This is a genomic window from Paenibacillus vulneris, assembly GCF_039543185.1.
Classification (GTDB): domain Bacteria; phylum Bacillota; class Bacilli; order Paenibacillales; family NBRC-103111; genus Paenibacillus_S; species Paenibacillus_S vulneris.
Map to the genome: position 1 here is coordinate 518,052 of NZ_BAABJG010000006.1, position 113,963 is coordinate 632,014.

113 protein-coding genes and 2 riboswitches (1 of these 115 only partly in view) are annotated in these 113,963 nt (G+C 51.1%); of the genes, 30 read left to right on the forward strand and 83 right to left on the reverse strand.

Features of this window, described 5'->3' with window-relative positions; translation table 11 throughout:
* A protein-coding gene (locus ABEA66_RS07760; RefSeq protein WP_345587111.1) for an alpha/beta hydrolase crosses the window boundary here: on the reverse strand, positions 1 to 937 show its 5' portion. 8 nt of this gene lie to the left of the window's left edge; the window shows 937 of its 945 coding nt (coding positions 1–937); it begins with the start codon at positions 935 to 937; the stop codon falls past the left edge of the window.
* 342 nt (positions 938 to 1,279) lie between these two features.
* Here ABEA66_RS07760 and ABEA66_RS07765 point away from each other — a divergent pair, with 342 nt between their 5' ends.
* The gene (locus ABEA66_RS07765) at positions 1,280 to 1,921 is read left to right on the forward strand and encodes an HAD family hydrolase (RefSeq protein WP_345587112.1); all 642 of its coding nucleotides are present in this window, start codon (positions 1,280 to 1,282) and stop codon (positions 1,919 to 1,921) included.
* Positions 1,922 to 2,211: 290 nt separating this feature from the next.
* On the opposite strand, the gene ABEA66_RS07770 is transcribed toward ABEA66_RS07765, so the two are convergent.
* On the reverse strand, positions 2,212 to 3,294 hold the full coding sequence (locus ABEA66_RS07770; protein WP_345587113.1) for an NAD(P)H-dependent flavin oxidoreductase: 1,083 nt from the start codon (positions 3,292 to 3,294) through the stop codon (positions 2,212 to 2,214).
* Between the two features lie 52 nt (positions 3,295 to 3,346).
* Positions 3,347 to 3,736: a tautomerase family protein gene (locus ABEA66_RS07775; RefSeq protein WP_345587114.1), complete on the reverse strand. Its 390-nt coding sequence runs from the start codon at positions 3,734 to 3,736 to the stop codon at positions 3,347 to 3,349.
* Between the two features lie 202 nt (positions 3,737 to 3,938).
* On the opposite strand from ABEA66_RS07775, the gene ABEA66_RS07780 reads away from it, so the two are divergent.
* Complete coding sequence (locus ABEA66_RS07780) at positions 3,939 to 4,808, forward strand: LysR family transcriptional regulator (protein WP_345587115.1); 870 nt, start codon at positions 3,939 to 3,941, stop codon at positions 4,806 to 4,808.
* Between the two features lie 73 nt (positions 4,809 to 4,881).
* Here the strand turns inward: ABEA66_RS07780 and ABEA66_RS07785 are convergent, their stop codons facing one another.
* From ABEA66_RS07785 to ABEA66_RS07820, 8 genes are all read right to left on the reverse strand, one after another.
* Positions 4,882 to 5,658: a CAP domain-containing protein gene (locus ABEA66_RS07785; protein ID WP_345587116.1), complete on the reverse strand. Its 777-nt coding sequence runs from the start codon at positions 5,656 to 5,658 to the stop codon at positions 4,882 to 4,884.
* A gap of 193 nt (positions 5,659 to 5,851) precedes the next feature.
* On the reverse strand, positions 5,852 to 6,592 hold the full coding sequence (locus ABEA66_RS07790; RefSeq protein WP_345587117.1) for a class I SAM-dependent methyltransferase: 741 nt from the start codon (positions 6,590 to 6,592) through the stop codon (positions 5,852 to 5,854).
* Positions 6,592 to 7,845: a serine hydrolase domain-containing protein gene (locus ABEA66_RS07795; protein WP_345587118.1), complete on the reverse strand. Its 1,254-nt coding sequence runs from the start codon at positions 7,843 to 7,845 to the stop codon at positions 6,592 to 6,594. Before ABEA66_RS07795 ends, ABEA66_RS07790 begins: the two co-directional genes overlap by 1 nt.
* Positions 7,846 to 8,173: 328 nt before the next feature.
* On the reverse strand, positions 8,174 to 9,289 hold the full coding sequence (locus tag ABEA66_RS07800) for a phytase (protein WP_079912252.1): 1,116 nt from the start codon (positions 9,287 to 9,289) through the stop codon (positions 8,174 to 8,176).
* A 1,193-nt stretch (positions 9,290 to 10,482) separates the two neighbouring features.
* Positions 10,483 to 10,959 carry a hypothetical protein gene (locus ABEA66_RS07805; RefSeq protein WP_345587119.1) on the reverse strand — a complete coding sequence of 159 codons (477 nt, stop codon included), beginning with the start codon at positions 10,957 to 10,959 and terminating at the stop codon, positions 10,483 to 10,485.
* Between the two features lie 90 nt (positions 10,960 to 11,049).
* Positions 11,050 to 12,183 (reverse strand): extracellular solute-binding protein, encoded by a 1,134-nt coding sequence (locus ABEA66_RS07810; protein ID WP_345587120.1) that lies wholly within the window; start codon positions 12,181 to 12,183, stop codon positions 11,050 to 11,052.
* Positions 12,180 to 13,895: an RNA polymerase sigma factor gene (locus ABEA66_RS07815; RefSeq protein WP_345587121.1), complete on the reverse strand. Its 1,716-nt coding sequence runs from the start codon at positions 13,893 to 13,895 to the stop codon at positions 12,180 to 12,182. The genes ABEA66_RS07810 and ABEA66_RS07815 overlap by 4 nt, the downstream gene beginning before the upstream one ends.
* Positions 13,896 to 14,059: 164 nt before the next feature.
* Complete coding sequence (locus ABEA66_RS07820; protein ID WP_345587122.1) at positions 14,060 to 14,536, reverse strand: GNAT family N-acetyltransferase; 477 nt, start codon at positions 14,534 to 14,536, stop codon at positions 14,060 to 14,062.
* 314 nt (positions 14,537 to 14,850) lie between these two features.
* On the opposite strand from ABEA66_RS07820, the gene ABEA66_RS07825 reads away from it, so the two are divergent.
* Both ABEA66_RS07825 and ABEA66_RS07830 read left to right on the forward strand, forming a co-directional pair.
* Positions 14,851 to 15,318 (forward strand): GyrI-like domain-containing protein, encoded by a 468-nt coding sequence (locus ABEA66_RS07825; protein WP_345587123.1) that lies wholly within the window; start codon positions 14,851 to 14,853, stop codon positions 15,316 to 15,318.
* Between the two features lie 22 nt (positions 15,319 to 15,340).
* A complete protein-coding gene (locus ABEA66_RS07830) occupies positions 15,341 to 15,643 on the forward strand; it encodes a GNAT family N-acetyltransferase (protein ID WP_377739860.1) in 303 nt (100 codons plus the stop codon).
* A 144-nt stretch (positions 15,644 to 15,787) separates the two neighbouring features.
* Here the strand turns inward: ABEA66_RS07830 and ABEA66_RS07835 are convergent, their stop codons facing one another.
* From ABEA66_RS07835 to ABEA66_RS07845, 3 genes are all read right to left on the reverse strand, one after another.
* Positions 15,788 to 16,213 carry a ribosomal maturation YjgA family protein gene (locus ABEA66_RS07835; protein ID WP_345587124.1) on the reverse strand — a complete coding sequence of 142 codons (426 nt, stop codon included), beginning with the start codon at positions 16,211 to 16,213 and terminating at the stop codon, positions 15,788 to 15,790.
* A gap of 159 nt (positions 16,214 to 16,372) precedes the next feature.
* Positions 16,373 to 16,642, reverse strand: coding sequence for a DUF1294 domain-containing protein (locus ABEA66_RS07840; protein WP_144027936.1), 270 nt, complete (start codon positions 16,640 to 16,642; stop codon positions 16,373 to 16,375).
* Positions 16,643 to 16,718: 76 nt separating this feature from the next.
* The gene (locus ABEA66_RS07845; protein WP_345587125.1) at positions 16,719 to 17,633 is read right to left on the reverse strand and encodes a DUF4097 family beta strand repeat-containing protein; all 915 of its coding nucleotides are present in this window, start codon (positions 17,631 to 17,633) and stop codon (positions 16,719 to 16,721) included.
* Positions 17,634 to 17,910: 277 nt separating this feature from the next.
* Here ABEA66_RS07845 and ABEA66_RS07850 point away from each other — a divergent pair, with 277 nt between their 5' ends.
* Positions 17,911 to 18,675 carry an ABC transporter ATP-binding protein gene (locus ABEA66_RS07850; protein ID WP_345587127.1) on the forward strand — a complete coding sequence of 255 codons (765 nt, stop codon included), beginning with the start codon at positions 17,911 to 17,913 and terminating at the stop codon, positions 18,673 to 18,675.
* Positions 18,650 to 20,536: an FtsX-like permease family protein gene (locus ABEA66_RS07855; RefSeq protein WP_345587128.1), complete on the forward strand. Its 1,887-nt coding sequence runs from the start codon at positions 18,650 to 18,652 to the stop codon at positions 20,534 to 20,536. The genes ABEA66_RS07850 and ABEA66_RS07855 overlap by 26 nt, the downstream gene beginning before the upstream one ends.
* A 414-nt stretch (positions 20,537 to 20,950) precedes the next feature.
* On the opposite strand, the gene ABEA66_RS07860 is transcribed toward ABEA66_RS07855, so the two are convergent.
* Both ABEA66_RS07860 and ABEA66_RS07865 read right to left on the reverse strand, forming a co-directional pair.
* Positions 20,951 to 21,148 (reverse strand): DUF4177 domain-containing protein, encoded by a 198-nt coding sequence (locus ABEA66_RS07860; RefSeq protein WP_079912242.1) that lies wholly within the window; start codon positions 21,146 to 21,148, stop codon positions 20,951 to 20,953.
* A 375-nt stretch (positions 21,149 to 21,523) separates the two neighbouring features.
* Positions 21,524 to 21,790 carry a hypothetical protein gene (locus ABEA66_RS07865; RefSeq protein WP_345587129.1) on the reverse strand — a complete coding sequence of 89 codons (267 nt, stop codon included), beginning with the start codon at positions 21,788 to 21,790 and terminating at the stop codon, positions 21,524 to 21,526.
* 249 nt (positions 21,791 to 22,039) lie between these two features.
* Between ABEA66_RS07865 and ABEA66_RS07870 the strand changes: the two genes are divergently transcribed.
* On the forward strand, positions 22,040 to 22,510 hold the full coding sequence (locus ABEA66_RS07870; protein ID WP_345587130.1) for a hypothetical protein: 471 nt from the start codon (positions 22,040 to 22,042) through the stop codon (positions 22,508 to 22,510).
* A 177-nt stretch (positions 22,511 to 22,687) separates the two neighbouring features.
* Here ABEA66_RS07870 and ABEA66_RS07875 read toward each other — a convergent pair whose 3' ends face one another.
* Positions 22,688 to 23,086, reverse strand: coding sequence for a winged helix-turn-helix transcriptional regulator (locus ABEA66_RS07875; RefSeq protein ID WP_192705453.1), 399 nt, complete (start codon positions 23,084 to 23,086; stop codon positions 22,688 to 22,690).
* A 152-nt stretch (positions 23,087 to 23,238) separates the two neighbouring features.
* On the opposite strand from ABEA66_RS07875, the gene ABEA66_RS07880 reads away from it, so the two are divergent.
* Positions 23,239 to 24,447, forward strand: coding sequence for an MFS transporter (locus ABEA66_RS07880; RefSeq protein WP_345587132.1), 1,209 nt, complete (start codon positions 23,239 to 23,241; stop codon positions 24,445 to 24,447).
* 59 nt (positions 24,448 to 24,506) lie between these two features.
* Entirely contained in the window at positions 24,507 to 25,349 is an 843-nt protein-coding gene (locus ABEA66_RS07885; protein WP_345587133.1) for an aldo/keto reductase, read from the forward strand.
* Between the two features lie 92 nt (positions 25,350 to 25,441).
* Here ABEA66_RS07885 and ABEA66_RS07890 read toward each other — a convergent pair whose 3' ends face one another.
* The gene (locus ABEA66_RS07890; RefSeq protein WP_345587134.1) at positions 25,442 to 26,422 is read right to left on the reverse strand and encodes an aldo/keto reductase; all 981 of its coding nucleotides are present in this window, start codon (positions 26,420 to 26,422) and stop codon (positions 25,442 to 25,444) included.
* 306 nt (positions 26,423 to 26,728) lie between these two features.
* A riboswitch (cyclic di-AMP (ydaO/yuaA leader) is annotated at positions 26,729 to 26,876 on the forward strand.
* A 3-nt stretch (positions 26,877 to 26,879) separates the two neighbouring features.
* On the opposite strand from ABEA66_RS07890, the gene ABEA66_RS07895 reads away from it, so the two are divergent.
* The gene (locus tag ABEA66_RS07895) at positions 26,880 to 27,722 is read left to right on the forward strand and encodes a C40 family peptidase (RefSeq protein WP_345587135.1); all 843 of its coding nucleotides are present in this window, start codon (positions 26,880 to 26,882) and stop codon (positions 27,720 to 27,722) included.
* Positions 27,723 to 27,811: 89 nt separating this feature from the next.
* Here the strand turns inward: ABEA66_RS07895 and ABEA66_RS07900 are convergent, their stop codons facing one another.
* From ABEA66_RS07900 to aac(2')-IIb, 12 genes are all read right to left on the reverse strand, one after another.
* Positions 27,812 to 28,228 (reverse strand): VOC family protein, encoded by a 417-nt coding sequence (locus ABEA66_RS07900; RefSeq protein ID WP_345587136.1) that lies wholly within the window; start codon positions 28,226 to 28,228, stop codon positions 27,812 to 27,814.
* A 218-nt stretch (positions 28,229 to 28,446) separates the two neighbouring features.
* Complete coding sequence (locus tag ABEA66_RS07905) at positions 28,447 to 29,208, reverse strand: DeoR/GlpR family DNA-binding transcription regulator (RefSeq protein WP_345587137.1); 762 nt, start codon at positions 29,206 to 29,208, stop codon at positions 28,447 to 28,449.
* A 13-nt stretch (positions 29,209 to 29,221) separates the two neighbouring features.
* Entirely contained in the window at positions 29,222 to 30,709 is a 1,488-nt protein-coding gene (locus ABEA66_RS07910; RefSeq protein WP_345587138.1) for a rhamnulokinase, read from the reverse strand.
* 22 nt (positions 30,710 to 30,731) lie between these two features.
* Positions 30,732 to 31,994 carry an L-rhamnose isomerase gene (gene rhaA / locus ABEA66_RS07915; protein WP_079912231.1) on the reverse strand — a complete coding sequence of 421 codons (1,263 nt, stop codon included), beginning with the start codon at positions 31,992 to 31,994 and terminating at the stop codon, positions 30,732 to 30,734.
* Between the two features lie 18 nt (positions 31,995 to 32,012).
* A complete protein-coding gene (locus ABEA66_RS07920) occupies positions 32,013 to 32,384 on the reverse strand; it encodes a sensory rhodopsin transducer (protein WP_079912230.1) in 372 nt (123 codons plus the stop codon).
* A gap of 44 nt (positions 32,385 to 32,428) precedes the next feature.
* On the reverse strand, positions 32,429 to 34,498 hold the full coding sequence (locus tag ABEA66_RS07925; RefSeq protein WP_345587139.1) for a bifunctional aldolase/short-chain dehydrogenase: 2,070 nt from the start codon (positions 34,496 to 34,498) through the stop codon (positions 32,429 to 32,431).
* Between the two features lie 227 nt (positions 34,499 to 34,725).
* The gene (locus ABEA66_RS07930) at positions 34,726 to 35,757 is read right to left on the reverse strand and encodes a DUF4179 domain-containing protein (protein ID WP_345587140.1); all 1,032 of its coding nucleotides are present in this window, start codon (positions 35,755 to 35,757) and stop codon (positions 34,726 to 34,728) included.
* Positions 35,758 to 35,769: 12 nt separating this feature from the next.
* The gene (locus ABEA66_RS07935; protein ID WP_345587141.1) at positions 35,770 to 36,321 is read right to left on the reverse strand and encodes a sigma-70 family RNA polymerase sigma factor; all 552 of its coding nucleotides are present in this window, start codon (positions 36,319 to 36,321) and stop codon (positions 35,770 to 35,772) included.
* A 180-nt stretch (positions 36,322 to 36,501) separates the two neighbouring features.
* Positions 36,502 to 37,392, reverse strand: coding sequence for a GNAT family N-acetyltransferase (locus ABEA66_RS07940; RefSeq protein WP_345587142.1), 891 nt, complete (start codon positions 37,390 to 37,392; stop codon positions 36,502 to 36,504).
* 27 nt (positions 37,393 to 37,419) lie between these two features.
* Positions 37,420 to 38,370: a methylenetetrahydrofolate reductase gene (locus ABEA66_RS07945; protein ID WP_345587143.1), complete on the reverse strand. Its 951-nt coding sequence runs from the start codon at positions 38,368 to 38,370 to the stop codon at positions 37,420 to 37,422.
* Positions 38,371 to 38,679: 309 nt separating this feature from the next.
* Positions 38,680 to 39,591 carry an aminoglycoside phosphotransferase family protein gene (locus ABEA66_RS07950; protein WP_345587144.1) on the reverse strand — a complete coding sequence of 304 codons (912 nt, stop codon included), beginning with the start codon at positions 39,589 to 39,591 and terminating at the stop codon, positions 38,680 to 38,682.
* A 114-nt stretch (positions 39,592 to 39,705) separates the two neighbouring features.
* Positions 39,706 to 40,425, reverse strand: coding sequence for a kasugamycin N-acetyltransferase AAC(2')-IIb (gene aac(2')-IIb / locus ABEA66_RS07955; protein WP_345587145.1), 720 nt, complete (start codon positions 40,423 to 40,425; stop codon positions 39,706 to 39,708).
* 268 nt (positions 40,426 to 40,693) lie between these two features.
* On the opposite strand from aac(2')-IIb, the gene ABEA66_RS07960 reads away from it, so the two are divergent.
* Entirely contained in the window at positions 40,694 to 41,284 is a 591-nt protein-coding gene (locus ABEA66_RS07960; protein WP_345587146.1) for a GyrI-like domain-containing protein, read from the forward strand.
* 113 nt (positions 41,285 to 41,397) lie between these two features.
* Here the strand turns inward: ABEA66_RS07960 and ABEA66_RS07965 are convergent, their stop codons facing one another.
* Together ABEA66_RS07965 and ABEA66_RS07970 are read right to left on the reverse strand one after the other, a co-directional pair.
* The gene (locus ABEA66_RS07965) at positions 41,398 to 42,552 is read right to left on the reverse strand and encodes a serine hydrolase domain-containing protein (RefSeq protein WP_345587147.1); all 1,155 of its coding nucleotides are present in this window, start codon (positions 42,550 to 42,552) and stop codon (positions 41,398 to 41,400) included.
* A 132-nt stretch (positions 42,553 to 42,684) separates the two neighbouring features.
* Positions 42,685 to 43,479, reverse strand: coding sequence for a class I SAM-dependent methyltransferase (locus ABEA66_RS07970; RefSeq protein ID WP_345587148.1), 795 nt, complete (start codon positions 43,477 to 43,479; stop codon positions 42,685 to 42,687).
* A gap of 255 nt (positions 43,480 to 43,734) precedes the next feature.
* On the opposite strand from ABEA66_RS07970, the gene ABEA66_RS07975 reads away from it, so the two are divergent.
* Entirely contained in the window at positions 43,735 to 44,559 is an 825-nt protein-coding gene (locus ABEA66_RS07975) for a hypothetical protein (RefSeq protein ID WP_345587149.1), read from the forward strand.
* A 97-nt stretch (positions 44,560 to 44,656) separates the two neighbouring features.
* Here ABEA66_RS07975 and ABEA66_RS07980 read toward each other — a convergent pair whose 3' ends face one another.
* Complete coding sequence (locus ABEA66_RS07980; protein ID WP_079912220.1) at positions 44,657 to 45,283, reverse strand: LysE family translocator; 627 nt, start codon at positions 45,281 to 45,283, stop codon at positions 44,657 to 44,659.
* 143 nt (positions 45,284 to 45,426) lie between these two features.
* Positions 45,427 to 46,236: an MBL fold metallo-hydrolase gene (locus tag ABEA66_RS07985; RefSeq protein WP_079912219.1), complete on the reverse strand. Its 810-nt coding sequence runs from the start codon at positions 46,234 to 46,236 to the stop codon at positions 45,427 to 45,429.
* A 183-nt stretch (positions 46,237 to 46,419) separates the two neighbouring features.
* On the opposite strand from ABEA66_RS07985, the gene ABEA66_RS07990 reads away from it, so the two are divergent.
* From ABEA66_RS07990 to ABEA66_RS08025, 8 genes are all read left to right on the forward strand, one after another.
* Positions 46,420 to 47,562, forward strand: a complete 1,143-nt coding sequence (locus ABEA66_RS07990; RefSeq protein WP_079912218.1) for an ROK family transcriptional regulator — start codon at positions 46,420 to 46,422, stop codon at positions 47,560 to 47,562.
* Positions 47,563 to 47,713: 151 nt separating this feature from the next.
* Entirely contained in the window at positions 47,714 to 49,222 is a 1,509-nt protein-coding gene (locus ABEA66_RS07995; RefSeq protein WP_345587150.1) for a sodium:solute symporter family protein, read from the forward strand.
* 80 nt (positions 49,223 to 49,302) lie between these two features.
* Positions 49,303 to 50,586, forward strand: coding sequence for an AGE family epimerase/isomerase (locus ABEA66_RS08000; protein ID WP_345587151.1), 1,284 nt, complete (start codon positions 49,303 to 49,305; stop codon positions 50,584 to 50,586).
* Positions 50,587 to 50,597: 11 nt separating this feature from the next.
* Entirely contained in the window at positions 50,598 to 51,893 is a 1,296-nt protein-coding gene (locus tag ABEA66_RS08005; protein ID WP_345587152.1) for a neutral/alkaline non-lysosomal ceramidase N-terminal domain-containing protein, read from the forward strand.
* Positions 51,890 to 52,669, forward strand: coding sequence for a glucosamine-6-phosphate deaminase (locus tag ABEA66_RS08010; protein ID WP_345587153.1), 780 nt, complete (start codon positions 51,890 to 51,892; stop codon positions 52,667 to 52,669). Before ABEA66_RS08005 ends, ABEA66_RS08010 begins: the two co-directional genes overlap by 4 nt.
* A 12-nt stretch (positions 52,670 to 52,681) precedes the next feature.
* The gene (locus ABEA66_RS08015; RefSeq protein WP_345587154.1) at positions 52,682 to 53,872 is read left to right on the forward strand and encodes an N-acetylglucosamine-6-phosphate deacetylase; all 1,191 of its coding nucleotides are present in this window, start codon (positions 52,682 to 52,684) and stop codon (positions 53,870 to 53,872) included.
* The gene (locus ABEA66_RS08020) at positions 53,869 to 54,627 is read left to right on the forward strand and encodes a sugar isomerase domain-containing protein (protein WP_345587155.1); all 759 of its coding nucleotides are present in this window, start codon (positions 53,869 to 53,871) and stop codon (positions 54,625 to 54,627) included. The genes ABEA66_RS08015 and ABEA66_RS08020 overlap by 4 nt, the downstream gene beginning before the upstream one ends.
* A gap of 188 nt (positions 54,628 to 54,815) precedes the next feature.
* Positions 54,816 to 55,232 carry an NUDIX hydrolase gene (locus tag ABEA66_RS08025; protein ID WP_345587156.1) on the forward strand — a complete coding sequence of 139 codons (417 nt, stop codon included), beginning with the start codon at positions 54,816 to 54,818 and terminating at the stop codon, positions 55,230 to 55,232.
* On the opposite strand, the gene ABEA66_RS08030 is transcribed toward ABEA66_RS08025, so the two are convergent.
* The 5 genes from ABEA66_RS08030 to ABEA66_RS08050 all read right to left on the reverse strand — a co-directional run bounded on the left by ABEA66_RS08030 (position 55,229) and on the right by ABEA66_RS08050 (position 62,790).
* Complete coding sequence (locus tag ABEA66_RS08030) at positions 55,229 to 56,296, reverse strand: FUSC family protein (protein ID WP_345587157.1); 1,068 nt, start codon at positions 56,294 to 56,296, stop codon at positions 55,229 to 55,231. The two genes, ABEA66_RS08025 and ABEA66_RS08030, sit on opposite strands and share 4 nt — an antisense overlap.
* A complete protein-coding gene (locus ABEA66_RS08035) occupies positions 56,289 to 56,756 on the reverse strand; it encodes an SRPBCC family protein (protein WP_079912209.1) in 468 nt (155 codons plus the stop codon). The genes ABEA66_RS08030 and ABEA66_RS08035 overlap by 8 nt, the downstream gene beginning before the upstream one ends.
* Positions 56,757 to 57,333: 577 nt before the next feature.
* Positions 57,334 to 58,905 (reverse strand): SagB family peptide dehydrogenase, encoded by a 1,572-nt coding sequence (locus tag ABEA66_RS08040; protein WP_345587387.1) that lies wholly within the window; start codon positions 58,903 to 58,905, stop codon positions 57,334 to 57,336.
* 19 nt (positions 58,906 to 58,924) lie between these two features.
* Entirely contained in the window at positions 58,925 to 60,868 is a 1,944-nt protein-coding gene (locus ABEA66_RS08045; protein WP_345587158.1) for a TOMM precursor leader peptide-binding protein, read from the reverse strand.
* Complete coding sequence (locus tag ABEA66_RS08050; RefSeq protein WP_345587159.1) at positions 60,865 to 62,790, reverse strand: putative thiazole-containing bacteriocin maturation protein; 1,926 nt, start codon at positions 62,788 to 62,790, stop codon at positions 60,865 to 60,867. Before ABEA66_RS08050 ends, ABEA66_RS08045 begins: the two co-directional genes overlap by 4 nt.
* A 388-nt stretch (positions 62,791 to 63,178) precedes the next feature.
* On the opposite strand from ABEA66_RS08050, the gene ABEA66_RS08055 reads away from it, so the two are divergent.
* Positions 63,179 to 63,364 carry a hypothetical protein gene (locus ABEA66_RS08055; RefSeq protein ID WP_345587160.1) on the forward strand — a complete coding sequence of 62 codons (186 nt, stop codon included), beginning with the start codon at positions 63,179 to 63,181 and terminating at the stop codon, positions 63,362 to 63,364.
* 262 nt (positions 63,365 to 63,626) lie between these two features.
* On the opposite strand, the gene ABEA66_RS08060 is transcribed toward ABEA66_RS08055, so the two are convergent.
* From ABEA66_RS08060 to ABEA66_RS08095, 8 genes are all read right to left on the reverse strand, one after another.
* Positions 63,627 to 63,944 (reverse strand): hypothetical protein, encoded by a 318-nt coding sequence (locus tag ABEA66_RS08060; protein ID WP_345587161.1) that lies wholly within the window; start codon positions 63,942 to 63,944, stop codon positions 63,627 to 63,629.
* A 58-nt stretch (positions 63,945 to 64,002) separates the two neighbouring features.
* Positions 64,003 to 65,010, reverse strand: a complete 1,008-nt coding sequence (locus tag ABEA66_RS08065; protein ID WP_345587162.1) for a phosphotransferase — start codon at positions 65,008 to 65,010, stop codon at positions 64,003 to 64,005.
* Positions 65,011 to 65,029: 19 nt separating this feature from the next.
* Positions 65,030 to 65,887, reverse strand: coding sequence for an aldo/keto reductase (locus ABEA66_RS08070; RefSeq protein WP_345587163.1), 858 nt, complete (start codon positions 65,885 to 65,887; stop codon positions 65,030 to 65,032).
* 102 nt (positions 65,888 to 65,989) lie between these two features.
* A complete protein-coding gene (locus ABEA66_RS08075) occupies positions 65,990 to 66,154 on the reverse strand; it encodes a hypothetical protein (protein ID WP_345587164.1) in 165 nt (54 codons plus the stop codon).
* Positions 66,155 to 66,371: 217 nt separating this feature from the next.
* Positions 66,372 to 67,190: a PPK2 family polyphosphate kinase gene (locus ABEA66_RS08080; RefSeq protein ID WP_345587165.1), complete on the reverse strand. Its 819-nt coding sequence runs from the start codon at positions 67,188 to 67,190 to the stop codon at positions 66,372 to 66,374.
* 115 nt (positions 67,191 to 67,305) lie between these two features.
* Entirely contained in the window at positions 67,306 to 67,512 is a 207-nt protein-coding gene (locus tag ABEA66_RS08085; protein ID WP_345587166.1) for a DUF2197 domain-containing protein, read from the reverse strand.
* Positions 67,513 to 67,649: 137 nt separating this feature from the next.
* Positions 67,650 to 68,621 (reverse strand): Gfo/Idh/MocA family protein, encoded by a 972-nt coding sequence (locus tag ABEA66_RS08090; protein ID WP_345587167.1) that lies wholly within the window; start codon positions 68,619 to 68,621, stop codon positions 67,650 to 67,652.
* Positions 68,622 to 68,669: 48 nt separating this feature from the next.
* Complete coding sequence (locus ABEA66_RS08095; protein WP_345587168.1) at positions 68,670 to 69,677, reverse strand: aldose 1-epimerase; 1,008 nt, start codon at positions 69,675 to 69,677, stop codon at positions 68,670 to 68,672.
* Between the two features lie 201 nt (positions 69,678 to 69,878).
* Here ABEA66_RS08095 and ABEA66_RS08100 point away from each other — a divergent pair, with 201 nt between their 5' ends.
* Together ABEA66_RS08100 and ABEA66_RS08105 are read left to right on the forward strand one after the other, a co-directional pair.
* A complete protein-coding gene (locus tag ABEA66_RS08100) occupies positions 69,879 to 70,439 on the forward strand; it encodes a PadR family transcriptional regulator (protein ID WP_345587169.1) in 561 nt (186 codons plus the stop codon).
* A gap of 3 nt (positions 70,440 to 70,442) precedes the next feature.
* Positions 70,443 to 71,963: an MFS transporter gene (locus tag ABEA66_RS08105; RefSeq protein ID WP_345587170.1), complete on the forward strand. Its 1,521-nt coding sequence runs from the start codon at positions 70,443 to 70,445 to the stop codon at positions 71,961 to 71,963.
* A gap of 290 nt (positions 71,964 to 72,253) precedes the next feature.
* On the opposite strand, the gene ABEA66_RS08110 is transcribed toward ABEA66_RS08105, so the two are convergent.
* Both ABEA66_RS08110 and ABEA66_RS08115 read right to left on the reverse strand, forming a co-directional pair.
* Positions 72,254 to 73,540 (reverse strand): ammonium transporter, encoded by a 1,287-nt coding sequence (locus ABEA66_RS08110; protein ID WP_079912195.1) that lies wholly within the window; start codon positions 73,538 to 73,540, stop codon positions 72,254 to 72,256.
* Positions 73,541 to 73,672: 132 nt separating this feature from the next.
* Positions 73,673 to 74,245: a type 1 glutamine amidotransferase gene (locus ABEA66_RS08115; protein ID WP_345587171.1), complete on the reverse strand. Its 573-nt coding sequence runs from the start codon at positions 74,243 to 74,245 to the stop codon at positions 73,673 to 73,675.
* Between the two features lie 313 nt (positions 74,246 to 74,558).
* Between ABEA66_RS08115 and ABEA66_RS08120 the strand changes: the two genes are divergently transcribed.
* A complete protein-coding gene (locus ABEA66_RS08120; RefSeq protein WP_345587172.1) occupies positions 74,559 to 74,948 on the forward strand; it encodes an SET domain-containing protein in 390 nt (129 codons plus the stop codon).
* 166 nt (positions 74,949 to 75,114) lie between these two features.
* On the opposite strand, the gene ABEA66_RS08125 is transcribed toward ABEA66_RS08120, so the two are convergent.
* On the reverse strand, positions 75,115 to 75,249 hold the full coding sequence (locus tag ABEA66_RS08125; RefSeq protein ID WP_256865432.1) for a hypothetical protein: 135 nt from the start codon (positions 75,247 to 75,249) through the stop codon (positions 75,115 to 75,117).
* Positions 75,250 to 75,473: 224 nt separating this feature from the next.
* On the opposite strand from ABEA66_RS08125, the gene ABEA66_RS08130 reads away from it, so the two are divergent.
* The gene (locus tag ABEA66_RS08130) at positions 75,474 to 75,929 is read left to right on the forward strand and encodes a GNAT family N-acetyltransferase (protein ID WP_345587173.1); all 456 of its coding nucleotides are present in this window, start codon (positions 75,474 to 75,476) and stop codon (positions 75,927 to 75,929) included.
* Here ABEA66_RS08130 and ABEA66_RS08135 read toward each other — a convergent pair whose 3' ends face one another.
* The 22 genes from ABEA66_RS08135 to cobJ all read right to left on the reverse strand — a co-directional run bounded on the left by ABEA66_RS08135 (position 75,930) and on the right by cobJ (position 97,714).
* A complete protein-coding gene (locus ABEA66_RS08135) occupies positions 75,930 to 76,256 on the reverse strand; it encodes a hypothetical protein (protein ID WP_345587174.1) in 327 nt (108 codons plus the stop codon).
* A complete protein-coding gene (locus ABEA66_RS08140; protein WP_345587175.1) occupies positions 76,256 to 76,825 on the reverse strand; it encodes a GNAT family N-acetyltransferase in 570 nt (189 codons plus the stop codon). Before ABEA66_RS08140 ends, ABEA66_RS08135 begins: the two co-directional genes overlap by 1 nt.
* A gap of 237 nt (positions 76,826 to 77,062) precedes the next feature.
* The gene (locus ABEA66_RS08145) at positions 77,063 to 78,631 is read right to left on the reverse strand and encodes a VOC family protein (RefSeq protein WP_345587176.1); all 1,569 of its coding nucleotides are present in this window, start codon (positions 78,629 to 78,631) and stop codon (positions 77,063 to 77,065) included.
* Positions 78,632 to 78,776: 145 nt separating this feature from the next.
* Complete coding sequence (locus ABEA66_RS08150; protein ID WP_345587177.1) at positions 78,777 to 79,220, reverse strand: GNAT family N-acetyltransferase; 444 nt, start codon at positions 79,218 to 79,220, stop codon at positions 78,777 to 78,779.
* 90 nt (positions 79,221 to 79,310) lie between these two features.
* Positions 79,311 to 80,294, reverse strand: a complete 984-nt coding sequence (locus ABEA66_RS08155; RefSeq protein WP_079912189.1) for a ribose-phosphate diphosphokinase — start codon at positions 80,292 to 80,294, stop codon at positions 79,311 to 79,313.
* 130 nt (positions 80,295 to 80,424) lie between these two features.
* Positions 80,425 to 81,834, reverse strand: coding sequence for an MDR family MFS transporter (locus ABEA66_RS08160; RefSeq protein WP_465263661.1), 1,410 nt, complete (start codon positions 81,832 to 81,834; stop codon positions 80,425 to 80,427).
* 322 nt (positions 81,835 to 82,156) lie between these two features.
* Entirely contained in the window at positions 82,157 to 83,389 is a 1,233-nt protein-coding gene (locus ABEA66_RS08165) for an MFS transporter (protein WP_345587178.1), read from the reverse strand.
* Between the two features lie 4 nt (positions 83,390 to 83,393).
* Positions 83,394 to 84,239, reverse strand: a complete 846-nt coding sequence (locus ABEA66_RS08170) for a class I SAM-dependent methyltransferase (protein ID WP_079912186.1) — start codon at positions 84,237 to 84,239, stop codon at positions 83,394 to 83,396.
* Positions 84,240 to 84,511: 272 nt separating this feature from the next.
* Positions 84,512 to 85,012 (reverse strand): GNAT family N-acetyltransferase, encoded by a 501-nt coding sequence (locus ABEA66_RS08175; RefSeq protein WP_345587179.1) that lies wholly within the window; start codon positions 85,010 to 85,012, stop codon positions 84,512 to 84,514.
* Positions 85,013 to 85,017: 5 nt separating this feature from the next.
* Positions 85,018 to 85,848, reverse strand: coding sequence for a sugar phosphate isomerase/epimerase family protein (locus ABEA66_RS08180; protein WP_345587180.1), 831 nt, complete (start codon positions 85,846 to 85,848; stop codon positions 85,018 to 85,020).
* A gap of 76 nt (positions 85,849 to 85,924) precedes the next feature.
* Positions 85,925 to 86,155, reverse strand: a complete 231-nt coding sequence (locus tag ABEA66_RS08185) for a hypothetical protein (RefSeq protein WP_345587181.1) — start codon at positions 86,153 to 86,155, stop codon at positions 85,925 to 85,927.
* Positions 86,156 to 86,306: 151 nt separating this feature from the next.
* Positions 86,307 to 86,864, reverse strand: a complete 558-nt coding sequence (locus tag ABEA66_RS08190; protein WP_192703780.1) for a nitroreductase family protein — start codon at positions 86,862 to 86,864, stop codon at positions 86,307 to 86,309.
* A 24-nt stretch (positions 86,865 to 86,888) separates the two neighbouring features.
* Positions 86,889 to 88,295, reverse strand: a complete 1,407-nt coding sequence (locus tag ABEA66_RS08195; RefSeq protein ID WP_345587182.1) for a cobyrinic acid a,c-diamide synthase CobB — start codon at positions 88,293 to 88,295, stop codon at positions 86,889 to 86,891.
* Positions 88,285 to 89,439: a cobalt-precorrin 5A hydrolase gene (locus tag ABEA66_RS08200; protein WP_345587183.1), complete on the reverse strand. Its 1,155-nt coding sequence runs from the start codon at positions 89,437 to 89,439 to the stop codon at positions 88,285 to 88,287. The genes ABEA66_RS08195 and ABEA66_RS08200 overlap by 11 nt, the downstream gene beginning before the upstream one ends.
* Complete coding sequence (cobM, locus tag ABEA66_RS08205; protein WP_079912179.1) at positions 89,436 to 90,212, reverse strand: precorrin-4 C(11)-methyltransferase; 777 nt, start codon at positions 90,210 to 90,212, stop codon at positions 89,436 to 89,438. The genes ABEA66_RS08200 and cobM overlap by 4 nt, the downstream gene beginning before the upstream one ends.
* Positions 90,212 to 90,922: a precorrin-2 C(20)-methyltransferase gene (gene cobI, locus ABEA66_RS08210; RefSeq protein ID WP_192703784.1), complete on the reverse strand. Its 711-nt coding sequence runs from the start codon at positions 90,920 to 90,922 to the stop codon at positions 90,212 to 90,214. Before cobI ends, cobM begins: the two co-directional genes overlap by 1 nt.
* Complete coding sequence (gene cbiE, locus ABEA66_RS08215) at positions 90,915 to 92,198, reverse strand: precorrin-6y C5,15-methyltransferase (decarboxylating) subunit CbiE (protein ID WP_345587184.1); 1,284 nt, start codon at positions 92,196 to 92,198, stop codon at positions 90,915 to 90,917. The genes cobI and cbiE overlap by 8 nt, the downstream gene beginning before the upstream one ends.
* A gap of 73 nt (positions 92,199 to 92,271) precedes the next feature.
* Positions 92,272 to 93,387 carry a cobalt-precorrin-5B (C(1))-methyltransferase gene (locus ABEA66_RS08220; RefSeq protein WP_377739876.1) on the reverse strand — a complete coding sequence of 372 codons (1,116 nt, stop codon included), beginning with the start codon at positions 93,385 to 93,387 and terminating at the stop codon, positions 92,272 to 92,274.
* A 13-nt stretch (positions 93,388 to 93,400) separates the two neighbouring features.
* Positions 93,401 to 94,051 (reverse strand): precorrin-8X methylmutase, encoded by a 651-nt coding sequence (locus tag ABEA66_RS08225; RefSeq protein WP_079912176.1) that lies wholly within the window; start codon positions 94,049 to 94,051, stop codon positions 93,401 to 93,403.
* Positions 94,052 to 94,056: 5 nt separating this feature from the next.
* Positions 94,057 to 94,830 (reverse strand): precorrin-6A reductase, encoded by a 774-nt coding sequence (gene cobK, locus ABEA66_RS08230; protein ID WP_079912175.1) that lies wholly within the window; start codon positions 94,828 to 94,830, stop codon positions 94,057 to 94,059.
* A 74-nt stretch (positions 94,831 to 94,904) separates the two neighbouring features.
* On the reverse strand, positions 94,905 to 95,888 hold the full coding sequence (locus ABEA66_RS08235) for a sirohydrochlorin chelatase (RefSeq protein ID WP_345587185.1): 984 nt from the start codon (positions 95,886 to 95,888) through the stop codon (positions 94,905 to 94,907).
* Between the two features lie 29 nt (positions 95,889 to 95,917).
* Positions 95,918 to 97,714: a precorrin-3B C(17)-methyltransferase gene (gene cobJ, locus ABEA66_RS08240; RefSeq protein ID WP_345587186.1), complete on the reverse strand. Its 1,797-nt coding sequence runs from the start codon at positions 97,712 to 97,714 to the stop codon at positions 95,918 to 95,920.
* A 223-nt stretch (positions 97,715 to 97,937) separates the two neighbouring features.
* A riboswitch (cobalamin riboswitch) is annotated at positions 97,938 to 98,163 on the reverse strand.
* A gap of 233 nt (positions 98,164 to 98,396) precedes the next feature.
* Between cobJ and ABEA66_RS08245 the strand changes: the two genes are divergently transcribed.
* Positions 98,397 to 98,780 carry a helix-turn-helix domain-containing protein gene (locus ABEA66_RS08245; RefSeq protein WP_079912172.1) on the forward strand — a complete coding sequence of 128 codons (384 nt, stop codon included), beginning with the start codon at positions 98,397 to 98,399 and terminating at the stop codon, positions 98,778 to 98,780.
* A 10-nt stretch (positions 98,781 to 98,790) separates the two neighbouring features.
* On the opposite strand, the gene ABEA66_RS08250 is transcribed toward ABEA66_RS08245, so the two are convergent.
* The 3 genes from ABEA66_RS08250 to ABEA66_RS08260 all read right to left on the reverse strand — a co-directional run bounded on the left by ABEA66_RS08250 (position 98,791) and on the right by ABEA66_RS08260 (position 100,734).
* Positions 98,791 to 98,985: a hypothetical protein gene (locus tag ABEA66_RS08250; protein WP_079912171.1), complete on the reverse strand. Its 195-nt coding sequence runs from the start codon at positions 98,983 to 98,985 to the stop codon at positions 98,791 to 98,793.
* Between the two features lie 165 nt (positions 98,986 to 99,150).
* A complete protein-coding gene (locus ABEA66_RS08255; RefSeq protein WP_079912170.1) occupies positions 99,151 to 100,179 on the reverse strand; it encodes an NAD-dependent epimerase/dehydratase family protein in 1,029 nt (342 codons plus the stop codon).
* Between the two features lie 408 nt (positions 100,180 to 100,587).
* Positions 100,588 to 100,734: a hypothetical protein gene (locus ABEA66_RS08260; RefSeq protein WP_179136106.1), complete on the reverse strand. Its 147-nt coding sequence runs from the start codon at positions 100,732 to 100,734 to the stop codon at positions 100,588 to 100,590.
* 237 nt (positions 100,735 to 100,971) lie between these two features.
* Here ABEA66_RS08260 and ABEA66_RS08265 point away from each other — a divergent pair, with 237 nt between their 5' ends.
* Positions 100,972 to 101,772 (forward strand): metallophosphoesterase, encoded by an 801-nt coding sequence (locus tag ABEA66_RS08265; RefSeq protein WP_079912169.1) that lies wholly within the window; start codon positions 100,972 to 100,974, stop codon positions 101,770 to 101,772.
* Positions 101,773 to 101,915: 143 nt separating this feature from the next.
* Here ABEA66_RS08265 and ABEA66_RS08270 read toward each other — a convergent pair whose 3' ends face one another.
* Positions 101,916 to 102,365 carry a hypothetical protein gene (locus ABEA66_RS08270; protein ID WP_079912168.1) on the reverse strand — a complete coding sequence of 150 codons (450 nt, stop codon included), beginning with the start codon at positions 102,363 to 102,365 and terminating at the stop codon, positions 101,916 to 101,918.
* A gap of 278 nt (positions 102,366 to 102,643) precedes the next feature.
* Between ABEA66_RS08270 and ABEA66_RS08275 the strand changes: the two genes are divergently transcribed.
* Positions 102,644 to 103,018: a helix-turn-helix domain-containing protein gene (locus ABEA66_RS08275; RefSeq protein WP_079912167.1), complete on the forward strand. Its 375-nt coding sequence runs from the start codon at positions 102,644 to 102,646 to the stop codon at positions 103,016 to 103,018.
* A 166-nt stretch (positions 103,019 to 103,184) separates the two neighbouring features.
* On the opposite strand, the gene ABEA66_RS08280 is transcribed toward ABEA66_RS08275, so the two are convergent.
* Positions 103,185 to 104,345, reverse strand: a complete 1,161-nt coding sequence (locus tag ABEA66_RS08280; protein ID WP_079912281.1) for an asparaginase — start codon at positions 104,343 to 104,345, stop codon at positions 103,185 to 103,187.
* Positions 104,346 to 104,645: 300 nt separating this feature from the next.
* Between ABEA66_RS08280 and ABEA66_RS08285 the strand changes: the two genes are divergently transcribed.
* Positions 104,646 to 105,989 (forward strand): alginate lyase family protein, encoded by a 1,344-nt coding sequence (locus tag ABEA66_RS08285; RefSeq protein ID WP_179136105.1) that lies wholly within the window; start codon positions 104,646 to 104,648, stop codon positions 105,987 to 105,989.
* A gap of 78 nt (positions 105,990 to 106,067) precedes the next feature.
* Here the strand turns inward: ABEA66_RS08285 and ABEA66_RS08290 are convergent, their stop codons facing one another.
* Together ABEA66_RS08290 and ABEA66_RS08295 are read right to left on the reverse strand one after the other, a co-directional pair.
* Positions 106,068 to 106,379 carry a DUF2325 domain-containing protein gene (locus ABEA66_RS08290; protein ID WP_079912165.1) on the reverse strand — a complete coding sequence of 104 codons (312 nt, stop codon included), beginning with the start codon at positions 106,377 to 106,379 and terminating at the stop codon, positions 106,068 to 106,070.
* A gap of 70 nt (positions 106,380 to 106,449) precedes the next feature.
* On the reverse strand, positions 106,450 to 106,572 hold the full coding sequence (locus tag ABEA66_RS08295) for a hypothetical protein (protein ID WP_256865430.1): 123 nt from the start codon (positions 106,570 to 106,572) through the stop codon (positions 106,450 to 106,452).
* A gap of 394 nt (positions 106,573 to 106,966) precedes the next feature.
* Between ABEA66_RS08295 and nfsA the strand changes: the two genes are divergently transcribed.
* Complete coding sequence (gene nfsA, locus ABEA66_RS08300) at positions 106,967 to 107,701, forward strand: oxygen-insensitive NADPH nitroreductase (protein ID WP_079912164.1); 735 nt, start codon at positions 106,967 to 106,969, stop codon at positions 107,699 to 107,701.
* Between the two features lie 72 nt (positions 107,702 to 107,773).
* Here the strand turns inward: nfsA and ABEA66_RS08305 are convergent, their stop codons facing one another.
* The 4 genes from ABEA66_RS08305 to ABEA66_RS08320 form a co-directional block, all read right to left on the reverse strand.
* On the reverse strand, positions 107,774 to 109,153 hold the full coding sequence (locus ABEA66_RS08305; RefSeq protein WP_345587187.1) for an ATP-binding protein: 1,380 nt from the start codon (positions 109,151 to 109,153) through the stop codon (positions 107,774 to 107,776).
* Between the two features lie 2 nt (positions 109,154 to 109,155).
* Positions 109,156 to 110,589: an RtcB family protein gene (locus ABEA66_RS08310; RefSeq protein WP_345587188.1), complete on the reverse strand. Its 1,434-nt coding sequence runs from the start codon at positions 110,587 to 110,589 to the stop codon at positions 109,156 to 109,158.
* Between the two features lie 378 nt (positions 110,590 to 110,967).
* Positions 110,968 to 112,932 carry a beta/alpha barrel domain-containing protein gene (locus tag ABEA66_RS08315; protein WP_345587189.1) on the reverse strand — a complete coding sequence of 655 codons (1,965 nt, stop codon included), beginning with the start codon at positions 112,930 to 112,932 and terminating at the stop codon, positions 110,968 to 110,970.
* A 152-nt stretch (positions 112,933 to 113,084) separates the two neighbouring features.
* Positions 113,085 to 113,894: a hypothetical protein gene (locus tag ABEA66_RS08320; protein ID WP_345587190.1), complete on the reverse strand. Its 810-nt coding sequence runs from the start codon at positions 113,892 to 113,894 to the stop codon at positions 113,085 to 113,087.
* Between the last annotated feature and the right edge of the window lie 69 nt (positions 113,895 to 113,963).

The following is a 113,963-nucleotide window of genomic DNA, read 5'->3' on the forward strand; positions in this document are numbered from 1 at the left end:
CCTTCAGCCAAGCGTTCGCCAGCAGCAGTGCCCCTCGTGCGGCATTCGTGTCCGCGAGCGCATTCAGCATGACAAAATCGTGGATAATGCCTTGAAAACGCACGGCCGTCACCTGCACTCCCGCTTCACGCAGCTTAGCGGCATAAGCCTCTCCCTCATCGCGCAGCACATCTGCTTCGGCGGTAATGATTAATGCGGGAGGCAATCCCTTAAGCTGCCCGGTCGAAGCACGAAGCGGCGATGCCGTAATCCGCGCGCGTTCCTCCGGACTGGTCGTATATTGATCCCAGAACCACTGCATCCCTTCCCTGCTTAGGAAATACCCTTCCGCGAATTGCTTGTAGGAATCGGTATCGAAAGAAGCATCGATTACCGGATAAAACAGCAGCTGCTTGTGAATGGCCGGGCCTTCACGATCTTTAACCATTAACGTAATCGCAGCCGTCATATTGCCCCCTACACTATCGCCGGCGACCGTCAGCTTGGAGGGGTCTGCGCCGATCTCCTCACCATACTTGGCAACCCATTCGACGACGGCATAAATCTCTTCTATCGCGGTAGGAAATTTACTCTCTGGCGCCAGGCTGTAATTCGGGAACACAACAACCGACTGTGAACCCACGGCCAATTCGCGAATCAAGCGGTCATGCGTATGCGCATTGCCGAACACCCAGCCGGCTCCATGGATATACACGATAACAGGCAAAGCTGACGAGACATTCTTCGGCTTCAAGATCGTTACCGGCACCTCACCGTTTGGTCCTCCCGGTACACTGCGCTCCTCGATATCGACGTCCGGCTTGTTCACAGACCCCGACTGAACTTCATCCACTTTTTTACGTCCATGTCTTGGCCCTAATTGGTACAGGAACGGAGGGGCCGCCGTGTCCTCCACGAATTTCTGCGCTTCCGGCTCTAGTATCACTTCGTTTGGCATAGTATCAGACTCCCTTTCATTTTGATGTCAATTACTTTTTACACCAAATGAATGATTCCCAAACCTGCACATCCCTGGCAAACCCCTTAACAAGCAGCTGACGATTCTTTAACGATCCATAGGCAAAAATTGAATCTTGTTCAATGGCACAAACTATTTTCCAGATTTTTCTGTACTTTTCAAATAGATAGAGGGTATATTTGTGTCAAGAACACCCACATAACTACCCCAAGAAACGGATGTTTTCTTGCCGCTAATCGACGATCAGCTAAGACGCAAGAAGTGATCAACGGCACGTGATGGCACGCATGGTTGCCGCAGCTGACAAAGGAGAATGAAACAATGAAAAAGTACATACTCTTCGATCATGATGGAGTTCTGGTTGATACTGAATTCTGGTATTACAAAGCGGGAGAACGCGCTCTGGCTGACATTGGATTTACCTTGGATAAAGATCAATACCTCCGCGACATGACCCAGTCATTGGGCACTTGGTCCCAAGCCAGGGCGGCAGGTATTGATGAACAGACCATCAGCAAGCAGCGTGAGGTCCGCGACGTCTATTATCAAGAATATCTAAGAACAGAAGCCATAGAGATTGAAGGCGTAGTTGAAGCTCTAGCCGAACTGTCAAAGTATGTCCGCATGGCCATCGTGACGACTGCAAAACGCGCGGATTTTCAACTTATTCATGAAAAGCGCCAGATTCGGCAATTCATGGAATTCGTCCTTGTCCGCGAGGATTACGAGCGCACCAAGCCGCACCCGGAACCTTACTTGACCGGCCTAAAGCGCTTCGGAGCTACCAAAGAAGAGACCCTGGTTGTAGAGGATTCAAACAGAGGGTTGAGCTCAGCCGTGGCGGCTGGCATCGACTGTGCTATTGTCCATAACGACTTCACAAAAACACATGACTTCTCACTGGCCAGCTACCGAATCAAGACTCTGATTGAACTAAAGGACATTATCCTGAATGAAACCTGAGAGAGTATTCGCCAGCGTGTTATGTAAATGTCTTGTGGCTTAGTTTTTTTCTCAATATTGATCCACCACGGAAACTCAATATTCCTTTGTTGCAATCCACCGGGTCCCAAAGAATCATTTCGGTTGGGACCGCTTTCCGTCGATCTTCTTGCAATACAAGAAGTTCATCCGCCGAATAAAATCAAAATGGAGCACAAGGTCGAAAACCCGAGGTGCTCCATTTGTTCATCTGACGATGTGAAAAATCTTCTGACTCGGTGATTCTGAACGTTCTCGATACCTGGAAACGACTAACGATTGGTATTAAGAAGAATCGATTGGGCTTGATGAATGATTTCTTCCACGATACTCGCTGCGCTTTGACCGGATGTCAACATCCTCAGCCCTTGCCCAGCCCATAATGACATAAAATCCGGGTTATTTTGCTTTGATGCCGCGTTTCGAATATCCCTTGTCGCCGTATTCTGCGTCGGAAACGGAAGCGGCTCGATGCCTCTCTTATCCCACATCTCGATAAAAGAGTTCTTCATCCCTCTGGCCGGACGACCCGAAAAAGCCTTCGTTATGACCGTACTTTCCTCATTGCCGGAAAGCAGCATCTTCTGATAGGCTTCATGAGCTCCGGACTCGATCGAGGTCAAAAAACGAGTGCCCAATTGCACACCTTGGGCCCCCAGCGCGAGTGCTGCGACAAGCCCGCGTCCGTCCATGATCCCTCCCGCTGCGATAACCGGGACCCGAACGTGGTCTGCCATTTGTGGTACTAAAGCCATCGTTCCGATATTGGCGCCCATGGGCCGACTTGAAATGTCGAAGGTCCCACGGTGCCCCCCGGCTTCGCTTCCTTGGGCCACAATCGCATCACAACCCGCTTGCTCGGCAAGAAGAGCTTCCTGCACCGTCGTCGCCATAGCGACGATTCGGATGCCTTGATCTTTCGCTTGCTTCATCATATGCGCGGGAAGAACGCCAAAAGCCGTACTAATCACCGGTACTTGCTCCTCTATCAAGACGGCGAATTGCTGCTCGAAATAATCGGGCGATTGCACGGCCTCTCCCGAAGCCGGTGAAATGCCCAGCTGCTTTCGCATCTCGTTTAGTTCCCGCTGTACTTCTTCGGTTCTCGAATTATCATCGGCAGCTTGGACCGAAAACAAATTCACCCCGAAAGGGGCGTCCGTCAGTTCACGAAGCTCACGTATTGCAGCACGGAGTTCTTCGGGCGCCATATAGGCACCTCCCAGCGTTCCAAGACCTCCTGCATTGGATACAGCAGCAGCCAGGCGGACCGTAACGGGTCCTCCAGCCATCCCGGCCAGAAAGATGGGATAACGAATTTGAAACAGGCGACAAAGCTCAGTATCTAGCTTCATTCTTCTCATACTCCTCCATACTTAATTCCTGTTACAAAGCAGATCAGCAGCTTTATAACTTACCTATCAAAAATTGTGCCTCACCTAATCCAAAACTCCAATCTTCGTCATTATTTTCAACAATTGAAATCATTAAATCAGTTGGTGCAATACCGCATTCAGCTTCTAACCTTTCAGCCAGTAAGGAATAGAGTTTTTGTTTCTTCTCTTTTGACCGTGCCTTGCTTACAATGGAAAGAATAACCAGATTTTCGGTACGATTAAAGCCTAATCCAGTATCTTCAATAATCATATGATGGGCGGGATGTTCGTGAACAATTTGATAACGATCTCGCTCAGGAACATCGAAAGCTTCTACGACAACTTGATGAGCAACATCTAAAAGTTTTTTTACTGCTTCTTTATCTCGCCCTTCGATGAGGTCAAAACGAAGTAATGGCATGTGTTAACCTTCCTCACTTTAGTAATGTTAATAGATTTTCCCGACTAGGTTTATTCCAAGAACAAATACGATGAAGTTAGAGTTCCTCATTTCTATGCTTGTCACTTATGATGATACCTCGTTCTTAAAAACATGTATAATACAGAAATAAGATGTCAGGTATCTCTATTTTATATATCAAAGTTAAAAGTCGGAGGTTGGTATGGATATTCAGTTACTCAAAGTATTTTACACCGCTGCACAGGAAGGCAATATCTCTAAAGCAGCAAATAAATTAAATTTTGCTCAATCTAATGTTACTCATAAAATTCAACAACTGGAATCGGATCTGCAAACACAGTTATTTTATCGCCATAATAGGGGAATTACGCTTTCTCCCTCAGGTCAAATACTGCTGCCTTATGTAGAGAAAATACTTCACGTCATCCAGGAAGCAAGATCGGCAGTTGAAAGTTCCGCTGCTCCAACAGGAACACTTCATATAGGGGCTTTAGAAACAGCTGCTGCTATTCGTTTGCCTGCCCTGCTAACCCAATATCATACTCATTATCCCGCCGTGGATTTATCTCTAATCACAGGCCCGAGTGAACAGCATCTCCATGCACTTCTTCATTATGAGTTAAATGGAGCGTTCGTTACAGGTCCGGTGGTGCACCCTGAACTAATCCAAGAAGATGTTGTTTCCGAGGAGCTGGTGCTTGTTACGCCTGTCTCGCATCCACCAATTCATTCCGTTCATGATATTAAGCTGCTTACGTTTCTCGTTTTTCACAAGGGATGTTCTTATCGGGCAAAGCTGGAGCATTTGCTTCTGGATGAAGGTTTATCGCCGGTGAAGTTCATGGAGTTCGGGTCATTCGAGGCCATCATTGGTTGTGTCGGCGCTGGACTGGGCATCGCTCTTTTGCCTCGTTCTATCATCAATGAAGCGGAGCAGCAAGGGAGAGTTCGTTGCCATGAGATCTCTAAAGAGCATGCCATGGTAAAAACCGTGTTTGTTAGACGAAAGGACGCATTAATTACTCCCGCCTTGTCAGCGTTCTTATCGGAGATGAAAGAGCATTTTCATTAAAAAAGCAGGGGGTCGGCCTCCCCGGAAATCCCGAAGAGGCTGAACGTGTGATACCTGCTGCGCAATCTTTTGCTTATCCCGTAAACTCCTGCACCCACTCGTTATTGTAAAAAGCGATTCCGATATAGGTGAAGCTTTTATTCAGGATGTTGGCTTTATGTCCTGGGCTGTTCATCCAGTCCTGCATAACCTGCTGCGGGGTGGTCTGCCCGTTCGCAATATTCTCTCCGGCCGTGTTATACGTGATTCCGTATTCCTTCATCATGTCGAATGGGGATCCGTGGATCGGAGAGTTATGGTCAAAATAGTTGTTGTCGTACATGTCTTTGGCTTTGGCCATCGCCATGTTGGACAGTTTGGAATCCATGCTGAGCGCACCCATACCTGCTTTGGAACGTTCCTGATTCACCAGATCCAGCACCTGTTGAGCATAAGCTGAAGCGTCCCCCTTCGCAGGGGTTTGCTGGCCCGAAGGAGTCTGGTTTGGCGGGGTTCCCGCAGGGAACTGATTGTTCGGCATACCCACCGGCGTTCCTGTTGGTGTACCCGTTGGCGTTCCCGCCGGCTGCTGCGGCGAAGTACCAGGTGCCTCTCCTGGCTGCTGGATCAGATCAAGCAAATCTGAGGTCAGGTCGTTCGGTTTGACTTGTTTGACAGTTAAATGTGACTTGCCGCCTCTGTCCGTAGAAGTCGATGAAGCCGATGTAATAATTCGGGTTGGGGCCGCTTGATGGCTCTGTCCTGCACGGTCCGTCTGCTTGGTGGTCACCTGCTGGCGTTCCGTTGAAGCGCCGTGATTCGTGCAGCCTGTAATCCATATCAAAACGGCGATCATAACGATTTTTTTCATATGACGAATGCTGCTTCCCCCTAATGTGGTTAAATGTAAGATACCAACTTAACATTTCCGCATCGAGGAGGATTTATACCGGCAAAACAATTATCTTCAACGTATAGGTATAGTGATTAGAAATACTAAGCAATGCCACTGTGATAGATACTACCTTTTGCCGATATCATCCAATGATCGTCAGCAGAACCCATCATCGCCTGCGTGCTTTAACAATGAAAAAATGAGGATGCGTTGACAAATGTTCATCCCATTTCTCGTACCAAGACCTGGCTTCCGGCCGATCCCTGTAATCCTTATCAGGTCGTGGCTCCACGATTTGCTCAATGCTGAATTGCTCCGATGTTATATTAATCACTTCTTGCAAGGGTCTTCTATAAAACGTGACCTCTACCGGACCGATATCCTTTTTATTCCATATATCTGTCAATACCTCATGGGCAAAGTAATCCGGTCGATCAAAAAGATTAAAATCCATGAAAGGATGATGAACAGAATAAAGCAAGGTGCCCCCCGGTTTCAATACTCTATGAAATTCACGGAAGGTGGGCGTCCAGTCGTCAATGTAATGCAGAGTCAACGAACTGACAATAAGGTCAAACGCTGCCTCCTGAAACGGAAGCTCGCCCGCTAAATCGCAAGCCAGCACCGCTGCTTTATCGCCTACCCGCCTCTTGCAGGCTGCCACCATCTCCGGACTTAGATCGATAGCCGTTACAGCGGCACCTCGATTCACCAGCTGCTCTGTGTACCAGCCTGCGGCACATCCGGCATCCAGAACGGTAAGCCGATTCAAATTCTCCGGCATCAGCTTCATCATGGCCGGCCGTTCGTAATAGGCGTTATGACCGCTTTGGGTATCGACATTCTTTTCATAATCTGCTGCCAGTCTGTTGTATGCCTCGAGGACCTTCATGCTCTCACCCTTATTCATTATTTTGTTTTTCTCATGCCCAGAAAGAAAATGCCGCCCTTACCATCAACGGAAAATTCACAGTCCCATTCGTACCAGGTGTGATGAAATCTTGTTTCCGATATCGGGTAAAAGGGGATATATTGGTCATCATTAAAAACGAAGTACCATTGATGTTCATTCCGATCCACGACGGCTTTACAGTCAAACCCTTCCCCTTCATAAGTTCCCATGTACCGGGCGTATACCTCATCTGCGAGAGGGTAACGCTCAGGCCTCACCGGAATGATCGGCTTTTGGCCAAAAACCAGTCCTGCAATCCTTTCCGTCAGCCTTAGAATCGGGACAAAATCATAGTTGGTCAGCATTATGATGGTTATTTGATCCTCCGGAAAACGCTGCATATCGCTTCGATGGCCCCGATAAGCGCCTGAATGATGGATTCTTCTGCGATGGAACCGCTCGTCTATAAACCATCCGAAACCGTAGGTAAAGCTGGGCTCAAACGCGCGATCCAGCGCCGCCTTCGTTACAAGCTTTTCCGTATACAGCGCTTGGTCCCATTTCAACAGATCCTCCACAGTCGAGTACATGGCCCCTGCCGTAAAGCTGCTGCTCATATTCAAATATTCACAGGGAATGAGATCATCCCATGAGGAATGATAGCCGGAGGACATGCCCGGAATGACTTTGGTATGGTGGAACATCCCCGTGTTATTCATCCCCAGAGGTTGAAGGATGCTGCTGTGCAAAAACTGCTCAAAGGGCAAACCTGTTACGTTCTCTACGATCATACCGAGTAAATAATACGATGAATTGGTGTAATCAAACGAAGTACCCGGTTTGAACTGAAGCGGTTTACCCACAAGCAAATGGATGATATCTTCATGTGAAAGCCGTAATTTGTTAAGCCGAAAATGATACCCAGGCAAGCTGGTATAATTCACGAGGCCGGAAGTATGGTGTAATAGATGAAGGCTGAAGATCCCTTTATCCGCCAGCTCCGGTATGTACCTGCCGATATCGTCTTCAAGAGCAAGAAGGCCTCTCTCCTGCAGCATCATGACCGCCATAGCCGTGAAGCTTTTGGTCAGAGACCATATGCGGAACTTGGTATCTGTGGTATTAGGAACGCGATGCTCCAGATTGGCGTAGCCGTAAGCCTTGTTAAAAAGAACCTTCCCCTCCCGGGCAACAAGCACCGTTCCGCTTAGCGTCCACTGCTTCTCATACTCATCTAAATATTCCTCTATCTCATCAGCCAACGTATTCATTCCATCCAGAGACCTCCCCCGCCAGATTGCAGCCGTCCATACTGGGCAGCTTTAAACAACTATAAAGGAGTTTTCCAGAAAAATGTAGACTTATATTATTGTTCCATTTATAATAATATCATAAGGAGCAGGGAACTGCTCCCTTGCTTAAAATATGTCTAAACTCAATGCCGCCTTCTTCTAGGGCGGTTTTTTTTGTCTCTTTTTCCGAGTAAAAAGAGAGTGCTGTTCGGACAAGCACCCACATTGTGTTGTCACCGGCCTAGCTTAATAACAAAAAGAGACAGCGTTATACACACCGTCTCCCTTTGTTCTGTGGAGGTTCTTCTTAGTCGCGGCTGCGCTTCTTGAGCTCGCGCGGATTAATATCGTCATCTATATCTAAATCGGCTTCATCGGCAATTTCTTCCCAATCGACAAATTTAAAGTTTTGGTTAATAATAGCGCCGTTTTGCAGGTTCTCATCGTCCTGCGCTACAAAAATACCGTGCGGGTATTTACTGCCAAGTCCGAAGCTCAGAACGTCGATGCCGTCGGTTCCGCTGACTCCGTCCACCCCGTTATGGTCGACAACCTTGAAGCTGGCAACATAATCGTTATCATCCTCGCGTTCGTACACCGCATATGTGCTGTTTCCTTGGCTGGAGGCAAGCAGGTATCCATCTCCGTCATCTCCATAATATATGGTGAGCCCTTCGATATCCGCCGTCAAATGGTTGCCGTCGGCAGAATCGACTTTACGCAGCGGTGTGCTGCCTCCATTGGGTTCGGCATCGTATTTCCATATAGCCACATCTTCCTCCGCAATGTACAAGTACCCGTATTCATCATCGGCGACCAATCCCTCGGACTGCGTTGCTGTGGTAAACGACCGCACCAGGGTGCCGTTAACCTTGCCTGCCCCATTATGAGTCAGCTCGTATTGCTCAAATTCCCCGTCCTTACCCGTCAAGAGCGCATAGAACTTCCCGGACCGCAAGCTGTGATACAAAGCAAATCCATACACCTCCGCCACATTAGAAACAATCGGAGTACCCGATATATTCGTGAGAGCTCCCGTTGCTTTATCTATGGAGTAAATATCGACGGTGTTGGTCGTACGGTTCGTTGCGGCCGCAATATCCACCTTTTTCGAGCCTAATGGGAAATTATAACGAACATCGATATTATTCATTTTACCTGTCGTATAGGAATACAGCTCGTTACCGTCCAGATCGTAGACGAGTAGTCCGCCGCCTTTGTTAGTCGCAATGATCCGGCTCTTCGACTTATCCGTAGGATGAACCCAGATCGCCGGATCGTCTGCGGCATCGTCACCAGCCGCTACCGCAGCAGTCTCGGCCTTTGGTTTCACACTGACTGCGGGCGCTGCAGCCCATGCTGCGGACTGAAATAACAAACCAACCAAGCCTGCCGTGATTACGGTAAATTTCCATTTGTTCATGTCTCATGTCTCCTTTGTTATTAGCGCTCTTTCAAGTTCATAACGGCGCATAAAATAAGTTAATTAGATACATATTTTCATAATAATGTAAATCATGTATATGACTTATCCAGCCTTTTGACCGATTTGTCAAATGGTTAAGAAAACCGTCATTTATCCGCGTTCATCTAAATAGGGCCAGACTTTTCTCACTAATTCACCTCTGCTAGCTTGCTGTATACATAAACCAAATTGGAGTTTGCCTTGCTCCCCCCCTCCTCAGATTTTTTCCCTTCCTTCATTGCGCTCCTTTTCCAACCACCCCCTTTCATACGTTGGACTAGCTAAGAAAAAAGAGCAGCCGACAATTGGTGATAGTAGGCTGCTCTCGATGAATTATTTAGTTGGTTAGGGTAATCGCTTAACCTATTTTTGCGAAAATACTCCCCAATATTTTGGTTAGGAGTTCACATGGATCTTATAAATAAATGACGACAGCTTAAAAAAGCATATATGACAAGCAAATTCAGAACCACGGTAACCATTCCAACATTAAAATGAAGCCCGATATTTGATGAGACATTGGTTAAGCGCTTTCTTTTATCTTCAAATTCAGGATATCTTACTTTGGGACCGTTGTCAATCCTTTACAAAGAAAAAAAGAAAGCCTTTACAAGACTTATTCACCCATGCCAAAAAAGCCCGCCCTTTCCAAGAGCAGACCGGTTATGCGGCACAGACAATAACTAGATCATCTTTCCTTTTCCGAGTATATGTACCCCTATTTTTTTCGTGGAATGATACGGTAACAAAGCATAATAGTTATAAGCAGAACGGTACAGACCAACGCGATCGTTACAATGACATATGCTTTGTGCTGCATATGATGCGGCTTTATCCCAAAGACCGCTCCCGAATCATTGGGATTATCCATGTTCTTGGGTTCGGAGAGGGATGACGTCGGAAAAGTCGAAGCCAAGCCATCCATACATGGCGGGTTTATCACGTTGTAAAACAATTTCTTTGTCCTGAAGCTCTCCCTTCAGAAAGAATGCAGAACACCCATGCTAGCAATCCGAATCTTCTCATATGGATCCCTCCGCCTCCGCGTATAGATAACTATAGATATAATAATAAAAAAAGGAAAAGACAGATCCCGCCGTCAGCGAAATCCTCTTCTCCCGCTCAGCTTTGATCGGCCCGGTTCCAATAAGCTATTGTACTTCGACAGCAAAATAAAACTCGGCGTTCCCTTGGTCCCCAAACCACTCGCCATGAATGTGATAGAAGTAAATTCCTTTTTCCGCTGGGGTTTGGTATGGATCGCCATTGTCCTTAGCACCCTCCCGGGATAAGGTAAATTGCTTGATACCCGGAGGAGCCTTCGTTGTTATCATTGAGTTAGGAGGAACAACGACAGGCAGGATTCCGTTCTTCTCCATGATTTCGGCAGGCGAAATCATATCTACCGATCTGCAGCTGGCCTGCAGGAATGATCCGCTGCACCAGGAGTAGCTGCCCCGCACAACCGGCACCTGCTTCCCGTTGACCTGAATGGCAGGCAGGGGAGGCTCAGCCTCCCTCACCCATGGATGGCCTGAACCCTGGCCAACCGTTAATCCCCGAACATAATAGCCGCCTGCAAAAGCCAGAATGATAAGAACAGGCACCCCCCATTTCGCTGCTTTCATACCCGCCACCGTCCTTTCTGTAACGATAGACGGCTTACAATATCTTCTTGTTGCAGTGTAAGCTCTACTATTTCATATTTACCCCAAGTGTTACCCTAAAGCTTCCGCCCATTTGCGAAGCGAAGCACGGATCTCGGCGCCCTCTGCAATCCAGCTCATCAGATCCTGCTTCACGAGCTCACGGTTGGCATTCCATTTTTGGCTTACATAAAAGGCGCTTCTTGATGCTTTATCCAGCTCGGCAAGAGCCACCTTCAAGAACGGATGGTTCGCTGTACCGAGTCTCCCTGCAGTTGATTTGGCTGCAGGCAGCTGACTTAGCGGGTAGCCCTCCTTCGGAACGGATAGCTCCTTCAGAAGCTCCCATGCCATCTCCGGATGCTCGCATCGGGATGATATCCCGTAGCCGCCCATGTACATCATCGTCGTATCCTGCCCATCGGCCGATCGCGGCAAGCCCACAACACCGTACTCCTCCTTGCGCTGATGCGTTACGAAAGGAATCCACCAGGAAAAGTCATACACCATGGCAAACCGCTCGGTAAAGGCTTGATCCCCTTCCCCGGTGGTGCCCGGCATTGGTACGATACGCTCAACCCGGAACCAGTCGACAATCATCTGCAGCGCCGCTGCCGTCGCTTCGCCGTCTACATAGCCCTGCGCCGTGCTTCCGTCAGGCGAGAAGTAGGCTCCGCCGCTTCGCTTGACGAACGGCTCGAACCATTCGATGTCGACACCGAGCCTCAGTCCGTATTGCTCGTCCTTCGTCAGACGGCTTGCAATCTCCCTGAATTCCTCGAAGGTCCAGCCATCATGCGGCTCCTCAATTCCTGCTTCCGCGAATGCTTTCTTGCGGTAATAAATGAGAGGTACGGCGATATCGACAGACAGCGCCGCCAGCTTGCCGTCATCGGTCGGCCCGGCAAGAGCGCCTCCGTAGAAGTCCTCCGGGAAAATTTCAGCATCCTGCTGTAAATAGGGCATCAGGTCCAGGATGAGCCCTTGGCGCAAATACGGTCCGAACACACTCTCCGATAAATGGATAATATCCGCCGGTTCATCGCTTTTAATTTTGTTCAACACATTGAAGTTGCCGTTCGCCTGTTCAATTTGCACCTCGATGCCGGCATGGCGCGCCATAAATTGATCCGTCTTTTGGTACAAGGCCTCTAAGCCTTTTCCGTTAGCCTGCGTAATGACAGTAAGAACTTTCGTTGCGCTCACCCTAATTCCCCCTGATTTTTATTTTTCATACTTAATACCTGCACATAGTCTTCCAACAGCCTGACCGCCTGCTCTTCCGCCTGTCTAGCTTGGTCGAGCCAGCCAGCCGCCTTGCTCAAGCTATGGGCAGTCCATTCATACTCGCCCAGCAGGGGGGCCGCTTCACTGACTTGCCTTAAGCACTCCGCCGACTCCTCATATAAAGCAGCTGCATCCCCGAGAACGCCTTCCTCATGCCGGTTCGTGCCTAACGATCGTAAGAAACGGCCTGCGAACATTCTGGCACTGGAGCTGGTATAGGCCAAATAGCGATGTCCATAAGCGTTAGACAGCCTTGGACCGCTATGCAGATGGCGAATCCAATGCCCGTAGGCGTGAATGCCGAAGGCATGCTCTTCGTTTCCTTTTGCACGTGCTTGACCGATGATTTGTTGAAGGATTTGCCCGATATCGTGAACGTTCGTCTTCCGGCCCGTTTTCTGCAGTCCGCATAAAAATCGCAGCGGGGATGCGACGACCTCCTCATAACTCAGCGTTTTCCGATAAGGAGGCGTCACGTCCGTCAGCTCCACGATCCGTTCCATATCGTTGTAGCTATAAATCAAATTCCACTCGTATACAAATGGACGCTGAACGTACGTGTCAAAAAACAGCACCGGACAGCCGCAATCGATGAATCGTCTTATGAATGACATGACGGCTTGTTCATCCGCCGGAACCACCTCGAACATCATAGCTACCTGACGGACCGGAACCGGCGTCCCTTCCAGCTGTCCCGTCAAAAAGACAGGCTCGTAGCCGTAGCCCCCGACCAGCTCCCGGATGTCCAGCTTCCAATCGAATACAAACAACCCGTCGGCGTATGTGTTGAGCTTGGATACCGCCAGTCGAAACGCATGCCCGCTTCTCCCCATTACCTCCGCCGCTGTCACAGCCTCGCCTCTTGCCCGCAGCAGCTTGCCGATCCGGTCCGCATAGGTATCCTTACTATCCGGAATGCCTGTCGGCATGGATAGGGCATTTTTCCGAACTACCTGGGACGGAGTCGTCCAATCGAATCGTTCTCCTTTTGCCAGCGCTCTTTTTTGAATTTTGGCTTTGGAGCGGTACAAGTAGGTGTGAACGCTGCCCGTAGTCGTTCCATAACGCTCCGCCACCTCACCCGCTGTCAGCTGCAGGAAGAAATACGCCTCAAACATGCCGCGCTCCCGCTCATTCAAACACGGAAGCAGGCTTCGGAACAAGGACAGCCACTCCTTGCGAAGCAGCGCTTTCTGCGGTTCGGACTCTGCCTGCTGCTCCTCGCCCATACGGGTAAGCAGTCTTTCCAATGCATCCTCTTGATCAGCCGGCTTGCCTGGGTCCATGCCAGAGATGATGCTGGAGATCGGCATTTCCTTGCCGTACGGACCTCCTCTACGAAGCTTCATGTACGCCTCATTCTTTACAATTTGCCTTAACCAGACGGCGAAGCGCTCCGGATTCACAAGCTTTCCGACATGCAGGAACGCCTTGATAAGCGCTTCCTGCGTGATATCCTCCGCCCATCCGTTGTCCTTGGCCATTTGGTTCGCCAATCCGAGCGCTTTGCTCCTGTGCCGCCCTATCAGCTCACCGAACGCTTCCATGTCGCCCATTCGGGCACGCTCCGCCATTTCCCCATCGTCCGGGCAAGGAACGTCATGCTCCGCTGCATCGCCACTGGGCTTCATCCGAAATTCACCTCCCCTTACTCTATAGATGCCAATTAGGACTGTGCACACAACAAAAACGCCGAAAACTTTTTTCAAAGCTTTCGACGTCCCGCTTGGATATCCTTCCAGATATGATTCTCAATTGATCATTTCATCCAGCAGCTCTCGTAACCGTATGATTATCAATGCAGCAAATAATGAAGGACGAGCTCCTTCCCGCTCCGGCCTGCTCTCGTCATTCCTTTATGTTGAAAGCCCGCCTTCTCATACAGCCGCTTTGCAATCGTGTTGCTCTCATTAACGGCAAGCACAATTTCATTCGCCTCGGGAAAATGACGGATCACAAATTCAGGCAGCTGATTCATCACGATTCCGGCCAGCCCTTTCCCTTGATGGTTCCTGTCAATGGAAAAAGCACGCAGCAGCAGGGCATTCTCATTGCCTGCCAAGGCTTGAAACTCCTCGCTATGATGCAGCACAAAAAATCCTGCAGGCTCCCCTTCCATGAGAATCACGACCGGATGCCGGGCATCGTCCTCCAGGGAAAAATCGATAACGGCGCTTGGCAGCGCAACGAATTTCTTTTGCTCCTCTTCCAGCTCCAGAGCACGAATGGCGGCGTCCCATTCCGCACGATATAGGGCAAGACGACAATCCAATGTAAGCCCTCCTTTATCTATTTCAGCTGAGCGACCGTTCCATGCTTGGTTTTATCGCCATTGTGGTAAGAATAACCTCTTCGAAGGGCATTAAGCAAGGGGTTCTCCTTAGCGGCAACATCTGAGAGGATCATCGACAGGCGCTTGAAGATTTCAAAAAAAAAGATTTTCTGTCCACCGTCAAGACGCTATAATAAAATGCAGGATCTGGTAATTGACATAATGATTTGAAGAACTGCTTGCTATCCGCTTTTGCTTACAAAAAACCACGCACTCCGATTCCACATCAAAAAATAAAAGAAAGGTGATGCCAATTGTCCGAACAAAAGACGGTAGAAATGGAATCGCTCTGGAGTACACGAACGGAACGTTTCCAAGGAAGATGGTTTGTTGGAGTACAAAATCCATTGCCCCAATCTTATGAAGACGAGAAGCAGCTATTCGCTAGACTGGATGCAAGGAAACATGAAATTAGTGGACCCTTGGATGAGAATACGTATATGCTGATTCATGAGAATGGATCCAGGATGACAGTAGGATTGCGGGTGGACCAGCCGGAAGAAATTCCTGAGGGGATGGTATCTCTGCATCTACCTGATGAAGAATATGCCGTATTTCGATTCGAGGAAAAATACATTTGTTCCTTTTGGCAATTTTTCTGCACCCCGGCTCATCAAAAGAAATACGGACTGGATATCGCGAAAGCCCGATTTGAAACCTTTAACGAAACCTTGCAGCCCCGTGGAATCACGGAAATTTATTTTCCCAAAGTAACGGAGTAAGATCCTTCTTCGGAGGTATATCATGATCTACATAGAAACGTCGAGACTGCTGCTGCGTGACTGGGAGGAAACCGATCTGGAGCCTTTTCGCCAACTCAACGCAGATGAACGGGTCATGAGGTATTTTCCCAAAACCATGTCCGCCGATGAAACCGATGCTTTCTATACATCGATCCTATCTGAATTCGAGGAATGCGGGTTTGGGTTGTACGCTGTGGAATTGAAGGAAACCAAAGCATTTATAGGGTTTATAGGCTTTCGGCGGGCAGCCTTTGCGGCCGATTTTACGCCTTGCATCGAAATCGGATGGCGTTTGAAGCAATGACCAAAATCGGAATGAACTTTATAAAATTCTTCGATCATCCCAGAGTTGCAATGGATCATCCATTGGAGAAGCACGTGCTATATCATGCGAAACGGCCTTAAGCCGATGGTACAAATCATCCGCCCTGAGTGGGCGGTTTTTCTTTTACTTCCGAGAATCATCCGTCTCCCGTTCAGCCCCTCTTTTTTTGCGATACAGCACGCAATAATCGAGGCAGTACGCGATCGCAATGCCGAAGATATACCGGACCAGGTCCACCGCGAGAAATCCTTTTCCCAGCACCAGCGCGCCTAATACCGTATTCCTTAGAGTAACGATCCATTCCGCCTGATAGAGCTGGCTGAATTCGATGGCGAAGCTGAACAAGGTCCCGCTTCCAGCCGCCCATAGTAGTCCCCTCTTGATGAAGCAAAGCCGGAAGCCAAAATAAACCATACCGGCCCACAGCATATCCCCCGCATTCTCAGCGATCCATTCAGGCAGCAGAGCGGAAAATTTCCTGGAGCTTAAACCTAAAATTATGGTTACTATCATGGCAAGCAAATAATTGATGCGTGAACGCAACGGCAATCATCCCAGCTCCTATTTGTATACAATAGCTCTTGCCATCCATTGTCCCAAAATGCTTCGCCTCATACAATAACGCTCCGGTGATAAATGACTAACGATGATCGCCTCTTGAGCTATGTATTTTATAGCCTACGGTCCGATGGTGCCGAAGCTCGTCACCTACGAAATCAGCTTATACACGTAATAGACACACACAACATTCAATAGAAATAGCAGCGGAACTCCTGCCACGAATTTCATATGCTTGGTCTTGTGTCTATGCAGCCTCATAGCGGCCCAAGTCCCAAGAGCGCCCCCTGCTGCAGCAAGGGTCATCAAACGCTTCTCGGGAATGCGCCGGCCTCCTCTTCGGGATTGAACCTTATCATACCCCATCATGAAAAAACCAGCGGCATTTAGGATAATCAGGTAAATTATTATGATATACATTTCACTAACAGCCTTTCCTAATTAATTGTATGCCCAGCATCGTTTCGTAGAGCAGATGCTTATCGCGTCGCTATAACTACTGCTGCCCCAGCCAGAACTCCCCCGATCCCGTACGAACCTTCAGATGAGTCTCACCCGCTCCGAAAACCCCTTTCAGTTTGTGGTCGTCCTCCCCCCGTTCCACATAAGTTACTCCATCCCAGCCGATTTGTCCGCTGCCTGAACCCCCATTATACTGAACCGTTAACGACTTAGGCTCCTTCTCCAGATAAACCTTAACATCGCCGCTCTCAGCTTTAAGATTCACGTCCTTGTCCAAATCGTCTACTTTCACAACAATATCGCCCGATTGGGTCTCTCCCTGGATAGAGGACTGCCCGTTAACTAGCCTCACATCTCCGCTTCCCGTTTGAAAAATCAGAGCTTCAGCCGTATAATCCTGCGTAATAATATCTCCGGATTTCGCTTCCAGCGTCAATTGTCCGGATTCAACGTCCTTCACCGTAATATCTCCGCTGCTTGCCGAAATATTAACAGTCTTTCCCTTCAGCTCTTCCAGGCTGATATCTCCGCTTTCCGTATGTACCTTCACGGTCTGCCAATCCAGCTCCGGCAATTCTACGGTCAGCTTCAAAGCCGAGAAGTTCAATCCCAGCTGGAAGCCATCCGGGTTCTCCACCTTCAACTTCAAGGTATCCCCTTGAGGCTCTACCTTCAGCTGAACTCGATCCGCAGCTTCCTGCTTTACATTTCCGTCCAATCGGACTTCAATATCCCCGGAATATCCATTAATGATATTGACATCCGCGCTATCCGTATCTACTAGCAAATGGCGAAGCTCCGCTGCTTGGACCGATTTCTCTATATGGACAGGCTTGGTGCTCCAAGAGAACAGATTTTTGGCGAAGCCATACTCGTTGACACAGAAAGCCGCAAGGATGACTACCCCTGCCACAATAAGCAGCTTCCCTTTTATAGTTTCATTCTTCATTGTTAATCCCCCGATCGATCCATCATATCTCGTTTGCCCGTTGTAGGAGCATACTTAATTTACCATGAACGATCGTTGCGCCGCACTGGACCCGCGGATTGAATCATTCCCCGACTTAGGTCCAGGTGATTGCAGGCCATTTCTATCAGAGACAATCACCGATCCCCAACATGACAAAATTGAAAGGTAGTGTAAGGTAAATCAATGGCTGCTTGGCTTCGAAACGGGTACTGTGTGAATATAGAATCCATTTCAAAAAGGAGCGTGTTGATTTACCATGCTGGAAGTTCGCAATGTATCCAAAGTCTACGAAGGCCAAGTCACGTATCAAGCGCTGTCGAACCTGAATTTGACGGTGCGCAAGGGAGAATTTGTCGGCGTCATGGGGCCGTCCGGCAGCGGGAAAACCACCCTGCTCAATGTCATCTCTACGATAGACAAGCCTTCTTCCGGGGAAGTGCACATTGACGGGAAGAACGCGTTCTCGCTGAACAAGTATCAGCTGGCTTTATTCCGCCGCCGCGAGCTCGGCTTTGTCTTTCAGGATTTCAACCTGCTAAACACATTGACCGTGAAGGAAAATATTATTTTCCCTCTCACGCTGGAAAATGTCAGTATCCGGGAGCAGGACGAGCGGGTGAACCGGATCGCGGACAAGCTTGGCATCTCCCATATTTTGAACAAGCGTACGTATGAAATCTCCGGCGGTCAATCCCAGCGAACGGCCATTGCCCGGGCGATTATCCACGACCCGAAGCTGATTCTGGCCGACGAGCCGACGGGGAATCTCGATTCCAAGGCAGCCAAAGATGTGCTGGAGACACTGCAGAAGCTGAATAAGGAAGACGGCGCTACGATGATGATGGTGACGCATGACGCCCAGGCGGCCAGCTACTGTGACCGGATTATTTTTATCAAGGACGGTACGTTGTACAGGGAGCTGCAGCGCATGGACGGTCGGCAGGAATTTTTCGAGGATATTATGAACGTATTAATGTCTATAGGGGGGACGCCCGATGAACTTTCGTCAGTTCGCCTTTAAGAACGTCATCCGCAACAAACGGCTGTATGCCGGCTACTTTTTCAGCAGCGCGTTTTCGGTGATGATCTTCTTCGTCTACTCGATGCTGGCCTTCCATCCGGAGCTGGACTTCTCCGATAAAGGCTCGTACGGCCAAGGCGCCCAAACAAGCATGGACGTATCGCAATATATCATTTATGTATTCACGTTTTTCTTTATCTTGTATTCAATGAGTGCGTTTCTGAAGTCGCGCAAGAAAGAATTCGGCATTTGCCTCATGCACGGGATGTCGGATCTGCAGCTGCGGCGGCTGGTCTTCTTGGAAAATGTCATCATCGGCTTGGCTTCGACCGTATCGGGCATTATCGTCGGGCTGCTGCTCTCCAAAGGCATCTTGATGCTGGGGACGTCTCTCCTGACGCTGGAGCATCCGCTTACGTTCTATTGGCCGGTCAGGGCGGCCTTGTTTACGTTCGTGGCGTTCACGCTGCTGTTCGTATTCATCTCGCTGTTCACCGCCGTTATTCTGCGCAGCAGCTCACTCATAGACCTGCTGAAGGGAACGGCCAAGCCGAAGCCCGAGCCCAAAGCCTCCATGCTGCTGGCTATTCTGGCGGCCGCGCTGATCGCCCTCGGCTACGCCATCGCGTTCATTGTCAAGGGAGCGCTCGTATTGTTGGCTCTGCTCCCGGTTGTGGTTATAGTCAGCATTGGCACCTATTTCTTATTCACGCAACTGAGCGTCTATGTTATCAACAAGCTGAAAACCAAGCAAAGCCTGTACCGCAGCCAGACGAATATGATCACGCTGTCGGACTTGGCTTACCGCATGAAAGATAATGCGCGGATGTTTTTCCTGGTGGCGATGATTTCGACCGTAGCCTTCTGCGCCATCGGCACGCTGGTGGGGATGAAATCTATGTTTACAGGACAGCTGTCCGAAGCGCTTCCGACCTTCAAATACGAATCCTATACCGGCAACAGTAAGCAGAACGAGCATACGGCACTCATCGAGCAAGCGTTAAAAAATGAAAGCATCGATTATCAACCGTTCGTTATCCACAAAAAGGCGATTACTGACGCACAGACGAAAAAGAAGTACAAATTCATTTCTGCGGCCGATTACAATGCTTTATTGAATACCCATGTCGCCGTGGCCGACAAAGAAGCCCTGCTGTTCTATCCCGATGATATGGGCTTCGGCGGGCAGACCCGTGGCCTAACGAAGCGGATTGATGTGCCGGGAGTAGGCGGATTCGCCGTGACCGCGGAGAATGTCATGCCGGTTCAACTTCGGCAGCTGGAGTTTTACGATTTCGCCGTAGTCTCCGATGCCGCTTTCCAGGCGCTGCCGGAGTCGAAGGATGATTCCATCTCCTTTGTGTATGACGTGAAGGATTGGCAGCGAACCTTGGTCGTATCCAAACAACTGGTCGCGCAGCTATCTGAAGGCGGCAAAGAGTTCGACTTTATGTCGCGCTCCTACGCAGTGAACGAAAACAACCAATCGTTCGGACAAATCTTGTTAACCGGATTGTTCATCGGAGCGGTGTTTTACGTCGCCGCGGGCAGCTTCCTGTACTTCCGGCTGTATGCCGACCTGCCCCATGATCGTGTGCAGTACCGCGCCATTACGAAGCTGGGTCTGACGGAAGCCGAGCTGTCGAAGATTGTGTCGACGCAGATCGGTCTGCTATTCTTCGTGCCGATCGTCGTGGCCGTCGTGCACGGAGCGGTGGCGCTGAATACGCTGCAAAATACGTTCGGCGTCAATTTGTTCAAGGAATCCGCGCTCGTGCTTGGCACATTCGCGGTCATTCAGATCATGTACTTCCTGTTCATTCGCGCCAATTATGTGAAGAAATTGAAGGAAGTGTTCTAACGTGAACAGGCTTGGGGTTGACCCCATGGAGTGAGACAAATGAAAACACCTTCAAGAAGATGCAACCATGTCGTAAGATATGGACACAATCTTGGAGGTGTTTTTGTTCGTGGCGACAGTGAACCTTAGATGAATGCAATTGATTTGAGATTAACAGGCATTCCGATCCGGTTAGAACAATTATAGAACAGCTGAACCTACACGAGGTTTCGCCATCATCGACGTGCTTCAGATGTCGCCCACCCAGGTTTCACTCCATAAACGCATTCCCGAAGCAGAAATTTCATTCATTTCATAAGTAGTCTGATTTTGTCTTGATATTGAAATTCAGATAGACGGATGCTTGGAGCAAGCAACGCCTCGGTTACTGGGCAACGGCCGGTCGGCCTCGCAATCGTCTGGCGACGTTAATATCTACTTCCTTCTTTTGAATACACAAATAACTTCTCTAGACGATCCTTGATGTTGACTAGTATCAAAGCAGGACACCAGTTCCCATCCATTAGAACCCATTACATTGATTTCGTTGTCGAACTCATCCAAATCTAACTTTCCTCCAGCAAAGAATCCTTTTGTAAAAAACTTAAGTGTCTTATATTCCCACTGTTCCATAAATCGATTCTTCCTTTCCTTTGGTTTGATATAAGTGAACTTTCATTAGGTGCTAACCCTTGATCTCTTTGCTTATTTCATCCCATGCTTTTTTCTCTTCTTCCCCTTTGTTTTTCTGCTATTTAAACATATCGGGGCCCCTACCGTTTATTTCCCGTTCTTAAAAATTAACTTTGCAATTATGTCTAAGCATCTCAGTAACTACCGCGTCATTTATATCGTCGTCCTCAATAATCAATGCTGTATTATCATGTATATGATAATTAAATATCCATTGCTCATCTTTTGAAGAGCATGCATGTCTTTCTCAGTAGTCCATAAGTATTCAAATTCCCTAATATCCATGTAGTTAACAGCTCCTTTATTTATAAAATATTATAACTCTATCAATACCTGATGTATGTGAGCCTCGACTGCCTCATCTAAACTCATTGCTTTTTCTAAATTATCATCAACAAGTATAAGTAATGGACCGTCTATAATATGCCCTTCAGAAGTTCTAACCTCAAAAGCAGCTGCCCAATATTTTGGAGAAATTTTCGAAATTTCCACATCAACTAGCACCAATTTGAAGTTTTCATTCGTTTCTTCATTTACAAATTCAAGCGCCAGTTGTTCAGCTCTTTCTCTCGATAACTTCATATCGATTACCTCTATATTGTGTTATATACTATCCAGGATAAGCCGTCCGCTAGGCTTCAAGTGGTCTACAGCCGCTTTAAAGCCGCTATGGACTCATCCGCCGTTCTATCAATAGAAAGGAACCAGCAAGAATGAACCCGATATTACTATGATTATAAAAGTTACCTATTGGATGAATATGGTATAATTGTCGTTGACATATGTCGTCTGCTAGGTTTCCCAGCATATTGCTTACAAGGATGGTGCAGCATGATGTTTTGGATTTCATACTGGATTTCCTATTTGGTCATACTGATTAAATCGCTAGGCTTCTTAGGAGCTGTCCTGGTCGGTATGTATCCAATTGTCCAGTTCATGTACTCTCGTTCCCCGAATTTTTATGATAGGCTGTTCCTCACCAGAAACCTTGGCAGCTTTGTAAGAGACGTGCCAGAACGCAGCAATTTTTGGACAGATCCGAGCTTGGGAGTATACGGGTTCAAGAACGTTCTAATTTCTATCATCTATTTTTTTATATTCCTTCTTTGCTGGTCCGACATCACGAATCGCATCAACGTAGCTTTGCTGTATGGCGCTGCTGCAATTTTTCTAGCTGCTAATCCTTTCGGGGTGCTTAGAAAGAGAGAGTACTGGTTAGCTTTTTCAGTCGAAAATTTAGTGCTATTATTAATAGCCTTCTTGATGGTGATTCGAGCTTTTCTGAAGGTTAATTTTGAGTAGTCCGCAGAGAAAGAGAATTTAGCAGAAACATTGGCCGTATGGATGAAGCGGCGGATCGGACAGTACCGGTCACACCGCTTACACCGCCATATAGACAACCCCTTTTAACTCTCAGTTGGACAGCCAACCGCATGGAAGGGGAATATAACCTTATCGTGTCATAAGGAGCAGGAAAAATTAAACCTCCTGAAGCTCCGAATCCTCCGCCTCCGTTTTGTGGTTAAGAATATTATCCTCCAGAACGGCAAATTTATCTCCATATTCTTTAATAATATGTTTCTCACCCCAGGCGCACAGCGAGTCTAAAATCGATTTTAGGCTCCAGCCATACTCGCTTAGCTCATACTCCACTTTGGGAGGAACCTGATTGTAAATAATCCGTTTGACGATACCGTCCTGCTCCAATTCCCTCAATTGCTGGGTCAGCATTTTTTGGGTGATGCCCGGCATCAGCCGCTTTAAATCGCTGGTTCTTTTTTTCCCATGGGTTAAATGACATAGAATCACGCACTTCCACTTGCCCCCGATGACCTCTAAGGTCGCTTCTACGGAAATGTTATATTTCTTTTTGATCATCGCCAGTTCCCTCCTGTTATAGGCACTTTTTAGTACCTATATTACTCTGAAGTACCTATAGCACTTCAAGGTACGTACTTCCCTTTCACTTGCTTATCCATCATAATAGCACTTACCGGCCGGTGATGACCATACTATAGGAGTGGTACAAAATGACATTAGATCAAAGGAGAAGTACTCTAGCTCTGCTGGCATTGGCTATTAGCGCCTTTGCGATAGGAACGACGGAGTTTATCAGCGTAGGGCTGCTCCCCCTTATCGCACAGGATTTACAAATATCCATTACGACATCGGGTCTTACCGTTACTCTATATGCATTGGGGGTTACTTTCGGAGCCCCGATCCTGACTTCCTTAACCTCAGGCCTGTCACGGAAAACGCTGCTGATATGGATCATGATCGTCTTTATTACCGGCAATGCTATCGCGGCTGCTGCAAGCGGGATCGGCGTGTTACTGGCGGCACGAGTGATTACGGCATTCTCGCACGGAGTGTTCATGTCGATCGGATCGACCATTGCGGCAGATCTTGTGCCCGAGAATCGTAGGGCCAGCGCGATATCCATCATGTTCTCCGGGTTGACGGTGGCTACAGTGACCGGAGTTCCTCTGGGAACCTTCCTTGGTCAGCAATTGGGATGGAGAGCAGCCTTTATCGCTATCGCAGCCGTTGGGCTGGCGGCCTTGCTGGCCAATGTAGTCTTGGTCCCTTCTTCTCTGCGCCCCGGTACAAAAACCCGGCTGCAAGAGCAGATCAAGATTATTACCCATGGGCGTCTGCTTCTGGCCTTTGCCATTACAGCCTTGGGATACGGCGGAACCTTCGTGGTCTTTACCTATTTGTCTCCGCTGCTTCATGAAATAACCGGATTTCCGGAATCGACTGTCGCCCTGCTCCTTCTTCTCTACGGCATTGCCATTGCTATCGGTAATGTGATCGGAGGCAAAGCGGCCAACCGTAAGCCTATTAGCGCGTTGTTTTATATGTTTATTTTGCAATTCGTTGTTCTGGCCGCCTTAACGTTCACAGCGCCATATAAAGCAGCGGGCCTGCTGACCATTTTCTTGATGGGGCTATTGGCTTTCATGAACGTGCCCGGCCTGCAGGTCTATGTAGTGATGCTAGCCGAACGATTCGTACCAAAAGCAATCGATGTAGCCTCTGCCGTCAATATTGCAGCGTTCAACGCAGGTATTGCGATTGGCGCTTATTTGGGAGGCGTCGTCGTCAATCAATTGGGGCTTATCCACACCCCTTGGGTTGGTGCCGTCATGGTGTTTGGAGCCATTATATTAACAGGCTGGAGCCGCTTCTTGGAAAAAAAGGATGCAGCTCGCGTTCAGCTGGACAGTGCCGCTTGATTATAGGCTGAATCAAAACCAATCTTTTTATTAACAAATTCTTGGGAGGCTATATTAAAATGAGTAAACATGTACAAGATACCGTAACCTTAAATAATGGAGTGAACATGCCTTGGCTCGGACTCGGCGTATTTAAAGTGGCGGAAGGCTCCGAGCTGGTGCAGGCCGTTGCGTCCGCCGTTAAGCACGGCTACCGCAGTATCGATACGGCGGCTATTTATGAGAATGAAAAAAGCGTAGGGGAAGGGATCCGTGAGGCTATTCGGGAACATTCTATCCGAAGAGAGGATCTATTCATCACCTCGAAGGTCTGGAATGCTGACCTGGGTTATGAATCGACCCTTGCCGCCTATGAAACCAGCCTGCGGAAGCTGGGCTTGGACTACCTGGATCTGTACCTTATCCATTGGCCAGTCCAAGGCAAATACAAAGAGGCTTGGAGAGCTTTGGAGACTTTGTATAAATCAGGCCGCGTCAAAGCCATTGGCGTAAGCAACTTCCAAGTCCATCATCTGAAGGACTTGATGAAGGATGCCGAGATCAAGCCTGCAGTCAATCAGGTTGAATTCCACCCTCGCTTGACGCAGCAGGAGCTGCGGGATTTCTGCAAGGAGCAAGGCATACAGCTGGAAGCCTGGTCTCCTCTCATGCAGGGCCAGCTACTGGATCATCCTGACCTTCAAGAGCTCGCGGCGAAGTACGGCAAATCAGTAGCCCAGGTGATTCTGCGCTGGGATTTGCAGCATGGCGTGATCACGATTCCCAAATCCACCAAAGAGCAGCGGATTATCGAAAACGCGGATTTGTTCGACTTTGAGCTATCGGCCGATGATATGAACCGAATAGACCGATTGAATCAGGATCTTCGGGTAGGTCCGGATCCGGACAACTTTGATTTTTAATGAAATGATGGAATGAAAAAAAGCAGCGGCAGCTGGACATGAAAGCCATGTCCTTGGCTTGCCGCTGCTTTTTTGTTATTGGCTATTCCGCCTTACCAGGCATACGCCTTAGGCGCTTCGCCGCCAGGTCCGGGGAAAATCTCGTCCAGCCGCTTCAGCACGTCCTCATCCAGCTTGATATCCGTGACACGCAGCGTGCTCTGGAACTGCTCCAGTGTCCTTGGTCCGATGATCGGCGCTGTCATCGCCGGATGGACTAATGTCCAAGCCAGCGCTATATTGGCTTCGCTCTCGCCAAGCTCCTTGCACAGCTTGCTAAACGCCTCCAGCTGGCCGCGCCGCTCTTCGGCGCGTGCCTGGATGCGGACGCTGCGCGACCCTTGGGCAGGGTTGAGCGCATTGCCGCCGAGAAGACCGCCGTCAAGAGGACTCCAGGCGATAACCCCGATTCCGAATTCCTCCGCCGCAGGGAGCACCTCCAGCTCGGGCCATCTGCACAGCAAGCTGTATTTGTGCTGCTCCGACACAAGACCGAGGAAATGGCGGTTCCTGGCTTCATATTGAGCCTTCACCAAATCGCGCCCTGCAAAATTGCTGGCCCCCACATAGCCGATTTTGCCTTGATAAATGGACACGCGGAACGCTTCCCAGAGCTCATCCCACGCAGCATGGCGATCCACGTGATGCATTTGGTACAGCTCAATATGATCGGTTTGAAGCCGCTTCAATGAGGCATCCAAATGTCGTCTAATTTTATACGCAGAGAGCCCTCTGGCCGCATTAGGCCCGTCATTCGGGTCCTCCATATCTCCGTATACCTTGGTCGCCAGCACGACCTTCTCCCGGCGGCCTCCGCCTTGAGCGAACCAACGGCCGATAATCTCCTCTGTTCTCCCTCGCGCACCCGGCCCGCCGTATACATTCGCCGTATCAAAAAAATTAACCCCTGCATCTACAGCCGCATCCATGATCCGGTAAGCCTCCGATTCGTCCGTATCGACGCCAAAGTTCATGGTTCCCAAGCACAGCCTGCTCACCTTCAATCCGGAACGGCCTAAATAAGTGTACTCCATAACCCATACCTCCTTATTTTGAGTGCTGCGGTACTTTCCATTCTCATCATACCGCTCCTTGGATTTTTTTAACAGTACGCAACATTAGGTAAGATAGGCAGTCCGGGGATATTAAGTTACCTCCGCGTAAGTCTTGTTCCCATGCAAAAATGTGCCGCAAGTCCCTTTATCTTTGGCCCCCTATGGTGTATCTTGGTAACTGCTCATGAAAAGTTATCCTTTTTTTTCGGAAAATGATGGAGCGTTTGGCGAAGCTTACCCACTGATTCGCCGATGGAATCACGAATACAATGTAAGGACAGCTTTTAGTAAAAAATGCCGAATCAGCACAGCATAAGTGCTAGTACGGGGGACATCTTATTTTGGGGTGAATATTCGTCGGTTTATCGGATGAATAGGGGACAACCTCTCCCTAACCCGTCAACTAACCTCGGAGGCAATTAGGAGGAATCAAGTTTTGAAGTTTTTTGGAAAAAAGCTTATTTTTTCGTTTGCATTTATTTCTTGCAGTCTCTTTGCCGGAGTACATGCCCATGCCTCAGCTTTGGATGAAGGAGTCAAGATTCAGGTTAATGATACGATCGTGAACTTTCCTGAGGGGCAGCCTGTCGTGGACACTTACTCCCAGCTTCAGGTACCGTTCCGTCCACTGATGGAAGCGCTTGGATACCAGATCAACTGGTCCAGGGAAGGAAAAGAAATTCGTGTCTCCATGAATAAGAGAAATCAGACCCTGGAGTTGAAAACCGGGGATACGTTTGTGCTTGTCAACGGAAAAAAAATCGATGTTACTTCCTTGATCGGCATGGATCGGGGAAGCGTATATATCCCGCTCCGTTTCATTTCGGAAGCACTCGGCTATAAAGTGCAGTGGGATAATGACAATCAGCTTGCTATCGTGGATGCGGATGGGAAGTACCACGCCCCTGCCTGGTACAGAGCCAAGAAGCAGGATACGATGCTGCAGTTCGCCCAAGCCTATCTTGGCGTTCCTTATCGATGGGGAGGCAGTACTCCGAACGGGTTTGATTGTTCAGGATTCGTCCGTTTTGTCATTGCCGCTAACCAGGGAATCGATCTCCCCAGAACCTCGAATGAGATGTACGATACGGTAGGAGTCGCCGTTGCCAACCCTTCGCCGGGCGACCTGGTATTCTTCGCGGGGGCCTCCCATGTCGGAATCTACTTGGGGAACGGGCAGTTCATTTCGGCTACGAATTCCCGCGGAGTTCATATTGATTCGCTGTACAGCTCTTATTGGGGCTCCAGGTACATAGGGGCCAAGGCTATTACGTTGTAAGGCGGAACAGGCTGCTTGTGCAGCCTGTTTTTATATACAGTAGACCTCCGAAGCAGAAGAGCTTAAAGGCAGACATGTCCTCCAGCAAGCTATTCTCCTCTTATGGAGTCCCTCACCTTCACATAATGAGGGTTATTCATAATCCCGATAATGTTGCCGAACGGATCGACAACGGAGGCAGTAATGAAGCCGCCGCCGCGCTCTTTCATCGCTTCGAGCTCCTGAACCCCCATCGACAACAGCTTATCGAGAACCGCGGATATATCGTCTACATGCCAATAAAGTGTTGCGCCTCCCGGGCCCTTCGCTAAACCTGCGGGTGCATAGCGTCTATCAATCAGTCCCAGCTCTTGCTGATAGTCACCAAGACGGAATTCGGCATAGCCCGGTCTCTCGAAATACGGTTCGATTCCAAGAAGCTCCGTGTACCACGCTTTTGCCTTATCCAGATCATCCGCCCAAAAACTGATTGTAGCTATCCCTCGAAACGTTTGTGCACCTTGCATCTGCATGACCTCCTAAGATCACTTTATATTGGGTAATCTTATTGTACTCGGCCCACACTGACAAAGGTGTGTCAGTGATTCTGCAGTGTTTAATAAATTATCGCGATCGGAATCTTATCCGTTCTATCTTGATAATAAAAAACGGTCGGCCAGTACATTGGCCAACCGTTTTTTATTCACATAATGTATATGGAGATCCTCTCTCATAGGGACTCTATTTATACCGTAATGACCGTAATTCCAAGATTCTGCAGCTTCTCGACCATCTCTTTCTCTATGCGGTGATCCGTAATAACGACATCGATATCGGACAAATCCGCAACATGAGTAAATGCTTGCACGCCGAATTTGCTCGAGTCGACCAGAAGAATGACTTCATCCGCGATACCGATCATCCGCTCTTTGATGCGGGCCTGCAGCTCGTTAGACTCGCTGATTCCGCGCTCAAGATGGACGCCCTTGCAGGATAGGAATACCTTATCGACATGATAAGTATCCAGGGAACGCTCTGCCAGAGGACCGACGAAGGATAAGGAACGTTGTGCCAATATGCCCCCCGTCGAGATCACATCGATCTTCTCCTTTTTGCTCAGCTCCGTTGCGACCTTGATCGAATTGGTAAGAACGGTCAGAGGAAGATCAGGTACTTCCGCAGCCATATACCAGGCCGTAGAGCTGGCATCAAGAAGAATCCGATCGTTCGGACCGATCCGCTTGATCGCTTCCTGGGCAATCCTTTTCTTCTCCTCGGCGTAGGTGATTTCCCGTTCGAAATAAGGAATTTCCGGCTGCTGGTCGTCCTTGATACTGACCGCTCCGCCATGTGAGCGGGCAAGGCGACCTGCTTGCTCCAAACGGTCCAGATCCCGGCGAATCGTCTCCTCCGTCACCTGAAAGAGCTCGCTAAGCTCAGAAACTCTTACAGCGCCTCTTTGATTGACCACACTTACAATTTTCTCGTAACGCTCCGCAGCTAGCATAGCTTCCCTCTCTTTACAGATTAGATGATTCTGCAAGCCCTGTCAGCTTAACAAATCTGTCGTAAGCAGGCCCCCACAGCTCCTGTTCCTCAGGTTGATATTCCTCAACAGGGAACGAGCTTCGGATAGCCTGACGCGCTTCCCAAATATCGGCGAATACGCCTTGGGCGATCCATTGCACCGCCATATTGCCGATGGCGCTGCCTTCCGAAGGCCCTGCCCATACAGGCTTGCCTATAGCATTCGCCGACCATTGGCACAGCAGCGTGTTGTTAATGCCGCCACCGACCATATGCAGGCCGTTGAATTGCTGTCCCGATAAACGCTCGGTCATTTCGAAGACAAAGCGGTATTTCAAGGCCAAGCTCTCCAGGATGCAGCGAACGAACTCGCCGGCCGTTTCCGGCGCCTGCTGCCCGGTTTCACGGCAGTATTGAACGATCCGTGTCGGCATGTCGCCCGGAGCCAGGAACATCGGATGATCCGGGTCAATGAAGGCGCCGAACGGCTTGGCTTCACGAGCCAATAGAACCAGCTCAGGGAACGAATAGGATTTCCCTGCCTTCTCCCATACACGGCGGCTTTCCTGCAGAATCCACAAGCCCATAATATTTTTGAGTAAGCGGTAGGTTCCTTCCACTCCGCCTTCGTTAGTGAAGTTAAGCTTTTGCGCCGTTTCATTAATGACCGGCTGCTGTACCTCGGTTCCCATCAGCGACCAGGTTCCGCAGCTTAAGTAAGCGAAGGAACGGTCCGTTGCCGGGACAGCCGCAACAGCGGAACCTGTATCGTGCTCCGCCACGGCGATAACAGGAACTGAAGGAATGCCCAGCTCCTCGCATACGGAGGCTTGCAGCATCCCGGCCGGACTGCCCGGCTGCAGCACCTCGCCAAACCAGGCTTCCGGCAAATCCAGCCGTTTCAGAAGCTCTTTGTCCCACGTTCCTTCGATCGGGTTAAACAGCTGGGTTGTCGTTGCGTTGGAGAATTCGTTGTGCATTTCTCCCGTCAAGAAATACCTCAGCAAATCCGGAATCATAAGAAAACGGTTACCTTCTTGCAGCCAAGGAGATTGGGCCTGCTTCAACGCAAAGAGCTGGAAGATCGTATTGAACTGCAAAAACTGTATGCCCGTTTTTCCGAAAATGTCGGAAGCCGGAATCTGTTCGAACAGCTTCTCCATCATATTCTCGGTATGACGGTCCCGATAATGATAAGGATTGCCGATCAGCTCACCGTTGGCGCCGATAAACCCAAAGTCGACGGCCCAAGTATCGATCCCGATGCTTGAGACTTCAATCCCCTTGTTCTTGGCAATCAGCAGCCCTTGCTTGATTTCATGATATAAACGCAATAGATCCCAATGCAGGCGGTCGCCCACCTGCACTGGATCATTGGAAAACCGGTGAAGCTCGGTGATTTCGATCTTGCCGTTTACCAGGCGGCCAAGCATCGCTCTTCCGCTGCTCGCCCCCAGATCAAAAGCAATAATGTCTCCCAAAGGTATCACCCTTATTCGTTAATTAGTTGCCGCGCTTAAGCAGTACTTCTTGCTCGTAGGTTTTCACCTCGGCAAGCCACTCTTCACGCACAGGAACACCCTTGGATGCGCAGTAGTAATCCCATACAGCGCCGAAAGGATACGATTTGAACTCTTCGGTCAAGGCCAAGCGGGTCGTATAATCGCCCTCAAGCTCGGCTTTTTTCAACGCTTCTACCGGATCGAGCATGGCGCGCAGCAGCGCTTTGATCGTGTTGCGCGTGCCGATAACCCAAGCAGCCACACGGTTGATGCTTGCATCAAAGAAATCCAGGCCGATATGTGTTTTATCGAGCAATCCGCCGCGAACCAATTCCCGGCCGATATCGATCAATTCGTCGTCCAAAGTGACAACGTGGTCGCTATCCCATCTCATCGGACGGCTTACATGCAGCAGAATGCCATCTGTGAAGAGAGCCAGGGAGGACAATTTATTAGAAATCACTTCTGTCGGATGGAAGTGACCTGCATCCAGACAGATCAGCTTGTTATTTTGAATGCCGTAGCCCATATAAAATTCATGGGAACCGACCACATAAGCTTCGGAGCCGAGCCCGAACAGCTTGCTTTCTACCGCATCCAGGTTATAAGCCGGGTTGATCTCTTCGGCAAATACTTCGTCCAGCGCGGATTTCAAGCGTTGTCTCGGAGCCATACGGTCAGCGGGAACGTCCTTGAAGCCGTCCGGAATCCATACGTTCGTCACGCAGGTTTGACCCAGCTGCTCGCCGAAGTAAGCCCCGATCTTCCGGGAAGCCTTGCAGTGGTCAATCCAGAATTGGCGAATTTCAGGGTTAGCATGGCTCAACGTAAAGCCGTCGCTGGATTTCTCGTGAGAGAAGCAGGTCGGGTTAAAATCCAGACCCAAGCCTTGCTCTTTCGCCCACTGTACCCAGTTTTCAAAATGCTTCGGTTCAAGCTGATCGAGCTCTACCTTCTCATCTGTATCCGCATAGATGGCGTGAAGATTCACCTTATGCTTGCCGGGGATCAAGGAGAACGCTTTTTCCAGGTCTGCCCGAAGCTCTTCAGGAGTACGCGCTGCTCCCGGATAGTTACCGGTTACGGAAATACCTCCGGTCAGATCCTGATCACGGTTCAGGAATCCTTTTACATCGTCGCCTTGCCAGCAGTGCATGGAAATTTTGACTTGTTCCAGCTGCTGAAGCACTTGATCTACATCAATGCCGTGGGCTGCGTACAGCTCTTTAGCCAATTCATAATTGGCTTGAACTTTTTTATCCATGGATACAACTCCTCTATATTATTTGATGGGATAAGCTATAACGGACATAAGAGCATTCTCAGCCTGAGTCGCATCCAATCGGCTGTACTGCACAATAACAGGAATATCGCTCTTCACTTCAATGGCATACGGAACGCCAACAGGAATGGATTTTCCGTCCTTGGCTAAAGAGCTTGTGCGGATATGCTTCGTACGGCGGGCCTGAACCACTTCCGCAATATCCTCCAGCGGATCACGATCTTCAAAGAAGATCGTGATGGTAAGGCGGGCATCCTCCGACGCGGTATTCAATACGCAGATCGATTCATGACTGGTTAACGCTCCGGAGCTCACCTCCGGAATGTAACCGTCAGGAATAATCCATACTTTTTCCCCAGTAGCCGATGGCATATGACAACTCTCCCTTCAAATGATGATCATTAGGATAAGACCGATTAACGGGTGAACGCAGCAGGTACGCCGCCGTCGATAGTCAGCATGCAGCCTGTGGTTTTGTCCGATTTCGAAGAAGCGAAGAATGCAACGCCTTCCGCAATATCGCGCGGATAAATATTAACAAGCAAGGTCGTACGTTTGCGGTAGTACTCTTCCAATTGATCCGGTTCAATGCCGTATGCCGCAGCGCGTTCATTGCGCCAGTTGCCGTTCCAGATCGCCGAGCCTTGAAGGATGGCGTCAGGCAGGATCGTGTTGACGCGAATGCCGAATTCGCCGCCCTCTGCTGCAATACAACGCGCAAGGTGAGCTTCCAGTGCTTTGGCCGCGCTGTAAGCCGATGCGCTCTTGCCGGCATAAACCGAGTTCTTGGAGCCGATGAATACCATGTTGCCGCCGATAGCTTGCTCCTTCATCAGGATGAAGGCTTCACGGGCAACGAGGAAATAGCCTGTGCCAAGCACGCTCATGTTCAAGTTCCATTCTTTGAGCGAGGTTTGATCGAATGGGCTGGACGTAGCCAGACCTGCGTTGTTGACGATAATATCTACGCCGCCGTAAGCCAGAGCCATTTCGGCATAAGCAGCCTTAACCATCTCTTCGCTCGTTACATCCATCTTAACGGCGATCGCACGGTTCTCGCCAAACTTTGCGTTAATTTCCGAAGCGACCTTCTCTGCGCCCTCCAGGTTCAAATCCGCCAGCACTACATGAGCGCCTTCGGAAACCAAACGACGAGCTGTTTCACTGCCGATACCGCCTGCTCCGCCTGTGATGAACGCAACTTTGCGGGAGAATTCCGCCTCTGCCGGGGCCAGGGACAGCTTGTAAAGCTCAAGCGGCCAGTACTCGACGTTGTAGGATTCATTTTCGCTCAGGGAAACGAATTGGCCAAGAGCCGTTGCGCCTCTCATAACGGCAATCGCACGATGGTACAATGCGCCGCTCACTTGAGACATCGCCCAGCTTTTGCCGGTGTTGATCATCCCTACGCCTGGGATCAGAATAACGCGCGGCGCAGCTTCGAACATGACGTCGCCTTCGTTTTTGTTGCGCTCGAAGTAAGCTTTGTATTCTTCTTTATAGGCAGCAATGCCTTCTTTTAATTTGGCTTTCAATCCGTCTACATCGTCTGCGTTCGGAGTCCAATCGATGAACAACGGTACGACCTTCGTATGCACCAGGTGATCCGGGCAAGCGGCGCCGACTTGCGACAGCTTGGCAGAATCCTGTCCGCCTACGAATTGCAATACATCTTCAGCGTCATCGAAGGAAAGAATCATTTTCTTAGCATCGCTAACAGCTCCGCGGATCGCAGGCATCACTTGTGCAGCAATGCTTCTGCGCTGCTCAGCCGTCAACGCACCATGCTTCACGCCGCCGAATACTTTGCTTTCGTTAATGCGTGCTTCGATAAAGCTTTCCGCTTCAGTGATGATTTTAATCGTTTGCGCATAAGCCTCTTCGGAGGTTTCTCCCCAAGTCACAAGACCGTGTTTCTCCATAAGGACAAGCTCGGCTTTCGGGTTGTTTCTTACGCCTTCTGCGATCATTTTGGACAATTTGAAGCCTGGACGGATGTAAGGAACCCATACGAAACGGTCTCCAAAAATTTCACGGGCCAGCTCCTTGCCGTTATCTGCGCAGCAAAGGCTGATGATGGAGTCAGGATGAGTGTGGTCTACATGTTTAAATGGAAGAAATGCATGAAGCAAAGTTTCGATAGAAGCACGCGGATGCTTGGCGTCAATCATACAATTTGCCAGATAGGCAACCATATCTTCGTCCGACATCTCGTCTCTTTCATACAATGGACGAATGTCATCCATGCGCAAGCCGGTAAAATTAGACGCTTTCATCGTAGCAAGATCAGAGCCGCTGCCTTTGACAAACATAACTTCGACGTCGCGACCGCGGAAATCCTTCACGATCGTTTTGCTGGAGGTGTTCCCGCCGCCGTAGTTACATACGCGACGATCCGTACCTATCAGATTCGAGCGATAAACCAATTGATCAAGACCTGTAGTGAGCTCTGCTGCTTTGGATGCATCCCATAAACTTTGTACCATGATTAAACCTCCGCTTAGATGTTTATTTTGTTTTGTTTACATCTTATCATATTTGTTTATTTTTGAATATAGTGTTTTATGTTGAAAAACAAAACAAAACAAACAAAAATATTTTCTCCTTATCGATTTTTTCGTAGGGGAAGCAGGATATCTCTACAGCGCAGCAAGGCCGCCATCCGGCAGCCTCGCTTTAACGTGAATAGATTCCTTAAATTTATCATTTTTCACTACTTGATCTTTACTTCAAAGCTCTCTTTCTCGAGGAACGTCTTTTCTTTCGGTTGCTTTGACCCTTCTTCACCGGATATCACATAAGGAACAACGGTTAGCGAGGGTAGGTCCTCCGGCAGCTTGGGGAATCGGATATGACTATTTTGGGACATTGTAACTGCCGAGACGGGTATCAGCCGGCTGCCATCCGACCCTATTACCTGAAAGAGCACGTCCAAATCTTTTCCATTGAGAATGTGATAATGAATCGTTGTCGATATAGGACTTAATTCCATAGCTTCGATGCGGATTTGCTGCCCGTTATCCAAAGAGAATGATCTATCAATGGCAATCGTCCTGGTATCTCCCAAGAGCTTCTCGGCAGAGGTGTGGAGGGTGAAGCCCCAGTTCCCCTTATGAGCAGGTTCATTTCCTGCAAAGTCTAAATCCTTATAAACTATCCTAATCTCCAAATCCCCCTCTATCGTTGTACCGTTCAAATTCACAGAGGAGATAAAGGAATACGTGTTATCGTCGATCTTGGCTTTGTTTCCGTTGCCTCCCCCGCCATTTTTCATAACGTCCTTGCCATTGATATATACGCTAGGAAAAGGGCTCAGCGCATCTTCCAGATTTATCTTATCCGAATGGAAGGTGCTGCTGATAATTAGTCGCCCTGTGTCTATAAGCACCTCATCAAGGCGAACGTCGATTCCATTATCACTCACCGTTTGTCCGACGGTAGTCTTATACTCCGCCAGCCGCTGTTCCGGCTGCCCGACGAATAAGTCCAGCATGCCACGCACTGCAGGAATACTGGAGGCTAGCCCGTAAAAGGCAGCTCTGACATCCGATTGAATGGCGGGAAGCCACAAGAGGGACCCGCACAACACGGCAACTACAGCTATACGGGGAAGCGGTGACTTCTTTCCCAATTTGCGGCTGATTCGTTTCTTGATCCGCTTTCTTTCGAAATAACTTAGCTCCTCCGCATCATACCGCGACAAATCTACGCTTATCTCATTCAACATTTCAAAATCACGTTTCATCCCATCACCCCGCTAAACATCAATGCCGTTTCTTTTTTTCATTATTTCACGCAGCTTTTGACGCGCCCTCGACAAGCGATTGTAAATCCAAGATCGTTGTACTCCCATATCTACGGCGATTTCGTCAATGCTGTATTCCTTCACATAATGCTTAACAAGAAGTTCCCTATCGTGAGCCTTTAAGTGTCCCAGAAGCTGTTCCATTTCGCAGCTGATTTCATCCTTCGAGGGCTCCGCTGAGTCTACCAAACGGTCCAAGTCGGTCTCTTCCATAGGATACTTCTTATGAAATCTTGCATAAGACCGCCTGTAATCAATGGATTTGTATTTGGTTACCGCGACGACCCAGTTTTTAAAAGAATTTTTCTCCTCGTCATATGTATCGATATGGTTCCAAATGGAGAGCAAAACGTCATCCATACATTCATCCAGAGCATCCGGATTTGGAATGTGGGTGCGGATAATGCTTCGAATCAGCCCTCCGTATAAATCAATCAGCCTATATAAAGCTTTTTCGTTGCGCTTTCGCAATTCGGCAGCCAAGTCCGTTTCCCTATTCTTCATTCCAGCCTCCCTGTTTCACCGCTTTCCTACTTATTCATACGTTGCAAAAGCCCATTTTCTATCAATACCGGGTACAGAAAAAGAAAAAAAGCTTCCTTCCTGTGGAAGAAAGCTAGCTGAGTTTTGTTGTAAAAACCTATCGGGCTTGAACTATTGCCAATATACTCCAGTGGGATATCCCTACGGCCGGGCTGGTGCTATCTCCTGAGTTATCCAATGAAACCGGGGGCCCTTATCATAACCTATTCTTGCTGCAAGCCTCCACATAGGCTCCTCCTGGGTCCATAAGACTAAACGGGGATAGCCCATGCCGGCACAATAGGCTTGAGCATATCTTAGCAGTTTTTCACCATACCGTTTGCCCTGATAGGGCTCCGATACCTGGATCCACTCTACGTCGGCCACTCCCGCTTGTCTTAAACTGCGTGCTGCCTCCGAGGGGAACCATACATCTATTTCTCCTAAGTCTTGGTCCCCCAGGAAAAATTGAAAATGCACCTGAAGCTCAGGAAGATTATCCGTAACCTCTGCCTCTATTAAAGAGCTAATAGTCTCTTCTCTGCTCCCTGAATGAAACCAATAACTATCCCATATATCTACAGTCGACGTTGCTGTCGACATGGCTTGCAATAGATGCGGCCAAGCATCCGGGATTCCTGACCAGCCGGACCCAAACGGGTTTCTCGAAGTCGTAAGTCTTTGGTATCCCTTATCGTTCACTACCTGTAAAATAGCTTTATAAAAAGATGCCGTATCGTGCTGCCTGCATCTGTCTGCAAACAGCCAGTTCAGTATCGCTTCCGTTGTATCTCCGGCGTCCCCATCCTCGGATTTGACGGGAAAAGTAATTTGAGCCGCCGCGAATAGCCCCCCATTAACAATTCCAACCAGCGTAACGATATTCCGTTCAAATGAGCCGTAGATCTTATCCGTCATATGGCACGGGTTATGCAAGATCGTAAGGAACTCATCGAAGGTTATCCCGATATAAGGAGGGATTTGAATGATATGATCATGAACCAGCTTATATAACGGCTTACTGTGTGATGAATGGTATAAAGCAGCTTCCATACGAACCTCGTCCCCTCCTCGTTCCCGTTAGCGGAGCATCTGGATTGGGGCTGCCGGCAATTTCTTATCCAGCATGGACTTTATATCCTTAACCAGCTGCACGGATGCCTCGATTTCTATTTTCCGGGTAGAGACGCTTTCGACGCTGCAGCCGATAGGGATTCCTTTTTCAAGCGCAAAATCAAACAGATCTTCAAAGATTTTTTGAGACCATGTGATGGATTTCTCCAGAACATCGCTGGAGTATTTCAGATCATTTTCCAGCCACGCCGGTATGCTGATCCCGAGCCACTTCATAAAATCCAACGTTTTGATGGAGCCGCAAGGGGCAAGATTAAACAAGATTGGCACCATGTCCAATCCGTTATTTTGACAGTAGTAATAATAATCCGACAAAAAGTTTTTCGATGCCTCTACATTATAGGTGGCTTGGGACACGAAGAAGGAGCATCCGTTCTTGACCTTATGGACGACACGCAGATGCTCGTCATTCTTTGTCATATGTCTCTCAGGGATGACGACTCCCCCAAACGTTAACCGGCTGTTATGCTGCCTGCTTAATTGATAAGCACCGGATAAATCCAGCTGAACCTCCTGCTTGCTGGAGGAAGCACCGACATAGACGGAGAACCGTTCCTGATCCCTATCCGCGGCCAGCCAGTCCACAAACTGTTCCTCACTGTATTTTCCTACACAGCGGTAAATAATGCGGGGAACCTGCAGCTCACTTAAATATTCATGGCTATAGGTTGTAGGATCGATAGTCGGCAGATACGGAAAAGGCCGCTCTTCCTCTACCCTGTCCGCTTCTTCCTGAACGTCGTACAGAAGCAGTGCGTCGATATCGAGATCCTTTATTCTTTCCACTTGTTTCTGCGCAATTTCCGCGATTTTTTCCGGTGTATGCGCTGCTTTTGGCGGAGTCATACCGTACACGACAATGCCGGTCTCTTTCTTTTGTATTTTCTCTTTTAGCATGTTCTCGCCGCTCCTAATTTAGTATTTATTTACTATTCAGTATGAAGCTGTCAATTTCCTTTTTGCACCTAGCAGTGCGCCTGATCCTATTTACGCTCTTGATAGTGCAAATAAGACCAGCTTGCAATGAAAAACAGCAGCAGTATGAGGTAGTAGTAATTATGGCTCAAACCCATACGATCAAGGATATAATCAGCTGCCGCCATGCAGGCTTTGAACGGCAAAGATGAGGAGAGCTGCTCGTTTCAATCTCTTTTTTCGCAATTGGTCTTGTTCCAATCCCTTGACCTCCAAACCCGGTACAGCACATCATGTATTCATTATTGCTTCGACAAAAGCAATCTCCTCTAGCAGACTTGAATATTCCTCGGAGGCTATTCCGTCTTCTATACGCCAGCACACTCCCATAGCGGCTTCGACGTAGAGGCATTTTTTCAAAACTTCGTTCGGAATATGAAGGGTCTTTTCTAAGAAAGCTATAATATCCGCTATTTTGCCATGTAATTCCGAGTTTTTCTCATCTTCAAATTCATTCAATATAAACCGCGGAACATCAAATACCGGATCGCCTAGTACGCCTTTAGGATCGATAATTTTATATGTTTCATGCCCGCATAATAAAATATTATCATGATGGAAGTCGCCATGAAGCAGCATGATTTGCGAAAATGCAGATGAAACCGATAAGCAAATATCTTTTGCTTTTTTCATATGCAAATATAATTCTGTATAGAGCTCCTGCTTGCTCATGTAATCCGTTATTCTGCTTACCCATTCCGTATAAGTTGGAAAGGCTCCTGAGTTGGAGGGCATTCTATGCAAACCTTGATACAACGAACAGAATACCGCTAATCTCCTGTGAAGAGATTCTTCATCCCTTAAAGACTTCCCCGGTTGCACCTGCTCTTCCAGCAGGACTCCCCTTTCAACATCAGCGGCAAACACGGTACAAAACCGTCCACCGTTATATTCAAGCAAGGCCCCATACTCTGTTGCTACCTGCGCGGGATTTCCTATTTTAAGCACGGCGCTTCCAAAAATGTCCGAATGGCATTTTACAACTAAATTTGCCGAATAGGAAGGAATCAATCGTAAGCGGCTCAGGCCCCATTTATCAGAGAAGGTGTCCAGTTCTCTCATAGCTTTTTCATAAAAATCCAGACCAAAGCGTCGTACTATCCTTGCAACCTCATTTGGCTTGAAACCATATTGATCGTTCATCCTATTAGGGACCTCCCTAAATACAAGATGTTTACAAAAAGATACCATGAAACGGAAGCGAAAGGGTAACTCCATTTATCTATATCTAGTTATAGCCTGAGGCTATAGCAACAACTATGTGATAGTGAAATTGGCTCCGTACAAGGACAGGGCTGTTTTTCTAGCTACGCTCTGAGAGGCCAGATTGTCCCATGACGTGCTATATAAAGGAAGAGCCCCTGATTCCCTCACTGCTGCCGCCCATCCGGCGACCGCTTCAGCCGCATATCCTTGGCCGCGGAATGCCTCCAATGTTTCAAGTCCCGCCTCGTGGGCCTTAAGAGTGATACGAACGCTCCGGCAGATTGAAACGGCTTGACCCTCGCGCACTAGTGCTACACAGGGCTGGGCGTAGTCTATCTCTGAAAGCAGCCATTCAAAACCGTTCCGCAAATAGTCCATCCCGTTATCCCTCGTGATTGTGACCACCTGCATGGACGGAGTCAGCTTATCGGGAATTTGAAAACAAGGGCCCATCGTAAATCGCTCCCCGTGAAGGAGAGCCATGTAGGTTTCAAAATGCTTGGGTTTCGTCCGTAAATCCGTGACGAGAGGCTCGTCAGTGCACAACGCCTCCAGCTGTTCAATCAGTTCCTCCGGGACATCATGCCGGAACCGGCAGAGAGTCCCTCCCTCTATCGTACATCCCAGGAAAAAACGGGGCGCCTGCGCCTCTCCCGGCCAAGGCTCGTTAATCAGCCAAAGACGCTTGTTCGAATCGCAGGTAAACAACGCCTCGACATGGAGCTCCATCAGATCGCGGGCGGTTAAACGTATAGCTTCCTTATCACTCAAGCTTCCATCCCCTATCTTTGTTTTATCATTAATCATAGTATCAGAACAGACTGAGATTGCCTGGGAAATTTTTGATTTAATTCAATGTCCCCACTCCTATCTATGGTTCCATCGTCACTATTCTTCTCCAAAAACACAGGAAGGATTTCCCTTATTTCGCAGCGAATTGTTATTTCCAATAAGTACCCGATGGTTGGGAAATACACAGCGTGCAAATGCCCTCAGGAAAGCATGGTCTAAAATAATTCCATAAAGGCGGCGGGAACCTATGACATTAACCAAAATCGTTAAAGATGATTTGAAAAAGCAATTAAAAGGAGTATTTTCCACAGGAGAAAAGAGCAAGCAGGTCAGAATACATACCTTGCCGGATTTGAAGTATATCATGACGACGAAAGTAGGTGCCTTTGATATCCGCAAGCTGCTGGATTCCAACAAAATTTACAAATGCTTAAACCGGATGAAGCATTACACGGTAAAACACCTCAATAAAAATTTTATTATTGGGCCGGCGGAATTTGAATGTGAGGATCGAACCGGGAAGGAGACTCTCATTACCTTTATGATCTGCGTACCCGATTATCTGGAGGATCAGCATCTGCATAGTGCGATGGTAGATAGTCTGGGCTCCATCGACCCTTCCATTTACTTCAATACGGTCCCCGGCGGCATGTTCGCACAAATTTTGCACGAAGGCTTCTATGACGACATTGCGCTAACCAAAGCAAAGCTTGAAGAAGAATTACGAGTACAAGGATATGAAGCGATAGGTGCAACTACCGAAATTATTATGACCCCTATGTTTTTTCATAATCGTTGTAAGGTGATTATTAGACAGCGCATTGAACACGCAGAATAATAGAAGGGTTATCGAGTCCGCGCCCAGCCTAGCATCGCCGAACGAGGCCGCCAGATCAAACCGGTCAGCCTCGTTCAGGCTGCTATATTATACAGCTTATCCCTTTAAGCGAATTAATCGACAATACAAGCTAACGCTGCGTCATTAAAATATTCAAAATAATGATAGGGACGATCCTTGATTCTCTTCATCGTCACTTGGAAATTTATTGCAATGAGTTCGTTATCCGGGTCCACCATAATCTGCGTATTGCCGCGGCCGGAGTGGGAATATGTCCTCTCGGACCTTAAGGTCCCTGTGTAATCATGCTTGGTTCCGCTCACATTCCAGCCCAGTCCCCAGGAGGCTTCCTTAAAAAATTCCTCCCCAAGCCGCGATGAAACGCCGGGAACCTGATTCGTGGTCATTTTTTGAACGCTTAGTTTGCTGAGAAGCCTGTTTCCTTCATAGGTTCCGCCGTTTAAAAAGGTTTGGCAAAATACCGCCATATCGTATGCGGTAGAGCATAATCCGCTGCTTCCCCACGGAACCGTCAAATTCTCATAATCAGCAAAGCTCGGGAACGGAGCATTCGGCGGATGCTTGGCTACCCGTGCATATTGCTCGGGAGGTACGACAAACGTAGTATCCTTCATTCCTAACGGCCGGAACATTCGCTCCGCCATAAACTGCTCGAAGCTTTGCACGGTTACGCGACGGATGATTTCCGTCAGCAGCACAAAGCCGTAGCTGCAATAGCTCATCTCCGTTCCGGGGAATGCGGACAACGGGGCCGTATATCCGGCCGTCACATATTTATAAACCTCCGGATGCTGATTATCCGGACAGCTGTTCATCTGGCTGACAAATTCGGGGTTATTTGATAATTTCCATACGTTCGATGTGTCGATTCCGGAGGTGTGGGTCAATAGATGGTGGATGAGAACGTTTTCTTTTTTTTCGCCGACAAATTCGGGTATGTAATCCTGCACCGGTAAAGCGACGGATACTTTCCCCTCTTCCGCCAGCATCAGGATAGCGGTGGCCGTTACCGGCTTGGAGATCGAGGCCAGCTGAAATATCGTGTCCAGCTTCATCGGGCCGTAGGCTTTATCGTATTCAGGATCGACATACAGCTTGTGGGAAACGATGATGCCTTTGCGTGCAATTAATGAAACGATAATCGGTGCGACCCCGCTGTCGACCCATTGCTGCTGCAGCGACTCCAATCTGGCGATACGCGATTCACACATTCCGGCTTCCTCCGGATGCCCATAACGCAGCTTCATCTTCAACCTCCTCAGAAAAGTTGACTTCAAATGAAAATTATACCATATACTTCCACATTGCGGTGTAACTGTTTTATATGATGACCGGCTTGCGCCAAACCAACATGCTGCCAATCATGATATAACTTCCTGCTATTTAACCGCATATATCGACAGCCATTGAGGAAGAGCCGCCAGGGGATTGCTTTGCCAGCTGCTCAGACGGTCAAGCTCTTCTTTGGAAACCCCGTCCCGTTCCTGCTGCGAATCGTCGATCCAAAATGAACCCGCTTCATCCGCCATTTCTTCGATTTGCTTCAAGCTGAGGCCGGATGAAACGATAGCATTCAACAGATCCTGAACACGCCAGGCATATCTGGGAACCTCATCGTTCTCGTAACGAATGATAGAATCATACGGATAGACAACCTGCAGTGTATCGGTATTTTTCCCGAACGGACGGTTAAATGGATGTACATCATACATCAGATAAGCACCTTGATCCTTAAGAATTCTATGTATCTGGGTATACATGGACGCAAGATCATGAATCCAGATATGGACCCCGTTAGAGGTGTATACCAAATCGTATGCCCCGCTTTGCAGCTTGCTTAATTCCATCGTGTCATCGCATACAAACTCAATGTCCCAACCGTATTGGCGGGCTATCGCTTCGCTGTTTTCCAATTGCCGCTCTGAGATATCACATGATGTTACTTGAGCTCCGAGCAAATGAAAAGCGAATACGGCATGGTTATCCCCGCTTGACGGAACACATATTTTTTTGCCCTGAAAGCTGGGCAGCGCCTTGTTCAACAAGGCGAAAGCGGCCGGATGAAATGCCGACGCAGGATTGTCTATGAGCTTCGCAATGGCCTCCTCTGTTCTATACTGCCTGTACCATGTATCCGACCATTCATTCCAGACGGCTTTGGCTTTATGATCCATCCCAGCACTCCCTTCCGATAAAAGCATTCCTCTAAACTAATGTACAACGAGGGCATCCGTTCTACCATGTTAAAAAATCATTAGAAACCATTTATTCCTCTTTTTCCCATTCCATGCGGCAGACTCTGTCGGAGGCGATGCCATTAGCGCCCTGGAAAATAGGCCTTCTGTTGAGTTACCGGCCCATTCCCCCTCAGGTATAATAAAAGAAAAATTCAGACTCACCCGACCTGAATAGAGAAAGAGGTTGAAGGAATGCTGTTATTATCGGATCCCCGATGGCAAGAGCTGCGCGGTCCCTTCGGATCGTCGCACAGGGTCCCTATGCTGCTCAGCCGATTGAAAGAGCAATACGACCCTGAGGTTCGGGACGAATTGTATTGGGAGCAGCTTTTTCATCAAAATACGATATACAGCTGTACCTACGCTGCCGTCCCTCATCTGGTCATGCTCGCGCAAACGTCCGGCCATCTGGAGACGCAGCTGGATATTTACATCTCTTGCGGCATGTTCGAAGCGAATAATCCCAATGAACCGGATTGCGAGATTCCGGCCGAGTTTGCCAGAGACCGTATAGCTCTGGAGCCAGAGGCGGCCAAGGAGATCTATCGGGCGTATCGGGAGGCTCTAGCGGTTCTGGCCGGTTTGGGAGAATCGCTCGTCTCCTATGTACGAACTAAAGAGACGGAGAAGCGATACTTTCTTGCCGCTTCCGCCACCTATGCAGGCTTCAGGGATGCGGCCTCCATGCTGACTGTTTTCCCGGACGGCGAGGAATACGTCCTCGGGTGTCCGGCTTGCGGTGAAGACGTGTATTTGTGGCCGGACGCTCAGCAGAGCGGTCCGCTGCTCCTGTATAAGGAGGATCCCGTGTTTGCTCCAAAAAAAGAAGGCCTCCGGATAGAGGTCCGGCCCTCGGAGACGATCGAGGAGCTTAACTGGAAGCACCTGTATCTCCAAGCCAAGCGGATTGAAGATGAGGCATTTCTAGCTCAGCTCCCCTGGTTAGCGGGTGAGTCAGACTGTCCTCATTGCGGCGTCCCCCTGAGACTGTGGCCCGCTCTGCTTCACATGTTCTAATTATTGTTATTCCACACCCGGCTGGCCTGCAAAAGAAAAAAGCCGACAGTGCGCGCCGTCGACTTCTTTTTTCCCTTATTCCAATGGATTCCCGCCCTCAACGATTCTGCATCGCGACTTTAAGTCCGAGTCCAATATAAATGCCGCCGATCAGCTTGCCGCTCCACCGACCAAGCCAGGATACTTTGTTCACCAGCCGTCCCAGCTGACGGATGCCTAGAGCTATCCCGATTGTGTATAGGGTACCCAGTATGACAAAGATAAGGCCGAGAATAAGGAACTGGGGAACCGATCCTCCCCGCTCCGGATGGACAAACTGGGGCAAAAACGCTAAAAAGAATAGAGCTGTCTTAGGATTCAAAAGCTCCGTCACTATCGCCTGCCCAAAGGACAGCAGAGGCGGCAGCTCCTGAACCTTCGGCAGCGCTGGATCGGACGGCTTCTCGATTAGGGCACGAATGCCCAAATAAATCAAATAGGCAGCTCCGGCATATTTGACCAATTGAAATGCAATAGCCGAGGTCATCAATATCGCCGAAAGCCCGATAGCAGCGAATAAAGTATGAAGCAAATCACCTGTTGCGATGCCCAGCGCAGCCATAATGCCGGCCTTCGGCCCGCCTTGAACGGCGCGGGTGGCGGTTAGCAGCACAGCGGGACCAGGCACGAGAAACAGCCCGATAAGGACAGCTACAAACGTACTCAAGGTGGCCCAATCAAACATGAGGTCTCTCCTCCAAATCTAGCATTCGTAAGGAGATTGTACGGAGTGTCTTGCATCTTGTCAATTTGTTATGGTATCGCAGCAGCAGGCTAAATTCCGCTCTCCCGCCAGATGAAATCCCCAGTAGCCTATCCGATCTTGCTTCACAATGAGAGCACCCATCCGTCATATGCGACCTGGATACCGGCCGGCTCGAACAGCTCCATCAAATCTTCATGCAGCAGCCTTGCATTATGCGAGAAATGCGTAACGACGGCCGGCGCTCCCGGCTTCAACACTCCGTTGGCGTCGAGCCAGGCCTTCGCCTCTATCACAGCCTCGATGTTCATATGATTGTTACGGTGCACACTTCGTCCGGTGGTGCATTCCAGAATCGCCAAATCCAGCTTTTTATCCTGCAGCCAGGCCCATGTCTGTTCGGGAAACCAACCGCTGTCGTGACCGTAAAGGATGGTTTTCCCGTCTTTTTCTATGTAATACAGCAAGCAGGTTTCCCGCTTATCATGATCCGCCAGCAGTGGAACAATTGTCGCCGTTTGGGTCTGGACAGGCTCAAACGGAAGCACCCGATGAAATTCATAGCTGTGGTTGTACTCCTGAAGCGTCTGAAGGCAGAGCCTCAGAGGAAGGTCGTGGCCGTAGACATGAAGGGGGCTACCCCCGTACTGCGCAAACCCTTTGGCCCGAATGACCATATCTTCGGCATACAAGTGGTCGGAATGCGAATGGGTGATCAACAAATCCCGTACCTGGTTCATATGAATTCCATATCGATGAGAATGATATAGCGTATCCGGCGGCAGGTCGATCTTCAGCTCGTTATCGATGATAACGGATGTGCGCGAGCGGATATTTTTCCCTCCGCGTTCACGGGCCTCCTCACAAGTCGGACATTGGCAAAAGAGCGACGGGATGCCTTCAAAAGCCGCCGTTCCGAGAAAATGCACCTTCATAGGACGGTTCCTCCTTTTATTGGATAGAGCACTTACCATCATCATGCTGGAACAGACTGTTTTTTTCAAGACATTTACAAGGTTTATCATTAGAAACAGGCCTGAGGACCATTAGCTAGGTCTTTTTAAAATATGCTATTATGAAGTGTAAGGGTATATTCGGGTAAGGAGGCCCCTCATTTCATGAGTAAAGGTACAGCCCTGCTAAGGCAGCAAAATGAAAAACGGACGTTGGCGCTCCTTCGCGCAGGACATCACACGTCCAGACAAGAAATCGCTGCCGCTTTGGGTTTAAGCAAAAATACGATTTCATTGATTGTAGATAAATTTATTAAAGACGGCGTCATTAAGGAAGCCGGCATCGATGAACAAGGGGGCGTCGGCAGACCGCGCATCCAGCTGCGGCTGCAGGCCGAAGCGTACAAAAGCATCGGCATCCTGATCCAGCATTCGTATTTTCAGTACGTCGTTACCGATTATTGCTCTACCGTGTTGGACAAGGGCAGCATTCCGATGGACGGGGATGATCCTGATCCGTATATTGAAAAGCTGATTCAGCTGTGCAGCTCCCTTGTAGAGCAGCACCCCGAGGTGCTTGGCATCGGAGTTGCCGTTCCGGCCTTGGTCGATCCGATCGAGGGGGTCGTCCACTTTTCCTCCCATTTAAGCTGGAGAAACGTGCGTCTTAAAGACAGGATGGACGCCAGACTCCCGGTAAAAACCAAGGTGCTGAACCTTGTGAAGGCGGCGGCCATAGCCCCATCCTCCGGGCTTCCTGCCGAGCATGCGTCGAACTCCTTCTATATGCGGATTGACGAGGGCATAGGGGGAGCTCATATCATTGACAGCCAAATTTATAGCGGGGCCAGCTGGACAGCCGGGGAGGTAGGACATTTGTGTGTGGAGCCCAACGGGCCTCTCTGCAGCTGCGGCCAAAGAGGCTGCCTGGAAGCCTTGGTCAGCATTCCCGCGATCATGAGACAAGTACAAGAGCAGCTTCCCGATATCCGAACGGATGCGGATTTGGAGCCGTATCTGTCGAGCCAAGGGGCTGGATCTGCTTCCTTCAATGACCTCATGCGGCGCGCCGGTCAATATGCCGGTATCGCCGTCTCGCAAATTATTTTGCTGCTGAATCCCGGGGTTATCGTCATCGACAGTCCGTTTGAGAAGGTGGAAGCCTTCAAGCAATCGGTGATGTCCTCTGTTGAAAGCCGGGCGTTACAATTTCCGACCGAGAAGACCCGCATACGGTTCATCAAAAGTCATTTTGCCTCCGGCATCGGGGCCGCTTTCGCTGTTATTCTTGATTTCGAAAAGGAATAACAGCTTTTTTCTTGCCATAAAATAAAGTGACAAAATGGTGAATAGACGATTGACACAGGAAATGTAAGCGTGTTAATTTAGTAGTGTGAATTAGTCCTAGTTTAGGATTAATTGTCCGCATCCTATTAAAAATGCAGAGGTGAACTCCATTATGTCAATGTTAGACTGGATCGTGTTGGGGCTGTTTTTCCTTCTCATGGTGGGCATCGGGATTTGGTCTTTTCGCCAAATCAGCGGTACTCAAGACTTTTTTGCGGCAGGCGGTAAGATGCCTTGGTGGCTGTCCGGCATTTCTCATCACATGTCCGGTTACAGCGCGGCTGTCTTTGTCGCCTATGCGGGTGTTGCTTATACTTACGGGTTCACGCTGTACGTATGGTGGGCCATTCCGGTATCCATAGCGGTATTTGCAGGCGCCGCCCTTATCGCTCCCCGCTGGGCCCGGCTGCGCCAACGGATGAATATCGAATCCCCCATGGAGTATCTTTCCACCAGATACAACGTGCCTACCCAGCAATTGATGGCCTGGAGCGGCGTGCTGCTCAAGCTGTTTGACGTCGGGGCCAAATGGGCCGCCATCGCCGTTATCCTCAATGTATTCGCCGGGGTCCCGTTAAATCTGGGCATCTTTTTATCCGGCTTGATCTCCCTTATTTACTCAGCTATCGGCGGCTTGTGGGCGGATGCCTGGACCGACTTTGCCCAATTCATCGTTCAGCTCATTGCAGGAATCGCCATGTTCGTCATCGTGGTCATGAAGCTCGGCGGAATGGAAGCGATTACAGGCATTTGGGATAAGCTTCCCCCTTCCCACAGTCAGCCTTTGGTCGGTCCGTATACCTTAGGATTCGTCCTTGCTTACGTTCTGATTGACTTCCTTAGCTACAACGGCGGCACATGGAACCTGGCGCAGCGCTACATCGCTTCTCCGAACGGCTCCGAGGCACGCAAAGCGGCCTTGCTGTCCGGTGTGCTGTATCTGGTATGGCCTCTCATCCTGTTCTTCCCTATGTGGGCCGCCCCCCTCTTCTATCAAAACTTGAAGGATCCGACCCAGTCTTACTCGATGATGACGATGGATCTGCTGCCGCACGGCTTGATCGGCCTGGTGCTGGCCTCCATGTTTGCACATACGATGGCTATGACCACGTCGGACGCCAATGCCATTACAGCGGTAATTACCCGCGATATACTGCCTGTAATGTCCAAGCGATACCGCTCGCTTAGCGAGAAAGCAGCGCTTCGCGTCGCCCGCGGGGCGATGATCACCTTCGTGGTGCTTACCCTTATTATAGCGGTGTATTCCAGCACCTTCGGCGGCATATTGAATCTGCTTATCGTCTGGTTCGGCGCTCTGGTCGGTCCGATCTCGATCCCGATGCTGCTCGGCTTGATCCCTGCCTTCAAGCGCAGCGATTCCACGGCCGCTATCGTATCCTGGGCGGCCGGGATTGTCACCTTCGTTATCGTCAAATATGTGATTACTGTCAGTACGGCAACACTGGTGGCTTCTCCCGTTGTTGTTTCGGCCATTCTGTTTATCGGCATGGGCTGGCTCAAAGGCAGCGCCCCGGTTGCTCCAAAGGTTGAGGAGCTCCTGCAATCGCTTAGTGCCGATGCGAAGGAAGCAAATTCTTCAGATCATGGAATGAAAGTTTAAAATGAACCGAATCGCGGGGAGCAAGTACAGTTGAACCGAACCGTTGCGAAACTTGCTCCCATCTACAGGAGGAACTTGGTATGAACAGCATCATGAACGAAGCTTGGGACCCCCGTACGCTGCTGTCATTTTATAAACGCCACCTGCTGGAAGACCTGCTTCCCTTCTGGAAACGTGCAGTAGATCAGCGTCACGGAGGCCTGTTTACCTGCTTTACCAATTCGGGAAACGAGCTTGTCAGCACCGATAAGTATACCTGGTCGCAAGGACGATTCCTCTGGATCTGGTCCCGGATTGCAAGATTAATCGACCAGGGTGTACTGCCAGGGGAAGCTTCTGTCTTTCAACGAGAAGCGGAGCATGCAGCGGCGTTTCTCAAGAACCATGTCGTCCTCAGCAACGGGAATTGTGCCTTTCTCCTGACGGAGGACGGCCGCATGAAGGAGAGCGTTCCGGGCGAGGGCTTCGACACGAGCTTTTATGCGGATTGCTTCGTCGTGCTCGGATTTGCCGAATTATCCCGCTGCAGCGGACGACAGGAGCTCGCGAACGACGCGCTCGAACGATATGACCGGATACGGCTTCGCTTGCGGGATGGGCAAATCCGCAGTGAGCCCTATCCAATCCCTCAAGGCTTGAAGTCCCACTCTGTCACCATGATTATGCTGAATATTTCCGAGCAGCTTATGGAGGCGCTGCAGCATTTCCGCCATCCTGCATACGAGCGTCTCAAGAAGGATTGCCTCCATTATGCGGAATCCATCATGACAGAGTTCCGCATGCCCGATCAGCGGATTGCCGAGCTGCTCCCTGTCAGCGGCGAGACACCTCCTACCGTTCTATGCCGCCACGTCAATCCCGGCCATACGCTGGAATGCATGTGGTTCGTCATTCAGGCAGCCAGGCAGCTGGGCCGGGAGGATCTCATTACTCAAGCGCTGCCCGTCATTCGAAAGGCCTTTGAGCTGGGATGGGATACGGAGCAAGGAGGCCTGCTGCGCTTTGTCGACCAGGACGGCGGCCCGCCGACAGGCCAGCGGACAGGAGACCCTTACGAAGCGCTGATTCTGGATACATGGGACACCAAGCTGTGGTGGCCTCATTCCGAAGCGCTATATGCCTCTTTATTGGCCTATGAGCTGTCCGGCGATCCGGGCTTCAAGGAGCTGTATAGGCAGACGCATGATTATATCTTTCGGACATTTCCCCACACGGACCCTCGGATCGGGGAATGGATTCAGATTCGCGACCGCAGCGGAGAGCCGATGGACAAAGTTGTGGCTCTGCCTGTCAAAGATCCGTTCCATATTATACGCAACGTGCTGCTGATCATCGAGCTTTATTCCGATGCTTCGAGCGCATGAGGAGGCAGGCTATGACAAGATCCTTACATCTCGGAACCGCCAAAGTGGATATTACTCCAGCCATGCCCGTCCCCCTTGCCGGCTTCGCTCACCGCACCGGGACATTCGAACAGATTGCCCAGCCGTTATACGCGAGAATTCATTGCTTGCAGCAGTCTCGAGTTTCGGGCAGCAAGATAACAGTGCTCTTGGTATCGGCGGATTTGATTTGGTGGGGCAGCGACCTTGTGAACCGGCTCTCGCCCAAGCTGCGGGAACGGTACGGCTTGGATTCGGTGCTCCTCCATGCAACCCATAACCATTCCGGTCCCCAGACAAGCGCCTGCTTTACCGATGCTCTTGGCAGGCCGGACCCCGGTTATTTGCTGGAATTGGAGCGAAGGCTCGAGAGCGGCATCGAACAAGCGCTTCAAAGCATGGAGCCCGTTATGATGGAACGGGGAACCGGACAATGCCGAATCGGACTTAACCGGAGAAAAGACATCGACGGGCATATCGAAATGGCCCCGAACGAGAACGGCCCCGTCGATCCGGAAGTCACCGTAATCCGGTTCCGTACCCCTGACGGAAGGACCAAAGGGCTGTTCGTTCATTATACCTGCCATCCCACTACGACGGGGGATAACGAAATTTCCCCCGAGTACTGCGGAGCGGCCCTGGAACGGATCGAGCAAGCTCTTGGCAGCGGCGTCACCGGCGCTTTCCTGCAAGGATGCTGCGGGGATATTCGGCCGGCCCTGGTTCAGGACGGTCAATTTTATCGTGGGCACCGCATGGAGGTAGAGCGCTTCGGGAGCTGGCTGTGTGAAGAGGCGCTTCGCATTTGCTGCCAGCCGATGAACGAGCTCGCTCCAGCTTTATTGCCCAGTCACACCCTGGTGCTGCCGCTGCCCTTTCAGTCCGTCCCGACCGTAGAAGAGCTCGAGGAGCAGGCGAAGCTGGCAGACATTCAGGGAGAGCGGGCCCGCCTGCTGCTTGGTCAAGCTACCCGCAGGCAAGGCTCCATTCCGCTCGAAATTACGAGGCTGACTTTAGCAAAGGAGCTTTCCCTTATTACCTTTAATGCGGAAATGGTGGTGGATTACGGTCTTTTTGTAAAAAAAGCCTCCCGCGGAACCATGCTTCCGCTCGGCTACACCAACGGAATGATCGGCTATGTGCCAACGGCGGAGCAGCTGGAACAGGGCGGCTATGAATCACACGGCTCCGTCCCGTATTTCGGGCTGCAGGCGCCTTTTCAGCCGCAGATTGAAAGCCTCATCCGGAATGCCCTAGACCAAGAGATAAGAGAGGAGATTGAACCATGAACGAAACCATACCCCCCTTAAGAACGCAAACCGTCGACCGGCTGCAAGTTCACGTCTACGAGAATAGAGAGCAGCTTGGAAAAGCGGCCGGCAGCGATGTCGCCGCCAAAATGAAGGAGCTGCTCGGCAGCAAGAGCAGCATCCGGATGATTTTTGCCGCAGCGCCTTCACAAAACGAATTTCTGCAGACGTTGAAGCAGGCCGACGGGATCGACTGGTCCCGCGTTACCGTGTTTCACATGGACGAATATATCGGGCTTGCCCCGGAAGCTCCACAGCGATTCAGCGCCTTTCTGCGGGAACGGCTGTTTGACGATGTCAAGCCGGGGAACGTCCATTTGATTAACTGCTCGGGTGATATCAACGAGGAATGCCAGCGGTACGCTGGATTGCTAGGGGATGCTCCCATCGATATCGTCTGCCTGGGTATCGGAGAGAATGGTCATATCGCCTTTAATGATCCGCCTGTCGCAGACTTTAACGATCCGGCTCTCGTCAAGAGTGTCGAGCTCGATTTGCCGTGCCGGCAGCAGCAGGTCAACGACGGCTGCTTTGCCAGTCTGCAGGACGTCCCTACCCATGCTCTGACGCTGACTATCCCTGCCCTATTCTCCGGAGCGCACCTATACTGCATGGTTCCGGGTGTCACCAAAACCGCGGCCGTTCAAAGGACGCTGCGCGGTTCCATTTCTACGGAATGTCCTTCTACGATTCTCCGCCGGCATTCGGATTGTACGCTATATCTGGATAAAGACGCATACGGAGACCTTGGTTAGGAGATGAAGGACATGTCGGGAAACGTAACGACGGTAGAAGGAATTCACTACAGGACAAAGGAACCCGTTACGGTTCACATCGAGCGCGGCCGAATCTCGGCTATTCAGCCCTTGTCAACGAAGAAGAAAGCAGCACTGCCCTGGATCGCTCCCGGGCTGGTAGATTTGCAGATCAACGGATACTGCGGATCCGATTTTAATACGATACCGATTGCCGCTGGAGCGGTACAACGCGCTACACGCGGGCTTTGGAGAGAAGGCGTGACCTCTTATTATCCTACAGTCATTACGAACGGGGACGCAGAGATCGAGCAGGCCATGCAGTCTATTGCCCGCGCCTGTGATGAGGATCCTGCCGCGCATGCCGGGGTTGCCGGCATCCATCTGGAAGGCCCCTTCATATCGCCGGAGGACGGGCCCCGCGGCGCACACGACAGCCTATATACGAAAGCACCGAACTGGCCTTTATTCCAGCGGTGGCAGGAGGCGGCTCGAGGCCGGATCAAGATCATCACGCTGTCGCCGGAATGGCCGGGATCGGTCGAATTCATTGAGCGGTGCGTGGAGCAGGGCGTGACCGTCTCCATCGGCCACACCTCCGCCTCCCCCGGGCAAATCGACGCTGCCGTCAAAGCGGGGGCGCGAATGTCCACTCATCTGGGCAACGGCGCTCACTTGATGCTCCCCCGGCATCCCAACTATATATGGGAGCAGCTAAGCCAGGACGGGTTAACGGCCTGCCTTATCGCCGACGGCTTCCATTTGCCTGAATCGGTATTGAAGGTCATTTTGCGCACCAAGGGAGAACGTGCGCTGCTCGTCAGTGATGCCGTCTATTTAAGCGGCATGGAGCCCGGCGTGTACGATAATCATATCGGGGGCCGGGTCGTCCTTACCCCCGAAGGGCGTCTTCATCTGGCAGACAACCCCGGTCTTCTTGCGGGATCGGTGCAGCTCCTGCCCTGGGGGATCTCCCATCTGACAAGAAGCGGAATGGCAGCGCTCGAGGAGGCGTGGGATATGGCTTCGATACGCCCCGCCGCTTTCATGCAGCTGCCTTTGCAGAACGGGCTCTCCGTCGGTTCGCCTGCCGATCTGGCCCTGTTCGAATGGAACCGTCAGAGCCTCAGCATCGTTCAAACCTATAAGAACGGGAATCGCGTCTTCGATTCCACTACATTCAGCCGGGAGGGAAGTCTATGAGCACGGCCGCAATGACCCAATACCTTCATAAAATCATTCAGCATCTGGAGCTGCTTCATCAGGAAGAACAGGCTTCGATCGCCCGGGCTGCCCGCATGATGGCGGAGCATATCAAGCAAGACAAGCTCGTCTATGCCTACGGCCCCGGTGGCCACTCGAACCTGGGCTCGCAGGAGATTTTTTTCCGTGCCGGGGGGCTTATGCATATCAGCGCCATCCTGGACGAAGGTACGCTGCTCAGCGGGGGCGCCTTAAGATCCATGGCCGTCGAGCGGACGCCGGGGTATGCTAATATCGTACTGGATGACTACGGCTTGAAGCAGGGGGATTTATTGATCATTATAAATTCCTATGGCATTAATTCGGCTACGATAGATTCGGCCCTGGAGGCCAAAGCCCGCGGAATTCGAACGATCGGCGTCACTTCCGTCCGGCACGCTCTGGCTACGCCCGCAGACCATGTGGCGCGGCATCCGTCCAAGCACAATTTGCACGATTTGGTCGATATCGTGCTGGATACCAAAATTGAAGTCGGAGACGCGGTGGTGGAGATCGAGGGGCTTGATCAGCGGGTTGCCGCCATGTCCACCTTCGCCAATGCGTATCTCTTAAATTCGCTGGTGACGGAAACCATCGAGCTGCTGGTCAAGGACGGCATCCGCCCGCCCATCTGGATGAGCGGCAATGCCAGCGGCGGCGATGAATCCAACTCGCGCTTCATTCAGCAGTTTAAAGGACGAATCAAGAAGCTATAGTCAGGCACTCGGTAGAGGAATCTCACAAAGCGGGGCCTTGGAATCGAAGCTTTACAGGAAGTCCCGAAATTCTATCTAAAAAAAGTCCTTTGGAACTTACCCCAAAGGACTGTTCTATTTACATTTACAATAATTCAGCGCATAGTGAACCTATACTTGTCTATGCAATCATTTCAGGAGGACAGCTCATGCAAGGTTATAACGTTCTAATGATCTACAATCATAGCATGGACCGGCTGCTCATGTGCAAACGGTTGAAAAACCCGTACAAGGGACTCAGCAATCTGACAGGCGGAAAAATCGAGGCCGGGGAAAGCAGCATCGAAGCTGCTTACCGGGAGCTACTGGAAGAAACGGGCATTTCCAAAGAGGATGTCACTTTGCATCATGTGATGGATTTTACCTATTACCTGCAGCAATGCTACGTCGAAGTCTATGCCGGAAGACTGAAGCATGATGTCGCCGTGTCAGGGGATGAAAACGAATTATACTGGTCGGACCTGGATCAGGATTTTTTCGATATGTCGCGGTATGCCGGCGAAGGAAATATTGGACATATGATCGAACAAGTGAACATGTACAAGGAGATTTTTTTGACGGATTAATTCCGCTCTTGAAAGACCGGCCGGGTAAAGATGAGATTAACCAGCACGACGAGAGCTGCTCCGATCAGCGTTGCCGTTATTCGGTCCAGAAGCGCTAGACCGTCGAGCGGTTTTCCCGCGTCCATCAGCAAAAAAATAAGCGGGGTCATGGTTGCGGAGTACAGCAAATAATTCCGCGCCTTCAACCACGGTCTCAACCCGGCAAGCAACCCCACCGCCACGACGACCGCCCATTCAGGCAGCGTATAGGCAAAGAGCGCACTGACGGCAGCTACGCCGATGACGGTGCCGGTTACCCTTTGAATCGTTTTGACCGGTACCGGGTCCGCTTTCCGCTCCGTCAAGATCGCCGCAGTCAGTACGATCCAATAAAAATGATGCCCGGGCCATACCCACCGGATTCCCTCGGCTAGACCAAGACAGCACCCTAATCGAAGAGTATACTGCCAGCCGGCCAGCTGGGTAAGCGACTTTTTCCACCTGGCAAGGGCTTGGGAGGCTGTCGGCTTCCGCTTGAGATCTTCGGCATTGGGAGCCTTAGGCCTCATCCGGTTCAGCAGCGACTCTACGGCAAGACTGGTACCGGCACGCCATGCGGCCCCGGCCAGAATAAGCAGAAGGAACACTCCAGGATGGGGCGCACCGCTGAATACGTTCGTGGCGATGGCCAGAAACAGAATAAACCGGGTCGCCGCGACGACCAAGCTGCGGCTGTAGCCTCCCATAACGGCAGCCAGACAGGCCATGAGGATGAACAGCACATCGGACAGCCAGCCATGACCGGTCAGGAGCAAAGCCAGGAAAGAAGCGGCCATCGTCGGCAATACCGCGCCTGCCAGCCGTCTGCCCTGCGCCAAAAGGCCCGGGCGTAAGCCTATTTCACCTATGGTAATGCCGCCTAGTGCAGCTATCATTCCAAGAGGCAGATGGCCCCATGCGGCGAAGAGGCACACAGGAACGCCCATCCCTATACAGGAGGAAATGAGCTCTGCAGGCTCCACATTCGCCTCTCTCGACCATTGCAGGGCTTGCTGCCAATGCTTGTTTCTATCCGGCTTATCCACGCTTCACGTGAGCATAAGGAGCTTTATCCGACACAAGATTCAAGACGATGCCGTGCTCCAATAGCGCCTTAAGCCCGCAAAGCACAATCGTAAACCCTTCCGTCGATCCTATTGCCTGCTTCACGACATCATCCGCTTCGCCTTGAAAGCCGGTATTGGTAATCGTAACGAAGGTTTCCTTCTCTCCCCTGGAAGTAAAGATCCACTCCACCCTGGACCCGAAATGGATGAGGATGCGCTGATTCTTCTCGATCTCCAGCACTTCAACCTCTGCGGATGCTCCATACATGTCCCATTCCCACTTGACCCGTGCCCCTGGCTCCAGTCTTCCGCTGCTGTGGGTAAACCAGAATTTCGTAGTCACTGCAGGATCAATGAAAGCCTCAAATACTTCTTCAACTGGTCTCCGTATCAGCATTTCCGCCTTTGCAACCGGCGCCTGATTATTCCATGCCGCCATCTTGGATTCTCCCTTCAGCTTCAAGATTCATCTAACGAATATCATACCATACGGAGGTAAAAAAAAGAGAACTGCCTGTCCGGCAGCCACTCCGTTGAAAAACCTGTGAGGTTTAAAACCATTGCATCGTAAACCGGCGGGGAATCCCACCCTCCTATTTCGCATATTTCCCGCTATAACAGGTACTCAATAATCGTGGAAGATCCTCATTTTATAAAGCCTCTCGCTCTTAAATCCTCCTTGTTCAGCAATACGCCGTCCTTGGAGTTCATAGCGCGCAGAATGCCTTGTTCCGTGGATAAAAATTCGGGCTGCAGCTTCTTTACGCCGTTCAACGGGGTGAAATCGAGCTTGGCTTATGTAAATATACCATATATTAACATAACGTTCCGTGAACTTTAAGGTTAGTAAGCTTTTGGAAATACAAAAAAATCCGTTCTGCACGAACGGATAGATTGTCGAGAAACCTATACAGGTTGAGAAAGGCACTATATCCCGCGCTGGGCTCCCACCTGGCATAATTCGATGGGATCCAAGCTCCCTGGGCCTCTAAGCAAATTTCGAAGACGGTGAATCGTTAACTGTGTAGCCCCCCCTCCAGCCGGGGCCGCTGGCGGTAATGACCGATCGGAATTTGGATCAGGCTGGTCTTCCCTTGCCCGGTCAATGAATACAGATCATCGCTATTCTCCGGACTGAAGCCGAGCAAGGGCCTCCCTCCCATGCCTATGGCGGACGCCGCCAGCAACAAGCCGTGCACAAGCATCCCCGCTTCCATCTGCTGCATGCGATACCCGCGATAACCAAACGCTGATCGATAATAGTTCCGGTTACCCACCACATGAATACATATCGGCACTTGAAATAAATTGACGTTATGCAGAGACATTCCCTCCTGCAGCCGCAGCCGGTGGTCTCCCGGAGCGATACAGCGCAGTGCATGCTCCGTTCTATCGTAGCGGTAGGCTCCGTCCGGAATCCCCTCCACGTTATACAAACAACAATACAGCGATACAAGGGGATCGGACCGGCACGGACTTTGCGAATCATTGGGATAGGCTAACCTATCGGCCGCCTCTCGTAGAAGCACAGCCAGGTCTGACGATGTGACTCTCTTCAGAACAAAATCCGATTCCGGCGAATACCGCTGCCGGCAAAGCGATGCCAGATCATAGGACAACCGTTCCACTTCAGGCAGGTATACGGCCCGCAGCCCGCTATCTGCGTGCTTCCCCGCTCCCGCACAGCCTAAGGAGTCCGTTGATTCCAGCATGGACGCGGCATTCATCGCAGTCAGCATAGGAAACTCCTTGACGTTCTGTGAACGTACGTAGTGATCCGTCCGAATCCAAGGCAGCTCCCTGCATAACTCCATTGCGGTGCTCCCATCCTGTCCCCTCATTTCGTCATGCATCCAGGTCCTCACAGGCTCTGCCGATAAAGGGATGACCGCGTAGACGCTCTCCTCTCTGTCGGATAGCCCGAGCAGATGATTAACCCCCCGGTCCAGAAATTGATAATACAAGGCCGATTCGTACCCGAACTGCCGGGCCGCTTCGCGGAGCTGTCCGATCAGGACTCCCGTATCCAAGCCTTGCAGCCGATAAGCAAAGTTGTGATATTTGTAAAAGTTTTTCCAAAACATAACGGAAACCATAACGGCTCCGCAGCACCCCTCCATCTCGCATTGGCCGCCGAGCGCCCGGGTCAGGTAAGCATCGAAATTCCCCTCCCGAAGCAGAACCAGCCGGTGGTGCGCCGCATCGTAATGGTATATTCCCTCCGGAACATCCGACGTCTTCCAATATACATAAAGTTCATTCGGATACAATCCGCCGCCAGAAGGAACGAAGCGCCGGTACATCGGGACCTGGGTGCCTCCATACATCGTGACGCCCGCAGGAAACTGACTGACTCGGGTCAGACCGTATGCATACCACAGCAAATGGCCTAAGGATAACAAATCAGGAAAAGCCCTTGTTGGTCGATCAGTCAGCGATAGGGGCATTTCCGCCGATAAAGGAACAACCGGCAAGCCGCGATACAGCTTGTAGGTCAGCGGCGCATCCTCCCAATCGACTTCCCAATCCGGCGGCCGGGACTCATCATTTGCCGTATGGAGGCTGTGCAGGAATCGGTCCAGACTCATCATTTTTCCTCCTCACGGTTTAGGGGAACGGGTGCGGATGAGGATTAAGCTCCTCAGGAAGTAATGGCCGCTTTGTATAGCCTAGCTGCTGCGGGACCTTCAATACCCGGTCCAGCCCTGTCAGTCGGACGAGATGATGGCCGAACGTCATCGGAAGCATGCCTGGAATGAGCACCTTGACACAGTGCAGGTCGTTGCGCTTTAACTCCGGGGTCGTTTGATCGACTACGATGACATCGAGCTGCAACCGCCGGAATGCTTGAAGGACGTCTCTCAAATCATCCGTCAAATCCGGGTGCTCCGGCGGACGTTTGAACTCTTCCTCAAACGTCCTTAGAGGCCGATCCCCTGCTAGCAAAAAGTGAAGCCGTTCCTCGGCTTCCCGCAACCCGTACAGCATAGAATGATCCTCCATACCGCGCACCAGCGACGGATCGTGAAGCATTCGGGCATACTGTTCCCGATTCTCCTCGAATTTTCCGTTCAGCGTGAGCATCATCCCCGATAATTCATGAACCGAGCTTTTCGCAGCGCGAACGGGATCGGGGTGAGCCCCTGCGGCGCAAATCAGGTTAAGTCCGTTCGGCTTCGTATTTTTGGCCAGCGCCCAAACGCTAGGAATGCCGTTCTCCATCGTCGCGTTATACAGCAATACGTCAAAGCCCGCTACCGTCTTCAGGCGGTGAAGCATGAGCTCCAGCTCCGAATCACCCGCGGAAAAAGGGTCGAGCCGGGGCAGCGGCAGCCTGGCATACCAGGTTAACAGGAACGAATCCCGTTCCACGACCTCCATAATACCGTAAAAAATGGCTTCCTCCAGACTGCCGCCCAGCGCGCAGCCGTTCGAGGTCTCGTAGACAAAGCCTCGTCCGCAGGGCGAGGTATAATAAGCAAGCTGCAGCGGGACCAAAATTGGGCTTTGCCTGCCAAACGAATAGCCCCATACCCAATCCATCGGGTCATCGGGGTGAAAGGGCTTGAACGGAAAATGAGGCCGTTCATACTGCTCTGTGGCGTACAGTCCCGCTGCCGCAGGATGCAGGGCGCGATCGACCAAATTGCGGTAGCTGTCCCGGATCACCAGCCTTTTGCCGCGAGGCTCCATGCCGCAGTATCTCTCCAGCCCCTCCATAATGGCGGTCAGCTCGCTGTGCGCATATGAATGCGTTCGCCCCGCCGTCACCTCGTCATGATCGAACATGGGAAGATTGACACTGACATCGGCAAACGGAGATACAAAATCCATCATTTTTCCGTTCAGGAAGCCGGTCTTGATATCCAGATAGTCTTGAACCAGAGCTCCCGCCAGATCTTTCAATGACTTGCTCCGGAAGCTTGCTCTGTCCACCTTGGGACTCGGCTGAAGGGTTATTTGGGCTCCCGCCGGAGTATCTTCGGGCAGCTGGCTGCAGACCGGGCATAACGGGTCTGGCAAAAAGAAGTGACTTGAAGCTCTCAATGATTTCATATCCAGGAGCAGCATCCGTTCTTCCAGCCGGGAACGTCCGCCCTCAAGCACTGCACGGCATTCCTTCAAGATCAGATGTGCCATCTGGAGCAATCCTGTCCGGGATGCCCATGCATCATGCGGAACTCCGCCATGCTCCGTCAAGCGCTGCTCCAGCATCCACATTTCCTTGCGGTCTCGTCCCGCCATCAGATGCCGCGTGTCGGCGCACTGCGAGCATCCGGTCAGGCCGGGTCGAACCAGCGGGCCTATCACCCCTTCGCCGAAGGCAACGAACCCGCGAAGCCAAGGGATGCCCGAGGAGCGGAGCACCTCTTCCGCTTCTCGATGAAGTAACGGATGCCATGCATCGCTCAGCACCAGGGCAAGCGCCATTCCTCCCGGCACTCCCTCCTTGAAATCACTTCGACGCGCCAGTCGGCACAAAGAGGACAGCTCGCCGCATACAAGCTCCGCCAGCTGGCCTTCTCCGATAACAGCTACCCCGGTATTCATCGGGATCCCCCCTCTCGCAGCAGCACACCGAATACGCCTTGCAGCTCTTCCTTCAAAAACGGCTCCACAGCCAAATCGACTACAAAGAGCTGCTTGCCCTGGCTGCTAATCGTCTCCAAAGCTTCCTGCATGGACCTGGAATGGGACCATCCTTCTATAGAAGGGAACGTGATTTCGCCCGGGACTTCCCTAACGATACGCACGGACGAAGCTGTCTGCACCTGATCCGCAGGAGGGACAGAGCCGTTTTGCAGCCCTAACAGCGCACCCTGCAGCGCCTTCCGCAGAGCCGCAGTCTTATTCAAGCCGCTGCCACCGTACCAACCATCGCCAAACCCAACCCACACGGCAGGAAAGCCTGCTATTTCCTCTCCGAAGGCGATCACAGGGTCCCTTCTCCAGGCAGACAGCTGCTGCAAATAATACCGGCACCGTTCGTCCTCTACCCTGCCGGCCGGCACTCGTGCCGCGGACGGCACCCATTCCCTGAGCTGCATGGACTGTTGTTGGGACAAATGAGCCTGCAAGCCGCGTACAATTCCTTCCGCCCGGGTTGCCCCCGCGCCGATTCCAATCACTTCGTTGGTATGTACAAGCTTCTCCGCCCATCTTGATACATACGCCTCAATCCCTAGTAATCCCGCTTCCCTGCGGGCTTCCTCATGCGTCAGCCCCACTCCGATCTGCTCAGGCAGCAGAGCCGCGGGCCCTTCCGACAGCGGATCAACCGCTTGAACGCGGCACTGGGACAGGGGAAGCTGCCTCAAGTCTCCCTCTTCCCATAAATGGAGAATTCCTGACTGAGGTGAAGTCAACCGGCTCATATATGATAGCAGACGGTTGGGGTCCCCCTGGACCAAGATCTCTTCCCTACCGTCAAGCTGCAGATCCGGCGCCTGAATCGCACGATTCGTCTCGAAGCCGTTAACCATGGGATGAGGGATGAAGGAATGCCAGCTTCCCTCCAATGTTTCCAGATCCAACAGAAAGAATGAATTTCTTGTTTCAGATTGTCCGGTCATCGATTTGAACAGCTCAAATACGATGACATTCGCGAGCATCGCCCCTGCCGTGGTGGAGAAGGAATGAAGCTCAGGGTCCTTCCATACAGAGGCTGGATGCACCCGGCGCCATGCCGACTCCCAGCACCCCTCGGAACCCGGATGCACAACAGGTCCTGCCATGCCTGTTTGATGCAGGCACATAGCCGGCAGCAAAAGCTTCTTCTCTGTTTTGCATACATCGTGAAGAAGCCGGAATTCATCGATATCCCCTTTTTGGGACACATACACGATGGATTGGTATGGCTCTACCATCTCTCTCCAGCCGTCGGCTCCTTCCTTTCGCCGCTCAATTTCCCTAACTTCGACCTCCGGATCCGTACGGCGGGCTTGATTGGCCAGCTCCACAATCCGCTCCCGGTTCGTCGGTACTGATTCGGTTATGAGCATATGGATTTTAGGAAGACCCGATTCCAACAGCGCAGCGACCAGCGAAACGAACATGGGCCCGGACCCGACCGCCAATACGTCAGCCTGACGATAGCATTGGAACCGGTACGCGCCTGAATCGCCGAAGCTTTCCAAAAAAGCGATTTGCCCCGCGAACTTTTTCATAATCCCATCTGTTAATTGATGCGGAATGTCTTGACTTACATCCCGAACGAACCCTTTTCGGTACAATACTTCGGCAATTTCATACACCCTTTCCAGATGAGGGCTCGACAAGCCGTTCGTCAAATCCGCCATCGTATGCTCCCCGTTAAACATGGGGACCAGCTTTTCGATCCATCGGTCGATCATCGCGCCTTCCATGCGGAAGGTACCGACATTGTTGCGGAAATACACACCCTCATCCGGAACCGGGAGAAAAAACGTATCCTCCTTTACCTTAAGTCGCGCAGCAGGGGTTATACTGGTCATTTCACTCCTCCTAACGATTGCGAATTGCCAGTTTATGGTACAATGTATTGTATATTATATGTAGGCAGTTTCGTCCGACATGCCTTGCCATGAAGAAAATGCCCCTGACAACATCATGTTGTGAGGGGCATAGTTCCTCGGCAGGACTGCCGAACGTAGACAACTCAGAAACTAATGGCTTAACGGCAGCGATGGCCGCAGAATCCACCGCAGCGGAATCCTCCGCAACGGAAACCACCGCAACGGAATCCTCCACAGCGAAAACCACCGCAGAAGCCTCCACAGACGCCCGCACAAAAGCCGCTGCAAAACACACCACAAAAGCCGCCGCAGAATCCCGCACAAAAACCGACACATAGCCTGGACGGGTCGTTAGGATCTGCACCCATTGGGAATGGAGCTGCCTGGTACTGGCTTTCATCGACCCAAGGGGTCATGTCGCTCGCTTGAAATTGGGATACATTCAGTTGTTGAAGATCATTTTGGAATTCATTCATCGGGTAAAACCTCCAAATATTTTTTTCTGGTTGCGGTTGAAGGCGGGAAGGAAGGTTCGATCGCTTCTGAAACATAATTCCAATGTATGGAGCATCTCCGCTTTTGTTACTGAGTCAACCGCCCATTTTATGGGCATTTGTACCAGAGCAAGCTCTCAACGCTGTAGAGTATTGATTTTAGTGGGAATTCCAAGATATCTTGCGTTGCAAATGAAAAAAGATGACTCCCGGTCACTTCGGAAATCATCTATTGGAACAGCATATATGAAAAATGACTCAAACCGCATACGCCTGAACTAGCTCGTGAATCGCCCGCTCCAAATCCATTTTAGAACGATACTACCCTTCCAGGTTATCAAGCTGCAATTTATGAATAAGAAAATCGGCATCGGGAATTTCCCATCTATTTTTTTCAAGGCTGGGATCCCAGCCGCTTCCCAACGCATACCGTATTAAGCTGGCACAAACACTAGGCTTATGAAACGTTACAGACCAGGCCGCCGTCCAGGAAAACGACATCTGGCAATACGACGTTTTGGTGCTTGCAGGATAGATTTTGAATATGACGGCTTCAAGCTGCGGGGTTTGATCGATGATGCAATGAAATAAACCTCCATCTACCTTGATATTCTTTATTTCTTTCGTAAAAAGCTTCATAGAACAACTCCATTCCGAATCGGCTTGCCATCCTGTAAGTTGCTGCTATTGCACTGGCTTAAGAACGCGCCGCCAAATACTTGGAACCAAGCTGCAGCAATGCCTCCTCAGTCCGTACAAGAGCTTCCGAAAGCTTCAAGAATGAATGCAGCCTTTTGCGTGCCGCATCGAATGCTCCCACTCCTGCTGCATAACGGCCAAGATGATGGATATACGACCCTATATACCTCAGTCTGATAAGGCTGGGAAGCATGCCGATCTCCTCAGTGGTTAACGAAGCCTGTTCGCTGTACCCGGAAATTATGCTTTCCGCCACGCTAAGAAAGGAACTCTCCTCTTGAACGAATGACATTAAGCCTACAGCAAGTTCCATCGCTCTGACGTCCGGTGAACAAAATTCAAAGTCCAATATGCCGGAAATGCGTCCATCGTGAATCAACATATTGCTCAGTGCAAGATCGCCATGCACCAACTGATGAGGCATTCGTGAAAAGCTCTCTTTCTTCTTTTCCATCGAAACAACCTCTTGCAGCATAAATTCCGCCGCCAGAGCATCCTCTGGGTCCGCTGGCCGAGACAGGCTTTCATGTAGCATCTCTTCGGAAATGAGAGGATGAACCTCATATAAATGATAGGAGCCTCCGCGGTATGGCGGCTTGCCGGAAACTTCAATGGAGCCCAGTGCAACCGACAGCTCCCCTGCAGCCCGCCCGAACCGATAAGCATCCTCCGGACGGGGCCGTTCACCCGGAATGCAATGAAATAATACGCCGAGCTTGCCGTTATCCAGCCTCGTAATCCATTGTCCTTCTTGATTATGTACAGGGGCAGGGACTTCAAAGGACAGGTCTTGCCGCTTCAATGAAGCCAGCACGTTCAGCTCGAATTGAATGGGCTGCTCGTCATGGCGGTTATCGTAGATGCGGAAAACGTACTTTTGTTCTCCTGAAAGCACATAACACGTAGTGTTATTCACTCCATAAGGGACGGGCTTCGTCCTTATATCCTGGTCCTTATGAAAATACGCCTTTCGTACTGCCGATTGGATAGCCTGTTGCTGATCCACTTTGTTTCCCTCCGCTCTGTTAGTCCCCCGCTGTTACGGGAAAGGCGCTTTCTATCAACTCCAGCTCGGTTACGTCCAGTTCCCATCCTATAGCATTTCTATTATCTCTTATATGTTCGATGCCAGCGGCCTTCGGGATGGTCACCATGCCTTCCTGACGGAGGATCCAGTTTAGCGCAACCTGATGAGCCGACTTCCCGTGCCTGGCTCCGATCTGCTCAAGAATGGCTCTTTCTTTCGTACCGGGTGCTGGAAAGCCTTTCTTGCCAAACACCTCGGGAGCATAACCGAAAGGAGAGTAGCCCATAACGGTTATTCCATTGCTTCGGCAATAAGGCAGTATATCCTTCTCAACCGATCTATCGTTCAGATGATAGCCTACCTGATTGCAGACCAGGGGATGCTTGCCCAAAGCGCGCTGTGCTTCCATCATCAGCTCAGGGCTAAAATTGCTGACCCCAACGTACCGGACCCAGCCTCTATCGACCAATTCGGCCATCGCGCTCATTGTCTCTGCCACCTCGAACTGCGGGCTTGGCCAATGCTGCAAATAAAGGTCGATATAGCCGGTTCGCAGACGCTCCAGACTGGCCTCCGCCGCCTGCAAAACTCCTTCGTACGAGCAATGCTTGGCGGACACCTTCGTAACCAGGAAGACCTCCTTGCGCACGTCCGCAACAGCCTCGCCTACGATGCGCTCCGAGCCTCCTTTGGCATATTCCTCTGCCGTATCGATCAAGGTCATCCCATTTTCCAAACCAAACCTTAAGGCTTCGATTTCTCTCCCAGCGTTACTCGGGTCCTCCCCGAGCTTCCAGGTTCCTTGACCGATTACAGGAAATTGTACGCCCGTCACGCCTAATCTTCGGTATAACATCAAGCCTCATCCCTTTCCATGGATTAACAGCGTTGGTGTGCTCACTTTATCGTTTCGCTTATGATGCAAGGCTAAGCCGTCCGCCCCCATTACACTTGAATCTTATGCTGAAACCAATTCACGAACAACTCTGTTATCGCTTTCATCGCTCACTGTAATGTAGATATCTCGATAGATTTCACGTAGCTGCCCTGCATAGGTACGAATAAAGGCTATATTGCCGCCGGCAGGATCATGAGTAGGACAGATCAATGCAATGTTGTTCATATACCATTTCTCCTTTGCTTTGTTTATTCCAAACTCATCTTCCATTCAGGGTTGGTATTATTTTACAAGCCGGTCTTATAAGGCAGCAAGAGGTTTTTTGATTATAGGCAAACTTACCTGAGGAAAAGCCGATCTGAGGAACTAGATGCGGGATATCGATTGGAACAAAAAAAGAGCCGCCAGCACATTAGCATGTTGACCGCTCTTCTTGGGATCATCACTTGCTGTCCGGAAGCAGCAGGATTCGTTCCTTCACTTGCGCATCCGGCTCGGGATATTCCAGCGGCAGCTTTCGCAGCTCATCGACTATGATGCTTAGAACAACATAATCACGGTACCAGCGATGATTCGAAGGGATGATATGCCATGGAGCGTGCTTGAAGCTGCAATTATTGAAAACATCCTCGTATACCTTTTCATAGGAATCCCAGAAATTGCGCTCCAGCAAATCATTAGGATCGAATTTCCACATTTTGGACGGGTCATGTAGCCTTTGCTCGATTTTGGAGATTTGAAAGTCTTTGGATATATGGAGAAAAAGCTTAATGACTACGGTGTTATGGTCGCTCAGCAGCTTTTCAAAATGCTTAATGTGCTTAAAGCGCTGTTCTGCCTCTTCATCATCGATCTGTTCGTGGACGCGGGTTATGAGCACATCCTCGTAGTAAGAACGATTGAAGGCGGTGATGTAGCCCCGGGCAGGCACTTCCTTGTGGGTTCTCCATAAAAAATCATGAGCTGCTTCATCCGTCGTCGGTTTTTTAAACGAAACCGCCTTGAAGCCCTGCGGATTCACACCAGACAGCACCTTTTTAATAACACCGTCCTTGCCGCTGCAATCCATCCCTTGAAATACAATAAGCACCGAATATTTCTTTTGGGCGAATAGCATGTCCTGCAGCTGCTGCAGCTCCTCCTTCAGCTTCTCCACAGCTTCAGCGGCTTCTTCCTTACTCGCAGCTAATCCCGTATCCTCCGGATCGTATTGACTTAGCTTCTTTTTCTTTCCGCGGGGCCAGATGTAGTTTTTCAGCATAAGATCAGCCTCCTGAAGTATCCATAGTTTTACAAGAATGTAACCTGTCTCAAATCTAGGCTGCAGCCAATCTCTCTGATGTTTTTACCCTTTCAGCCGTGCGGGTGAAAAGGAGTTACGGGATGAATTTGTCATAGCCTTTCGGATCAAGCAGCTTGGGATCCAAGCCGGTTTGCTTCATAGCCTCTCCTTGGATCGACGAATTGCAGGATCGGCATACATAATATTTGGTTTGCTTGGTTTTGATCTTCCTATACTGCGGGTCGCTAGGATCAAGAAGAAATTTGCCGTTGCAGGTAAAGCATTGAACCTCCAGGGCCATCGAAAGACCTCCTCCGCCTTATGCGTTACCTCTCTAGTATCCCATATTTTTCCACGCTTGACTGTGACCATTATTTGAACTTGCCGGTGAAAAAAGACTAACGGAGCGTCCTGCGGCGAACACTCCGTTTATTCTCATCAGCCTAGACGTACAGGTACTCCCCGCTCGGCAGATTGAAGAGCAGCTACAGCAATCGCCTGTGTTTTGACCGCATCCTCGTACGTGGATAGTATGCCGCTGGTATCGCCTGTCCGTACGGCATGAAGGAACGCTTCATGCGCGCGAACGTAAGGGTTGCTCTGATTCTTATATTCGCACACTATCGTTTTGCCGATATCCTTCAAACCTCCCTGTGTCAGCTCCATAATGCCTTGATCCGTATACAGATGCAGACCTGTCGGTCCTCCTGCAGGAAGCATGCACGTGTTCGAGATAGTCGCTACCGCGCCGCTCGCCAGCTTGATCGTCACCGTTCCGACATCCGGGGTCGTTACTCCCTCTTCCACGGTATGCATAAAACGGCTGCCGTAGGCTGCGTACACTTCCACCGCCTCGCCCATCAGATAGCGCATCAAATCGACGATATGCGTCGTCTGCTCGATGAACTGCCCGCCGGAGCCGTCCTGCTTGCGCCACCAAGCCACCCGTGGCATTCCGCCCATCCAGTAGCCGAGACCCATCCCGATCGTACGCTCGGCTAACACCGCCGCCGCACGCTGCGTGGAATCCATATACCGGAAATGATACCCGACGGAGGTAATCAGCTTTTTCTCCTGAACCTTTTGCAAAATCGCGTGAGGAAGCTCCAGATCCAGCCCCACCGGCTTCTCTACGAAAAAGGGGATGCCCCGCTCAATCAACGCGGTTTCGATTTCTCCATGAGCCATCGGGGGAACGCAAATGTAGACGGCGTCCAGGGACGTCTCGTCCAGCATCCGGTGAATGCTGTCGTAGCCTTCGGCTCCCTGCCACTCAGCGGCTAGCCGATCCGCCTTCTCCAGGTTCGTCGCGCAGAAGGCCCGTATTTGCACTCCATCCATTTTGGCCAATAAATTGCAGTGAAACTTCGTAAAGCCTCCGGTGCCGACAAATCCGATTTGCAGTGTCATCGACTCACTCTCCCCTTAATGATTCCATCATGCTTCTTCCTTATAAATCTAGCTTAGCTCTGCAGATAGCTTCGTCCATGCCGACCAGGTCGCTCCCGGCTCCAGCAGCCGGAATCCGGTCACTTCCCCTGGGAGCGGCACGTTAGGCGCGTTATTCGTCCAGGTTTGCGGCTCAGGACATGTAAATCCGCTCTTGCCGTCATCATTCCAAACCGTCCAATGCCCATATTGAGGATCGACCTCATAGACCAGGCTGATGTTCCTTGCCGTATCCTTCATTACAGCACCTGTAAACGGCTTGCCGTTCCGCTCCACGGCGCTGCTTGTAAAATGCTTCGCATACGGCTCCCCCGTTGGAGCAATTCCTTCCTCGCGCAGTGCTCGATCTGCTTCGGATAATGGCAGCAGCTTGCCGGTAGACACAAACAATGGCGTCAGGTCCCATTCTTCCCCTACGGAAATCGCGAGACGGTAGTCCTCCTCCCGTCCTTCCTTGTGAAACGGGACGCGCAGCGCCGTATGAAATCCAACCCCAAGCGGCATCGGTTCATGGCTATGGTTCGTAATCCGCACCAGCTGATGAAGACCCTGCTCTGACAAGGTATAGGTGAGCTCATAAGTAAATTCATGAGGAAAATAGGGATACATTTCACCGTCCTTACCCATGTCCATAACAAGAACCACCTCGGCTGCGCCGTTCTCAAGAACCTTCTCCGATTCGATACGCCAAGGACGTTTGTGCAAAATACCATGCATGAAATGAGCCCCATCCGAGCTGTTCAACGGCAGAACATAATCTCGGTATGGCGTGGAGAATTTCCCGTCAATAATCCGGTTGGGCGGAAATAAGGGAGGCAGACCGTAGCGTTGGCTTTTTTGCCGCAGAAGCTCTCCATTATCCGGGGTGCGAAGAAAGCTCAACCCTTCGGCGGGCCGGCTAAGCTCGACCATATTGCTGCCCACCGCGTACGCAATAACAGCCCGGTAACCTCCGGCATCCAGTTGAATCGAAGGCACATCATCAAAAAGTACATATTGAATCGAAGCCTGGCTCATGAAAAAGCCCTCCTGAAATCTATGTAGTAGTTGGAATAAAGGCAATATCCTGACTTCATTATCCAATAAAAAACCGGGAAGCGCAAAAAGGTTTTGAATATTTTGGGCAAAATAAGGCAAGTCTATATATTGACACGATATATATCGGATGTTAATATAACCTCACAATCGATATATCAGTTCGATATAGGAGTGACAAAGATGACAGGTCAAGACGCGATTCTTGGTTTATTGATGCGCAAAAGCATGTCCGGCTATGACATAAAACAGCAATTCGAAGAGCTGCTTTCCTACTTTTTTGACGCAAGCTTCGGCACCATCTACCCTACCCTAAGCAAGATGGAGAAAGAGGAGCTCATTACCAAGGAAAGCATCGAGCAGCAGGGAAAGCCTAACAAAAACGTGTACACCATCACGGAAAAAGGCAAAGCGCAATTCCACAGCTATTTGGAGAGCAAGCTGCAGGATAACGTGCTTCGCTCTGATTTCATGGTTAGGATGTTTTTCGGTCAATTCGCCGACTCTGAGCTGATCCAAAGCTGGATGAAAGAAGCTATCGTTAGAGAGGAAGCGCATCTCGCGCGATTGAAAAAAGATTACGAGCGCTTCGGCAAATACATGACGCCGACGCAGGAAATTTGCATCCAAATCGGGATCGCCAGCGCGGAGAGCAATCTGAAGATCGTCAAGGAAGGATTAGCTAAAATAAGGCAAACGGAGCAAGGCGAACGCCCTGCAACCAACCAAATTGAGGAGGAATGATAGATGAGCAAGCAGCATAACGGTTTGATCTTATTAGCCATGGCGCTCGGTCTACTGATGTCATCGCTAGATAATACCATCACTTCGGCCGCGGTGAGCCATATTATTAAAGACATCGGCGGCTTTGAAAGCATGAGCTGGGTATTCTCCGCTTACATGCTTGCAGCGACCAGCACCATGCTGGTCTTCGGCAAAATGTCCGATCTGTTCGGACGCAAACGGTTTTACCTGATCGGGATCGGCTTCTTCCTGATCGGCTCCGCCTTGTGCGGCATCTCGCAAAATATAACGCAGCTGATCTGGTTCCGCGCTCTTCAAGGCATCGGTTCCGGAGCGTTAATGCCTATTAGCTTTACGATCATCTACACGCTGTTCGCGGACCCCAAGCAAGCCGCGAAGCTGTCCGGCGTCTTTGCGGCCATCTTCGGCCTATCCTCCGTCGCCGGTCCGCAGATCGGCACGCTGCTGTCCGAAGCATGGGGCTGGCGCTGGTGCTTTTATGTCAATGTGCCGCTTGGCGCGCTATCCTTCCTGACCTTGTTGTTCGCCTTGAAGGAATCCCGCTCCGAACGACGTCCCAAGATCGACTATCTGGGCACTCTCCTGCTGATCCTTTCCACCGTATCGCTGATGCTGGCGCTTGAATGGGGCGGCAAGGATGGCAGCTGGACTTCATGGCCGACCCTATCGTTATTGGCAGTTGCCATAGTCGGAGGTATCTTCTTCGTACGAACCGAGCTGCGGGCCGAAGAGCCGGTGCTTCCGTTGAAGCTGTTTCGCAACCGGATGATTACCGGCACCAGTATAGCTTGTATTTGCCAAGGGGCGATCATGTTCTCCGCCATCACTTATCTGCCTATGTTTTCTGTCGCTGTACTGGGCCAGCCAAATTCGAACGGACTGTTAACTCCCATGATGTTCTCCTTAATCGTCGGTTCGATCGTCTTTGCCTCGTTCCAAACGGTAGTCTCGTTTCGTTCCCTTATTATCACATCGATGCTATTCGGTATCGTTACCGCCTATTTATTGATGAACGTACCCAGCAACGCTTCCAATGGCTACATGATCCTTCTGATGATTCTGCTGGGCTTTGGGGCTATCGGGCCGTTAATGAGCATCGCCCAGAGTGCGGTAGCGTTCAGCGTCGATAAGCAATATATCGGCATCAGCTCCTCCATCGTAGGCTTTTGGAGAAACATCGGCGGCGTCCTGGGGGCGACCATGATGGCGGCTATCGTTAACAGCCATTTGTCGCATCAGATACAAGACGGCGCGTCAGCACATCAGATTCCTGCGGATAAGCTGGATACATTGGCTAATCCGGAGCTTCTGATGAGAGCAGGGGCCTCGGTTCCCCAGGAAATCAAGGATTTCTTGAGAGAGTCGCTGGCCGCCTCCATCAATCACGGGTTCATTCTGGCTCTGTGCCTTGCCGCCTTGGGGATCATTGCCGGGTTCTACGTCGGCCCAGGCAAGATGGTCAAACCTAAAGCCGCTCCTCCAGAAGCGGCCAAATCGGCTTAACCTTAGCCTGCACCACCTCAAAACGGCTCTCCCGTGGTTAACGGGGGAGCCGTTTTGGGATAGTGAAACTGACTTCGAGAAAATGCGCTATACGGGAGGTGAGGTATGCCTCGGAGGAGTTTACGCCCGCCTTTGAAATCTGTGAAAATACCGCTAAATCAATCAAATTCATAGATTTCAACAGCGGCCGGAGGGGCATACCTCACCGTAAGTATACTGGCATCATTTCGAGTTTTTTAGTTTCTTTGTAACGAAACGGCTCCCCCATCTATAGACGGGAGAGCCGTTTTTTATCCTTTTACCAATACGCCCGAAGCCGGCTTGACTTCCTTCATTTGCTCCGGATATCCGTAGGTGCCGTGCTCGCTCAGGTCAAGACCCATCATTTCTTCCTCTTCCGTAACACGAATGCCGATAGTCGCTTTCATTGCGTAAAGAATGACGTAAGAGACGATGAAAGCAAATGCGCCGCAAGCGACAATCCCTATTATTTGCACGCCCAATTGCTCAAAGCCGCCGCCATAGAACAAGCCGGCTTTCCCTACACCTACCTTCTCGGCCAATTCCGGAGTGGCGAAGAAGCCGTTGGACAAGGTTCCCCATACCCCAGCCGTTCCGTGCGCAGAAAGCGCGTAGATCGGATCATCGATGCGCAGCTTCTCGAACAATCTCATGCTGGCGAATACGACGATTCCTGCTACCAGACCAATGACGATCGCGGCCCAAGGCTCAACGAATGCGCAGGAGGCAGTAATGGCAACAAGTCCAGCCAAAGCGCCGTTCAGCATCGTGCTGATGTCGCTTTTTCCCGTAAACATCCAGGAGATTATCAAGGCGGCTACAGCGCCTGCCGCTGCACCCAATTGGGTATTGATCGCAATATAGCCGAAAAAGCTTCCGTCACCGGCCGTAATCGTACTGCCTGCATTGAATCCGAACCAGCCGATCCACAGCAGCATGACGCCTAAAGTGGTGAACACTTGGTTATGGCCAGGAATTTCGTTCGGCGTACCGTTCTTGTTATATTTGCCGATACGCGGCTTCAGCAGCAAGGTTGCGGCAAATGCAGCCATAGCTCCTGTAAGATGTACGACAGTGGAGCCGGCAAAATCCTGCTTCCCGTGCTGAGCCAGCCAGCCGCCTCCCCAAATCCAATGGGCTATGACAGGATAGACCACGGCGGAGAATAGTACCGCAAAAATCAGGTAAGCCGACAGCTTCGCTCTTTCAGCAAATCCGCCCCACGCCACCGACATCGAAATCGCGGCAAAGGACAGCTGAAATACGAACATGACCGTAGGCGCTACATTACTTCCTTCCGGCACATTCATCATATTGAAGCCAAAATAATCGCCCCAGCCGATAAGCGAGCCGCCTTGCGTGCCGAAAATAAATGCATAGCCCACCGCCCAGAAAACCAAAGAAACGATCCCTACGGTAAAAACCGTTTTTCCTGCTATGTGACCGGCATTTTTCATTCGCGTGGAGCCGGCCTCCAGCATAATAAATCCGCATTGCATGAACAGCACCAGGATGGCGCCCAACATTGTCCATATCCCGTTTACGCCTATTTCCATATCGTCACCCTCGCTCGCTGGTAAATTTAATAGTTGTTAAGAATTTGATGCAATAGTGCTTTGGAAGCTTGTGTCCGCTCTGTCTGTTCAAGGATGCGCTCCGCTTTCTGTATCCACGGTGCCTCCACCAATTCATGCTGCCATCTCTCCAGCATCGTCGTCATGCAGCCTTCCGTCGTTTCCAGATGGAATTGAAGACCAAGAACGTGTTCTCCATAAGTAAACGCCTGATGCCTGCATGCTTCCGACGAAGCCAGTGAAACCGCCCCCGGGGGGAATATCAAAGCAATCACCGTGCCAATGAAAGGAGTAAAAATCGTCCGGAACTCCCTCCAATAAAGGATGCTGGGTGCCGTTCCGCTTTACCTGATGCCAACCGATCTCTTTATGAGGGCTGCGGTACACCCGTCCTCCCAACACTTCCGCCAGCATTTGGGCCCCGAGGCATATTCCGAGCACCTTCCTCCCCGATTCGACCGCCTCCCGAATGAACGCCTTCTCGCTCTGCAGCCAAGGATACTCATTATCCTGATAGGCACTCATGGGGCCGCCTAATATGATCATGAGATCAAAGGAATCCATGGCAGGTGCGTGAAATCCGTTGGGAGGAAACAGAATCGTCAATTCAGCTTCATGCTGCCCTGCCCAAGAGATGAAATACGACGGGTCATCGAAGTCAAAATGCTTCAGCAGCAGCATCCTCATGTAACAAAACCTCCCTTTTCTCTATAAACTTTAAAGGTCTTGAACGTATTTTACCGGACTCATGTTGTTTTTGTCAATAAATCTAACATAATATATTGATTCACCACCAAAACTAACGATAATTAAGTAAAAAACTAACATTTATATCATATAACATAACATAAATATAACACTTCGTTTGGAATTGGAGTTACTTGCATGTTTTTGGTATTCTATTGTAATAAGGTTCGGATATGGGGTAACATGATATTGTTCTTCCTGATTGTCCAATCTTCAGACTTTTCATAGACTATAGATCGTGCAGGTGACTACCATGATTGAGATCAAGACTTCCAAACTTAGCGACGGAGAATTCAATAGAGGGGTTTTTGCAACTTGTGATATAGCCAAAGGGTCTCTGATCCACGAGGCGCCTGTTATTCCTTATCCTAACGAAGAGCATGTTCACATTGAGAAAACCTTGCTTGCGGATTACGCGTTTGAGTACGGTGCCCATCATTCCGCTCTCCTTCTGGGCTATGGTATGCTGTTTAATCACGCTTATGAGCCTAATGCCTATTACGAGCTGAACTTCGACAACCATACGGTTGATTTCTATGCGTATACGGACATCAAGGCCGGGGAGGAAATCTTAATCAATTACAACGGGGAAGTCGATTGCGACGATCCTCTTTGGTTTGATGAGAAATCATCCGCCGAGTAACCCCTCATCCAGCCTGCAAAAAAGAACCGCTGTACCTGGATTCAGTGGGCCTCGGCTTCTATGCTGATTCAGGTGCTTTGCAGGGAGCCCCGAACGTCAAAAAAGACCTTTTCTGACAGAGGAAAGGTCTTTTTCACGGGCTCTTTATTCTAACCATAAAGCTTTTCTAGGCAAAGGATGCTTTCTGTTCAAGCTCCATAGGTAAAATCCGCATTAGATACTTCTTATCGCCGGTTTTTATGTACATTAAGAAATAGTAACGATTGCTGTGTGCCGCAGCTTGATTGGTTGGACTCTTCATTCGATTCCCCTCCCTTCTTTTTCTCTCTAGTAATCTATTATTCTCACAATCTCTAATTTCTATACATTACTATTACCTGAATTCCAGCTTTTCTAAACAATATCCGCCGCTTTTACAACAACATGCCTTATCTTGAAAAGAAGCCAGTACGCGTACTGCTTATCGGAGCAAGCACATACATATATGCTGGAAGCCATGGTCTATAAAAAAGGAGCCGATCAGACATGCGCGTAGGTATCGTCGATAACAAAACTTTAAAAGAGAAGATGGAAGACCTGCTGTATAACGAGATGTGGAAGCCGCTGGGAATGGGAAGAGAAACAAGACAAGCGCTTTCTATGGAAGGAGATGAGGTTGGCTTTGTCTGCACGGAGGAGGAGGACGTGGTTGGAGCCATGGTCTTGTTCATGAACGGGACAACGGCCGAAATCCGGTTTGCCGCAGTCTCATCACAGCATCGCAAGAAGGGAATCGGACGCCGTCTATGGGAAGGAATCGCCGCGTACATCAAACAACAGACGAGCATCACTACGGTTGAGCTGCACTCGCGGAGCCTATCCATAGATTTCTGGAGCAGCCTTGGTTTCCGAGAAGCTTCCCCATGGCTGGACCATAAGCTGTATGAGTCTCACGGCATCCGCTTCAAGCTGATGAAATACGACTTCTCCGTGCAGCCCTGACTACGCTTGGGCAGTTATGGGGTGCTTGATTAGCGGGGGGAGCCGAACCGAACCGTTCGTTTTGACAAAGAGCACCTCGCTGCCGTTAAACATGCTGGACCTCAGCTGAATGCCCTGATAATCCGGGGTGTAATGGAACACAACGGTTCGGATTTCCTCTCCAGCTAACCGGGACAAGACTCTATGTATATCGATTTCTACAGAACTGATGATATCGAAAACTTCCAGCCGCGCCGGATCCGTCATGTGCCGTTTGCAGATTACGATCGCTTTTTCCTCTTCCAAATAGCAGATATCGTCCGGAAAGACATTCAGACAGTAGAACATCAGGATGCCTTCGGCATTGGCGGCTCCAAGCGCCTGGAGACCGGTCTTCTGGCTGCTGCCATACGGGCAATGAACTGCAAGTCGTCTTTGTTTCTCGGGTCGAGTTTACCTATCCCCTCACCTGCCAGCTGCAGCTTCGATGGGGACCAATCCAATATAAACAACTGCTCGCTTACCGGCTCAAATCCATACTTGGGATAAAAACGAAGGACACTGCGGTTAGCGAAAAGATACATGACATCATACATTCCTTCATAGTGCTCAAGCACGCGGGTCATCAGGCTGCCGGCCAATCCGCGGCCCCGATAATCCGGATGCGTCATGACCGTCCCCAGTTGAATCACTGGTTTCCATTCACCGTCAATGACCAGGTCCAGCAGGTTGGCAGATACATTGGCTATTGTCCGGCCCCCGTCAAAATAAGAAAAAGGTATATAGCGGCGATTGTCAGGCGCATGCCGGTACCAGTTCTCCATACGAAGCCCGAATATTTGCTCAGCCAGCTTAAATAAAGCAGTCCGCCGCGCGTCATCCTCCATGTAATCTTGAGCCCATTCCAGATCGTGCATAACACCGGCCCCCTCCGTACCCTATATGACTCTTATTGTACGGGAGAGGAGCGAAGCCTGGTAGGTAACGTTTGGATATAATGAAGCTTTTCACTGCAGAGATGTTTATGAGAGTGAAGAAGGAGCTGCCACGGCACCCCCTTCCAGCTCGTTATACAATGTCTTTATTCCTGGTTCCAGTCGGAACAACTTAACAGATCGTAACCCGAACTTCGTTTTTCATCCATATACAGCATACTAAAAGCTGCTAACATCAAACCGGTTGCCGTCCGGATCATACAGATGGAAGCAGACGCGGCCCCGCTGAAGAAACCCTGTGACTTCCGAAACCTCAACTCCGCTATCCCTCAGAAACTGGTGATACTTGAAGAACGACTCCCGGCTAGAAATGATGCACCGGGTTCGGAACAGTCCATCGACGGGGCCGGTTTCGGGACGGCTCGGGTCCTCTTCCAATAGCCATCGGGATTGTCCATCCGGATGGTAATTGATGCCAAGCTTCATGACCGCGTATCCATGCTCGGAACGATCTGTTACCGTTTCCATTCCAATGTAATTGTGGTACCACTCCATCGACTTCTGCAAATGCCGGACTGTGATCCGGAACCGGTTCGCGTCGGCGAGAGAAGACTCCTTCCATGCCGGATCCTCTATGGCCGTCAGCAGCATCTCTTTAGGGCCGGCCCAGAAATCAAAGCTTTCTAAGCCCTCTGGGTCTCTGTACAGCTCGCTTACCCGAACGCCGTTTGCCATTAGCTCCTGGCGTTTTTCCTGCACATTCCCGGTCCTCCAGCACCAGCGGACGAATGGATCGAAGGGTCCTTTAGCCGCGGCAGGAACAGGCTCTCCTTCGGATGAGCTGCCGGACTCGATCCAGACTCCCCAACCCATATGGGTCATTTTACCGACCGCTGCCTGAGGGACAGGCTTCCAGTTCTCCTGCTGAGCTATTTTCCAACCGGCATGTCGCTCAAGCCAAGCGATCATCTCTTCATGCTCTTCCAATGTCGTTGTAACCGTCCCGCCGTCGAAGACAATCTGCGGAACGAAACGCTCTATGGGAGCTGGCCCCTCTGTCGCCGTTGACCTGTCAACCGAGTCCGTATCTGTGCCTTCAAGCGGCTGATGCAGGACTTTGAAAACGGATGGAACGGATGTTGGACGGTAGCCTTCACTATCCTCTACAGGAATACATAAATCCATGACGAACGGGCGGCCCGCAGCCCCTGACAATCTCTCCCCGTACGCTTCCATGCTTTCGTAAAAAATTTCAAACTGGTAAGCTAACGGCTCCGCATCCTTGGGCGCCATCCTTTTCTGTTCGTTCCGGATGAATTTATGAGCGGCAGCATAGATGTCCTTCACATCCTGCCCTGGTTCTTTTCGAACCACTGCGTAGTGATCCGCCCGAACCTCAATGCGCTCGAACTCCTCCGGCAGCCCTTCAAAGCTGCTCACCTCCACGGCCAAATAGTAGGTATGGGTCTCAGCCGAATCCTGTGATACGGAACAGGGAGCTAGGCCGAAATGCAGCTCCGAGTGAATCCGGTTCGGCACCTTATGCAGCTTTTCACGCCAACATTTGGCCGCTTCGGGAATCAATGTCTCGAATCGCCCCAACCCCTGACAGCGGATAGCTGCGGCCTTGAAGCTTCTAAGCAATTGCAGCGAGCCCGCTGTTGAAACAGCATGGTCTCCCTTGGTCGGAAACAGGCTGCCGTGTATTATCTTAAATGCGTGCGGCAGCGCAGCAGGCTTATAATCCTCCTCAGCATGCCGGTTCATTTGATTTACACCTTGTTCCATTTCCCGATTGCCTCCAAATTTTTTGTTTATTTGGTATGATTTGTCACCCATTATAACGAAGTATCAGTGCAAGGGATATGTCCAAAATTATCAGAAACTTTGGAAGCAGCATGCTTCAGGTCGTCTTAGCCAAGCCCGCAAGCTTTTAATGGAAGGTAATGACTGTAATGATCTCCGTTTCATCTGGCTTAAAGCCTAAAGAGCGATAAAACCGATCCGCTTCCGGATTGTCCGTTCTTAGAACCAGCATGCTGTAATGACTTCTTGCCTCCGCAATGACGGCCTCCATCAACCGTCTTCCGATGCCGAGTCTCCGGCTTCCTGTTGAAACATACATACGGCGAACGCGGCCAACCGGCTGGTCCAAGGCATACGGATCCTGATTCAATCCGCATACACCGGCAAGAGCGCCTTGATAATAAGCGAGAAAGAGCGCCTCCCCCTGCTTATCGAAGGTGTTGATTCCGCTTTCATAATCGCGGATTAGCCGCTGAAGATGACGAAAGCCCTCCCCCGTGCTCTCTTCTACTAATCGGTTTAGCTCCGAGCCATCCAGCTGCTCCGCCTTATGGATAATCACTTCGTTCACATCCGATCCCCCCCCTCTTACATGTACATGTGGTGAAAAAAAGAGCCTGCCAAACAGATAGGCAAACTCTCTCTTCCAATATGCTGCGTATCATTGATCAAAGGAACAGGTGATGACTTTATCGGGAACCCTGTCGAACAAAGGGCTTAAGGACTCCCGGTTATGAATTCGGCTTATGGCCTCCCCGAACAGAGGCGCGACGGAGACCAGCTTAAACTTGTTGGAATGGACCAGATGAGGATTGTCCACGGAATCGGTGCTGATTACGAGCTCGATGGGGCTGTTGTCGATTTTTCGTACGGCAGCTTCGTTGAGAACCAGATGCGATAAGCATGCGAGGACTCTTGCTGCGCCCCGTTCCACCAGCAGCTTCGAAAGCTCGATCAACGTGCCGCCGGAAATGGAGAAATCATCGACGATGATCGCCGTTTTTCCCTCAACATGACCGATGAGCTCCAAAATCTCAGCTTTCTCATCGTGACCCTTCCGGGTCTTGTCCCCAATGGCAAGCGACGTACCCAGGTAATCTGCGTATTTGCGCGCCTGCTTGGCAAAGCCCGCATCCGGAGACACGATAATCGGGTCGGCTAATTGCATCCGGGCTATCGTTTCACATAGTACAGGCAGGGCAAAAAGATGGTCTACCGGCTTTTTGAAAAAGCCCTGGATTTGGTGGCTGTGCAGGTCCATCGCAACGACCCGGTCCGCGCCGGCCATTTCAATCGCTTCCGCGCACACCCTGGCTCTGATGGAGACTCGGGGCTCGTCCTTCTTATCCCCCTTGGCGTAGCTGAAGTAGGGCATTATGACCGTTACCGTATTGGCGCTCGCTCTCTTGAAGGCATCGACCCAAAACAAGATCTCCACAAATTCATCGTTCGGCCTGAGTCCGATGGACTGTACCAGGTAGACGTCCTTATCCCGAACGGTTTCCCTGATCCTGACGAAGGTGTTGCCTTCGGAGAAGGTCAACGTTTCCGATTGCCCGACTTCGACTCCCATATACCGGCACATCTTGTCCGCAAAGGCTTTCCCGGAGCTTCCGGCGAATATTTTGATCTCACCAATCTTCATAAGGCCCTCCTTATTTAGCTGCAGCTGAATTCATGTATAATTATTCCATATAAACCCATATCATGGAGTGACAATATGATGAACGATTGCCGCCGCTTCAAAGAACGGACCCTCCTGCTGTGCTGGCCGGTCAGGCTTTCGCTTTTTCCGTCTCCTGCTCCGGTTTAAACTTGGGAATCCAGAAGGAAATAAGCAAGCTGAGGACAGCTAGTCCTGCAATAATCAAGAACACGCCATGAATGCCACCGGCAAGAATGGCAGGAGGAACCTCTTCGCCTGCTTTGGCGTAAGTTCCGATACGTTGATTCAGGAACGTTCCCAGCACCGCAACGCCCAAGGTCTGCCCCAATGTGCGCAGAAATGTATTGGAGGATGTAGCCACCCCGCGCAAATTCCATCCCACGGCAGATTGAACCACAATAGTAAAAATCGTCATCGATAAGCCGAAGCCAAGCCCTGATATAAAGATCATGATCAAGATAACCCAGCTAGGTGTCGAAATGGTTATAAACGTCAAGGAAAGAGTGCTGACCACCAGAAGAAATATTCCCATCAGGGATATCAGTCTGGAGCCCAGCCGGAGCAAGAGTCGGCTTCCAACCATAGCGCCTATAGGCCATCCGATGGACATCGGCATAAGAATGAATCCCGAGAACATAGCTCCTTGCTGAAGAACCCCTTGAATCCATAGAGGAAGATAAGCCGTGATCCCGATCAGAATGCCGCTTGCCAGAAACGAGACGACATTGGAAATCGTAACCTCCCGATGATGAAACAATTGTACTGGGATCATCGGCTCCGGATGCCGCATCTGAATCCAAACAAACGAGATGAGAAATACGACCGAAACCGCGAATAAAATATACATTGGTGCGGAATTCCACGACAACTCGTTGCCGCCGGAAATCAGCGCATAGAGCAGCGCCGTCGTCCCGACCGTAAAGGTTACAGCCCCGCCGTAATCGATTTTACGCTTCCGTTTTTCAAGATTTTCTTGCAGACTCTTCGCGATAATGAACATGGAGATGATTCCAAAAGGAAGATTCATGTAAAAGATCCAATGCCAGCTGACATAATCGACGAGAAAGCCGCCGACAAGCGGACCGAAAATACCGGCGATCCCCCATACCGAGCTGAACATTCCCTGGACCTTGGACCGCTGTTCAAATGTAAAAATATCGCCGATGATCGTGAAGGTAATCGGCACCACGGCCCCCGCTCCGATCCCTTGAATGGCGCGGAACCAGATCAGCTGCTGCATCGTCTGGGAAAGTCCGCACAGCATGGAGCCCAATAAAAATAAGGAGGTTCCGATTAGGAACACCTTTTTGCGGCCAAAAAGATCCGCTAATTTACCGAAAATCGGAGTGGTGACCGCCGATGTTAGCAGGTAGATGGCAAACACCCAGCTGATAAGCTCCATGCCTCCCAGCTTTTTAACAATGGCGGGCATCGCAGAGCTGATGATCGTTCCTTCAATAGCTGATAGAAACGTTGCGATTAATAACGCTGCTGTAATTTTGCGCTGATATGCATTCATAGCGTCTGCCTCCTCTCGTCTGACTGAACGCGTTGAGTCCCGTAAGGCATCATATAAGCATCATCCATTTCTTTCTAATATCTCCTTAACCACCCGGGTTATACCGGTTCATTTTGAGAAGCGGCTGTAACGGCGCGTACAGGGACCGGAGTGGTAAATTTATGCAGCTATAATATTGATAACGGCGGAAGCCTTCAATCGGCTAAAGCATCTCCCAGTACATCCTTCTTGGCTGCCTTATTAAGTCCAGCGTTACGGTCTGACCTCATCTGTGCGCCCTCTCTCTTCATTACGGTTTCAAACTCTTCTTTATCTACCCGTTTTATACGACTTCCTTTTGCTCCCGCAGGCGCAGGTACAGAATCCCGCAGGTAACCGAGCACAAGAGCGCCAGTACGGCTATAAACCCGTACCCTGCCTGAAGCCCGATAAGCTGGCTGTCCGCGGTGTCACGCATAGAGAACATACTGCGGACCCCATCGATGATATATCCTATCAGAAGATTGCCGATAACACTGGCAATTCCCATCAGCGTAACGGTAAACGTGATCGCGGTATCCACGCCCTTCCCGTATCGCTTGGCCAGCAGCGCCATCACAGTCGGATAGATCGGAGCAATGCCAATTCCGGCGACGGCAAACAGAATGGCGGCTTTTTCGCCGAGTACAATGGCCGCCAGGCTGCAGAGGCCTGAGAATGCGGAAAATATCATGATGGACATCGTATATCCGATCTTATCGGTAACCGGTCCGAGAAATAAACGGGAGAGCATGAAGAAAAGGAAGAAAACCGACAGCATGCGGGAAGCGTCCTCTATCGGCCATGCATACGCTCTTTCCAGGAAGTAAACCAGCCAGCTTCCGACAGCAAGCTCCGATACGACCCCGAAGGACAGGACGGCGACGATAAGCCAGGCGACAGGATCAGCGACCAGATCGCGAAAGGAGCTGTTGGCTCCCTCCTCCTGATTCCCCGTCGGAAACCGGCCCAGCAGCGAAGGAATGACGGGCAGCAAGGATAAAGACAGCATGATCAGGTACATCCCGCGCCATCCCAGCTCGCCGCCCATCACATGCCATCCCATAAGGGAAGCTGCAATGATCGGGGCTACCGTCGAGCTGAGTCCATAAAAGAAATGGGCGAGATTCATCATCATTCCCGTATTCCTTGTAAAGATACGCGCCGCCATAATCGCAAGACCGATTTCCAGCATCCCGTTCCCCAGATACATCACAAAATAAGCGGCGGACAAAAAAGGATAGGAGGTGGAGAGATACATCAATACGCCCGAGACCGCCATGGATACAAAGGCGATGATTCCCGTCCATCGGATCCCTATTTTCCTTGATAAAATAGAAGTATAAGAGCAGGCCGCCAAATAGCCAAGCGAATTTAAGGCCAGGAGCCATCCCAGCTGCGCTTCATTCAAGCTGAAATCAGCCTGCATTCTGGGAATGGCCGGACCTTTAATATTTTCCGAAAATCCGAAGATCAGAAAGCCTCCGAAGACGACGATAAGCAGCAGTATCGTATTGTAGCGACTGTGTTTTTCCAAAGCGCTAAGCCTCGCTTTCTACACAAGACGGACTCTTTTTCCGGGCCAAGTATACCGCGGTCACATACGCCTTGCGGATGGGCTGATCGCAGCCGGCCAGCAGGTTCGCCAATTCCTCTGAAAGCCGCTTTTTGCTAGAGTCGTCAAGCGATAAATAAGAGGATTGCGTCTTAAACGCTTGCAAATATTCGTCCGGTGTTTGCTCCGTCATCCACTTGTGCTCAAATGCCTCACAGAAGGTAAAGTAACCGCTATGATCGATCTCGTTAATTCGCTTCTGCCTTCGCTCTTGTCTGGATGGATAGTGAAATGATTTGTCCGAATACCGCTCCAGCAGTTCGTAAGACTTGACTATGATATCCGGCGTATCATCCGTATGCTCGTGCCACATCAAGGCAAGAAAGCCATGGTCCACCAGCAGGTCGGAGCATTTCTTATACTTTACCTGCTTATCTATCCAATGGAAGGCTGCAGCCGAATAGATCAGCCTGGGCTGGGGTACCGTATCCGATTCCCACGTTTCAAACGGGCTCACGTCTACCGTCACTTGCGGATATCCCTCACACTTCCGCTTTAAGATAGCGGCAAGCTTCTCTCCAAGCTCGATGCAATGAATGGAAAGCCCGCGCTCGGCAAACGGCAATGTCGCCTGCCCCGTACCCGGTCCTATCTCGATCAGCTGGTCCCGCTCCGTCACCCCGGTCTTGTTCATGATCCAGTCAATCACCGATGAATCATAAGGAGGCCTCATTTCGTCATACAGCTGCGCGTCCGTATTGAAGGATTCATTTCTTCTCAGAAGATTCACCTCGCCGTCTGGAAATTCGTGGACATTTATTATACCATACAACCGTCATCTTCATCCTATCCCCGTTTCCTCATTGTACTGCTTGACCTTTCGCCCTACGGCAGTAAAAGCGTTCCCGCACATCAGCCGGATACAGCTTCATCTTCCTTTTCCCGGGCAATAAAAGACCGCCTTGGAGGGGCGGTTCTATACCCGTTTATTCCACAGACGGTATTTCCAGTAATAATACGCTGGCAGCACAGCAAGCGCTGCAATGGCTCCAACTTTCCAGATCATCCGTTTTCACAGCCTTTCTGCATGGATTACGTATCATTCTACGTAGTCACAATGCGAAATTCATAAAAAGCGGTAGGGTATTTTCCGAGCACAACTCTTTCCCTTACTCTCTTAAAGCCTTGCTTCTCGTAAAACTGGCATAGCTTAGGCCTATCCGCAGCACAATCGAGTCTGATCCAGGCTTTGCCGGCGTATTCGGCGTGAGCTTTGGCCCAATTCATCATATGCTCGGACACGCCTTGCTTGGCATACTTCCTGCGAACGGCTAGCTTGTGCACAAACAACGAGTCCTTTTGTTCCAAATCCGGCCACAGCATAGCGTTTTCCTCCTGGAGAATCATCGCGGCTGCCGCTTCACCGTTCCAATATCCTATGTACATATCGTCTAGCGAATGATGCTTCAGCAGTCTCTCTGCGGACAGCTGACTGTCGCTCCACATCTCCCGACCGCCTTGCTTCAGCCATAACGCCGCTTCCCGGAGAATGGACAGGAAATCCTCCAGCTCGTTCGAAGCTGTCTTCCTGACCTCTAAGTCCACAGGCGTCATCTCCCCTCCGCAAGCTTGCGAATCCATTCATAGCCGCTTTGGATGAATGCTTTGTCATGCTGGCCATGCGGCGTATGCTCGAATATAAAGACGACATCCTCACATTCGGCTAAAAAACGAATCAGCTCTTGAATCGGATATTGCCTGCCATTCGTTTCGTGGGACGGGTGAACGGGAATCCAGTGGTAATGCCCCGGCACAAGCTCTACATTATGCAGATGAACCGACTTGATGTGGTTCCTCCACTTGGCCAGATAGGAAAGAATCCGATCTCCCGCCGCCATGAGGTAATCGCCAATATCAATGCACAGTGAAATGCCGTATTTCTCCCACACCTCGACCGGAAAATGATGCAGATACTCTATCCCGACGGCAGAACGATTCCATCCAAGCTTAGGCTCGCACACCAAAGGAATCGAATACTTTTCCTGCAGCGAATGTAATCTTTGCAAGCCTTGTTCGATGAGTACATGAACGTCTTCCGTAGCGGGAAGCTCTTCTTTAAAATAAGGAAAATGGACCAAAACGTATTGGGCACCCAGCCGCGACAATTGGCAGACTTCGGCCTCCAGCCGCTTCCACGCCTCCTCAGGCTCCATATAGACGTGTTGAAGCAAGTCATATTTGCTTCCACTGCGAAGCAGGGGAGAATGAACGCCATACGGTACTCCCTTCTGCCGGGCCAATTCGAGAAATTGTTCAAAAGCCCGCTCGTCAGGAAATTCTCCTATTTCAATCTGATCTATATCATCCCAAAATAGCTCTTCAAAACGTTCCGGGTTGGATAAAATGGTACTTCCTGAAACGCCGAACTTCGGCTTGCCCACAGTCCTCACCTCTTTCAACCCATATAAATCCAATAGTACCATACGATTGAAACGAAGAGAACTTTTCTTCTGTCCGCTAGCTGCCATACGCCATTTTCACAATATCCAGCACCCACTTCATTTCTGCATATAAGCCTGCCAAGATAAGACCCGTCAGTACATAATCCCTAGTTCGCAATCCTTTCCAATAAATTTGATATGTACCCAAAGCCAGCATTTGCAGAACACAGAGTATAAAATAAACAGCCTGGAACCGGAAGCCGACCATGGAAACAGCTACCCAGCCAAGTGCTACGTATAGGAACATCCACAACCAGCCTAAGTAATAAAGGATGATAATCCCTCCATTTTTCTCTCCTTTAGCGAGCCTCTTTATTGAAAAATAAAACCCTTTATCCAAAAACGGAATAAAGGGTTATACATGCTGCTTTCCTATGGAAAATGTAAGAATCGCTGTTTTACAGCCAAGTGGTTTTATCGCTGTGCGGGGTTCTGGAAGTCGCCGGAGGCGTGTCGGCCGGATAGCCGATGAAAATCGTTCCGATCACCTTCTTGTTTTCCGGCGAGCCGATAAACCGGTGCATCCGGTCGTCATGAACCAGGCCGATTCCGCGCGTGCGCCATACGAAGCCGAGCCCCATCTCCGTGGCTGCCAGCCACATCGAGTGAATGGCACAGGCAGCGGCATACTCGTTATCCTTGGAGGAGGCAGGATCGTCAGGAATGACATCCGCCGTAACGGCAATGACAAGCGGCGTAGCCGTCAAAACCTTTAATGATTCCTTCACCAGATTCGGCTTGGTCGGAAACCGTTCCTCCAAGTATTGAAGCGCTTCTGCTTCGTAACGCTGCTTCGCCTCTCCGCGAATCACATAGAAATGCCAAGGCTCCCGAAGCCTGTCATTCGGCGCTAAAGTAGCCGCAGCAAGCAAGGCATGAATTTTCTCATCCTCAACTTCTACAGGCTGTACATTGCGCACCGCTCTTCTCTGCTGCAGCAATTCCATAATAGACATTCAGTTTCTCCTTCCTATCCCTGTTTATTTCAGCTGAAAGCCGGCACATCGCTCTACCCAGCGTTCTGCCAATTCAGGCGATGATGCGAAATGGATATGGGTATATCCCGCGACGAGCGACCCGCTCTCATTGATGTAGCCTTCCTGCTTCATGCCCCGCAGCCCTTTCGTTTCATAGGCGCTGGAGATGTCAGCCCCTTCATTCGGCTGAAAGGTCGAATAATGAAACTCGTGGCCTTTGGCGCGGTCGGACGGCCCGAGCAGGAAGTTGCCTTCTCTCCCGGTAATGTCCCGGTAGCCTAATGCCGCAAGCTTCTTCTGCATCTTGACGCTGCCGGGGATAAGACCGAGCATCGAATGCTTCCGGCCGTCCGTATGCTCGATGGACTCCGTTAAATACATGAATCCGCCGCATTCGGCCAGCGTCGGAAGTCCTTGATCAATCGCCTGGCGGATCGATTGCTTCACCGCCTCATTAGCCGACAGCACCTCGGCGAATTCTTCAGGGAAGCCTCCCCCGAGATACAGGCCCTGAACGCCTTCGGGCAGCGTTTCTCCTGCCAATGGCGAGAAGAAGACGCACTCCGCTCCATAAGCCTCCAGCAGCTCGAAATTTTCCTGATAATAAAAATTAAAGGCTGCATCCTTCGCTACCGCGATACGGATTGGGGGGCCTGACCGTCCGGTCCGGCGGCGAAAAGCGGAAGCAGACTCGGCTTCCTCAGACAATGAAACCGCGGGAGACTGGGCCAGCTCCCATATGCGCTCTACATCAACCGTGGCTGAAATCAGCTCGGCAAGCTTATCGAAGAACGGCTGCAGCTCGCCCCGTTCAATGGAAGGCACCAAGCCGAGATGCCGCTCCGGCATTTCGATATGATCTTCCCGCTTCATGTATCCGACGACGGGAATCCCGCATCCCTGCTCGATCGCTTCGCGCACGAGCTTGTAGTGGCCCTCACTGCCGACCTTGTTCGCAATGACGCCGACTATGTTAACGCGGGGCTCCAGCAGCTGGAAGCCGCGCACAATGGCGGCGGCGCTGCGGGCCATGCTCTGGCAGTTCACCACGAGCAGCACGGGGGCCTCCAGCAGAAGGCTGATTTCAGCCGTACTGCCCTCGTTCGTCTTCGGGTTCTTGCCGTCATAGAAGCCCATGACGCCCTCGATGACGGAGATGTCCGCCTCACGGCTCGCCCGGGCATATATTTCTTTGACTGTATCATGCGTCAGCATATAGCTGTCCAGATTGCGGGATATGCGTCCCGTGACCGCCGTATGATACGTCGGATCAATATAGTCGGGGCCGCACTTGAAGCCCTGCACCTTGCGTCCGAGACGCTGCAAAGCGGCCATCAGGCCGATTGTCAGCGTTGTTTTCCCGACGCCGCTGCCGGTTCCGGCAATGACAATCTTACGGCTACCTTCCATCGGCTGCCTCGCTCCCTTCCTGCGGGAACGGAATGACGGCTACTGAAATCGTGACGTTGCCCGATTTCTTCTTCACCAGCGCCAGCTCCTTGGCGCCGGAGTACAGCTTCGCCGCCGGCTCGCTCACGCCGTAGGCGCCGGTGAACTGGAACACGGTGTCCGATGGGGCCTCCAGGGCCACCGTGTTCAGCTGCTCGGGCGCATAGGTGACGAACGCCCAGCCGTGCTTTTGTACGACGGCGAGGAGCCCCTCCTCGTCCTTCTTCAGATCGATCGTGCAGACGGCCTTCACGCTCTTCATCGAGAACTGCAGCTCGGCCAGCGTCTCCGAGATCACCAATTCGATCTCTTCGGCGGATGTGCCGCGGTTGCAGCCGATGCCGAGCGCGATGACCTTCGGCCTGTACAGCACGCCGTTCTCGAGAATTGCCTCCTCGTCCATGCTTAATACGCGGTGCGTCACCACGAGTGCCGCCTGCGGCTTCACCGCCAACGCATCGGCAACGCTGCCAAACGTGCGAATATTCGCCGGCAGCGGCGTATCATACAGCCACCAGCCGGGCTCGCCGGATTCTTGAACGACGGCAACCTGCTCCTCGTTCACGACGGAAGCGCTGACAGGCGTCAGCTTATCCGCCGACTCCCATTCCCAGCCGAAGCGGCGGCCGAACAAGTCCACCGCTATCGTCCCCTGCACGTCCGAGGCCGTCGTAATGATCGGCCTCGCTCCCATGGCCGCAGCTACCTCTCGGGTCAGCTCGTTCGCGCCGCCCAAGTGACCCGACAGCACGCTGATCACATTCTCCCCTTTGTCATCGATAACGACGATGCCGGGGTCTGTCTTTTTATCTACCAGCAGCGGTGCGATCATCCGGATTACAGCACCTAACGAAATAATAATAATGAGTCCTTTATACGCCGGGAATAAAGCCGGGAACAGCAGTCTGACACTGCCTTCGAACAGCTGAATGCCCCGCGCTGCTTCATCGCCCCGCTCGAATTTGGACATGTAGTACAAATCCGAATGGCGGAACGTTTCGTGCAGCTTGCGCGCCATCTCGACGCCATGCTTCGTGATGGCTACAATCGCATAATCGCCGTGCTGCTCAATCGAAGGAATCTCGCCCTCGCGCAATGCGATCATGATTTCACCCCTCTGCGGAAGCGGTGCGTAAATTCTTTATCGTACAGCTTGGAGCGGTATTCATCCTTGTTATGAATCTCCGGATCAAGCGCCCAGCCTGCAAGAATCATCGCGTGAGAGCGAATTCCGTTGCTGCGCATATCCTGCTCGAGATTGGCAAGCGTCGTCCGGACAATAAGCTGATCCGGCCATGTCGCCCTTTGCACGACGGCTATCGGCGTGTCCTCACTCCAGCCCGCGCTTCGGAACTCTTCCACCACTTTTTTCGTCAAAGTGGCACTTAAGAATAATGCAATCGTACAGTGGTGAGAAGCCAGATCCTTCAGCTTCTCCAGCTCCGGCACCGGAGTTCTGCCTTCGGCACGGGTCAGAATGAGCGTCTGGGTCAGCTCCGGAATCGTCAGCTCCGCACCAAGGGCGGCAGCAGACGCAAAGACTGAGCTTACGCCGGGGATGACCTCGTAGCCGATGCCTTCTTTTTTCAACAGAGCCACCTGCTCCATAATCGCGCCGAAGACCGCAGGATCTCCCGTATGAACCCGAGCCACCATCTTACCCTGCTTGACGCGGTCGGCCATGATAGCGACCATTTCATCAAGATCCATGCCAGCGCTTTTCAGAATCTCCGCTTCCGGCTTTGCCTTGGCGATGAGCTCTTCGTTAACCAGGGAATCGGTGTAGAGTACGACGTCGGCCTCCTGCAGAATACGAAGTCCTTTGACTGTAATCAGATCGGGATCGCCCGGTCCTGCTCCGATAATATAAATTTTCATTATTTTCTCACCACCATTAGCGTTAAGTATTCCAAGCCTTTGCCTTGCAGCTCTCGAATGTTGCGCCAGATCATTTCCTCCGATGAGGTGACCTTGGTCAGTACGGCCGCCTTGTCCGTCAATCCGAGATCGCCCAGCACATGGATCATCAGATCGATCACTTTGGCTACCTTGATGAATACGACGCAGTCGTGATTTTCAATAGCGGTACGCATCTTCTCATAATCGTCCGTTGCAGGAACGATGGCAATTTGCTCATCGCCGTCCGCAAGCGGAATCCCAAGGCGTGACGCCGAAGCGTTGATTGAAGAAATACCGGGAATGGAACGAACCTCCACCTCGGGATGGCGCTCCTTCATCAGCCGCATCAAGTGAATGAACGTGCTGTAAATCATCGGGTCACCCTCGGTTACGAACGCCACGTCCTTCCCCTGCTCCAGATGCTCCCACACCGTGCTGACTGTCTTGCTCCACTGCATTTCCAGCGCTTCGCGATCCCTAGTCATCGGGAAGGTCAGCCCTATCATCGTCTTTTCTTCCGTATTAACATACAGCTCCGTAATCGTCAGAGCGTAGCTCTTAGCCCCCATTTTCTTGCGGGGATAAGCGATGACCGGCGATTCCTTCAATATGCGGAACGCTTTGACCGTGATCAGCTCCGGGTCCCCGGGTCCAACACCCAATCCGTATAACACCCCTAACTTACTCACTTGCTGTCCCCTCCGTTTCCTCTGCTCCACCGGATTCCTTATGTTTAGCGGTAATGATATATATTGGGTTAAGACCCTCGAACCGGGTCAAATTCAAAATCGGCTTGCTTCGCGAAATCTGTGCGAGCGTAATGCTTGTCGCGAAGCCTTCATTCGCGAACGCCTTGTTCGCTTCATATAGATTCTCGATTGTAGCGGCATTCAATACAATGCGCCCGCCCGGACGCAGACGGCTGCAGCACACGTGAAGCAGCTCCTCCATCTCGCCTCCGCTGCCTCCGATGAACACGGCATCCGGATCCGGGAACTGCTCCAGGCCTTGCGGCGCTCGTCCTTGAATCGCTGTAATGTCCGTCCGGAAGCGGTGCATGTTGTCCAAGCAGTTCTGCAAATCCGCTTCGTTCTTCTCAATCGCGTATACTTCGCCGTAGCGCGCAATACGAGCCGCTTCAATAGCAACGGACCCAGTGCAGGTGCCGATATCCCAGACGATGCTGTCCGGCTGAAGCGCCAGCTGCGCCAAGCTCATGACGCGGATTTCCTTCTTGGTTATCAGCCCTTTATCCGGCTTACGCTGGATGAACATTTCATCCTCAATGCCCATCGGCCAACGTTTGCCGGCCCATGCGCCCTTGGGAGCACTCAGAATCATCACGTTTAGGGGAGAAAACTCGCGCTCTTCGAGCTCCTGCAGCTCGTACCAGCCTGTCCGTTCTTCCGAGCCGCCCAAATTCTCCGCTATAAACGCACGGTATTCGGCCATGCCGAACGACAGCAAGTACTGGGCGATAGCCTTTGGACTATTCGTCTCATCGGTGAGCAGCGCGACCTTCGACTTCCCGTCGATCCGCTGCGCCAGCCCCTTCATGCTACGCCCGTGAACGCTGGTCACATAGGCATCCTGCCAGCTCTGCCCCATCCGGGCGAAAGCCAGCTGCAGCGAGCTGACGTTCGGGTAGATTTCCACGTTCAGCTTAGAGGAGAGGTAGCCGCCGATCCCGTAAAACAGCGGGTCTCCCGATGCAAGCACGACGATCCTGCGCCCCTCCTCCGCCTTCGTTTGCAAGCGGGCCGCGAGCTCGGACAAGCCACCCTTGATCGCTATGGTCTCTCCGCTGTAGTCCGGGAAAAATTGCAGCTGCCGCTCTCCCCCGACCAGCACTTCGCTCTCCGAGATCCATTGTATATATTGAGGCAGCAGACTTCCTTGACCGTCATCCCCGATGCCGATCACCTTGAGCGCTGCCGTTTGATTCGTTGTTTGCTGTTGTATCAACCTGCATTCCCCCGATACCGATTGCTGTATGTAAAAAGCTTCGGCTGACTGCCGCAGCCGTGACCTTGCAGCGCTACTCCTCCGACTTGGAGGCTTGGCCCAATAGGCTCCCCTTCATCGAAATGATGACGGTTTCTATCTCCATGCCGCCCTGCACTTCCTTGAGCCCGCCCTCGCAGCAATAGGCGCACAGCCTCTCGAAAAAGGCGGAATGGCCCCATTCCAGCATCAGGTCCCCTACCATCGCTGCCGTATTTGCATCCAGTATGGTCGCCGCCTGTGCCTGCGTCGCCCCCGCTTCCTCCGCTACCCGCGCCAAAAAGCCGAAATCGACCGGCGCACTCTTGGAGTGAACCATCATGACGCCCTGGGCCACCTTGGAGAACTTGCCCATCATGCCGACCAGCGTCACTTTCTCGATGCCCTGCTTCTTGCACTGTGTCAGCGCAAAGCCGATAAAATCGCCCATCTCGACAAAGGCTTCCTCCGGCAAGTCCGGATACATATCGATGCCGTACTTCTCCGTACGTCCGCCTGTTGACAGGACAATATGCTTGCAGCCGCATTTGACGGCGACTCGAATTGCCTGTGCAACACTGGCTTTGTATGCAGCTGTGGAAAAAGGCACCACAATGCCCCGGGTGCCGAGAATCGAGATGCCGCCTACGATGCCGAGACGCCCGTTCAGCGTCTTCTTGGCAATTTCCTCGCCGTCGGGCACAGAGATAACGACTCTGACCCCGCGATGAATGTCATATTCATCCAGAACGGATTCGACCGATTCGCGGATCATCTTGCGGGGGACCGGATTGATCGCCGCCTCCCCTACAGGGACAGGAAGGCCGGGCTTCGTAACCCGACCTACGCCGATGCCTCCATCCAGCTCGATTCCTTCCCCGTCCCGCCACTGAACCTCGGCGATAATCCTTGCTCCATGCGTAGCGTCCGGGTCGTCGCCTCCGTCCTTGATGGTCTCGGCCTCCGCCCGCTCCGCCGTGAACTCGCAGCGAACCATGCTGAACGTCACATCCTGTCCGATGGGCAATCTTATCGTCGATTCCGTTTGAAGCTGCTGCTCAATCAAGGCTATCACTGCCGCTTTAGCCGTAGCCGCAGCGCACGAGCCTGTCGTATAACCATGTCTAAGCGGCTTGGAATCCTTCGTATCTGCGCCTTTATCCATAGCCATCGTTTAGATCCCCTTAACCGAGACGTTCCGCCATTAAGGAAATGGCGTTCACGGCTGCTACGGCTACCGGGCTTCCACCTTTGCGTCCGATATTCGTAATAAACGGAATATCCAGCTTCGCGAGCTCTTCCTTTGATTCCGCCGCCGACACGAAGCCTACCGGCACGCCGATGACCAGACCCGGCTTCGCCTCGCCTTCCTTCACAAGGCGGATCAGCTCCAGAAGTGCCGTCGGTGCGTTGCCGATGGCAAAGATGCCTCCGTCGGCCTCACGAATCGCCTTGCGGATCGAAATGATCGCCCGGGTCGTATTAAGACGCTTCGCCTCTTCCATGACGTCCGGATCGGATATATATACCTTCACGTCGCCGCCGAACTTGGCGATGCGGGGCTTGCTGATGCCGACCTGTACCATTTGCACGTCGGCCACGATCGTTTTCCCTGCACGAATCGCCTGAATGCCCGCCTGTACGGCATCCCGGTGGAACAGCATGCTGCGACCCAGCTCAAAGTCCGCCGACGCATGAATCACCCGCTGCACGACCGAATATTGCTCATCCGTGAAAGGATGCTCCCCGAGCTCCTCGGTAATCATCCGGAAGCTTTGCTCCTCAATTTCTTGCGGTTGTACCGTTAACGGTTTAAACTCCGTTTTAAAATCCATCTCGCTTACGCCTCCTGCAGCAATTCATTTAGTTTATGAATGACTCCGTCAAACTCGCTAAAATAAGTACCATAGTCAACCGAAGGACGGCCGATGACAATCGTCTCAATCCCGAGCTCCAGCGCAGATTCCAGCTTCTCGTCCACCGCTCCGACCTTGCCGCTCTCCTTCGTGATCATCAAGGTAACGTTGTAATGCGTATATAAGGCCTTGTTCAGCTCCTTGGAAAAGGGCCCCTGCATAGCAACAATATTCTTTTGCTCGAGCCCAAGCTCCTCGCATTTCTCCATGTTGTCTCTGCGAGGCAGCATCCGTGCCACCAAGGTGGTATTCGGAAGGCCCAGCAGACGCTTCGCAAAAATATGCAGCGTCTTGCTGCCGGTCGTCAGCATAATGACGCCCTGACGCTGTGCCGCCAGCTCCGCCGCCTGCTCGTAATCATCCGCGAATGTGATCAGCGGATTCTGATCGATGGCGATCCGTCCCCGCTCATAGCGGATATAGGGGACGCCGGCTTCCTGAGAGGCGGCAATCGCATTCTTCGACGCTTCCTCTGCGAACGGATGCGTGGCGTCGACAATCGTGCGGAACCCGCGTTCCCGTACCAAGGCTGCCAGAGCTTCTGCGGTTAGTCTTCCCGTCAGTACAGGGAGACCGGCCTCCTCCATCGACTTGGCGGCGCTGTCCGTAACGACCGTAGTCAAGAGCGGGTACCCTGCCTCCCGAATCTGCAATGCAAGCTCACGCGCATCGCTTGTTCCTGCCATAACCAATATCATGATTTGCGCCTCCATCTGTTAAGATCATGCATTCCGTTTCAGCTGCCCATAGAGCCGGGAGTAATTTCCGCTCCTTAAGATTTGCTTTTCCCCAGCGCAGGCGCTTTTGTATCGTCATGATCATGATGGTGGTGGTCGTGATCATGGTCATGATCATGGTCGTGCCCGTGATGATGATCATGATGATGATCATGCCCATGGTGATGATGCCCATAGTCGTGGTCGTGATCATGATGATGGTGATGATCGATATGCTCCATCGCCGCCAAGCGGTATTGGCACATATCGCAGTTCATTCTGGCCTCGCCCTCTACGGCCTCTAGCGCCCGCTCCCGCAAAATCAGCTGCAAATTCGGATGGAACCCGAAATAATCAGCCAATATAAATTCCTGCTCGGGGTATTTCTCCGAGAATTGAAGCAGCATTTGCTCCATCCGCTTCATCAATACGCCCGTGAACAAGAAATACGGCAGGATAACGACCTTGCGTGCGCCGAGCTTGATACAGCGCTCGATCCCTTCATCCACTAAAGGCGCCGTCACTCCGATAAACGCCGTCTCCACCCATTTGACCTTCAGCTTTTCCCAGAACAGCCGGGATATTTTGAACAAATCGCTGTTGGCGTCCGCATCGCTGCTGCCCCGTCCTACGACAAGCACCGCCGTCTGCTCCCGGTCGGCTTCCGTTGCAGCGCCTGCACCGGCCGCTTCCAACCGCGACGCAAGAATATCCAGCACCTGCTCATGAACCCCGATAGGCCGTCCATAGTTGAACCGAACGGACGGGTAACGCAGCCTCGCTTCGTCAATCGCAGCCGGAATATGTATTTTGGCATGCCCCGCCGAGAATAAAGTGATCGGCACTACCGCAATCTGCGTAGCTCCCTGTTGAACACACTGCTCGATACCCTGTGCGATGGTGGGCCGTTCAAATTCCAGAAAGCACGTCTCCACGATCGGCTGGTCCATCTTCGATGCAATAGAACGGACGAACTCCCGTACCTCCTCATTACCTTCCGCATCCTTACTGCCGTGGCCTACAAACAAAACCGCATTCATCCTGTTCCCTCCCTGTCTTTATTTCCGTATTAATCGCCGCATACCGCGTTTTCAATTTGGAAAACCGGCACCTCTTGGTGACGATAACCTTCTACTTCCTTTACTCTTTTAAAATATTTATGGAATCGCTCATTCGGATGACCATCCGAAATATACCGCTGTACAATCCGTTCGATCATGTCTACCAATTGATCCGGCTCAATACCCTCGGCGACCGGCTGTCCCGGATGCGCATTGCGCCCGACCGTCTTGCCGCCCAGGAACAAATCGAATTTCTCCTTCCGGTATACGATGCCGATATCCTCGTGCACCGCCCCATAACAAGCCATTCCGCACCCGTTCAAGCCGATGCGCAGCTCCTTCGGCACGCTCAAGCCGCCGATCCGCTTCTGCAGCTCCTCAGCGTACGGAATCGCATCCGCCTTCTCCGCATTGCAAAAGTCGCAAGCTTTAAGCTGCGCTACATCGCCGATCGGCGCCAGCAGGAAGCCTTCCTGCCGCAGCTTCGTCGTAATGTCATCGGGATTCGATGTCGGAACCCGGATAATCATTTGGTGATGGGGCGTATACTCCATCGTCCCCTTCTCGCCAACGACCTCAGCCAGCGCAAGCATCTGTCTGGCGGTAAAACGCTTCTCGGCGACGCCCGGACTTACCGCAAGCTCGAAGATCGCTTGCTGGCGGAACAATCCCGCCGAGGCAGGCGTGCTGCCCGGCTCCGTGACCACGCCTCGGCTGAGATCGGACAGGCGCAGCGCCTCCATCGCCAGCATTAGCGGCGAGTCGGTACCGGGGCCGCTGCTCCGCTCCTCGCGCTCAGCCACACTGACCGCGCTGACAGCCAGCACCGCTCCGCCCGTGCTTCCGCCGCCGGCGGAGCTTGCAGGAGCCGTCTCCCTTGCGGTGCGGGCCACGGCTTCCCGGCCGCTTTCCACTTGGCCTTCGCCTTCCCAAGCCCAATCCTCGTCATCCGCATCGACCGCCTCTGCCTCGTCCCACTGCTGCAGCGCCCAAGGCTCCGCCGCTTCCTGCAGCCGTTGGTGCGGCTTAAGCGGCTGTACATCGGCGCCGAGAGTATACTTGCGCTGATAACCGCGCGGGGTGATCATCAGACCGTCGTAGACCGTCGTCGACGCATTGCCGATAATGACCGTCGTCAGCATCCCGATCTCATGATCGAGCATATCGCGCAAAGTTGTCAGCACCACATGCTGACGGTCCCGGTAGGCACTCTTCACGATGCCGACCGGCGTCTCCGGCGAGCGGTATTTCAGCAATATGCGCTGCGTCTCCACAATTTGCCGGGTTCGTCTGCCGCTGCGGGGGTTGTACAGCGCAATGACGAAGTCCGCCTGGGCCGCCGCCTCGACGCGCCGGGCAATCAGCTCCCACGGCGTCAGATGATCGCTTAAGCTTATCGTGCAGGCATCGTGCATGACCGGGGCCCCAAGCAGCGAGGCGGAAGAGTTAATCGCCGATATGCCGGGGATTATCTCGACTTCCACGCCGCCGTCCCGCCTCCAGCCTTTTTCCATCAGCACCTCGTACACCAGTCCGGCCATCCCGTATACACCGGCATCGCCGCTCGAGATAACCGCTACCTTTTTCCCGGACTCCGCTTGCCGAACGGCCTCCTGAGCCCGGCTCACTTCCTCCGTCATCCCTGTCCGTACAATCTCCTGATCGGTGAGAAGTCCACGGATAAGATCCACGTACGTGTTATAGCCGATGATAACTTCACTTTCTTCAATGGCCTCCCGCGCCCGTTTCGTAATATGCTCGAAGCTTCCCGGTCCGAAGCCGATGATAAGCAGTTTTCCCGCCATTCGCCGCACATCCTTTCCTTCCTATATAAATACATCATGATGGTTGCAACTCGAACATGTCTTCCTTACTTTTATGCAGCACAAAAAAGAGCATTCCTACAGAAAGTGTTAGAAATGCTCTTGCAGCCCGCGTTCTCAAGAATTCCAATGACATTACATTCGATATGCCATTACCATTCCTTAAGTAAGCCGATCTCTAACACCTCCCTATCCTCGTAGGTCAACAGTGTTTTGAAATTAGGCAGGTCTCCTGACTTCGAGCTTCGTCATCCGATTCCCTTCCCAGACGCGCTCTATGGCGCTCCAGTGGCAACAACATCGGCATAACAAGCCTTTCTTATGGAAAGGCACTCTTCACAGTGGCGGGACCGTGCCGGCTTTGCACCGGGCTTCCCTTTTAAGCCAAATGAGGCATGATTTCATTCAGCACCTAATTCATCCGTATTTGATTGTCCAGAGTCATCATATCACCCGGAGCGAAGCTTTGTCTATAACTGCGCGCCCTCCCGCCGTTAACGACAAGCCGTTCGATGCCCCGGGAGGTATGGGCCGAAGTTCTTATTTTTTACAGCATACCCATTGAAACAAAACGATAGCTTACGAACAATATAGCCGACTATACAGAAGAGCTGGAATGAGGAAGGTCAGCCGATTTACAACAGCAAAGGTGGAAGGATGCTCTATGAAATACGGGCAGCGAATAGCCAAACTGCGGAGCAAAGGGTACATGACCCAGGAAGAGCTTGCCTATAAAGTAGGAATTACCCGTTCCGCCCTTTCTCATTATGAAAATAATAGGAGAGAGCCGGATTATGAAACCATTCAAAAAATTGCCGATATATTCGGCGTATCGATAGACTATTTGATGGGCCGCACGGATCATCCCGGAAGCTTTGCGGACGGCACGGAGGAATTTATCAGCTATCTTGAGCTTTCGGACGAAGCTATTCTGGACAAATTCATTCTGACTATTGACGGAAGAGAACTCACACTGGAGGAGTCCAAAAGCTTCATCGCTTTCATTCGGTCCGAGCGTTCTCTCCCTGCCGACAAAAATAAGCCATGATGAGGTACGGCTACTTGCTGTACTCCATCATGCCTAGTTCCTTGTACATATATGAAAATAACGGTTTATCGAGGCCTTTGTATTGAGGCTTGATCGGTTCCTTCACGGCTTCTTGAAGAGCCAGCCATTGATCGTACTTGTCTCTGGGGATACCGAGCTGATTCAGGACGGTGTCGATATCCACCGTTTTCTTGTTCTCTTCCATTTGCAACCCACACTCCATCTCGTCTCATAGACTTTCAATGTCTAGTATTATATCGGAGATGTTCAAAAAAAGGTGTCGCATACTGGGAGTGTTTTGGTAAAAAACACCGATCATTTTGTCGAATAAGCTATTCTAAATAAATCTTTATCAACGCGGTTCAACGGCTTATAAAGAGGAAGTTTTCAGCCTTCGGGCCGATTTCTTCACGGCCATACGGCGAATCAGCATACTGGCTGCCACAGGCTCGGGCGCCGTTTCCTGAACTCCATTGATTTTGTCCATAAGCCTTTGGTACATAAAATCCCCCATAAGCTGGGTCAAGCCCTCCCGCAGCTGGATCCTGGGACTCCATCCCCAGCCCTTGGCCGCTTTGTCCCAGGAAACGCAGACATGCAGATGGTCCTCCGGACGCGCCGTTACGAATACGGGCTTTACTTTTTGATTCGTCATCTCATTCATCAGCTCGAACAATTCCAGAATGGACGTTGCCGTTCCCGTGCCTATGTTGTAGGTATCGCTGTTGGACAAGGACAGGGCTTGAACGTTGGCGGAAGCCACATCGGATACATAGACGAAATCCCGGGTCTGAAGGCCTTTCCCTTGAATGATGGCTTTCTCGCCGTTGACGAAGGTTTCCAGAAAGGCCGAGATTACGCCCCCGCTTCCATACCTCTTTTGCCGGCAGCCATACACGTTCGCATACCTTAAAATCGTGTAGTTAAGTCCATACAACGCGCCGTACAGCTTTATGTATTCCTCGGGAGCCAGCTTGGACATTCCTGTGCAGGAGACCGGAGCGCATGGAGCGGCTTCGTCAATCGGCTTAGGCTCATAGGAACCGTAGACCTCTGCGGAGGATCCGTAGACCAGCTTCTTGATCGAAAATTCCTTGCACAGATCCAGCAAATAGATCAATCCGCGCAAATTGGGACTCAGCCCCCGAACGACCATCGCTTCGTTCAAATCGGTTTTCTCCGCCAGATGGATACAGTAATCCGGCTGCTCCAGCTCAAAAATATTTCTTAACTCCGTGCTGGCAACATCCATTCGATACAGCTTGCATGCCGGATGCAGATTCGCTTCCTTCCCTGTGCTCATATTGTCGACTACTACTACATCCAGCCCTGCCTGAATGGCACAGTCCACCGTATGGGACCCTATAAAGCCGACTCCGCCTGTAATTAGTACTTTCATCCTTATCCCTCCACCGATTCGATATTGTCGTTTAAGCGTTCGTTCGGGTGCTTTCCCAAAGTCCTATATCCTTAAGCGCATGATGCGCTTGACCCGTCGAATATTGATACATTTTGTATCAATATAAACAAAAAAAGGCCTCCAGTCAAGAGGTCCCAGAAAAGTTAACCGAAATTAGGTGCCGCCGCCAATTTTAGTAGGAAAGACGGATTGTTCCATGATCCTACGCTCTTGAGCAAAGAACAGGAACTCACATCCTGGTTCTCCAGGGACATCATGACTAGGTCCGATCAGAACACAAGCTCTTCTTGGGCGGCTTTTTATTCACTTGGAAGCTGATCTGTGCGGGAGGATAACGGGAGTTTTATGTAAACCAAAGAGGTAATTTTAGTCATCTACAGGGGCTTACTAGCAGGAAGAACCAGGAGTCGGGGGCAGCGTATCAGGTCCATGAGGACCGAACAATGCAAGCTTGCTCGCATCAATGTTCAACTGCGCCAAGATTCTCAACACATCTACATTCTTCTTCTCCTGCTGCTTGTTGCTGCTGCTCATTCTATTGCACTCCTTCTCTTATTCCGTATATTTACATGAATTTCTCTATCACAGTATGTGGTCTCTTTATTCACTGTATGATACGTAATGTATCTTGTCAAAGGAGATTGTGTCGAATTCCATAAAAAAATGTTTACTTTATTAAATTTTTGGATGACTTTTGTTCACCATCAGTGAAAGTGCATTAGCATGTACGACTTTTATTGGACATACACTTTTAGTAAGATTTAGTGTACCATGAATCATATCGGCTCTAGAGGGGGGAAAATCATTGTGCTGTATGCCGCCGCCTTCATCATCCTGCTCGCACTTGTGTATGCCTTATTCGTTTTGCCGACCCAGTGGCTAAAGGTAGAGCAAATCCGTAACCCAATCGGCCTTAATCTGTCCATACTTCAAATCAGCGACCTCCATGTGGAGCGGCTGCGCATTTCCCCATCTGCCTTATCGAAGCACATCACTCGGCTTAAGCCCGACTACATAGTCATTACAGGCGATTTCACCGAATTGGAATCGCAGCTGCTTCGACTGGACAGCTATCTGCGGATGTTAGAGAAGCATCCCATTCCCACCTTCGCCGTCCTCGGTAATCATGATTACCAGCAGCGCAAGGTCATCCGTCTTATCCGTCTCCTCCGCTACCGGGGCATCCACTTGCTGCGCAATGAGTCGGTCCGTTTGCCCGGATTTCAGCTGATCGGCATCGATGATTATCACACCGGAAAAAGCAACATCCTCCAAGCGTTCCGCATGACCGATACTCAGGTACCACGGGTCATCATCACACACGATCCCAATGTGGTTCTGAGCATCCGCGAAAGCTACGATTACTTAATGGCGGGACATCTTCACGGCAAACAATTCGCCATCCCCTGCTTCTATAAGCTGCGGCCAATGGGCGAGCTGCCTGCGCAGGGCATTTACAAGGGACTGCACAGGAATTCTTACGGGACTTACTATATTTCCAAAGGCATTGGCCAGACCGGCATCAACCTTCGCTTCCTGGTACGAAGCGAGGTCACGATGCATTATTTATAGCTGTTCCTTCATGTCTATGATACATTGATACTAATTGTATCAAAATAGTTACACAAGGAGCATGTTTATCACCCTATAGTACCAAAAAGATGTACAGACCTTAGGACAAACGGACAGGAGAATCGTTGCCGGACAAGCAGGACCTAGGTTTGAAAGTAATAGTTCGGGGTACAATGGTCGTAGGAGTAAAAGGAAGAGTAGCTCGCCAGGACTCTATTCGTGATAGAATGAGATTCCCCCAGGATGAGGTTAACGGACGAAATAAACAACGACCGCTCGGTCTCATCCAATTCATGCTTCACTTCATAATGATAATCCGGACCCATGTACTTCCGTTTTATTCCGCTTCCGCTAAAATGAATGACTCCATCGGATGAAACCAGCTGGAATGACAAAGTCATTTGCCTTGTGACAGGCAGCAGCAGCGAAGAGGTAAAGTGAATCTCGCGTGCGTCCAGGTTCGTTACCTGTACAATCCCATAGTTCGTTTGGACCGGTTTGTTATCCAATTTGCTGATCCACATCCGGCATTCCATGGAACCTAGCATGTTCCGTAATCTATTTTGCTTGCTTCCGATTTGTTTTTCGTTCACATGGCATCTTCCCAACCTTCGTTTTTTTGGGTAAAATAAACGTATTGCGATACATTTTGTACTTTAAAGCGCACAAAGGGGCTGGACCACGGCCTTTTAGTGCAGCCTGGTCATATTAAGTCTGGTAAATGGAATATATTATCATTAACATACGATACATTTTGTATCAATGTCAATAGGACCGAAAGCTTTATAGCGGTCCGGTGACAACGTGCGTGAGACTGCATCAAAAATACCGAATCCATCAACTATGGTCGTATTAACTGGAGGTATATGATATGAAATACGGGGAGCGGATCGCATCACTTCGAGAAAAACATTCCCTGACGCAAGAGGGGCTTTCCAACAAGCTTGGCATTACGAGGGCTTCTCTATCGCATTATGAGAACAACCGGAGAGAGCCGGATTACGACACGATCGTAAGCATCGCCAATTTGTTCAATGTATCGATTGATTATTTAATAGGCAGGACGGACGACCCTCACCGGGTGCTGGATGAGGATGTTCGTGAATTTGTCGATGCTCTGGAACTATCCAACGAGAAAATTATGGAGAAGTTCGCCCTGACCATAGACGGAAAGAAGCTGACACCTGAGGAGGCACGCCGGTTCATTGCGTTTGTAAGGGCTGAAAGATCCATTAACAACGGCTAGTTTTCCTCTATCTGCTGGTGCGGCGGCAGGCTGCAGATCAAATCCCCCCGTAAAGTGATGCCTTGGCTTCGAAGCGGATTCAGGCGCTTTGCGGGAGGCCCCCGACATTTCTGTAAAGTCAAAAAAATCACCCTGTCTTATGCGGCAGAGTGATTTTTTTGTTACGTTATTTGTTTGTCAGGTCGACTTGTGGAGCGCCGTACTTGTCGAACCAGCCTTTGATCGTATCGAAATCCTTGGAGAAGGCCAGACTCACGAGCAGCATAATACGTGCGTGCTGCGGGTTCAGGTTATCTCCGGCAATCACTCCCTTGCCTCCGGAATAAATGCTTCCGGAACCGGTACGTGTAGTCGTAACGAAGATGACGCCCTTCTCGTCAATCGCCTTTTGCCTCGCCTCGCTCATCGCCTTGGATATGCCGCCCGCTCCCGTTCCAGCTGTGACGATTCCTTCGGCTCCTCCTTCGACAAAGCCTTTGATCGCCTCTCCTCCTGCTCCCTGATATGATACGGCGATTTCTACCTTCGGCAAATCCTCCTTCTTGATTCTCTTTAGATCAAATGGCGTCGCCCATTCCTCCGTCGGTTTAAAGCTCCTTGCCGGTGCGCGGTAAATACGGATGTTGTTCTCGTCAATAAATCCGAACATGCCGAGCTGGGGTGACTCGAACGTATCGGTCCGGTAATCGTTGGTTTTCGTTACCTCCCTGGCCGCATGAATCGTGTCATTCAGCATAATCACCGTGCCGAAATATTTGGTTTTCCCGCTGCCTGCCAGCTTAATCGCATTGTACAGGTTAGCCTGCGCATCGCTTCCAATGACCGTCCACGGTCTCATGGAGCCGGTAACGATGACCGGTTTGGGGCTTTGCACCGTCAAGTCGAGGAAATAGGCGATTTCCTCCATCGTATCCGTCCCCGTCGTCACTACAACTCCATCCTGCTCCTTCAGCGCTTCGTCGACCTGCAAGGACAAGTCGAACAGATCCTGCATGGAGTACGCGGAAGATCCGGAATTACCGAACTGAGAGGTCGTGACCTCCGCTATTTTCTCTTTATTCGGGAGCGCGTCGACCATATCCTGGATCAGCAAGCTCCCTGCTTTATAATTCTGAAAGCTCGTTTCATCCTGCGATTTGCCCGATATAGTCCCTCCCGTTCCGATGACCTTTACCTTCGGAAGCTTGACGGCTTGGGTTTGGGCATCACTCTCGGCAGCGAGCACCTTCGGGGACAACGGGACTACCGCAACGGCAGAGAGCAGGGACGACAACAACAATCCCGAAGATAAACAGACCTTGACCATCATAGAACCGGATTTGAGCATCATAAGCAAATTCCTCCCACAGCTGTTATTATGTAATAAAACATTACATATATGTAACGTTTATGAGAGTTATCTTAATTTAATGTTAGATAATATTACAAACACTGAACATATCCAATAAATCGCATACATTTTATGTTTACGGGCTTTGCAGCGTATTTTCACTGCTATGCTCATGTTTGCATTTTCATTAATGGAAGCTGAACATACCGCAAATAAAAGTGTATCTACGCTATGTCGTTTCCAAAGCCTTCCCTTATAATGGAATTGTAGGTCATGCAAGGAAGGGAGCGTGCCCCATTGGGACGCAAAATCAAGCTCGCATTCATATCCGGTTTCACTCTGGCCGCGGCAGTTCTACCAGGATGCACGATGCCTCCAGAGACTCCCCTTCGAGCAAAGCAGGCAAGCGAAGCTCCAAGCGGCAGCCCTGCCGCTTCCCTGCCCACAGCGAACCAAGGGGAAAATATGACTATAGCGAAGGAGGCCGCTGAGCCGGACACTCTTATTCTGAATGCTTCCGTGCTGCAAGATATTCGAAGCAAGGTGAAATCAAACCAAGCGGCGGACTTTCAGGCCGCACTCAACCAATTGCGCAAGGAAGCGGATCTCGCCCTGAAGACCGGGCCGTTCTCCGTTGTCCATAAGCAGAGCACGCCGCCGAGCGGGGACAAGCACGATTATATGAGTATGGCTCCTTACTGGTGGCCTGACCCCGGCAAGCCGGATGGCAGACCCTATATCCAGAAGGACGGCCAAACGAATCCCGAGCGGGCAACCAACCGATATGATGCAACCCGCCTTGGGAATATGGCTTCCGCCGTGGAAACGTTGGCGCTTGCTTATTATTTGACCGGCCATGAGCCTTACGGCGAAAAGGCAGCTATGCTGCTGCGAGTCTGGTTCCTGGACGCGGAGACGCGCATGAACCCGAATATGAACTTCGGGCAAAGCGTGCCCGGACGAACGGATGGACGCAAGGAGGGCGTGCTCGATTCACGGCATTTTCTGACGACCTCCGATGCCGCCGCCCTGCTGGCGGGCTCGCCGAATTGGCCTGACAAGGATATGGCCGCTTACAAAAGCTGGGTCAAGGAATATACAGGATGGCTTAAGGTAAACAAGCTGGCGCTCGAGGAAAAAGCGGCCAAAAACAATCACGGGACGTGGTATGACGCGATTTATACGGGGCTTACGCTCTTTATCGGGGAAAAGGATGCCGCGGCTGCGTATTTACGTGAAACGGTGCCCAAACGAGTCGCCGCGCAAATACAGCCGGACGGCAGTATGCCTCTGGAAATGAGCAGAACCCGTTCCTTTCACTACCCTGTATTTAATCTGGAAGCCTTCTCTATGCTTGCCTTGTACGGGAGTAAAGTCGGGTTCGATGCATGGAATTACCAAACAACGGATGGAAAAAGCATTCATCAGGCTTATCAATTCCTGGTGCCTTATTTTAACGGAAAACCATGGGAGCGTGAACAAATCAAAGCGGAGAATGAATCCGAATTCGCTTTCTATTTGCGCGAAGCGGCGGTTGTATACAAGGATCCATCGTATGCGGACGCAGCGGACAAGACACTCGGGACCTCCAGGAACAGTTCACGGACGAACCTCATTGCCACGAAGCCGGTGTTTAAGTAAGCTGGAACATAACAGCATGTCCAGACAGCGTCCTGCCCAAGCCCCTGCGCGGGCTTTTTTTTTGTAATTCCTTGCAGGCTACTGCTTGGCTTTCATCATCTCGCAGACATGCTCGCAGGAGCACAGCGCCTTCTGAACGGAGCACCAGGACCTTTTGGCATAATAGATCGGAAGCTCCTGATCCTTCGCTTGCTGCTTAATGACCTTGGTCAGGTTATGGTTGATATAGTCGGTGAGCACCAGCACGGCATCAACTTTTTCGGGAATCCCTTTGCGAACCATCTGGCACTTGCGGCCGGACATATGCATTACATCATCAAAACCGATATTGGCAAGCTGCTCCGGCATATTGCCCAAATGATCGGCACCTACTACTAATATGGACGCCATTGGCTTGCCTCCTTTCCTTTGTATAGTACGTATATTGAGGAACTTATGTGATTCATGAATGGTATGAGCTCTAACGCTTCTCCGAACGGAAGCCGGTATACGAATACTCCCCGCGCATGCCCCAACAGTACATCCCGATAAGTATCAAAGACACAAGCAGCGCCGGCAGCAGCAGGCAAATAAATATCAGCACGAATGCATCTCCTCCTTACTCTTTTCTACAAGGAAAGATTACGTTGTGGCCGGAACGAAGGCCGTTTAGAATATGTAGGACTTCTTAGGCTATTTTTTAGCCAATGCCGTTGAGGCATTATGGCAGATAGTCTGTTTGTATCAGTTGATAATTGTTCTCACTGCCTATACCACAATGATAATGGTTCTCATTATCATTGTCAACATCTGCAGGGGGAAATTTCTCGACGATACAAAATCAGGGATTCCTGTAAGTCTGCTTTCCGGGCCTCTAGCCCAATTATGAAATCCAATCTCTCCTGTGGTAAAATAAGAAGCAGCAACCGATCCATCGGAGCCCCCTTGCAGAGAGCAAGGGGACTTTTTATATCATTCACAGAAAGGGTTGTTCCGGCATGAATCCAACTATTGACCTTCTTCGTAACCATCGCTCCATCCGCAAATATAAAGAAGCAGCCCTTCCCGAGGCACATACGGAAGCTATCATCTCCTCCGCCCAGATGGCCTCCACTTCCAGCAACGTGCAGGCGTACAGCATTATCGGGGTCACGGATCCCGCCCTGAAGAAGGAGCTTGCGCAGCTCGCCGGCAATCAGGCGTACGTCGAGCAGTGCGGACTTTTCCTCGTCTTTTGTGCCGATTTGCACAAGCTCAAGGGAGCGACTGAGCAGCACGGCCAAACGTTTCATCACAACACTGAGAGTTTTATCGTCGCAACCGTCGATGCCGCTCTGGCTGCACAGAACGCTGCCGTTGCCGCGGAATCGCTCGGCTACGGAATCTGCTACATCGGAGGCATCCGCAACAAGCCGCAGGAGGTCTGCGAGGCCCTTTCCCTGCCGGAGCTGGTCTATCCCGTGTTCGGCATGTGCGTAGGCGTTCCGGATCAGGAGCCTTCCTACCGTCCGCGTCTTCCGATGCAGGCCGTATATCACCAAAATGCTTATAACGCCGAACAAGTGGCGCAAGGCATTCAGCAGTACGACGATACCATGTACAAATACTACCAAGAGCGTACGAACGGCCAAACGCTGACGACCTGGTCCAAAGGGATTGCGGACAAATATGCGAAGCCGGGGCGGGCGCATATTATGCCGTTCCTTAAAGCAAGGGGCTACCGCTTCGAATAAGAAGCCTTATTGCAGTAAAAAGCAAGAGTCCGGAAGATCAGTCTCTCCGGCTCTTGCTTTTTTAGTGCGGTATTAGCCGGCAACGAAGCCCATTCTCGACTCCGGCTGCGTCGTATGCCAATGCTGGGTCTTCTCCTTGTTGAGCTCGGCCCTCATCCCCCGGATCAGCTCCTCGATCTTCACTTCCGGCTCGTAATGCTTCTCCAGCGCGGCCGAAACGTACAGCTCGTTCAGCTGGGCGAAGGTAAAGCCGTCCGTCAGACGCACGGCCTTCTCCGCCTCGTCTTCGCCAATCAGTGCCGATAGCTGCTTTTGCGCCAAATAACGCCTTCTCAGCGGCTCATCCGGCAGCTTGATTTCGTAAGCCCGGTCAAAGCGTCCCGCTCGGTTCATCAGGGCCGGATCGATGCGCTCGGGGTAATTGGTCGTTCCGATAAGAAAGATGCCTTCCTTGGAGGTAGCCCCATCCAATGTATTCAGGAAAAAGGACCGCGCCTGCTCCGGCATGGAATCGATATCCTCAATGACAAGCACCATCGGCGCCATCTTCACGGCCGATTCGAACGCTTCCTGAATCGTATAGCTGCATGTATGCTCCGTAATCTGCCAGTAGGTTACGGGAGCATTGACGCTCCCCGCTATGGATTTGACCAGAGTCGTCTTGCCGTTGCCGGGCCTGCCGTACAATAAAATTCCCCGTTTATAAGGAATCCGGTACGTTTGAAAAAACTGCCGGTCCTGCGCAAAAAACTGATCGATCGACCTGTAAATATCCTGCTTCAGCGATTCGCTCATGATCACCTCGTCCCGGCTCACGCTCCTGGTAATAGGCTCCCGATGCTGGTCCAGGCCGTTGCGGCTGTCTGTAAATACCGTCACATGCTTGCGGTCATTCTCCCTCTGCCTTTCGCGCATATAGCCAAGAAACCGGCCTAAGCAGTCATCGTTTACGGCGAATACATACTCCTCGCTAAAGCTCCCGTTTGGGCGGAATACGGGGATGCGGACCAAGGCAACCCCATAGGACGGATAGACGAATAGATTGTTGCGCGAGGCCGGAAAAATCCGGTAACCCGCGTTATCCCCAAGCTCTCCCTGGTAAGAGAACGCCTTGGATTCGACCCGGTCGTAAATGACAGCCGCATGCTCCACCTGCCCGCTTCCTTGACGAACGTCCTCGTCGAGCATATCCCATATCTCGTTGCCGTAATCATCCTGAACATACATCTGAAAAGCAGCCCCATACCGGGACTCCAGCTCCTGCTGGATGCGCTCGATTACGACCGCCGTATCAAAATATTGCGGGATTTCCTGCGGCTCGCTCGCCCTGATAGGGATGATGTAACATCCATGACTTTCGTTGACATGGGTACGGCGTCCAGCCTCCCGCAGCCGTTCCGAATAAAGGGCGGCCCCTTCAGGCCTGCTGCTTTTATTGCCTGGATTTATCATGGCTACACCCCTTTCACGGCGGCGAGCGGCTTGCATTTGGCGACAACAGAGGCCAATTCCGCCCCTACGACGCTGTCGATGATTTGGTCGACGTCCTTATAAGCTTGAGGCGACTCATCAATAATCGATTCCAGCATCCGCTGATTCACGACGATTTCATCATCGTGACCGACACGCAGCGAGGATTCGAACTGGTCCAGTGTCACCAGCCGCTTCGTCGCGCTGCGGGAACGGATGCGGCCAGCGCCGTGGCAGATGGAGTAATAATTGCGCTTGCCCTCCGGCCTGCCAACCATAATATAAGAGGCCGTCCCCATGGACCCCGGGATGAGTGCAGGATGTCCAGTCTCCCGGTACGGAGCCGGATTGTCGGGATGCTCGGGCGGAAGCGCCCGGGTTGCGCCTTTGCGATGGACGAAAAGCGAACGGCCATCGTGCTTCTCCTCCCAGGCATAGTTATGCATTAAATCATACAGCGTACTCATTTCAAATTTCGGGCCGAACACTTCCTTGCCAGCCTCTCGTATTCCGTACGCAATCAAATGTCGGTTCACCACCGCATAATTCAAGGCGGAGTACATCAGGTGGACATAGGCCTGCGCGCTTTCGCTCTCCAGCGGAGCAAACATCAGCTTCGGATTGGAAGTCCCGAGTCCGCTGCGGCGCATCGCTTTCAGCATTTCGCTGCTGCAGTATTGGTTGACGGCTCCGCCCCAAGCCCTGGACCCCGAATGGATCATGATGACCACCTGGCCGTCGGATAATCCCCACTGCTCCGCCACCTCGCGATGCTCCTCAGCGATCTCAATCGCCTGCACCTCGGCAAAATGGTTCCCGTTGCCCAGCGTTCCCAGCTGCCGGTGCGAGCGGTGCCATACCATCTCCGGCAGCCGCTCCAGATACGACTCGTCGAAGCCGAACTTGCCGCACTCGATCCGCTCAAGCGAGGTCGCCTTGCGCGGCGTGTAAGCGTCCGGCACGTATTTCTTCGGCAGGCCGAACAATCCCTTGCGGATGACGTGCTCAAGCCGAATATCGGAGAAATGCCCGCGCGACTGCTCTTCGACCGGCAGATGCCGTTCAATCGCTTTGACCAGCTTGCGGCGCAGCTTCACATCGCGAAGCTCGTCGCGATGCAGGTTGGTCAAATGCAGGCGCATCCCGCAGCCGATATCGCTGCCGACAATCGACGGGGATACATACCCGTTCCTCGTATCCCATATCGCCGTGGTTCCGATGCAGGTGCCAACGCCAACATGTACATCCGGCGTATAGCTCATATACATCGTGTTCGGAATTTGCAAATTGTTATTCGCCATATCGAATACTTTGTAATCCAGTCCGGCGAACAGCTGCTCCCCGGCATACACATGCAAATGTCCCGCAGGGAGCTGTACTTGCCTGTAAAATGAATCTGTTTGTTGATTGGTTCCCATGATTTATTTATCCTTTCTCTCTTTGCGTTCTTGAAAATGAAAATGATACAATCCTTTTTTTTGAAACAACAAAAAAACCGCAGGCTCCACCAATGCCTACGGTTCATTATTCATTCGCGCATATGCGGTTGTACCTTTGCCGAAGCCATCCGGTCACACTTCATGTGCCGGATTAGGCCGGAAATATCCGCTTGCAGCAGGCCCGTAGAGGCCAATGGAATCCATTGAATTATTCGGTTGTATGTGCAATCTCAGTCTGTTCAGTCGGATCATGATCATTGGCCTCCTTTCACATTCAAGATACGGTTATGATAAACGCCGCAGGTAAACTTTGTCAACCTTTAGATAAAAAATATTTATTGATTATATTAATTCTTTCTATTGATTTTTCGTATCGGTCCTTCGATGCATTAAATACGGGTAGAGCAGAATAAGCCCCGCTATATACAAGGCAGCGGCAAAATAAGCAGGCAGCAAGTGGATAAAATCGGTATATCCGATAGCCCAATGAACGCTAAAGCCGGCCAAAAATCCCGGAAACCCTCCGATCAAGAACGTCCACCACAGCCAACGGCGTCCTTGGCTTACTCCCCACAGCGCGGCAGCCAACAGCGCAATCGCGTCGGAGAACAAAGCTCCCCCGAAGCCTGCCCGGTCATGGGCGATCAAGGGGATCAACCGGTCGTTAATTTCATTCAGCATCGCCGGGGTCGCGCATAAATATTGTAAATCCTCGGGGACAAACACCCGGGTGATCCCTATCCAAGATATGACTCCCCCTCCGATGGCCAACGAGAAGCCGAGCATGACCATCATGAGCTGTCCCCATTGCGCTCTCTTCCATAAGCGGTCGTTGTAAAGATTGGGCGGTTCAACGGAAGGGTTATCCGCTCTGCCTCTCATGGACAGAATGAACATGGGCAGCAGCACCGCCCCGGCCAGAGCATGCAGAGGATCGAAATAACCGTAGCCCAAATAAAGAAAAAAGCTGCTGAACCCGACGATACATGACGTCATCAGTGCCGTCTTGACCCAATGAAGCCCTTGACGCAGGCCGTAATAAGCAAACTGAAAATACAAGATGCCGATGGAGATCATCGTGCCTGCCAAGGTCACCCTGTCATGAGACATAAAGCGAAGCAGCAGCGGATTCATTTGCCGGATCGTCAGCGTGTCCATGCCCAAGAACTGGACGTCATAGGGCAGCATGACCGTGCTGGCCGCTATGAGCCAGGCCAAGATTCCCCCAACGATCATTCCGGCACCTAACAGGCACATCCAGCCCCAGTTATACCAGAAGGACGGTTCGGCGCTTTCCGTTAGATCCTTATGCGCCTTATTACAGGACCGTTCATAGATGACGGCCTCATTAATGCGTTTGGGAAGCCCTGGCCCGGCATATACAAGACCGCTATGAAGCTGTACATAACGGGCGCCGGCCTGCATCAAATCCAAGGCGTCCTGCGGCTCATGAACGCCGCCGCTCGCCACGATGGGGATATCGTCGCCGCAAAGCTTCCGTATCAGACGGATTTTATGGAGACCCGGCTCTTTTCCCGCCCGGCCTACGACGGCGCCCTCTTCCGTCATTTGCCTTTCACCGATCACGAAGCCCGCCCAATGCTCCATTCGTACTCGCTTCAGCAGCTCAGCCAGCCGCTCCAGCGGATAATCGAGCGGAATATACAGCAGCATCGGCCTGGACCCGCTGCCGCCTCGCCCGGCTCCTCCCGCCTCGGCTTGAGCCATCGCTTCAAGATGATGTACCGTTTCTTCTATCGTCCACCGCTCATCCAGAGAATCCACATAAAATGCGGCCGCATAGGGCCGCAGAGCGTCCATGAGCTGCCTCTGCTCCTGGAGCGCTTCCTTCCATTCCCGTCCCCTCCTGCTGCTCGTTCTGATCATAAGCGGCAGCGAATGCCCCTGCTTATGCTTCAGCCGCCGAACGGTATCCTCCAGCCCGGCATTGACGGGATCAGGCGGGTAAATAATCGCTTCCTTCTCGTTATTCCGCTCAATCGGCCGATCGCTCTCTACAGGCTCCAGTGTTACCGGACCTATCTCGATAAAGCCGATACCGAATTGAGCGATCGCTTTATGGGCGACACCACGAGGGTCCAAGCTGCCGGACAATCCGACAGGATATGTTATACGCACTCCTGCCAGCTTGCTTTCGAGCATAGGTGCTGGCTCCATATGACCCAGGGTGCGAATGACGAGACTGCCGCCGGGAAGACGGCTCAACGCTCCCATGGCATTCAGGGTAAAATCACGCGCGATCCGGGAAGGCAGACGGAACAGTGCGGGGCGGAATAATGTTTGATAGGACCAATCCGGCATCTAAAACACTCCAAACGATCACCATGACCTGTTATTATTCAGTACATATTCCACCATTTGCCGGAAGATTCCTCTTCGGACGTTCCGCCTTTTCCCCAACCCTTGGTTTTTCTTATTGAGCTCATGCCGATATCTATCAGCTCACCCCGTTCCTATCCGCTGATAAAATGACCAGCCCTGCCCTCTTCGACCTCGGACCTTACCGTCCGCTTCAGCCAGCCGTTGGCAATGAACAGCAGCATAGCATAGGCGAGCAGCAGCCCGGCGGCACCCCAGGCCATATAGCCCAAGGCCCTGTTCCCCTGATTGTCCACACCGATTGCGACTAACGCCCATACCGTAACCAGCATATAAAACGGATCCTTGCGGAGAAATCCGATCAACAAACTGAGCAGTGAAACGATGAGAATCATCAGCACCGTCCAGAAGGTTTCCGGCCATCCGAAGCCGTCCCAGCCGTTTGCATAGAATACAACGGCCGTGTTCACTATAGCGGCTGCAGTAACCCATCCGAAATAGAGGCTGAAGGGAACTTGAACCCACCAGCGGACAGCCTGATCCTCCGACCAGCCGTGAGGGCGGGTATTGGCATAGATAACGGCCAGGGATAGAAGAAGCCCCAGCATAGCAAACAAGGAGGAAGTGATGTTAAGACTTTGCCACAGCAGAAGCCAGGCAATGTTGAAAATACAGGTTACGCCGAACCACGGTCCGATGGAACGAAGCTCATGACGCCCTCGCTTGGACGGTAAAAATTGCACGATTATGAAGCCAATCAGCAGCGCATAAATAAGCCCCCAAATAGCAAACGCATACGGGGCCGGCGTGATTTGGACGGGAAACATCGCGGATATTTCCCCCGTCGTCATTCCTTTGACCGGCTCTGTTTCAGCAAACCGGTTCACTGCCAGCACCGCGAACAAAGCCGCCACATTGTACCAGCGAAGCAAGATCTCGAACATCGAACATTTCCTCCTTATATGTTCCGGATTTAAATTAGAAAGCGCTGTCAAATCTTGCTCTATAGGACT

What these genes read in the sequence shown, in the direction of transcription:
- ABEA66_RS07765 (WP_345587112.1), top strand. Translation starts at nt 1,280, where the DNA reads ATGAAAAAGTACATACTCTTCGATCATGATGGAGTTCTGGTTGATACT.
- ABEA66_RS07770 (WP_345587113.1), bottom strand. Translation starts at nt 3,294, where the DNA reads ATGAAGCTAGATACTGAGCTTTGTCGCCTGTTTCAAATTCGTTATCCC.
- ABEA66_RS07775 (WP_345587114.1), bottom strand. Translation starts at nt 3,736, where the DNA reads ATGCCATTACTTCGTTTTGACCTCATCGAAGGGCGAGATAAAGAAGCA.
- ABEA66_RS07780 (WP_345587115.1), top strand. Translation starts at nt 3,939, where the DNA reads ATGGATATTCAGTTACTCAAAGTATTTTACACCGCTGCACAGGAAGGC.
- ABEA66_RS07785 (WP_345587116.1), bottom strand. Translation starts at nt 5,658, where the DNA reads ATGAAAAAAATCGTTATGATCGCCGTTTTGATATGGATTACAGGCTGC.
- ABEA66_RS07790 (WP_345587117.1), bottom strand. Translation starts at nt 6,592, where the DNA reads ATGAATAAGGGTGAGAGCATGAAGGTCCTCGAGGCATACAACAGACTG.
- ABEA66_RS07795 (WP_345587118.1), bottom strand. Translation starts at nt 7,845, where the DNA reads ATGAATACGTTGGCTGATGAGATAGAGGAATATTTAGATGAGTATGAG.
- ABEA66_RS07800 (WP_079912252.1), bottom strand. Translation starts at nt 9,289, where the DNA reads ATGAACAAATGGAAATTTACCGTAATCACGGCAGGCTTGGTTGGTTTG.
- ABEA66_RS07805 (WP_345587119.1), bottom strand. Translation starts at nt 10,959, where the DNA reads ATGAAAGCAGCGAAATGGGGGGTGCCTGTTCTTATCATTCTGGCTTTT.
- ABEA66_RS07815 (WP_345587121.1), bottom strand. Translation starts at nt 13,895, where the DNA reads ATGAAGCCCAGTGGCGATGCAGCGGAGCATGACGTTCCTTGCCCGGAC.
- ABEA66_RS07830 (WP_377739860.1), top strand. Translation starts at nt 15,341, where the DNA reads ATGATCTACATAGAAACGTCGAGACTGCTGCTGCGTGACTGGGAGGAA.
- ABEA66_RS07840 (WP_144027936.1), bottom strand. Translation starts at nt 16,642, where the DNA reads ATGTATATCATAATAATTTACCTGATTATCCTAAATGCCGCTGGTTTT.
- ABEA66_RS07845 (WP_345587125.1), bottom strand. Translation starts at nt 17,633, where the DNA reads ATGAAGAATGAAACTATAAAAGGGAAGCTGCTTATTGTGGCAGGGGTA.
- ABEA66_RS07850 (WP_345587127.1), top strand. Translation starts at nt 17,911, where the DNA reads ATGCTGGAAGTTCGCAATGTATCCAAAGTCTACGAAGGCCAAGTCACG.
- ABEA66_RS07855 (WP_345587128.1), top strand. Translation starts at nt 18,650, where the DNA reads ATGAACTTTCGTCAGTTCGCCTTTAAGAACGTCATCCGCAACAAACGG.
- ABEA66_RS07860 (WP_079912242.1), bottom strand. Translation starts at nt 21,148, where the DNA reads ATGGAACAGTGGGAATATAAGACACTTAAGTTTTTTACAAAAGGATTC.
- ABEA66_RS07865 (WP_345587129.1), bottom strand. Translation starts at nt 21,790, where the DNA reads ATGAAGTTATCGAGAGAAAGAGCTGAACAACTGGCGCTTGAATTTGTA.
- ABEA66_RS07870 (WP_345587130.1), top strand. Translation starts at nt 22,040, where the DNA reads ATGATGTTTTGGATTTCATACTGGATTTCCTATTTGGTCATACTGATT.
- ABEA66_RS07875 (WP_192705453.1), bottom strand. Translation starts at nt 23,086, where the DNA reads ATGATCAAAAAGAAATATAACATTTCCGTAGAAGCGACCTTAGAGGTC.
- ABEA66_RS07880 (WP_345587132.1), top strand. Translation starts at nt 23,239, where the DNA reads ATGACATTAGATCAAAGGAGAAGTACTCTAGCTCTGCTGGCATTGGCT.
- ABEA66_RS07885 (WP_345587133.1), top strand. Translation starts at nt 24,507, where the DNA reads ATGAGTAAACATGTACAAGATACCGTAACCTTAAATAATGGAGTGAAC.
- ABEA66_RS07890 (WP_345587134.1), bottom strand. Translation starts at nt 26,422, where the DNA reads ATGGAGTACACTTATTTAGGCCGTTCCGGATTGAAGGTGAGCAGGCTG.
- ABEA66_RS07900 (WP_345587136.1), bottom strand. Translation starts at nt 28,228, where the DNA reads ATGCAAGGTGCACAAACGTTTCGAGGGATAGCTACAATCAGTTTTTGG.
- ABEA66_RS07905 (WP_345587137.1), bottom strand. Translation starts at nt 29,208, where the DNA reads ATGCTAGCTGCGGAGCGTTACGAGAAAATTGTAAGTGTGGTCAATCAA.
- rhaA (WP_079912231.1), bottom strand. Translation starts at nt 31,994, where the DNA reads ATGGATAAAAAAGTTCAAGCCAATTATGAATTGGCTAAAGAGCTGTAC.
- ABEA66_RS07920 (WP_079912230.1), bottom strand. Translation starts at nt 32,384, where the DNA reads ATGCCATCGGCTACTGGGGAAAAAGTATGGATTATTCCTGACGGTTAC.
- ABEA66_RS07925 (WP_345587139.1), bottom strand. Translation starts at nt 34,498, where the DNA reads ATGGTACAAAGTTTATGGGATGCATCCAAAGCAGCAGAGCTCACTACA.
- ABEA66_RS07930 (WP_345587140.1), bottom strand. Translation starts at nt 35,757, where the DNA reads ATGAAACGTGATTTTGAAATGTTGAATGAGATAAGCGTAGATTTGTCG.
- ABEA66_RS07935 (WP_345587141.1), bottom strand. Translation starts at nt 36,321, where the DNA reads ATGAAGAATAGGGAAACGGACTTGGCTGCCGAATTGCGAAAGCGCAAC.
- ABEA66_RS07940 (WP_345587142.1), bottom strand. Translation starts at nt 37,392, where the DNA reads ATGGAAGCTGCTTTATACCATTCATCACACAGTAAGCCGTTATATAAG.
- ABEA66_RS07945 (WP_345587143.1), bottom strand. Translation starts at nt 38,370, where the DNA reads ATGCTAAAAGAGAAAATACAAAAGAAAGAGACCGGCATTGTCGTGTAC.
- ABEA66_RS07950 (WP_345587144.1), bottom strand. Translation starts at nt 39,591, where the DNA reads ATGAACGATCAATATGGTTTCAAGCCAAATGAGGTTGCAAGGATAGTA.
- ABEA66_RS07960 (WP_345587146.1), top strand. Translation starts at nt 40,694, where the DNA reads ATGACATTAACCAAAATCGTTAAAGATGATTTGAAAAAGCAATTAAAA.
- ABEA66_RS07965 (WP_345587147.1), bottom strand. Translation starts at nt 42,552, where the DNA reads ATGAAGCTGCGTTATGGGCATCCGGAGGAAGCCGGAATGTGTGAATCG.
- ABEA66_RS07970 (WP_345587148.1), bottom strand. Translation starts at nt 43,479, where the DNA reads ATGGATCATAAAGCCAAAGCCGTCTGGAATGAATGGTCGGATACATGG.
- ABEA66_RS07975 (WP_345587149.1), top strand. Translation starts at nt 43,735, where the DNA reads ATGCTGTTATTATCGGATCCCCGATGGCAAGAGCTGCGCGGTCCCTTC.
- ABEA66_RS07980 (WP_079912220.1), bottom strand. Translation starts at nt 45,283, where the DNA reads ATGTTTGATTGGGCCACCTTGAGTACGTTTGTAGCTGTCCTTATCGGG.
- ABEA66_RS07985 (WP_079912219.1), bottom strand. Translation starts at nt 46,236, where the DNA reads ATGAAGGTGCATTTTCTCGGAACGGCGGCTTTTGAAGGCATCCCGTCG.
- ABEA66_RS07990 (WP_079912218.1), top strand. Translation starts at nt 46,420, where the DNA reads ATGAGTAAAGGTACAGCCCTGCTAAGGCAGCAAAATGAAAAACGGACG.
- ABEA66_RS07995 (WP_345587150.1), top strand. Translation starts at nt 47,714, where the DNA reads ATGTCAATGTTAGACTGGATCGTGTTGGGGCTGTTTTTCCTTCTCATG.
- ABEA66_RS08000 (WP_345587151.1), top strand. Translation starts at nt 49,303, where the DNA reads ATGAACAGCATCATGAACGAAGCTTGGGACCCCCGTACGCTGCTGTCA.
- ABEA66_RS08005 (WP_345587152.1), top strand. Translation starts at nt 50,598, where the DNA reads ATGACAAGATCCTTACATCTCGGAACCGCCAAAGTGGATATTACTCCA.
- ABEA66_RS08010 (WP_345587153.1), top strand. Translation starts at nt 51,890, where the DNA reads ATGAACGAAACCATACCCCCCTTAAGAACGCAAACCGTCGACCGGCTG.
- ABEA66_RS08015 (WP_345587154.1), top strand. Translation starts at nt 52,682, where the DNA reads ATGTCGGGAAACGTAACGACGGTAGAAGGAATTCACTACAGGACAAAG.
- ABEA66_RS08020 (WP_345587155.1), top strand. Translation starts at nt 53,869, where the DNA reads ATGAGCACGGCCGCAATGACCCAATACCTTCATAAAATCATTCAGCAT.
- ABEA66_RS08025 (WP_345587156.1), top strand. Translation starts at nt 54,816, where the DNA reads ATGCAAGGTTATAACGTTCTAATGATCTACAATCATAGCATGGACCGG.
- ABEA66_RS08035 (WP_079912209.1), bottom strand. Translation starts at nt 56,756, where the DNA reads ATGGCGGCATGGAATAATCAGGCGCCGGTTGCAAAGGCGGAAATGCTG.
- ABEA66_RS08040 (WP_345587387.1), bottom strand. Translation starts at nt 58,905, where the DNA reads ATGAGTCTGGACCGATTCCTGCACAGCCTCCATACGGCAAATGATGAG.
- ABEA66_RS08045 (WP_345587158.1), bottom strand. Translation starts at nt 60,868, where the DNA reads ATGAATACCGGGGTAGCTGTTATCGGAGAAGGCCAGCTGGCGGAGCTT.
- ABEA66_RS08050 (WP_345587159.1), bottom strand. Translation starts at nt 62,790, where the DNA reads ATGACCAGTATAACCCCTGCTGCGCGACTTAAGGTAAAGGAGGATACG.
- ABEA66_RS08060 (WP_345587161.1), bottom strand. Translation starts at nt 63,944, where the DNA reads ATGAAGCTTTTTACGAAAGAAATAAAGAATATCAAGGTAGATGGAGGT.
- ABEA66_RS08070 (WP_345587163.1), bottom strand. Translation starts at nt 65,887, where the DNA reads ATGTTATACCGAAGATTAGGCGTGACGGGCGTACAATTTCCTGTAATC.
- ABEA66_RS08075 (WP_345587164.1), bottom strand. Translation starts at nt 66,154, where the DNA reads ATGAACAACATTGCATTGATCTGTCCTACTCATGATCCTGCCGGCGGC.
- ABEA66_RS08080 (WP_345587165.1), bottom strand. Translation starts at nt 67,190, where the DNA reads ATGCTGAAAAACTACATCTGGCCCCGCGGAAAGAAAAAGAAGCTAAGT.
- ABEA66_RS08085 (WP_345587166.1), bottom strand. Translation starts at nt 67,512, where the DNA reads ATGGCCCTGGAGGTTCAATGCTTTACCTGCAACGGCAAATTTCTTCTT.
- ABEA66_RS08090 (WP_345587167.1), bottom strand. Translation starts at nt 68,621, where the DNA reads ATGACACTGCAAATCGGATTTGTCGGCACCGGAGGCTTTACGAAGTTT.
- ABEA66_RS08095 (WP_345587168.1), bottom strand. Translation starts at nt 69,677, where the DNA reads ATGAGCCAGGCTTCGATTCAATATGTACTTTTTGATGATGTGCCTTCG.
- ABEA66_RS08100 (WP_345587169.1), top strand. Translation starts at nt 69,879, where the DNA reads ATGACAGGTCAAGACGCGATTCTTGGTTTATTGATGCGCAAAAGCATG.
- ABEA66_RS08105 (WP_345587170.1), top strand. Translation starts at nt 70,443, where the DNA reads ATGAGCAAGCAGCATAACGGTTTGATCTTATTAGCCATGGCGCTCGGT.
- ABEA66_RS08110 (WP_079912195.1), bottom strand. Translation starts at nt 73,540, where the DNA reads ATGGAAATAGGCGTAAACGGGATATGGACAATGTTGGGCGCCATCCTG.
- ABEA66_RS08115 (WP_345587171.1), bottom strand. Translation starts at nt 74,245, where the DNA reads ATGAGGATGCTGCTGCTGAAGCATTTTGACTTCGATGACCCGTCGTAT.
- ABEA66_RS08120 (WP_345587172.1), top strand. Translation starts at nt 74,559, where the DNA reads ATGATTGAGATCAAGACTTCCAAACTTAGCGACGGAGAATTCAATAGA.
- ABEA66_RS08125 (WP_256865432.1), bottom strand. Translation starts at nt 75,249, where the DNA reads ATGAAGAGTCCAACCAATCAAGCTGCGGCACACAGCAATCGTTACTAT.
- ABEA66_RS08130 (WP_345587173.1), top strand. Translation starts at nt 75,474, where the DNA reads ATGCGCGTAGGTATCGTCGATAACAAAACTTTAAAAGAGAAGATGGAA.
- ABEA66_RS08135 (WP_345587174.1), bottom strand. Translation starts at nt 76,256, where the DNA reads ATGTTCTACTGTCTGAATGTCTTTCCGGACGATATCTGCTATTTGGAA.
- ABEA66_RS08140 (WP_345587175.1), bottom strand. Translation starts at nt 76,825, where the DNA reads ATGCACGATCTGGAATGGGCTCAAGATTACATGGAGGATGACGCGCGG.
- ABEA66_RS08145 (WP_345587176.1), bottom strand. Translation starts at nt 78,631, where the DNA reads ATGGAACAAGGTGTAAATCAAATGAACCGGCATGCTGAGGAGGATTAT.
- ABEA66_RS08155 (WP_079912189.1), bottom strand. Translation starts at nt 80,294, where the DNA reads ATGAAGATTGGTGAGATCAAAATATTCGCCGGAAGCTCCGGGAAAGCC.
- ABEA66_RS08160 (WP_465263661.1), bottom strand. Translation starts at nt 81,834, where the DNA reads ATGAATGCATATCAGCGCAAAATTACAGCAGCGTTATTAATCGCAACG.
- ABEA66_RS08185 (WP_345587181.1), bottom strand. Translation starts at nt 86,155, where the DNA reads ATGTTCCTATACGTAGCACTTGGCTGGGTAGCTGTTTCCATGGTCGGC.
- ABEA66_RS08190 (WP_192703780.1), bottom strand. Translation starts at nt 86,864, where the DNA reads ATGTCTATTATGGAATTGCTGCAGCAGAGAAGAGCGGTGCGCAATGTA.
- ABEA66_RS08195 (WP_345587182.1), bottom strand. Translation starts at nt 88,295, where the DNA reads ATGGAAGGTAGCCGTAAGATTGTCATTGCCGGAACCGGCAGCGGCGTC.
- ABEA66_RS08200 (WP_345587183.1), bottom strand. Translation starts at nt 89,439, where the DNA reads ATGATCGCATTGCGCGAGGGCGAGATTCCTTCGATTGAGCAGCACGGC.
- cobM (WP_079912179.1), bottom strand. Translation starts at nt 90,212, where the DNA reads ATGAAAATTTATATTATCGGAGCAGGACCGGGCGATCCCGATCTGATT.
- ABEA66_RS08220 (WP_377739876.1), bottom strand. Translation starts at nt 93,387, where the DNA reads ATGGCTATGGATAAAGGCGCAGATACGAAGGATTCCAAGCCGCTTAGA.
- ABEA66_RS08225 (WP_079912176.1), bottom strand. Translation starts at nt 94,051, where the DNA reads ATGGATTTTAAAACGGAGTTTAAACCGTTAACGGTACAACCGCAAGAA.
- cobK (WP_079912175.1), bottom strand. Translation starts at nt 94,830, where the DNA reads ATGATATTGGTTATGGCAGGAACAAGCGATGCGCGTGAGCTTGCATTG.
- ABEA66_RS08235 (WP_345587185.1), bottom strand. Translation starts at nt 95,888, where the DNA reads ATGAATGCGGTTTTGTTTGTAGGCCACGGCAGTAAGGATGCGGAAGGT.
- cobJ (WP_345587186.1), bottom strand. Translation starts at nt 97,714, where the DNA reads ATGGCGGGAAAACTGCTTATCATCGGCTTCGGACCGGGAAGCTTCGAG.
- ABEA66_RS08245 (WP_079912172.1), top strand. Translation starts at nt 98,397, where the DNA reads ATGAAATACGGGCAGCGAATAGCCAAACTGCGGAGCAAAGGGTACATG.
- ABEA66_RS08250 (WP_079912171.1), bottom strand. Translation starts at nt 98,985, where the DNA reads ATGGAAGAGAACAAGAAAACGGTGGATATCGACACCGTCCTGAATCAG.
- ABEA66_RS08255 (WP_079912170.1), bottom strand. Translation starts at nt 100,179, where the DNA reads ATGAAAGTACTAATTACAGGCGGAGTCGGCTTTATAGGGTCCCATACG.
- ABEA66_RS08260 (WP_179136106.1), bottom strand. Translation starts at nt 100,734, where the DNA reads ATGAGCAGCAGCAACAAGCAGCAGGAGAAGAAGAATGTAGATGTGTTG.
- ABEA66_RS08265 (WP_079912169.1), top strand. Translation starts at nt 100,972, where the DNA reads ATGAATCATATCGGCTCTAGAGGGGGGAAAATCATTGTGCTGTATGCC.
- ABEA66_RS08275 (WP_079912167.1), top strand. Translation starts at nt 102,644, where the DNA reads ATGAAATACGGGGAGCGGATCGCATCACTTCGAGAAAAACATTCCCTG.
- ABEA66_RS08280 (WP_079912281.1), bottom strand. Translation starts at nt 104,345, where the DNA reads ATGCTCAAATCCGGTTCTATGATGGTCAAGGTCTGTTTATCTTCGGGA.
- ABEA66_RS08290 (WP_079912165.1), bottom strand. Translation starts at nt 106,379, where the DNA reads ATGGCGTCCATATTAGTAGTAGGTGCCGATCATTTGGGCAATATGCCG.
- nfsA (WP_079912164.1), top strand. Translation starts at nt 106,967, where the DNA reads ATGAATCCAACTATTGACCTTCTTCGTAACCATCGCTCCATCCGCAAA.
- ABEA66_RS08305 (WP_345587187.1), bottom strand. Translation starts at nt 109,153, where the DNA reads ATGATAAATCCAGGCAATAAAAGCAGCAGGCCTGAAGGGGCCGCCCTT.
- ABEA66_RS08310 (WP_345587188.1), bottom strand. Translation starts at nt 110,589, where the DNA reads ATGGGAACCAATCAACAAACAGATTCATTTTACAGGCAAGTACAGCTC.
- ABEA66_RS08315 (WP_345587189.1), bottom strand. Translation starts at nt 112,932, where the DNA reads ATGCCGGATTGGTCCTATCAAACATTATTCCGCCCCGCACTGTTCCGT.
- ABEA66_RS08320 (WP_345587190.1), bottom strand. Translation starts at nt 113,894, where the DNA reads ATGTTCGAGATCTTGCTTCGCTGGTACAATGTGGCGGCTTTGTTCGCG.